Source organism: Kitasatospora sp. NPDC029367, assembly GCF_055569135.1.
The window spans coordinates 1-100,126 of sequence record NZ_JBVHYH010000017.1; the positions used below are offsets into that span (position 1 = coordinate 1).

A 100,126-nucleotide genomic window follows, 5' to 3' on the forward strand; every position below is an offset into this window, starting at 1 on the left:
GGAGGAGGAGACAACAGGCGGCTCAGCGCCTAGACCCGCGCCCCCCCCCCCCCCCTCCCCCCCCCCCCCCCCGCCCTCCGATCGTTGCGGGGTCCTCGCGGGGGATCAGCCCTTGCGGGACTTCACCTCGGCGGTGAGCTGCGGCAGCACCTCGAAGAGGTCGCCGACCACGCCGTAGTCGGCGAGCTCGAAGATCGGGGCCTCGGGGTCCTTGTTGACGGCCACGATGGTCTTCGAGGTCTGCATGCCGGCCCGGTGCTGGATGGCGCCCGAGATGCCGTTGGCCACGTACAGCTGGGGCGAGACCTGCTTGCCGGTCTGGCCGACCTGGGAGCTGTGCGGGTACCAGCCGGCGTCCACGGCGGCGCGCGAGGCACCGACGGCCGCGTCCAGCGCGTCCGCGAGCTCCTCGACCACGCCGAAGCCCTCGGCGGCACCGACGCCGCGGCCGCCGGAGACCACGATGGCGGCCTCGGTCAGCTCGGGACGGCCGGTGGAGACCCGCGGGGTGCGCGAGGTGACCTTGGCGGCGTTGCCGGTGAACTCCACCGACACGTTCTCCACCGCACCGGCGGCCGCGACGGCCTCCGGGGCGACGGCGTTCGGCTTCACGGTGATGACCGGCACGCCGTTGCTCACCCGGGAGTCGACGGTGTACGAGGCGGCGAACACCGACTGGGTGGCAACCGGGCCCTGCTCGCCGGCCCGGACGTCCACCGCGTCGGTGATGATGCCGGAGCCGAGGCGCAGCGCCACGCGGGCGGCGACCTCCTTGCCCTCGCCGGAGGAGGTGACCAGCACGGCGGCCACGTCGTTGGCCTTGGCGATCTGGGCCAGGGCGTCCACCTTGGGGACGACCAGCTGGTCGGCGAACTCGGCGCCGTCGGCGACGTACACCTTGGCGGCACCGAACTCGGCGACCTTGGCGGCGATGTCGGCGGCTGCGGCACCCGCGCCCAGCACGACGGCGGACGGCTCACCGATGCGGCGGGCCAGGGTCAGCAGCTCCAGGGCGGGCTTGCGGACCGCACCGTCGGCGTGGTCCACCAGGACGAGAATCTCAGCCATTGCTCTATGTCTCCGTGTTCAGCGGGATCGGCTGGATCAGCCGGATCGGGGTCGGGGCGGGGCGGACTAGATGAACTTCTGGTCGGCCAGGAACGCGGCGAGCTGCTTGCCGCCCTCGCCCTCGTCCTTGACGACCGTGCCCGCGGTCCGCGCCGGACGCGCCGCCACCGAGTCGACCGCCGTCCACGAACCCGCCAGACCGACCTCGTCCGCCTCGATGCCCAGGTCGTCCAGGTCCAGCGACTGCACCGGCTTCTTCTTCGCCGCCATGATCCCCTTGAACGACGGGTACCGGGCCTCACCCGACTGGTCCGTCACCGAGACCACCGCCGGCAGCGCCGCCTCGACCAGCTCGGTCGCCGCGTCACCGTCCCGACGGCCCTTCACCACACCGCCCTCGACCGACACCTCGGACAGCAGCGTCACCTGCGGCACACCCAGCCGCTCCGCCAGCAGCGCCGGCAGCACACCCATCGTGCCGTCCGTCGACGCCATGCCACCGATCACCAGGTCGAACCCGGTCTTCTCCAGCGCCTTCGCCAGCACCGCCGACGTCCCGATCACGTCCGAACCGTGGATGTCGTCGTCGTTCACGTGCACGGCCTTGTCCGCACCCATCGACAACGCCTTGCGCAGCGCGTCCTTCGCATCGTCCGGACCCACCGTGAGCACCGTCACCTCGGCACCCTCGTTCGCCTCGGCGATCCGCAGCGCCTGCTCCACGCCGTACTCGTCCAGCTCCGACAGGAGGCCGTCCACACCCTCCCGGTCCGTGGTGTGGTCGTCCGCGAAACGACGGTCACCCGTCGCATCCGGCACGTACTTCACACAGACAACGATCCTCAAGCTCATGAGCGGTTTCTCCTGTCACGGGTGCACGGATGCACTGGATCCATGGCCTCAGGTCAGGCCGAGGGTACTGAGTGCCAATCCCGGCCCGGCCGCCGCCCACGTGCCGCAAGCGCCACCTGGACCGGCATGCCGGGTCGGCTGTCTGCGACTGGCATCAGAGGCTCCACCGAGAGAATACGGCACTCAGTACCCCTGGTAAAGGCACTCAGTACCCTACCCGGTGTCCGGGGCCGCCCGTCGGGGCGGCAAGCGGGCACAAGGTTTCCGCAAGGCCCCGCCAGGTCTCGTCAATGAATCCACCAACCGGCCGGGGGAGCATCGGCGGCGGGGCTCGTCGACGGCCCCGACCTGCGATCAAGGAGGGGGAACGGAATGACCTTGGTGCACGGGGAACAGGACATCACGACCGCTCACGGGACGCACGACAGCCCGGCCTGGGGCAGCAACGGGCCGTGGGAGACCATGCCGGACCGCAAGCGGGTGCTGGTCGTCGCCCAGACCGTGGTCTACGCCCAGCGACTGCACGACTTCTACGCCCTGCTCGCCTCCGACCTGCGGATCCACGTGCAGTTCACGGTGGCGCCGCACGTGTTCAACCGCGGCGCGGCCGAGGGCCTGCTCGCCCTGGGCGCCACCGTGCTGCCCTGGGAGCAGGCCGTTCGACGCGAGTTCGACCTCGTCCTGGCGGCCGGCTCGCAGGGGATGGAGCAGCTGAACGGGCCGGTCGTCCGGCTCCCGCACGGCGCGGGCAACATCAAGCTGTCCCGGCGCAGCGGACCGGACGGCGAGCGGGCGGCCATCGGACTCGGCCCGGACCACCTGTGCTGGGAGGGCAGGATCGTCCCCAGCTCGTTCGCGCTGGCCCACCGGGAACAGCTGGACGAACTAGGCCGCAGCTGCCCGGAGGCCGTACCGATCGCCGAGGTGGTCGGCGACCCCTGCTACGACCGGATCGCCGCCGCGCTGCCGCACCGGGAGCACTACCGGGCGGCCCTGGGACTGCGACCGGGGGAGAAGTTCGTCCTGGTCTCCTCCACCTGGGGGGCCGGCTCGCTGTTCACCCGGCTCGACGCCGTCCTGCCCCGGCTGACCTCCGAGCTGCCCCGGTCGGGCTACCGCACCGCGCTGCTGACCCATCCGAACATCTCGGCGGCGCACAGTCCCTGGCAGGTGCGGTCCTGGGCGACGGCCACCGCGGGCGGAGCCGTCTCGGTCGTCCCGCCGGAGGCGGACTGGCGGCCGCTGCTGGTGGCCGCCGACTACGTCATCGGCGACCACGGTTCGGTCACCCTCTACGGGGCGATGACCGGCGCCCCCGTCCTGCTGGCCGAGTACCCGCACCGGAACGTCAACCCGCGCTCGCCCTCCGCCCAACTCGCCCGGACCGCGCCCGCGCTCGCCCCCGGACACCCGCTCACCGACCAGCTCGCCTACGCCGCGGAGCAGTACCACCCGGAGGACTACGCGGCGATCGCCGACCGGATCAGCTCCGAACCCGGCCGCTTCGACCGCAACGCCCGTCGGCTGCTGTACCGGGTGCTCGGACTCGGCCAGCCCGCGCACAGCCCGGTGCCGGCCACGCTGCCGTTGCCGGACCCGCTGGACGCCCCGTTCGCGCCGGACTCCCGGCGGGCCGGATGACCGCCGTCCTGCACACCGTACGGCTGGCGCCGCTCGCCGCCCCGCCGTCCGGTCGGCCCCCGGCGAGCCTGTTCGACGCCCGGGTCGTCTCCCCCGCCGGCGCCCGCCACGTACTGCTGACCGCGGACCCACCCGCCGCACCGCACGACGGCCGGCCCCGTCCCGGCTTCGAGGACGAGCACCTGGTACTCGACCTCACCGAACCGACCGCCCTGCGCTGGCGGCGGCAGGCCGACGTGCTCCACCTGGGGCTCCTCCCGGCCGCCGACATCGGCGCGCGTCTCGTCGAGGCGCTGTCCGCCCACCCCGGCTGCGCCGTCGCCACCGCCGAACGTCGTGGCGGAGCGGTGCTGCTGCTCGCCCGGACCGGGGCGCGGCTCCTCCTGCGCCCCGCACCCGGGGCGCGCCGCACCGACGGTGCGCCGGCGCTGCCGCTGGCCCTCGGGTCGCTGGCGCACGCCTGGCTGGCGGCCGGTCGGGCGCTGACCGAGCTGGACCGGTTCGGCCCGTGCGCCCGGTTCAGCCGGACGGGCCGCCGGGGCGCCCCTCGGGAACGGGGGTAGCGAGCCCGTACGCGGCGAGGCGGTCCGCCAGTCGGGCCGCCTCGGCCGCGGCACCCACGTCCTGGTAGCGGGCCCGCGACTGCTCGAACCGGGCGCGTGCCGCATCCGGGCGGCCGCGCCGTTCCTCGACCTGGCCGGCGAACTCCAGCGTCCGGGCCTCCCAGTGCACCGACAGCGCGGTCCGGAAGCCCGTGAGGGCGGATTCCAGGCAGGCCTCGGCGTGGTCGTACGCACCAAGCAGGCCGTGCGCCAGTCCCAGGAAGGCCCTCGCCCGGGCCACCTCGTAGTCGTCCCCGATCGAGGACAGCTCACGGCCCGCGCGCTCCAGGAGCTCCACCGCCTCGGCCGCCCGGTCGGCCAGCAGCAGCACCTCGCCGTGAGCCAGCCGGGCCAGCGCCGAACCGCGGAGCTGGCCCTGGGCCTCCCTGAGCTCCACCACCCGGTGCAGGCACTCGGCCGCCTCCTCCAGCCGACCCGCCATCCGATGGGTCTGGCTCAGCCCGTACAGCGCGTTCGCCTGGACCAGCGGCTGGTCCCCCTCCCGGGCCAGGGAGAGGGCTGCGGCGAACCAGTCGGCCGCCTCCTCCGCGTCGCCCGCGTTCCGCAGGCCGTTACCACCCGAGGTCAGCATCCGCAGCTCGCCGCCGCGGTCACCGACGGCACGGGCACCCCGCAGACCGATCCGGTGCGCCTCCACCCACAGCCGGGCCGGACGCAGCCGCAGGAACAACGGCCACATGGCGTCCGCGAGTTGCCAGGCGGCGGCGGGCCGGCCCAGCTCCTCGGACCAGCGCAGGAGGTCGGCCAGCCGGTCGCGCTCCTCGTCCAGCCATTCCAGGGCCCGGGTGGCGTCCACGAACTCGCGGGCCGGGTGCACGGGCCGGGTGAGGTAGTCGCGGGCGAGCGTGCGGTGGCTCGGCGAGACCACCGCCTCGGCGGCCGTGGTCGAGGCGAGGTACCAGTCGACGAGCCGGTCGAAGGCGGCCCCGGTGGCCGCGGTGCCCCGGTCCTCCGCCCCGTGTGCCCGGGCGTGCAGCCGGACCAGGTCGTGGAAGCGGAACCGTTCCGGCCCCCTCTCCTCCAGCAGGTGCACGTCGATCAGGCCGTCCAGCAGCCGGTCCGCCCCCGACAGGTCCAGATCCGCGAGGACGGCGGCGTTCTCCAGGGTGAACTCGGCGAAGGGCAGCAGGCCCAGCAGTCCGTACAGCCGGGCGCTCGCCGGCTCCAGCACTCCGTAGGAGGCGTCCAGCAGCTCCTGCACCGTCTCGCCCTCCACGTCCAGCACCGCCAGCCGGTCCGCGCCGCGGCCCAGCTTCTCGGCGGTCGCCGCCAGCGACTGGGCCGGCCGCGCCGCGATCCGCGCCGCCGCCAGGCAGATCGCCAGCGGCAGCCCGGCACAGGCATCCACCACCTCGGCCGCGGCATCGCTCTCGTCCGCCACCCGGCGCTCACCGACCCGCTCGGCGAGGATCTCCTTCGACGCCTCCGGCGCGAGCGGCTCCAGCCCCCGGAACACCGCGCCGTCTATCCCCAGCCCGGTGAGCCGGCGCCGACTCGTCACCACGACCACGGTGCCGTCCGAGCCCGGCAGCAGCGGGCGGACCTGTGCGGCGGTCGAGGCGTTGTCCAGCAGCACGGAGATCCGCCGCTCGGCCGCCACCGAGCGCCACAGGGCCACGCCCTCCTCCAGACTGGGGGGCGCCGGTGAGATGCCGAACGCCCGCAGGAACGCGCCGAGCGCCTCGGCCGGGTCGGCGGGCCCACCCGGCGCGTACCCGCGCAGATCGGCGTACAGCTGGCCGTCCGGGAAGCGCCCGGCCAGACCGCGCAACCACTGGGCGGCGAGGGCCGTCTTGCCGACTCCGGCCGGTCCGGTCACCACGACGGTGGCATCCGCCGCGCCGCCGTCCTCGCTCAACACCTGGTCCAGCGCCGCCAGATCGGCACACCGCCCGATCAACCGCCGTGGACCTGGCGGCAGTTGGCGCGGTGTCGGCAACAGCGGCCGGGTGACCAGATGCACCCCACCGTTGATCGTGCCCGCCTGCACCACCGAACCGCCGACCCCTCCGCCGGTCAGCGAGTTGCGCACGACCCCTGAGGGCAGGTCGGCGCCCGTCACGGGCAGCACCCCACCGCGGCCCGAATTGTCACTGGCTCCCCCTGCCTTCGACGAATTGACCGTTCCGCACTAGCAGATGACTTGTCGTCAAGTCGAGAACATTCCCAAAGGACCATCTTCCGAACCCCATCGTGGTATAGCCGATCGCCCCGGACGCGTGCCATGCTCACCCGCGACACGGCAAGCTGGTAGCCAACCGGCGGGGGGCGTCGCATGCGGATCCATCTCCTGGGTTCAGTTGAACTGTCGGTGAACGGAGAGCCGTTGGCACTCCACTCCGACAAACGGAGGCAGTTGCTGGCCGCACTCGCCATGGAGCTCGGAAGGCCGCTCTCCCATACGTCGCTCGCACACCGACTGTGGGACGAAGAACCACCGCCCAGCGCACTGACCAGCCTGTACAGCCACGTTTCCCACCTCCGCGCGCTCCTGAGACGCGCCGCCCGCGCCGCCGGGACGGAAAGCCCCGGGGAAGTGCCCACGATCGACACCCGATCGCACACGTACACCCTGCGGGCGGACCCCCAACTCATCGACTGGCACCGATATCTGGACCTGTCCCAACGAGCCGGACTGCTCGCCGGTAACGGACAGGAACACCAGGCCAGAACCGTCCTCGGCCGCGCCGAGGAACTCTGGGGCGGCGAACCCCTCGCCGGTCTGCCCGGCGACTGGGCCCGCACCACCCGCGCCACCATGGCCGACCAGCGCTTCGCCACCACCCTGCAACGGATCGAGCTCGACCTGCGGATCGGCCGCCACCACGAACTGATCCCCGAACTCACCGCCCTGCGCGAGGACCGCCCCACCGACGAACGCCTGGCCGGTCACCTGATGACCGCACTCCACGCGGCCGGTCGCCAGGCCGACGCCCTGGCCGTCTACCCCGCCGTCGTCCGGCTGCTGCGCACCCGCCTCGGCACCGACCCCGGCGAGGAACTCACCCGACTGCACCGGCTCATGCTCAACGGCGAACCCCTGCCGGGCACACCCGGACGGGCGGAACTCGTCCGGGCCGCCGACTCCCCTGCCGAGGTCGCCGCGTCGACCCCCGGCGCCCCGGGACGGCACCGGATGATCGGCAGACGGGACGACCTGCGCCGTGTCCTGCCCGGCGCCGCCGCCGCTCGGGGAGGGGTCGTCACCGTCTCCGCGATCCTCGGCATGCCCGGCGTCGGCAAGACCACCCTCGCCCTGCACGCCGCCGACCTGATGCGCGAGCACTTCCCCGAGGGCTACGTCCACCTCAACCTGCGCGCCCACGTCGGCAACCAACCGCCACTCACCCCGGAGGCCACCGGCGCCCTGCTGCTCAGACGCCTCGGCGTGCCCGCCACCACCATCCCGCTCGACGCCGACGAGGTCTTCGCCCTCTGCGCCGAGACCCTCTCCACCCGCCGGGCCGTCCTCGTCCTGGACGACGCCGCGAACGCCTCCCAGATCCGCCCGCTGCTGCCACCCGCGCCGGCCGCCCTGGTCATCGTCACCAGCCGCCAACGACTCGCCGAACTCCCCGGCTCCCGGCCGGTCTTCCTGGACCTCCTGCCGGTCGACGACGCCGTCGCCCTGTTCACCGACCTGGTCGGCCCCGAGCGCTCGACGGACCGCGACCGCGTGGTCGAGATCGTCAACCGCTGCGGCCTCCTCCCGCTCGCCATCGAACTCGCCGCCAGCCGCCTCCGGGCCCGCCCGTCCTGGACCCTCGACCACCTCGCCCGACGCCTCTCCCGCAGGGGCCGCCTCGCCGAGATCCGCAGCGGCTCGGACAGCATCGCGCGCGCCTTCGAGGTCTCCTACCAGTACCTTCCGCCGAGCCAGCGATCGGCCTTCCGGCTGCTCGGCCTGTATCCGGGACCGGACTTCGGTGTGCACGCGGCGGCGGCACTGCTCGGGCGCACGGTGGACGAAACCGACCAGGTGCTGGAGGCATTGCTGAACTGCCACCTCCTCATCGAGATCACGCCCGAAAGGTACCAACTTCACGACCTTTTACGGGATTTCGCAGTGGCCCTGGGAGTCGAGGACGACCTCCGGGAATCGTCGGTCGACCGACTGCTCCGCTTCGCTCTGAGTGCGGCCGACCAGGCGGATCACCTGCTCTATCCGCGCAGGTCGAGAGCCGAGCTGCTGACTGATCATCAATTTCATGATCTGGAAGCCATCCTGGCGGATATGGCGATGGATTCGGCCGAATCGGCCAGGGCCTGGCTGGAGGCCGAGATCGCCACGCTCATCGCCCTCGCCGCCCACGCACATCGCGTCGGCCGCGCGGAGACCGGCGCCTGGCTCGCCCACGTGCTGGCCGGCCACCTGGACGCCGAGGCGTACTGGAGCGAGGCCCAGGACATGCACCGCGCCGCGGCCGCCCTGTGGCAGTCGCAGACGAACGACCTCCAGGAGGCATGGGCGCTGAGCGACCTGGGGGCGACACTCGCGAACGCCTCCCACTACGACCCCGCAGTCGAGGCCCTGGAGCGTAGCCTGGCCCTCGCCCGCCGCGAGGGCGACCCGGACGCCACGGCGAACGCGCTGGGCCTGCTCGGGCGACTGAGATGGAACCAGAGCCGACTCCACGAGGCGCTCGCACTGCAGGAGGAGGTGCTCGCCATCCGGATCCAGCAGGAGGATCAGCTGAATGCCGCCCGCTGCCTCGCCAACATAGGAATCCTGCACCGCTCGGTGGGGAATTCGGAAGCGGCGCAGGCCGCCTATGACAGCGCCCTCCCATGTGCCCGGGATTTCAATGACCGGGTTCTCGAGCTCCGCATACTCAACAATCTCGGAGAGCTCCACTCCAGCTCCGGGAGAAATGCGGAGGCACGCAGCACCTTCGAGCGGATCCTGGAAATCGGAGACGGCCTCATGCCACCGGTGGAGCTGTCGGTGGTACGCGTCAACCTGGCCGGAACACTGAGAATTCCCGCCGAACTCGACCGCGCCCTTTCGCTCCACCGGGCTGCCTTGACCACCTTTCGCGAGGTCGGCAGCGTCCGCTACGAGGCGGACGGCCTGAACAGCCTCGGTCAGACCATGTCGAGCGCCGGTCGACACGAGGAAGCCCTGGACCAGCACGCGACAGCACTCCAGCTGGCCCGCTCCATCGGTGCCGCGCGGGAGGAAGCAGCAGCCCTGCGCGGCCTGGGCCGCTGTGAGGCGGCACTCGGGAATACGACTGCCGCCCGCGCGCAGCTGACCGCCGCCATTCATCTGGCCGAGCAGGTCGACATCGCGGACGAGGCGGCACTGGCCCGCTCGGCACTCGCCGACCTCAAGCCGAAGTCTTCAAATAATCTCCACTCCTGAAACTTCGTTCGTACATCGGCCAACCGTTTGACAGGAGCAATGGCGTTTGGCCTATCATCTGCCCCGACCGGCGATCTTGCGCCGCCCGGATTCCAGGCAGAGAGCCACGAAGCACGATGAACATGTTCATGCACATCTTCATGATCGCCGCTTCCATGCCGTTGTGGTGCTAGGCATGTAGGGCGACGGCTGCCTCTCCCGTGTAGACGCTGAAAGTCAACGACTCCTGCAGATAGAGCCGTACCGAGTCAGCGTCGTGGGAGAGGTAGCCGACGGAAACGTCCTGCCCGAGGAAGAGTTCGAAATCGCCTCCCCGGGTGGAGAGCAAGAAGGCCCCTTCGATCGCGGGGGCCCAGATGATGTCCCCGTCGAGCAGCCGGGCCAGGTGGTTGTGGACGGGATGGCCGTGGTCCGTGATCTCGTTCACCGCGGTGTACGCCTCGGCTCCGAGCAGGAGCGAGTAGGGCCCGCCGACGCCGGCGAGGCGGAGGGCGGTGAGGGCCTGGCTGACCGCCTCGGGGTATTCGCGGACGTCCGGGGGGAGTTGGACCGGCGGGTTGGTGGAGTCGGCGCGGATGCCCTCGATGTGGGCGGCGGGGTAGCCGTCGAAGACGGTGCGGTCCTCGGCGCGGGCGAGGGTGCGGGCGGCGTCCTTGACGGGTTGCCAGTCGGAGTCGCGGGAGCCGCGTTCCACGTCGTCGACGGCGGATCGGCTGACAGTGAAGGGGACGCGGAGCTCGACCACCGGGCGGCTGGTGCGGGCGTGGGCCTGGACGCCGTCGAGGGGTGGGTCGATGGTGGTGAGGTGGCCGGTGCCGACGGCGGCGAGGGTGGGGCCGTCGGGGCCGTTGAGGTCGACCACGCGGCGGCCGGCGATGTGCAGTTTGAAGGTCTGCCGGGCCTCCTCCTCGATCTCCTCCCAGGCGGCGGCGGAGACGGGGGCGAGTTCTCGGTGCAGGTTGCTCATGGTGCGGGTCCTGTTCAGGAGGTCGGCTGTTCAGGAGGCGGCGGGTTCGGGCGGGTGGCCGGTGCGGGCGGCGGCTGTTCAGGAGGTCGGTTTGAGGCTGCCGATGCCGAGGGAGCCGTCCGGGTGGGCCAGGGGTGGGGGCGGGGCGGCCGGGGGCGGAGAGTCCAGGAGGTCGGCGGTCGGGACGAAGAACAGCGAACCGGTGACGGCGGTGGAGAAGTCGAGCAGCCGGTCGGTGGTGCCGGGCGGGCGGCCGAGGAACATGTTGCGCAGCATCTCCTCGGTGACCCCGGGGTCGCGCGCGTAGCCGATGAAGTAGGTGCCGAACTCGCCGCTGCGGTCGAAGGAACCGAAGGGCATGTTGAACCGGAGGATCTTCCGCTCGGCGCCGTCCGGGCCGGTGATCACGGTGAGGGCGACGTGCGAGTCGGCGGGTTTGACGTCGTCGTCCAGCTCGATGTCGGTGAGCTTGGTACGGCCGACGGCCCCCTCCTGCTGCTCGACGCTGAGCGCGTTCCACTTGTCGAGGTCGTGCAGGTACTTCTGGACGATGACGTAGCTGCCGCCGGCGAAGCCCGGGTCCTCCTCCCCCACCACGACGGCGGTCTCGGCCGCGCGGCCCTCGGGGTTCTCGGTGCCGTCGACGAAGCCGAGCAGGTCGCGCTCGTCGAAGTACTTGAAGCCCTGGACGGAGTCGACCACGGTGGCCGCCCCGGCGAGCCGGTCGACCAGGCGGCTCGCGAGTTCGAAGCAGAGGTCCATCCGTTCGGCCCGCAGGTGCAGCAGCAGGTCGCCGGGGGTGGCCGGGGCACGGTGGCGGGGGCCGGCCACCTCCTGGAAGGGGTGGAGTCCGGCGGGACGGGGGCCGGTGAAGAGCCGGTCCCAGAGGTCGGAGCCGATGCCGGTGACGCAGGTGAGGCTGCCCTCGGGGGCCCGGAAGCCGACGGCCCGGCGCAGTCCGGCGAGGTCGGGCAGCAGGTCGCGGACGGTGGGCTCGCCGCCGGGTTCCACGGTGAGGACCAGGAAGATCGCCGCACTGGTCAGCGGGGAGAGCACGGCTTGGGGTTCGGGCTGCACGGCGGGGTTCCTCCTCGGGAGGTTCGCAGGAGGCTCGCGGCGGGCTCTCTCGCTGGGCCGGGGGGTGGACGGGTCGTGACAGATCGGTACCAATCTGATCATCCCGACGGCGACCTCGCACGGCGGACGGCCCCACCCGGCGGACGGCGCGCAGCCGACGGACGGTGCGCAGCCGGGCGCGGGACATGGGGAAGGGGCGGGGCGCTCGGTCGCGCACCCGCCCCTCCGCCTGCCCGCGCCCCTCAGACCCGCAGCGCCGCCAGCTGCTCGGCGAACGGGACCACCTGCTCCGGCACCGCCGCCGCCTCCGCTGCCGGGGCCCGCCCGGCCAGCAGGGCCGCCAGCTCGCCCGCCGCGCGGTCGATCCGGCCCGGCAGGCCGTCGGTGAGTGGGTCGCCCGCCGTGCCCCAGTCGTCGGTGGCCGCGTACACGGCGGTCGGCAGCACCACCGCGCGCAGATAGCTGAACAGCGGCCGGACGGCGTGCTCCAGGGCGAGCGAGTGCCGCGGCGTGCCGCCGGTGGCGGCGATCAGCACCGGCTTGCCGGTGAGCGCGTCGTGGTCGATCAGGTCGAAGAAGGACTTGAACAGGCCGCTGTAGGAGGCGGTGAAGATCGGCGTCACCGCGATCACCGCGTCCGCCCCCGTCACCGTCCCGATCGCCCCGCGCAGCGCGGCGGCCGGGAAGCCGGTGACGAAGTTGTTGGCGATGTCCACGGCGAGGTCCCGCAGCTCGACCACGGTGACCTCGGCCTCCCGCCCCTCCAGCCCGAGCCGGCGCACGGTCGACTCGGCGAGCCGGTCGGCCAGCAGCCGCGTCGAGGACGGCTTGCTGAGGCCGGCGCTCACCACGGCCACCTTGAGTGCGGTCACTTGGCCACCTCCACGGTCTGCTCGTCCCGGGCCGCGACCAGAGCGGCGTGGGTCGGCCCGTCCGGGACCTGGGCCGGGCGGCCCTTGGCGAACTCCTCGCGCAGCACCGGCACGACCTCCTCGCCCAGCAGGTCCAGCTGCTCCAGCACGGTCTTGAGCGGCAGGCCGGCGTGGTCCATCAGGAACAGCTGGCGCTGGTAGTCGCCGAAGGTCTCGCGGAAGGTCAGCGTCTTCTCGATGACCTCCTGCGGGCTGCCCACGGTCAGCGGGGTCTGCTCGGTGAACTCCTCCAGCGAGGGCCCGTGCCCGTACACCGGCGCGTTGTCGAAGTACGGGCGGAACTCGCGCACCGCGTCCTGGGAGTTCCTCCGCATGAACACCTGGCCGCCGAGCCCGACCACCGCCTGCTCGGGGGTGCCGTGCCCGTAGTGGGCGTAGCGCTCGCGGTAGAGGTCGATCAGCTTCTGGAAGTGCTCCTTGGGCCAGAAGATGTTGTTCGCGAAGAAGCCGTCGCCGTAGTAGGCGGCCTGCTCGGCGATCTCCGGGCTGCGGATCGAACCGTGCCAGACGAACGGCGGGACGTCGTCCAGCGGGCGCGGGGTGGAGGTGAAGGACTGCAGCGGGGTGCGGAAGCGGCCCTGCCAGTCGACGACCTCCTCGCGCCACAGCTGGTGCAGCAGCGCGTAGTTCTCGATCGCGAGCGGGATGCCCTGGCGGATGTCCTTGCCGAACCACGGGTATACCGGGCCGGTGTTGCCGCGGCCCATCATGAGGTCCACCCGGCCGTCGGCGAGGTGCTGGAGCATCGCGAAGTCCTCGGCGATCTTCACCGGGTCGTTGGTGGTGATCAGCGTGGTCGAGGTCGAGAGGATGATGCGGTCCGTCTGCGCGGCGACGTAGCCGAGCATGGTCGTCGGCGAGGACGGGACGAACGGCGGGTTGTGGTGCTCGCCGGTCGCGAAGACGTCCAGGCCGACCTCCTCCGCCTTGCGCGCGATGGCCACCATCGCCTTGATCCGCTCGTGCTCGCTGGGGGTGCGGCCGGTGGTCGGGTCGGGGGTGACGTCGCCGACGGTGAAGATTCCGAACTGCATGCTGCTCACCACACTCCAGGAGGTCCAAGTCGTTCAACTTTCAACCACCCTAGCACGCGGCTGCGGATCGTTATTCCCGCGGTTCCCGCCGACAATGGAAGGCGGGCCCCGGCAACGGCCGGAGCCCGCGGAAGGACGGCGAACCGATGGCGCCGTACATCGCGGTGAGCGCACTGAGCCACGAGGGCCTGGTGCGGGAGCACAACGAGGACAGCCTCACGGTCGGCCCGTGGACGCTCTGCGCCACCGTGACCACCAATCCGCAGACCCTGCTCTTCCCGCTCGGCCCGCCCTGCGTGGTCGCCGTGACCGACGGCCTCGGCGGCCACCCCGGCGGCGAGGTGGCCAGCGCCCTGGTCGCCCGGCGGCTCGCCGCCGCCGGGGGTGGACTGGACGGCGAGGAGGCCGTCCGGGAGGAGCTCCAGGAGTGCAACCGGGCGGTCTACGCGGCCGCCGCCGGGGAGCCGGAGCTGGCCGCGATGGGGACCACGGTCGCGGGGCTGGTGCTGCTGCCCGACCGGGCCGTGGTCTTCAACGTGGGCGACAGCCGGGTCTACCGGATCAGCAGTGACGGCCCGGAGCCGCCGCCCACCGAGCCGTCGGCGCAGGAGCGGTCAGCACGGGGACGGCCGGACCCGGCCCAGGGCAGCTCGGCACCGGTGAGGCTGGAGCGGGTCAGCGTGGACGACAGCCCGCCGCTGCCACCCGGCCGGCGCACCACCCCGCTGGTCACCCAGACCCTGGGCGGCTCGCTCGGGCTCACCTTCGTCGAACCGCACGTACGGGTCGCGCCGCTCGCCGCCGGCGACCGCTACCTGGTGTGCAGCGACGGCCTGACCGACCCGGTGCCCGAGGAGGAGCTCGCCGGACTGCTCGCCCGCGCGGACGGGCCCTCCGACCGGGCCGACGGCAGGGCCGCCTTCGAGCTGTGGAAGGCGGCCGTCGAGGCGGGCGGCCCGGACAACATCACCCTGGCACTGGTGCGGATCGGCGAGTGATCGCGCGCGGCACCACCTCGGAACGCCGGAGCGCCGGAACGCGGGACGCCGGAACGCCGTACTGACGGCCCATCAGTACGGCGTCCCGGCAAGCGAGTTGAGCCGCCGAAGGGCGGCACCGCCCTGCTACTTGCGCAGCAGCAGGATCACCCCGGCCGTCGCCAGGCCGACCAGCACGGCGGCCACGCCGTACGCCAGGCGGTGCGCCTTCAGCACCGGCAGGAAGCGGTCCACCGCGTAGCGGCCCGGGCCGGTCAGCGCCAGGGCGGCGGCGCCCGCCGTCAGCAGCAGCTCGTACTCGCTGCCCTTCGGGGCGAAGAAGCCGCCGCCCCAGGTGACGGCGATCGCATTGACCATCGTGCCGACGATCGCGGCGCCCGCCAGCGGGGTCAACAGGCCGACGGCGAGGCCGAGTCCGCCCAGGACCTCGGTCAGGCCGGCCACCACGGCCATGGCGTTGCCGGCCGGGTAGCCGCTCATGGTGAAGAACTGACCGGTGCCGTCGATCCCGCCGCCCCCGAACCAGCCGAACAGCTTCTGGCTGCCGTGCGCGGCCATGGTCAGGCCGAGCACCAGGCGCAGGAGCAGGAGTCCGGCGTCGTAGGCGTGCGGGGAGGTCGTCGCGGACCCGGAGCCGTCCCGCGCGAAGCGGGCGGCGAGGCCGGTCGGGCCGGTGGGACTGGTGGCGGCGGTCGTGCTCGGGCTGCTGCTCGGCATGCGCGTCTCCATCGATCGGGGTCGGTCGTAGGGGTGCGTGTGGTGATGCGGCCGGGCGGGGCGGGACACGCCGCGCCTCTAGTTGAAACTTGAACCGGCCGCTCTCCGACCGTACCGTGGAGTTCGAATTTGAACAACTGACGGTGCATGGACGACTCGCGAACCCCACCGGGGCCGGGGCAGGGTGGAGACATGGCTCACCGCAGGCAACACCAGCCGGCCAGCCGGTCCGGCACGCCCTACCCCGAGGCACTCGCCGCCTTCGACGAGCGGGTCCGGCTGGTCGCCCCCGGCCAGTGGGACTCCCCCACCCCGTGCGCCGACTGGACGGTGCGGGACCTGGTCAACCACCTCACCGCCGAACAGCTCTGGGTGCCCGACCTGCTGATGGGCGCCACCATCGCCGAGGTCGGCGGCCGCTACGACGGCGACGTGCTCGGCGACGATCCGGTCGCCGCCTGGAGCTCCGCCGCCGAAGCCGCCCGGCAGGCCTGGGAGGTGCCCGGCGCCACCGAACTCACCGTCCACCTCTCCTTCGCGGATGTCTCCGGGCAGTACTACCTGGACCAGCTCACCGCCGACCTGGTCGTCCACGCCTGGGACCTCGCCGAGGCCATCGGCACCCGCACCCGGCTCCCGGCCGACCTGGTGGACTTCGCGCTCGGCGAGATCGGCGGCTACGGCGACCTCTCCGGCAGCGGACTGTTCGACCCGCCGCTGCCGGTGCCCGCGGACGCCACCCCGCAGACCCGGCTGCTGGCCCTCACCGGACGGCGGGACGGCGGCTGAGCAGGGACTTTCCGTACGGAACCCGAGCCCGGCGGCAGCCGGACCGGAGGTTCCACGCGGCGGCGCCGGATACTGGACAGTACGGGGGGCGAGTCCTGATCCCGGACGAGAGGCGGGCACGCCATGAGCCGCAGGCCGGACATCCTCGGCGAGTTCACCGCCGACCACAAGGCGGCCACCGACCTGCTCGACCGCGCCGAGGCGGCGCCGGCCGGCTCGGCCGAGCGCGGCGAGCTGGTCACCAGACTGACCGATCTGCTGTTCAGCCACTGCGCCGCCGAGGAGGAGCACCTCTTCCCGCTCGTCCAGCACGACGTGCCCGAGGGCGGCGCCCTGGTGTTCAGCAGCATCCACGACCACCTGGCGATCGGGCAGTACCTCGCCGACCTGCAAGGAGTCGGCCCGGCCGACCCGGCCTTCGACACCCTGCTGCGCGGCCTCGGCGACACCCTCCGGCGGCACCTCACCGGCGAGGAGAAGACGGTCTTCCCGGCCGCCCGCAAGGCCCTGCCCGCAGCGACCCGCGCGGCGCTCGGCGAACGGCTCCGGGCGCAGCGGGCGGACACCGAGTCGGCAGGCACCGAACCGGCAGGCACCCAACCGGCAGGCGCCGAGCCTTCGGGCACCGGCCCCTCGGGCACCGAACCGGCAGGCACCGAACCGGCAGGCGCCGAGCCTTCGGGCACCGGCCCCTCGGGCTGAGGCCGCTCAGCTCTTCGGGCTGATCACCGCGAAGCGGGCGCCCTCACGGTCCCGCAGCCGGGCCACCCGGCCGTACGGGGAGTCGAAGACCGGGCCGATCCCCGCCCCGCCCAGCTCCACGGCCCGCGCCACCGCCCGGTCGGTGTCGGGGACGGCGAAGGAGACCTCCCAGTGCGGCGGCGGGCCGGCCGGGCCCTCCGCCTGCTCCTTGGCCAGCGCCGCGACGCTGTGCCCCTCCGCGCGCAGCACCACCCGGTCGTGCTCCCAGCGGACCTCGAAGCGCTCCGGGTCCCGGCCGTCCCAGCGGAACACCTCGCCGTAGAACAGCGCCGCCGCGAACGGGTCCGGGGTGCGCAGCTCGATCCAGACCGGCGCACCCGGCAGGTTCAGCCTCCGGGCCCGACCCAGCGGGCCCTCCCAGATGCCGAACACCGCCCCGGCCGGGTCCGCCGCGAAGGCCACCCGCCCGGCGTCGAAGGCCAGCGGGCCGACCGCCAGGGTCGCGCCGCGCTCGCGCACCGCGTCGGCGGCGGCGTCGGCGCTCTCCGTCCCGAAGTAGCTGGTCCAGGAGACCGGCACCGCCCCGAGGCCCGCCACCCCCAGCCCGGCCACCGCCTCCCCGCCGGTCACCGCGTGTACGTACGGGCCGAAGCGCTCCGGCCCGGGCTCGAACTCCCAACCCAGCAGCGGACCGTAGAACCCCGTGGCACTCTCCAGGTCCCGGGCCATCAGGCTCACCCAGCACGGAACGGCCGCCACGCAGCGCACCTTCGCGGTCGTCTCCTCGCTGCCCATCGCGGACCTCCTCGCCGACCCGGCCGCCGGGCCCCTCCCGACTCCCGCGGCCCACCGGCCGCCCGGGACGCCCACACCCTACGGCGGCCGGGGTAGCCCGTCCGGGAAGGCACGGCCGGGCTCAGCGGACCCAGTTCTTGAGCGGCTCGGTGTCCAGCGTGATGCCGACCGGGTCGGGCAGGCGGACGCTCCTGCCGAAGGGGAGGGTCTGGACGGTCTCGTAGCGGACGCCGTCCGGCTGGCTGTGGACGACGACTTCGGCGGAATCGCGGTCGATCAACAGGTAGACGGGGATCCCGGTCTCGGCGTACGCGCGGGGCTTCTCGACGCGGTCACGGCGGTCCGTGTCGGAGTCGTAGGAGGTGACCTCGACAACCATCAGGACGCCATCGGCATTCGCCCACTCCCCCTGACTGCCGAACGTGCCGCTCGGTGCGAGCGTGCCGTCGGGGTGCGCGTGGCCGCCGCGGCAGGTCTCGACCTTCAACCCCTGGTCGTACAGCCACAACTCAGGACGCGACTGGATGCAGATCCGCATCAGCCACTCGATGATCAGGCCGTGGTCTCCGTCCGGCACGGGCTTGACCCCCAGCTTCCCGTTGATGAACTCCGGCCGGATGCCTTCGACGGTCCGGCCCAGTCGGCGGACGAACTCCTCGAACTGCTCGGGCAGCATCTGGGGGCGTTCGGAGATCGCGGTCACGGGCTCTGCTCCTTCGCCTGGGCACCCGCCGGGTGCAACGAGCGCACCGGCGAGTGGATACGCGGGCGCCCGGTTTTGACGACAGCCGACCGCATCCCATCCACACATGGATGTGACGCAGGTCACAGCACGGGAGGAAATTGCGGGGACGGATTCCCCGTTTCCGAGTACGTTGGAGAAAGCGGGGAGAACTTCCCCGGTATCCTGGAGGAGCAGTCGCCATGACCACCGTCGCCGCAGAGCCGGCCCGTTCCACGGGGAGTGTGCGCACGCCGAAGTTGCGTGCGGACGCGAGCCGGAACCGGGAGCGGATCGTGCTGGCGGCCCGGGACGCGTTCGTCGAGCACGGTGCCGAGGTGCCGCTGGACGAGATCGCGAAGCGGGCGGGGGTCGGCAATGCCACGCTGTACCGGAACTTCCCGGACCGCACGGCGCTGATCCAGGAAGTGGCGCTGCTCGTCAAGAACCGCATCCTGGCCCTCGCCGAGACGGCGACGGCCGAGGCGGACGCGGGAGTGGGCGGCGGTCCGTTCGACGCTCTGCAGCGGTTCGTGCACGCGACCGTGGCGGAGAAGGTCGGCGGGCTCTGCGCCGTCTTCACCAGTACCGTCGATCCGGACGACCCGGAGTTGACCGAGACGCGGGAGCGCCTGCGGTCCGCCGTGAGCGGACTGATGGAGCGCGCCCGGGCCACCGGCGAACTCCGGCCGGACGTCGACCACGGGGACCTGTTCGTCGCGATGAGTCAGCTGACCCGGCCGCTGCCGGGCACCTCCTGCCAACTGCTCGACGAGTTCGTCCACCGCCACCTGCAGCTGTTCCTGGACGGCCTGCGCGCGCCGGCCCGCTCGACGCTGCCCGGCCGGGCCGCGACCTTCGAGGACTTCCGCCCTCGGCACTGACCGACCACCTGGACCCACCACTGATCCGATCCTGATCCGAGTCCGATCCGACCCACTCGCGCCCCACCTTCCGCGCGACTGACCGGAGTCGTCTCCGGGCGCCTCCGCGCGCCCTCGCACCCGTACGGCAACCTGCCGTTCCCGTACGGCAGTTGACCGTTCTCGCACACCACGCACCGTGAAATGGGTACCCCCATGTCTCAGACCGACGCCGCACAGGCGACGATCCCCGATCCCAGGCGCTGGAAGGCGCTGATCTTCATCGGCCTCGCCCAGCTGATGGTCGTCCTCGACGCCACCATCGTGAACATCGCCCTGCCGTCCGCCCAGACCGACCTGGGCATATCCGACGGCAACCGCCAGTGGGTGATCACCGCCTACGCGCTGGCCTTCGGCGGCCTGCTGCTGTTCGGCGGCCGGATCGCGGACCTCTGGGGCCGCCGGCGGACGTTCATCGTCGGCCTCACCGGCTTCGCCCTCGCCTCCGCGCTCGGCGGCGCCGCGGCCAACACCGCGATGCTGCTCGGCGCCCGTGCCCTCCAGGGCGTGTTCGGCGCCCTGCTCGCGCCGGCCGCGCTGTCCCTGCTCGCCGTGACCTTCACCGAGGCCAAGGAGCGCGCCAAGGCGTTCGGCATCTACGGGGCGATCGCCGGTGGCGGTGGCGCCATCGGTCTGATCCTCGGCGGCGCGCTGACCGAGTACCTGAACTGGCGCTGGACCTTCTTCGTCAACATCCCCTTCGCCATCGTGGCCATCGCCGGCGCCGTCATGGTGATCCGCGAGCCGGCCGGCGGCCGCAACCGCAACAAGCTGGACATCCCCGGTGTGGTGCTGGTGACCACCGGCCTGGTCTCGCTGGTGTACGGCTTCACCCGCGCCGAGTCCAGCGGCTGGACGGCCGGCAGCACCATGGCGCTGTTCGCCGCGGCCGTCGTCCTGCTGGGCGCCTTCGTGCTCGTGGAGCGCTCCGTGGCCGCCCCGCTGCTGCCGCTGCGCGTGGTGCTGAACCGCAACCGCGGCGGGGTGTACCTGTCCCTGGGCATGGCCGTGATCGGCATGTTCGGCCTGTTCCTCTTCCTGACCTACTACCTGCAGGTCGTGCGCGGCTACAGCCCGGTGCTGACCGGCGTCGCCTTCCTGCCGATGGTGGCGGGCATGATCACCGGCTCGACCCAGATCGGCGCCCGGCTGATGACCCGCGTCCCGGCGCGCTACCTGATGGCACCGGGCTTCCTGACCGCCTCGGTCGGCATGTTCCTGCTGACCCACATCGGCCTGGACACCTCGTACCCGGCGCTGATCCTGCCCGGCCTGGTCCTGATGGGCCTGGGCATGGGCACCGCCTTCATGCCGGCGATGAGCCTCGCGACCCACGGCGTCCAGCCGCGTGACGCGGGCGTGGCCTCGGCCATGGTCAACACCTCGCAGCAGGTCGGCGGCGCCATCGGCACCGCGCTGCTGAACACCATCGCGGCCAGCGCCACCACCAGCTGGCTGACCTCGCACCACGCCGCCGCGGCGGACAAGGCGGTGCAGCTCCAGGGCATGGTGCACGGCTTCTCGACCGCGATCTGGGTGTCCTTCGGGATCCTGGTGGCGGCCGCCACCGTCGCCTTCACCCTGATCAACGCCGGCCAGCCCGGCGCCGCGGGTGCGGACTCGGGTGCGGCGAAGAGCGACGAGGTGCCGGTGCTGGTGCACTGACCCTCGCGGGACCCCACGGGGTGACTCGGGTGCGCATGCGGCCCGTTCGGTGTCTTCCACGACACCGGGCGGGCCGCTCGCCGTTTCCGGGTCGCCCGTCGCTTCCGGGCAGGCCGTCCGTCATCGGTGAGCCGCGACGGAACGGGCCCCGGGTAGAAGTGGGGATCAGTCCCCGATTATTGTGACCTCAGTGCGAATCGGGGACTGATCCCCGTTTCCTTCGGACTGAGGTGCGTGCACATGACCCGGAATCAGAACCCAGGGCGGGGGCAGCGGGCCGCCGACTGGGCGGACGGCCGGCTGGGGATCTACTCCCTCGCCAGGGCCAACCTGCGCAAGATCTTCCCGGACCACTGGTCCTTCATGCTGGGCGAGATCTGCCTCTACACCTTCCTGATCATCATCCTGACCGGTGTCTGGCTGACCCTGTTCTTCAAGCCGAGCATGGGCGAGGTGGTCTACAGCGGCTCGTTCGTCCCGCTCAAGGGCGTCCCGATGTCCGAGGCCTACGCCTCCACCGTGGACATCAGCTTCGAGGTCCGCGGCGGGCTGCTGATCCGGCAGATCCACCACTGGGCGGCGATCGTCTTCGTCGCGGCCATGTTCGTGCACATGATGCGGGTGTTCTTCACCGGCGCGTTCCGCAAGCCGCGCGAGATCAACTGGGTCTTCGGCTTCCTGCTGCTGTTCCTCGGCATGCTGGACGGCTTCTTCGGCTACTCGCTCCCGGACGACCTGCTCTCCGGCACCGGGATCCGGTTCATCGAGGGCGTGGTGCTGGCCGTGCCGCTGGTCGGCACCTACATCCAGATGTTCCTGTTCGGCGGGGAGTTCCCCGGGCACGACATCATCCCGAGGTTCTTCACCATCCACGTCCTGCTGATCCCGGGCATCATGCTCGGCCTGCTGGTCGCGCACCTGATCCTGGTCTTCTACCACAAGCACACCCAGTGGGCGGGCCCCGGCAGGACCGAGAACAACGTCGTCGGCATGCCGCTGATGCCGGTCTACATGGCGAAGGCCGGCGGCTTCTTCTTCCTGGTCTTCGGGATCGTCGCGCTGATGGCCGCGATCGCCACGGTCAACCCGATCTGGGCGTACGGCCCGTACCGGCCCGACCAGGTCTCCACCGACGCCCAGCCCGACTGGTACATGGGCTTCGCCGAGGGCCTGATCCGGGTGATGCCGGGCTGGGAGATCGGCCTGTGGGGGCACACCCTCAACCTCGGGGTGCTGATCCCGTTCACGCTGTTCCCGGTGATCCTCGGCGCGATCGCGGTCTACCCGTTCGTCGAGAGCTGGGTGACGAACGACGCCCGGGAGCACCACCTGCTCGACCGGCCGCGCAACGCACCGGTCCGCACCGCCCTCGGCGCGGCCTGGATCAGCGTCTACCTGGTGATGCTCGCGGGCGGCGGCAACGACCTCATCGCCACCCATCTGCACCTGTCGCTCAACTCCATCACCTACGCGGTGCGGATCGGCTTCTTCGTCGTCCCGGTCCTCGTCTTCGTCGTGACCAAGCGCTGGTGCCTGGGCCTGCAACGGCGGGACCGCGAGAAGGTGCTGCACGGGCGGGAGACCGGCGTCATCAAGAGGCTGCCGCACGGCGAGTTCACCGAGGTGCACGCCGGGCTCGCGCCCGCCGAACTGCACCGGCTCACCTCGCACGAGCAGCCCCGCCCCCTCGAACTGCCGCCCGCGGTCGACGAGAATGGAGTGGCCCGGCCCGCGGGCGCGCTCACCCGCACCCGCGTGCGGCTGTCCCGCGGGTTCCACGGCGAGCACGCCCGGGTCGAGAAGCCCGGCGTCGAGGAGTACCGCGAGATCACCGAGGGCCACGGTCACCACTGACCCCGCCCCCCTGTGCGAGGGAGGAGATCATGCACGACCCCACCGACCGGCTCGCCGACAGCAGGTACCTCCTGCTGACCACCTTCGGCGACGACGGCAGCCGACTGGACTCCCAGCTGTGGGTGGTCGCGGACGGCCCGGCGCTCGGCGTCTGGACCCCGGCCCACTCCGGCGAGGCCGAACGGATCCGCCGCCACCCACGGGTGCTGATCGGCCCCTGCGACGCCCACGGGCGCCCCACCGGCCGCCGGCTCCCGGCCCGCGCCCGGCTCTGCGACGCCGACGCGACCGCGCGCTACCGCACCTCGCTGATCAACAAGTACGGCCTGACGGCGCTGATCGCGCTGGCCCGCAGCCGGTTCCGGGTCGGGCTGTCCGGCACGGTCGGGATCCGGATCACCCCGAACGAGCTGGAGCAGCGGCTGGTCGGGCCGGAGTGGCGGCCGCCGGGGACGTACTGCGTCAACTGAGTCAACTGGGCGGTGCGGAAGGGCTTTCGGGCGCCTCGGAGCCCGTCGGGTGCCGGGACCCGTGGGAACGGGGGCCCGGCACCCGACGTTTCCGGGTGCTCCACGTTTCGGGCCGCTCGGCACTGCCGGGCGCTCGCGTTCCCGGGCGCTCGGCGTTTCGACGCGCTCGCGTCTCCCTCGCTCGGGTTCGGGGAGCCTCGCGGATCAGGCCCCGTCGTCCGGTGCCCGGGCGAGGTCCCCCGGTTCGCAGGCCTCCCGGCCGGTCCCCACGTGCACGACCCTGACCGCCCGTTCGGGGCCGCCCGGGACGACCCGCTGCTCGTGCCCGCAGCGCGGACAGATCAGCGGGATGCGCGGCCGGTTCGGGTCCCGTCCGGCTCGGCTCTGGCCGCCGTCCGGGTGCGGGGCGGTCACGAGAGCGGGTGGGTCGGGACCGGGCTGACGTCCTGGATCTCGCCGTGGGCCTTGGTGAGCAGTTGCGAGGCGAGGTCGTTGAGTGCGCGGGCGCCCGCGATCTCCTCGCCCACCCGCAGCTGTTCCGGGTCGGAGGGGTGGCGGCTGCTGTAGCCGTGGGCCCGCACCTCCGTACCGTCGCCGAGCCTCAGCAGGGCGGCGGCGCTGGTCCGCGCGCCCTCCTCGCGGAACTCCATCTCGATGTGCCAACCGACCAGAGTCTGCATGGCGGATCACCTCCATCGGTTACTCCTCCAGAGTGCGCCGCACCCAGCGTGAACACCAGGCCAGCCGGACCGGGGCCAGGTTGAACATGTTCAACTCGGCGACGTAGAGTCGCGGACGAAGGGCATTTGAACGCGTTCAAGAGGGGGGTGTGCCCGCCATGGACAAGGGCACGACCGAACTGGTCGACCTGCTGGTCCTGCTCGGCATGGGCGCCGTCCTGCCGCTCGGCCTGGCCCTCGTCGACGAACCCGGGCTGGCCCGGATCCGCCGGCTCTGGCCGCTCGCCGCCGTCCCCGGGGCGCTGTCGCTCTGGCTGCCGCGCGGCGGCCTCGCCACCGCCACCGCCGTCCTCTACGCCCTCGGCACCCTGGCCGTCGCCCTGCACGCGCCCCGGCGACTGGCCCGCACCCGCTCGCTCGCCCCCGCCGAGATCGCCGTGCTCACCGCACTCGCCGCGCCCTCGGTGGCCGGGGTCGCCCTGGTCGCCGAACGCTCCGGCTACCCGCTGTTCGGCTTCGAACCGCACATCCTGGCACTGACCGTCCCGCACTTCCACTACGCCGGATTCACCGCCGCGCTGGTCGCCGGACTGGTCTGCCGCGCCTCGGCGCCCGGCTCCACGGCGGCCCGCTGCGCGGCGCTCAGCGTCCCGGCCGGCACCCTGCTGGTGCTCGCCGGGTACTTCCTCGGCAACTGGTGGCAGTTCGCCGGAGCGGTCGTGCTCAGCACCGGGATGTGGCTGGTCGGCCTGGTCAGCTGGCGCGACCTGCGCACCCGCTCGGCCGACCCGGTCACCGCCGGGCTGCTCACCGTCTCCTCGGGCGTGCTGGCGCTCACCATGCTGCTCGCCCTGTGGTGGGCGCTCGGCCGGGCCGCCGGACTCCCCCACCCCACCCTGGCCTGGATGGCCGCCACCCACGGCCTCGGCAACGCGCTCGGCTTCGCGCTCTGCGCGCTCCTCGCCTGGCGCCGGATCACCACCGCGGAGGACGCCCGATGAACGACCACAGCACCCCCGGGGCCGGCCACGGCCACGGCCACCCCGGGACCGGCCACAGCCACCCCGGGGCCGACTACAGCTACCCCGAGCAGGGCGCCAGCCGCACCGGCGAGCTGCCCGCCGGCTACCACCACCTGCGGCACCGGGCCACGATCGGCCACGGCCGCGCCGCCCTGGAGGTCGCCGGGGCCGCGCTGCTCGGCTGGCGGATGCACCGGCTGGCCGGCGTCCGGATCGACGCGGAGGCCGACCGGGCGGCCCCGGGCGTCGCCGTCCGCTGCGCGATCGGCGTCGGCCCGCTGCGGGCGGGCGCGCCCAACCGGGTGCTGGCCGTCGACGACGGCCCGGACCGGTACGGCTTCACCTACGGGACCAGGCACGGGCACCTCGGCCGGGGCGAGGAGACCTTCCTGGTCGAGCTGGCGCCCGACGGGACGGTCTGGTTCGGCGTCACCGCGTTCAGCCGGCCGGTCGCCTGGTGGGCCCGGCTGGTCGGCCCGCTGTTCCCGCTCCTCCAGCACGCCTTCGCCCGGCGCTGCGGGCGGGTGCTGGCGGCGGTCGCGGCGGACGCGGTGCAGGGCGGACCGCGCTGACCTGCGCCCGGCGGCGGCCCGAATCCGCCGGCCGCCCGACCCGGGCCTGCGGCATGATCGCCGGATGACACTGCCGCCCACGGTGCCGGTTCCGGCCCCGGGGACGGACGCCCCCGAGGACGGCGAGGAGCCGAGGCCGTGACCAGCTTCCACACCCACCGGGCCCTGGTGCTCGACACCGCGCTGCCCGTCCACCGCCGCCACAGCGCCCTGCGCACCTGCCTGACCGGCTTCGCCCCGTACGGCCTGCGGGCGACCTACCACCACCTGACCCTCAGCGCCCGGATGCCCCGGCGCCTGGCGGCCGACCCGCAGTCCCTGGTGCGGGCGGTGGAGGAACTGCACGAGGCACGGCAGCTGTGGCTGGCCCGGGCGGAGCGGTACGCGGCGCAGCGGCGGGCCGAGAAGCGGGACGGCCGCCGGGCGGCGACGCCGGTGTGGTGGAACCAGCCCTGGTGGACCTCGCCGAACGACGCCTGGCGCCACGACCCCTTCCTGCACCCGGCGTTGAGCCTGCCCGAGTACGTCCGACGGCAGAACGCGCTGCTGGACGGGGCCGAACTGCCCGGCTGCCCGGCCTGCGGGGAGGAGGGGCCCGCGGTGGAGGTGTCGACCGGCCACGACCGGGCAGAACTGTGCCGCACCTGCGCCCGGGTGCTGGTGCCCTGCCCGTGCGGCCGGTGGCACAGCTTCCAGCCGGAGCTGCGGGTCGACTGGGGCCGGACCTGGCGGCGGGAGCACATGACCGACGGCGGCAAGCCCGACCCGCACTGGCCCGCCCAGCTGGGCACGGCCCGGATCGAGCGCCTGGTCAGGTACGACGGGCCGCACCCGGGGTGCTGAGCGCCCTGCCGGTGCCCCGTACCCGGTCATGCCCCGTGCCCGGTCACCCCCGGTGCGCGGGGACGGAGACCAGCAGGGCGTCGGAGTTCTGGACCCGCACCTCGAAGTGGTCGATGGCGCCCGGCTGCATGGCCGCGCCGCCGGTGGTGCGCAGCACTCCCGGGGCGTCGGGTTCGCCGTAGCCGTCTGCCGGGACGTACCAGGTGGTGACCGTCTGGTGCTCGCCGCCGTGCGAGACGGCGACCAACCGGCAGGTCAACGGGCCCTGCACGCCGGAGAGTTGCAGGCTGACCCGGCTGCCCCAGGTGGTGCCGTCGACACCGACGGTGGCCTTGGCCCCGGTGGCCGGGTCGCTGGCGCTGAACTGCTCGGCGACGGCGACCACGGCGGGCGTGGTCTCCGCGGTGAGCACCGCGGCCGTGACGGCCGGGCCGGCCGCGACCATCGCGGTCGCGGCCAGGGCGAGCACCAGCCGCCGCACCCGGCCGCGCCGCCGGCCGGCCGCGACCTCGGCGATCAGCCGGTCCAGGAGCCGCCCGTCCGGCACCGGCGCGAAGTCGGCCGGGTCCAGTCCGGCGGCCCGCGCGGACGCCACGTACTCGCCCAACATCGGCTCCACGAAGCCCAGTTCGCCGACCTGTCCGGTGCACTGCGGGCAGTCCGCCAGGTGCAGCTCGAAGCCCGCGCGCTCGGCGGGCTCGAGCAGGCCGAGGACGTACGACGCGACGTCCAGGTGCTCGGAGCCACCGGACGGGCCACCGGGCGGGCCGGGGGCGGGGGCGGGCCGCTCGATCACGATGTCACTCCCCGTTCCTCCAGCGCGAGCCTGAGCGAGCGCAGTGCGTAGAACACCCTCGACCGGACGGTCCCGGCCGGGATGCCGAGGACGGCGGCCGCCTCCTTCGCGGTGCGGCCCTTGAGGTAGGTCTCGACGATGATCTCCCGGTGGGCGGGCGAGAGGTCGGCGAGCGCGTCGGCGACGGTCATCATCCGCAGCGCCCGGTCGATCTCGTCCTCGGCGGGCAGCTGTTCCAGGGCCGACGCGTCCACCTCGTGCGGGCGGGCGGCGGCGCTGCGGTGGTCGTCGATCACGATCCGGCGGGCCACGGTGACCAGCCAGGGACGCAGCGAGCCGGCCTTCGGGTCGAGCCGGTGGATGTTGCGCCAGGCCCGGACCAGGGTCTCCTGGACGACGTCCTCGGCGCGCTGCCGGTCCCCGGCGACCAGGTGGAGCACGAAGCCGAACAGCGGACCGGCATGCTCGCGGTACAGGGCCCGCATCAGCTCCTCGTCCGCGGCCCCCGGGCCGTGTGCGGCGGGGTGCTCATCGGTCACCACTTCATCGTTGCGCACCCGGGCCTCCCGGTCGAGGGCGGTGGTCAGTAGTGGTCAGTAGTGGGTGGTGGTGGTGGTGGTCGGGCGGCCGTCGGTCAGTAGCCCGACGACGGCGGGGTGGGTGTCGGGGTGGGGGTGCTCGGCGCGGGGGTCGCGGGCGCCGGGGTGGCGGGCGCCGGGGTGCCGCCCGGCATCGCCTTGCCGCCGGTCGGGGTCACCGCGAACCACTGACCGGCCACGCCCTCGCCCTTGGTGTCGCCGGGCTTGGTGTCCGGCGAGTAGCGGTAGACCGGCCAGCCGTTGACGGTGACCTGCTTGGTGCCGTCGTCGCGGGTGAAGCTGCCGACCAGCTTGCTGTCGATGCCCTTGACCGTGATGTCGCCGTTGGCGTGCTCGGGCGGCCAGAGGGTGGCGCAGTTACCGTTGCAGTACGAGTCCGAGGGGTTGCTCTGGTCCTGGTCGAAGCGGTAGAGCGTGAAGCCCGCACTGTCGGTGACGATGGTGCCGAGCTTGGGGTCGTCGGCGGTCCGGAGGGTGGCGGCGGCCGGGGCGCCGGAGCTGCTCGACGGGCTCGGTGCGCTCGACTTGCCCGATCCGGACGACCCGCAGCCGGCGACCAGGGCCGCCGCGGCGAGGCCGGAGGCGGCGAGCACAGCGGCCCGGCGGGTGCGGGGTGTGGTGCTGCGCATGGGGAGCCTCCCGCGTCGGTGAACGGACTGGACACCCCTCAGTACGGACGGTGGCCGCCCGGTGCTCAGTCCCGGCCGGGCCCGGAATACCCCGTCGGGCATCACCGTTGTCCCGGGCGCATGATCCGTACCGGCACCTTCGGAAGGGAAGGATCCGCGAGATGAGCAACACGGTCGAGCTGACCACCGAGAACTTCGACGACATCATCCCCGGCCCGGAGGGCAAGGACTTCGTCCTGATCGACTTCTGGGCCGGGTGGTGCGGGCCGTGCCGCCAGTTCGCCCCGGTGTACGAGAAGGCCGCGGAGCGCCACTCGGACCTCGTCTTCGCCAAGGTCGACACCGAGGCCCAGCAGGAGCTGGCCGCCGCGTTCGGCATCCAGTCGATCCCCACGCTGGCCATCATCCGCGAGGGCGTGCTGATCTTCTCCCAGGCCGGGGCGCTGCCGGAGCCGGTGTTCGAGGACCTGATCGGCCAGGCCCGCGAGCTGGACATGGCCGAGGTCAAGCGCAAGGTGGCGCAGGAGCAGGCGGCCGAGGGTCAGGCCTGAGCCCTGAACCCTGAGCCCCGAACCTGAGCCCTGAGCCGCGCCGGGAGCACCGGGACCGGGGGCCCCACCGCGGAAGGACGGTCCACCATGAGCACGTTCGTACTGGTTCCCGGATTCTGGCTCGGTGCCTGGGCCTGGGACGAGGTGGCCGCGCCGCTGCGCGCGGCCGGGCACCGGGTCTTCCCGGTGAGCCTGCCCGGGCTGGCCGAACGGGCCGGTGAGCAGGGCGACTTCGGGCTGGAGGAGCACATCGCGGACCTGGCCGACCTGCTGGTGCGCGAGGACCTGTGGGACGTGCTGCTGGTCGCGCACAGCGGCGCCTGCGCCCCGGTCGGCGGAGTCGCGGACCGGATGCCGGAACGGATCCGGCGGGTGGCCTACCTGGACAGCGGGCCGATGGCGGACGGCGGTTCGGTGTACGACCTGTGGCAGCCCGAGTTCCGGGCCGAGGCCGACGCCACCGCGGTCGACGGCCGGCTCCCGATGCCCTCCTGGGAGTACATGGCCGCCCACGGCTCCAGCACCGAGGGCCTGGACGGGGCCGCGCTGGAACGGATCCGCACCCGGCTCACCCCGCACCCGGTCGGGGCGTACCGGGACCGGCTCCGGCTGACCGGCGCCGGGGCCGCCCTGCCACAGGCCCTGGTCACCTGCTCCTTCCCGCTCGACCGGGTACGGGAGATGATCGCGTCCGGCCACCCGTGGTTCGTCGGGATGGCCGGGCCGAACTGGGAACTGCGCGAACTCCCCACCGGGCACTGGCCGATGTTCTCCCGCCCGGCCGACACCGCCGCGCTGCTCGCGGAACTCGCGGCGATCTGATCACGGTTGGCGTGTTCGCCCGCGCTCCGGCCGGTCCGCGTCGCAGGATGGGGCGCACGCCGCACCCGGCCAGGGACCGGGCGACCCGCGAGACCACGGAGGACGGGACATGACCAGCAGCACCACCGGGGAGTACGACGTCATCGTCCTGGGCGCCGGGCCGACCGGCGAGAACGTGGCCGACCGGACCGTCGCCGCGGGCCTGAGCACGGTGATCGTGGAGGCCGAACTGGTCGGCGGCGAGTGCTCGTACTGGGCCTGCATGCCGAGCAAGGCGCTGCTGCGCCCGGCCGCCGCACTGGACGATGCCCGCGCGGTGGGCGGCGCCCGGCAGGCGGTCGGCGACGGCCGGCTGGACGCGGCGGCGGTGCTGGCCCGGCGGGACTCCTTCACCTCGCACTGGAAGGACGACGGCCAGGTGCAGTGGCTGCGGGACACCGGCATCGAGCTGGTCCGCGGCCACGGCCGGCTGGCGGGCGTGCGGACGGTCACGGTGGAGGCGGAGGACGGCACCGAGCGGGTGCTCACCGCCCGGCACGCCGTCGTCGTGTGCACCGGCAGCCGCCCGGTGCTGCCGGCCACCGTGCCCGGGCTGGCGGAGGCGCACCCGTGGACCAACCGGGAGGCGACCGGTTCGCCGACCGTCCCCGGGCGGCTCGCGGTGGTCGGCGGCGGGGTGGTCGGCGTGGAGATGGCCACCGCCTGGCGGGCGCTCGGCTCCGAGGTGGTGCTGCTGGTGCGCGGTGACGCGCTGCTGCCGCGGATGGAGCCCTTCGCGGGCGAGCTGGTGGCCGAGGGGCTGCGGGAGGCCGGCGTGGACCTCCGCTTCGGCACCGAGGTGAGGGCACTGGAGCGGGCCGACGCCACCGGGCCGGTGGTGCTGACGCTCTCCGGCGGCGAGCGGCTGACCGTCGACGAGGTGCTGTACGCCACCGGCCGGGCCCCGCGCACCGCCGACATCGGGCTGGAGCAGGTCGGGCTGCGGCCGGGGAACTGGCTGGACGTGGACGACAGTTGCACGGTGCTGGGCGTGGACGGCGAGTGGCTGTACGCCGCCGGGGACGTCAACCACCGGGCGTTGCTCACCCACCAGGGCAAGTACCAGGCCCGGATCACCGGTGCGACGATCGCCGCCCGGGCCGAGGGGCGCGCACTGGACACCTCGCGCTGGGGCGCGCACTCCGCGTCCGCCGACCTCGCCGGAGCGCCGCAGGTGGTGTTCACGCGGCCCGAGGTCGCGGCCGTCGGCCTGACCCTGGCCGCGGCCGAGCGGCTCGGCCTGCGGGTCAAGGCCGTCGACCACGAGATCGGCAAGGTCGCCGGGGCCTCGCTCTACGCCGACGACTACCGCGGCCGCGCCCGGGTGGTCTACGACCTGGACCGGCAGGTGATCATCGGCGCTTGCCTGGTCGGCCCGGCCGTCGCCGAACTGCTGCACTCGGCGACCGTCGCGGTGGTCGGCGAGGTGCCGATCGACCGGCTCTGGCACGCCGTCCCCGCCTACCCGACGATCAGCGAGGTGTGGCTGCGGCTGCTGGAGGGCTGCCGGGGCTGACCCCTCCCCCGGGCACCCCCTCCCCCTCCGCGGGGGACGCGGCGCGGCGAGATGTGACCGCCGGTGGACGGCGGGACACTGGGCGGAGGGGCCGCGTCCGCCGCGCCCCGGGGGGCCGTCCAGGGGGGGCCGCTCGCGATCAGGTGGTGTGAGGCATGACCGAGGTGCTGTTGGCCGTCGGAACCGAGAAGGGCCTCTTTCTCGGCCGCAGCCGCGACCGGCTGGACTGGGAGTTCAGCGGGCCGCACTTCCCGATGAACGCGATCTACTCCGTCTCGATCGACCGCCGTGAGGGCCGCACCAGACTGCTGGTCGGCGCCGACAGCAGTCACTGGGGGCCCTCGGTGTGGCGCTCCGACGACCTCGGCGCCCACTGGCACGAGCCGGCCCGCCCGGCGATCCGCTTCCCCGAGTCCACCGGTGCCTCGCTCACCCGGGTCTGGCAGCTCCAGCCCGCCGGAGCGGAGGCCCCCGGGGTGGTGTACGCGGGCACCGAACCCGCCGCCCTGTTCCGTTCCATCGACGGGGGCGAGAGCTTCACCCTGGTCGAACCGCTCTGGAACCACCCCCAGCGGCCCGAGTGGGGCGCCGGCTACGGCGGCCAGGGCCTGCACACCGTCCTCACCGACCCGCGCGACCCGCAGCGGCTGCTGGTCGCGGTCTCCAGCGGGGGCGTCTACCGCAGCAAGGACGGCGGCGACAGCTGGGAGCCCTCCAACACCGGCCTGCGCGCCGAGTTCTTCCCGCAGGAGCGCCAGTACCCCGAGTTCGGCCAGTGCGTGCACAAGATCGCCGCCGACCCGGTCCACCCCGACCGGCTCTACCTGCAGAACCACGGCGGGGTCTACCGCAGCGACGACTGGGGCGGGAGCTGGCGCTCCATCGCGGACGGCCTGCCCGCCGAGTTCGGCTTCGCGATCGCCGCCCACCCGCGCCGCGGCGACACCGCCTACCTCTTCCCGCTCGGCGGCTCGGACGACCGGATCCCGCCGGGCCGCCGCTGCCGGGTCTTCCGCACCACCGACGGCGGCACCAGCTGGCAGCAGTTGGCCAACGGGCTGCCCGGCGAGGACCACTACGGCATCGTGCTGCGCGACGCGCTGCGCACCGACGACGCCGACCCGGCCGGGATCTACTTCGGCAACCGGACCGGCGACGTGTACGGCAGCCGCGACGAGGGCGAGACCTGGTCGCTGCTGGTCTCCCACCTGCCGGACGTGCTCTGCGTCCGGGCGGCGGTGGTGGGCTGAGCTCCTCGGGGCAGGAGGATCCGCGGGGCAGGGGATCCGCCGGGCTGTGGGATCCGCCGGGCAGGTGGATCCGCCGATCGAAAACCGGTTGCCGGGGCGCTCCGGTTCTGGTGAGCATGGGCCGTCGACGAACGAACTCGTGACTCGCGTGACTCTTGTGAATGGGGTGGGGCCGTGCCCGAAACGGACTGGGTGGTCAGGCACGACAGCGCCGGGGCACCGGTGCTGCGGTACCAGCCGGGCGAGCGGGAGGGGCGCCCCTGGGCCGACCTGCTGGAGGTGCTGGGCGACTCGGCGGACGCCGTGGCGTACATCCGCGCCGAACTGGCCGGCTGGGTGGTCTCCGCCAGCCCCGAGCTCGGGCAGCGGCTGCTCGCCCAGGGGGCGAGGGCCCTGCGCCACGCCCACACCCTCCGGCGGGACCTGCGCGCCGATCCCCCGCCCGCCGACTGGGCCGGCGCGCCGCTGCGCGAGGGGCTCCGGGCGGTGCCCTGCGACCGCTCGCCCGAGGAGCTGCTGGAGCCGTGGCGGGCCGCCTTCGACCCGGCGCACGTGGACCACTTCCCCGGGGACGACGCCCGGGCCCTGGCCGAGCGGATCGGCCCGCTGCTGGCCGGGAAGGCCATCGGCCCGGTGCTGCCGTCCAGCCTGCTCGCCGTGGACGCCGAGGACCGGGTGGTCGGCGCCGCCGTACTGACCGACCGTGACGGCCTGCCCTGGGTCGCCGAGGTCTTCCGCCACCCCCAGCGCGGCTACCGCGGGCTCGGCGCCGACCTGCTCCGCCGGGCGGTCGCGGACGCCGCCGGGCGCGGGCTGGCCGACGTGCACCTGGTGGTCTCCGAGGGCAACCCGGCCCGTCGGGTCTACGAGTCCCTGGGCTTCGAGCTGCGGGAGACCTCGCTGACCGTGCTCGTGCCGGACGCCGGCTGAGTCCTCCGGCGCCGAGGCCGAGCAGTGCGTCAGGGGCCGGACCCGCGCCCGCCCTCGACCCGGACACCTCGCGCCACCACCATGGTCAGGCCCACCGCGACCAGCAGCTCCGCCCAGAAGAACGCCGCGTAGTCCAGCAGCGAGCCGATCGGCGGGCTGCCGGGCGCGGCGTTGCGCATGCCGACCAGGGCGAACAGGGTGGCCGCCATCCAGCTCAGGGCGGGCCAGATGATCCCGCGCCGCTGCCGGACGATCAGCCAGGCCGCCACCAGGACGGACAACGCCAGCGCCCACATCGCCGCCATCATGAACCAGGCCAGGATGAAAGTGCTGCGCGAGCGGCTGATCCGCTCGGTCACCGCGACGCCGTTGCCCTCGCTGAGCTTCCCGTCCTGCTTGAAGACGAAGAAGGGGTCGCCCTCCGTCAGCCCCATCACCAGCGGGACGGACCGCCCGCCGACGGTCGCCGCGAAGCCGATGATCGCGTAGTAGCGGTCGAAGGGGTAGTCCGAGATCCGTCCGTCGAACAGGCTGAACGTCACCGTGCTGGAGCCGATCTGCTGGCCCGCCGGGTACTTGAGCACGGTCTGTTCCAGCGAGGTGGTCTCCAGCACCACGTCCCCGGTGGGCACCAGCGGGTTGTCCGCGGTCTGCAGGGCACCGCGGAGCTGCGTGACGATCTTCGCGGTGACGGTCTGCGCGGCCGCGTCCACCCGCTGGAGCGTCACGTCGACCTCCAGGAAGTCCGGGCCGGGGGCGGTGGCGCCCACCACCTGGGCATGGCTGCGGCTGGAGCGCTCGTCGAAGTAGAGCAGCAGGCCCGCGGTGACGGACAGGACGATCGCGACCACCACCGTGTACGCCCGCCAGGGCCGGACCCTCGGCCGGGCGCTGCCCGCGACGGCGGAGCGCGCGCGGGAGTGGATCCGGACCCTCGGCCGGGCCGCCGGGCGTGCGCTCCGACCGGCCCGCCGCTGCGGAGGCGCGCTCATCGGCCTGCTCCCACCGTCGGCGGTGACGGCAGCGGGTGCCGCCCGTCCCGCCACCCTCCGGGCGGCGGCGGCCGGCCCGCAACCGGGGCGGGCCGATCGGGGCTTCCCCGGACGCGGAAACGCGCTGGTCGGAGCCGCTGTGTAGGCTCATCGGTCATGGCGAGGGTGACACGGGACGATGTGGCGCGGGTGGCGGGGACGTCCACAGCGGTCGTGAGCTATGTGATCAACGACGGACCGCGTCCGGTGGCGCCGGCCACCCGGGCCCGGGTGCTCGCGGCGGTGGAGGAGCTCGGCTACCGGCCCAACCGGGTCGCCCAGGCGATGGCCCGCCGCCGGACCGACCTGCTCGGCATGGTCGTGCCGGACGCCCGCCAGCCCTTCTTCGCCGGGCTCGCCCACGCCGTGGAGCAGGCCGCCACCGAGCACGGCCGGCTGCTGCTGATCGGCAACTCCGACTACGCGGACGAGCGCGAGGCGCACTACATCCGGGCCTTCCTGGGGATGCAGGTGGACGGGCTGATCCTGGTCACCCAGGACCCGGCCGCCCCCGGGCTGAGCGGCTTCGACTCGGCCGACGGCACCCCGGTCGTGCTGCTGCACCACCGCACCGAGAGCGTCGACGGCGTGGCCGTGGTGGCCGACGACGAGGGCGGCGCCCGCGAGGTGGTCCGCCACCTGCTCGACCACGGCCACCGCGAGGTGCACTGCTTCGGCGGCACCCTCGCGCTCAGCCCGCTCGACCCGGTCACCGGGCGGACGGCCGGCTGGGCCGCGGCCCTGGCCGAGGCCGGGCTGTCCACCGACGGCCGGCTCACCCCGGCGCCCTTCGACCGGGTCCGGGCGCACGCCGAGGCGCTCACCCTGCTGAGCCGGCCCGACCGGCCGTCCGCCGTGTTCTGCGCGACGGACGACCAGGCGATCGGCCTGCTCCGGGCCGCGGACGACCTGGGCATCCGGGTGCCCGAGCAGCTCGCGGTGGCCGGCTTCGACGACATCGCCGAGGCGGTGATCGCCGGACCGGCGCTGACCACCGTCACCACCGCGCAGGACGAGATGGCCCGGGCCGCGGTGGACCTGGTGCTCGGCGGACCGGAGCGCCGCGCCGCCGGGGCCCGGACCTTCCCGGCCCGGCTGGTGGCGCGGCGCTCCTGCGGCTGCCCGGCCGGCGCCCCTGCCGACTCGCCGACCCTGTCGGCGCCCTGAACAACAGCCTTGGGGACTCGGTCAGTTGAGCTGGAAGGTGGCCTCGACCGGGTAGTGGTCGCTGGGCGCGACGGTGTCCGGCTGCCCCGGCACCCAGCCGGCCTGCGGGTCGAAGTCGATCTTCACGTCGGACATCGAGCTCGGCACCGGGCGGCCCGGGGCGTTGAGGTAGCCGATGTAGTCCAGGTCGTCCCGGTAGTCGGTCGGGAAGGTCTCCACGCCCGCCATGTACTGGCACCAGGAGGAGACCGGGCAGTCCATGGTGGTGCGGGCCTGGTTCGGGACGGTGGCCGGGGTGCCGAGCACGCCGTTCACCGCGTTCTGGGCGTTGGCGTAGTCGCCGCGGGCCTGGCCGTGGAAGTACTCGACGTTGAGGTCGCCGCCGATCAGCACCGGCGCACCGCTGCCCACGATGCCGTCGACCCAGGCGCGGATCTCGGCGAGCTGGCCGAGCCGGGTGGACTGGGTGGTGTCGGTGGAGGTGTCGGCCTCGTCCGCCTGGAGGTGGGTGCCGACCACCCACGCGGTGCTGCCGTTCTTCTTCACCTGCACCAGCGCCGCGCCCTTGTTGGCGTGGTAGTCCCAGGTGCCGTAGGTGGAGTTGCTGAACACGTGGGCGTACTGGGCGGTGATCGGGTACTTGGAGAGGATCATCGTGCCGCCGTTGATGACGAACCACGAGCTGGAGCAGTTGCCGCTGACGCCCGTCCAGCCGCCGCCGGAGCAGGTCCCGCCGACCACCGGGGTGCGGTACGGGTAGAGGTCGGCGAGCTTGGCGTTGATGTCGGCGGTCGAGCTGTTGTTGAACTGCTCGTCCAGGACGACCACGTCGGCGTTGTGCTGCCGGACGATCTGCTCGATCACCGGGGTGCGGCGGGCGGCCTGCTCGTTCTGGGTGCTGTCGACGATCGCGGTGCCGAGGTCGACGTTGAAGGCGAGGACGGACAGCGTGGTGGGACTCGCCGCGGTGGTGGCGGAGGCGCTCGGGGCGGTGCCGCCGAGCAGCAGTGCGGCGGCGGCCGCCGAGGTGAGGGCGGTGGCCGTGCGACGCGAGAGCATGGGCGTTCTCCTGGGGGTCCGTCAACCGGTGGGGTCCGGACGGGCCGGGGTGACCGGCCGCCGGTGATTGGCGGGGGAACGTTAGCTACTGCTCGGTACGCAGGGAAGAACTCCAGGCGATCAGTTGCGATCGCTCCTGTGGCGCTGAGGTGTCTGTACAGCTCAGGGCGGTCGGCTGACAAGATGTCTGTACACCCTGGCATCCGCCGCCGGGTGCCGGTGAACGGCCGTCAGCCGTCCGACAGTTCGTCCGCGAGCAGGTCCATCAGCAGGTTGTCGTGCCAGGTGCCGTCCGGACCGCGCTCGTACTGGCGCATGGTGCCGACCGGGCGGAAGCCGACCTTGGTGTAGCAGCGGATGGCGGCCAGGTTGTCCGTGGCCGGGTCGATCACCAGCCGGTGGTAGTGGTGGTCGTGCACCAGGTGCCGGGCCATGGTGCGCACGGCGTCCGTCCCCAGGCCCAGGCCGTGCACCGAGGGGTCGAGGAAGATGTCCATCCCGGCGTGCCGGTACTCGTCGTCGTTCTCGGCGTACCACTGCACGGCGCCGACCACCCGGCCGCCCACGTCGATCGCGAAGGTCTCGGTCTCGGGCGCTTCCAAGTCCCGTGCGACCGCGTCGACCAGATCGTCACCACCCCGCCAGCGGGCGAACACCTCGGGCGTACTGCGGATCGCCACCAGCGCCGGGATGTCGTCGGCGGTGGCCGGGCGGAGGGTGACCAGGGTGCCGTGCAGAATCGTCCCCATATGGGGCATGTTGGCACGGAAAGCCGCCCCCGGCCAGCGATTTTCCGGGGGTCCCGGCCGGCACTGCGACCGGGGCGGGCCGGGGCCGCGGACCGGGGCCGCGACGGCGGCGCCCCGGGGCGGTCAGTCCGCGGCGGGCCGCTCCTGGTCACCGAGCGGGCCCAGCCAGACGGCGGTGACGGCGCTGACGTAGCGGGCGCCGCAGTGGTCGTCCGGGACGACCAGCTGCGGGCCGTCCGCGTCCAGCGGGGAGCCGTCCATGCTGGTGGCGAGCAGGATCCGGCGGCCGCCGAAGTCCGGGTCGATCTCGGCCCAGGAGACCACCGCCCGGTGGCCGTCCGCCCCGACCACGTTGAGCAGGAAGCGCAGCCGCTGCTTGCGGCCGGAGAAGTCGATCCGGGGCCGGGCGGCGAGCAGGACGTCCAGCAGGGCCGGGCCCTCGTAGCCGTGCCGCTGCTCGCCCTCGGTCAGGCAGTCGAAGCTGACCTCGACCCGGTGCGCGGGGAGGGTGCGCAGTTGCTCGACGGTCAGCTCGGCCGGCTCGTCGAGGTGGCCGTGCAGCCGGACGGTGGGTGGTGCCGGGGTCACACCGGGGCCGGCCGGGGTCATGGCGCTCCTTCCTCCCGGGCCGCGCCACTGCGGCCCGGGAGGAGGACTACCCGAGGGGCAGCTCCGTCATTCGCGTCTGCGGCGCTGAATGCCCTCATTCAGCGGCAGCTGAGATGACTGGTCGAGGTTTCAGCTCGCACGTGCGAGGCCGGTCACGGTGTGCGCCGGGAGGAGAAGGCCCGGTGCGCCCCGCACCCCGATCCAAGCAGCCCGGCAATCGGGCGGACCACTGGTTCCGCACACCGGCCACCGGGCCCTCCGCTGGATGATCCGACAAGAAGATTCACGGCGCTTCCACTGGCATTTACGATGCCCATGCGTTGACACCCCTCTCATCTGCGAGAGGAGGCGACGCGACGCACCAGAGCGACACCCGGGCGAGAGCGAGCGAGAGATGATCGTCGGCGACCTGCTGCACCTCGACGACCTGTCCATCCGGCTGGCCTGGGGCACCCCCGACCTGCTCGACCGCCCGGTCACCGGCGTCAGCTCCACCGACCTCCAGGACCCGGCCCGCTACCTCCAGCCCGGCGAACTCGTGCTCACCGGCCTGGTCTGGTGGCAGCCCGCCGACGCCTCCGGCGCGCTGCGCTTCGCCACCGCGCTGCGCAGCGCCGGCGTGGCCGCCCTGCTGGCCGGCGAGGGCACCCACGGCAGCATCCCGGACGGCCTGGCCGAGGCCTGCCGCACCCACGCCATCCCGCTGCTCGCGGTGCCCGCCGGGGTGAGCTTCCGGGCCGTCACCGACCGGGTCTACCTGCGGCTCTGGGGCGACCTGCGGGCCGGGGCGCAGGACACCGCCGCGATCCCGGAGACCGTCCGGAGCGAACTGCTCGACCTGGTCCGCACCGAGGCCGCGCCCGGGCAGGTGCTGGCCCACGCGGTCGGCCGGCTCGGGCTGCCCGAGTGCTCGATCGGCACCGCCGGCGGCCGCCCGGTGGCCGGCCCGCCCCAGCCCGCGCCGGCCACCGGCCGCGGCGGGCCCGGGCTGCCGGTCGGCCCGCAGGACGGCTCCCCGTTCGACGGCTGGCGGCTGCGCGCCCACCCGCACACCCCCGCCGTGGAACCGGCGCTCCAGGGCCTCGCCGAGCTGCTCGCCCCGCTCGCCGCCCGCGCCCGGGCCGTGGCGGGCACCCGGCGGCGGGCCGCCGGACGGCTGCTGGACGCGCTGGCCGACGACGCCGGACTCGCCGAACCGCTCGCCGCCTGCGGCCTGGCCGAGACCGGCCCGCTGGTGGCGGTCACCGCGCGGATCGAGCCCGGCCGGGCCGGCGACGAGGCCCCGGCCGACTGGGCGGCACACGCGCTGGCCGAGGCGCTGCACCCGCTGGACGCCCCGTACGCGGCGGGCACCGACCGCGCCGGGCTCACCTCGGGGCTGGTGGCCGCACCCGCCGAGCGGGTCGCCGAACGGCTGCGCCGGGCCCGGCCCGCCCTCCAGGCCCGGCTGACCGGCCGGCACACCCTGCGGATCGGCGTCGGTCCGGCCGCCCCGGCCACCCCCCAGGCGCTGCGGGCGGCCCTGGTGCAGGCCCGATACGTGCTGGCGGGCGCCACCGGCCCGATCGCCAGCACTGCCGAACTGGACTCCCTGGACGGGCTGTTGCGCGGTATCCCGCCCGAGGTGACGGCCGCCTTCCACGCCCGGCTGCTGGCCCCGCTGACCGCCCACGACGCCGAGAACGGCGTCTCGTTGCTCGGCACCCTGGCGGTGTTCCTGGACCATGACGGCTCCTGGGCGCGGACGGCCGAGCAGCTCCACATCCACGTCAACACCGTCCACTACCGGATCCGCCGGATCGAGGAGCTGACCGGCCGCAACCTGGCCCGGCTCCGGGACCGGACCGACCTGCGCGCGGCACTGCTGTGCGCGCCGGGGGCAGCGGGGCGATGAGACCCGGGGGCGCTGGGACCCGCGGACCGCACCCGGGGAATCGGCGGAAAGATTCTTCGAAGATTCCTCCCGGCGGATGTCGATCCGGCGCCGGCCCGATCGACGCAGGGGTGAGCGGCGGGGAACGGCCCCGCCCGCACGACCGAGGAGTCACCATGCCGCGCTTCATGACACTGGTCCGGATCGACGAGAAGGGCCGGGACGGCTGGGAGCCCGACCCCGGGTTCGAGCAGCGGATGGGGGCACTGTTCGAGGAGATCACCAGGGCCGGGGTGATGCTGGAGACCGCCGGGCTGACCCCGACCGCCCAGGGCACCCGGGTGAGCTGGACCGACGGGAAGATCGGCTACACCGACGGGCCGTTCACCGAGACCAAGGAGGTCGTCGGCGGGTACGCGATCCTGCAGTGCAAGGACAAGGCGGAGGCACTGGAGTGGACCCGCCGCTTCCTGCAGACCCACCCGGCGCACTGGCAGGTCGAGGCGGAGGTCCGGCAGATCGAGGAGATGCCGCAGCCCCCGCAGTAAGGGCCTCGCCAGGTGAGGACCGCGGCGTTCGTTGCCTCCCGCCGCTCCGGCTGCTCTGATGGGTGGCCGTGACGGAGAGGGAGGCGACGGCGGTCGTCGAGGCGGCGTTCCGGATCGAGTCCGCGCGGATCATCGCCGCGGCCGCGCGGATCGTCCGGGACGTCGGCCTCGCGGAGGAGTTGGCCCAGGACGCCCTGGTGGCCGCGCTGGAGCAGTGGCCCCGCGACGGCGTGCCGGACAACCCGGGCGCCTGGCTGACGGCCACCGCCAAACGACGGGCGGTCGACCTGGTGCGCCGCCGGGAGGTCTACGCCCGCAAACTCGCCGAGGTGGGGCGGTCGTTGGAGGACGCACCGGAGCCGGCGGAGCCGTCCGGCCCGGATGACATCGACGACGACCTGCTGCGGCTGATCTTCACCACCTGCCACCCGGTGCTGTCGGCGCAGGCACGGATCGCGCTCACCCTGCGGCTGCTGGGCGGGCTGACCACCCCGGAGATCGCCCGCGCCTTCCTGGTGCCGGAGGCGACGGTGGCCCAGCGGATCGTCCGGGCGAAGCGGACGCTGGCGAAGGCGGACGTGCCGTTCGAGGTGCCGTACGGCGAGGACCGGGCGCAGCGGCTGTCCTCGGTGCTGGAGGTCATCTACCTGATCTTCAACGAGGGGTACTCGGCCACCGCCGGGGACGACCTGCTGCGCCCGCAGCTGTGCGAGGACGCCCTGCGGCTGGCCCGGGTGCTGGCCGCGCTGGTGCCCGGGGAGCCGGAGGCGCACGGGCTGGCCGCGCTGCTGGAGTTCCAGGCCTCCCGGGCGGCCGCCCGCACCGGGCCGGACGGGCGGCCGGTGCTGCTGGCCGAGCAGAACCGGGCGCGCTGGGACGGACTGCTGATCCGGCGCGGCTTCGAGGCGTTCGGGCGGGCGGGCGGCGGGCCGTATTCGGTGCAGGCCGCGATCGCCGCCTGCCACGCCAGGGCGCGGCGCTACGAGGACACCGACTGGGCGACGATCGCCGCGCTGTACGACCGGCTGCTGGTGCTGACGCCCTCGCCGGTGGTGGCGCTGAACCGGGCGGTGGCCGTCTCGATGACCCGGGGCCCGGCCGCCGCCCTGGAGTTGGTGGACGCGCTGGCGGCGGAGCCGGCGCTGCGCGACTACCACCTGCTGCCGAGCGTACGGGGCGACCTGCTGGCCCGGCTGGGGCGGACGGCGCAGGCCCGGGCGGAGTTCGAGCGGGCGGCGGGGCTGACCCGCAACGAGCGGGAGCGGGAGCTGCTGCTGGAGCGGGCGGCCGGACTCGGGGGTGACGGCCAGGGGGCGACCGGGGCCCGGACGGGGGACGGTTAGGGCGTGTCGTCCTGGCGCAGGCGGGCGCTGACCGCGCCCAGGCCCTCGGCGAGGACGGCGAGCTGCTCGCGGGTGAGCACGTCGATCAGCAGCTCGCGCACCAGGGCGACATGGCCGGGGGCGGCCTGGCGGAGCGTCTCCCGCCCCTGGTCGGTGAGTTCGGCGATGACGCCGCGCACGTCGCTGGGACAGGAGCGGCGGCCGACCAGGCCCATCCGCTCCAGTTGGGTGACCTGGTAGGTCAGGCCGCTCTTGGAGGTGACCAGCTTGTCGGCGAGTTCGGTCATCCGCAGCGAGTCGCCGGGGGCGGCGGACAGGTGCACCAGGATCTCGTACTGCTGGTGCGAGAGGCCGGAGTCGTCCTTGAGCTGGCGCTCCAGCCGCCGGTTGAGCAGGTTGCTCGCGACGACGAAGCCCCGCCAGGCGGCCATCTCGTCCTGGTCGAGCCAGCGGGGTTCGTTCAGTGAGGACATGGGGTGAAGCCTACTCCTGTTGTTCAAATTCGAACGAAGGTGTACCGTCCCGAAGTAGAGGTTCAAATTTGAACTACCCACTCGTTCCCCTTGAGGAGGACGCCTTGAGCACCGCGGCCCCCGAGCGCATGCCCGCCCTGTACCTCTCGCACGGCGCGCCGCCGCTCGCCGACGACCCGATCTGGCCGGGCCAGCTGGCCGCCTGGTCCGCCGACCTGCCCCGGCCCAGGGCCGTCCTGATGGTCTCCGCCCACTGGGAGGAGGCCCCGCTGGCCGTCGGCGCCGTCACCACCGTCCCGCTGGTCTACGACTTCTGGGGCTTCCCCGAGCACTACTACGCCGTCCGGTACGCCGCCCCCGGCGCGCCCGAGCTGGCCGAGCGCGTGCGCAAGCTGCTGCGCGCCCCCGGCACGCCCGTCCAGGACATCCCCGACCGCGGGCTCGACCACGGCGCGTACGTGCCACTGGTGGAGATGTTCCCGGAGGCCGACGTCCCGGTGCTGCAGATCTCCCTGCCCACCCTGGACCCGCAACGCCTGCTGGAGATCGGCCGCCGGCTCGCCCCGCTGCGCGACGAGGGCGTGCTGATCATCGGCAGTGGCTTCTTCACCCACAACCTGCGGGCGCTCAGCAGGGAAGGCCGGATCAGCTCGGTGATGGCCGAGTTCGACGACTGGGGCAGGCGCGCGCTGGACGCCCAGGACGTGGACGCGCTGCTCGACTTCGAGCACAAGGCCCCGGCCGGGCGACTCGCCCACCCGCGCACCGAGCACTTCGCGCCGCTGTTCGTGACCCTCGGCGCCGGCGAGGCCGACCTCGGCAGCCAGCGCAGCGTGATCGACGGGTTCTGGATGGGACTGGCCAAGCGGTCCGTCCAGCTGGGCTGAACGGGTGAGCCGGCGCTACAGCGAGCAGCAGGTGAAGCGCTCGCCGATGTGCTCGGGCTGCTCGATCTCGTCCACCAGGGCGACCGCGAAGTCCGGCACCGAGATCCGGCTCTGCCCCTCGGCATCGGTGAGCAGCTGCTCCAGGCCCGTCCGGTAGCGACCGGTCCGCTCCCCCGGGCCGATCTCGGCGGCCGGGCTGAGCACCGTCCAGCGGACGTCGGAGACGGTCCGGTAGTAGTCCAGCGCCTCGCCGTGGGCGTGCATGATCTGCAGGAGCGGCTCCGGCAGGCCCGGGGTGTCCCAGACCCGCACGCCCGGGGCGGTCTCCAGGCCGCCCGCGCCGCCCACCGCGATCAGCCGGGGCGCGGCGCCGTCGGCGAGCGCCCGCAGGCCCTCGACCAGGGAACGGGCGGCGGGCTCGATCAACGCCAGGTGGCCCGGGCCGTCGCCGCCGCCGACGGCGCTCACCAGGACGTCCTGGCCGGCCGCCACCCGGGCCACGTCGGCCGGGTCCAGCACGTCGCCGCGCTCCACCCGGGCGGCGGTGCCCCGGTAGCGGTCCGGCTCGCGGACCACGGCGGTGACCTCGTGCCCGCGGGCCTCCGCCTCCGCGACGACGGCGCTGCCGATGCTGCCGTTGGCGCCGATCACGGCGATTCTGGCCATGGGGTACCTGCCTGGTGCTCGGAGGGTGGCCTCGCTTGTCACTGGCCTCAGACAGGTCGATTATCGGACGGAAGTGCGAACGGCCGCCCGCGCAGGACGCCCCGGCGGGTTCAGACGCGCTGGTGGGTTCAGGGCCCCGGCGGGTTCAGGTGCCCCGGCGGGTTCAGGACGCGCCGGTGGCGATGCGCTCGGCCTGGCTGCGCTCGACGCACAGCTCGTTGCCCTCCGGGTCCGCCATGGTGACCCAGCCGGTGCCGTCCGGGCGGCGCTGGTCCGACACCACCGTGGCGCCCAGGGCGAGCAGGCGCTCGACCTCCTCGTCACGGCTGCGGTCCTGCGGCTGGAGGTCCAGGTGGACCCGGTTCTTCACCGTCTTGCCCTCGGGCACCTGGATGAACAGCAGCGAGGCACCGGCGGAGTCCACCACCGCCTCCGGGTCACCCGGGTTGTCGTCCTCGCCGACGGTGCCGTCCAGCACCTTCGCCCAGAAGTCCGCGAGGGCGAACGGGTCTGCGCAGTCGATCGTCACATGACGCACCAGAGAAGCCATGCGCTCACTCTGACCTGTGCCGTTCGGTCGTGTCCAGCCTTTTCCGGCAGTGCCGGTGACCGTCCGACGGGTACGGCGGGAAGGCCGGGACGATCTCCGTGAACGCGTAGCCGCTCTTCTCCGCGACCCGGCAGGAGGCCTCGTTGTCCCCCTCGTGCAGCAGGTCGATCCGGAGCAGGCCGTCCCCGGCGAAGGCCTCGAAGGCCCAGACGGTGAGCGCCTCCACTGCGCGCGGCGCGACGCCCCGGCCGCGCGCCGCGGCCACCGTCCAGTAGCCGACCTCGGCCCGCTCCCCGCCCGGGGCACCGCGCTTGAGCACCACGTTGCCGACCAGCCCGCCATTGCCGACCAGCCCGCCGTCCTCGACCACGGCGAAGGCGTACCGGGTGCCGTTCGCCCGGCCCTCGCGCTGCACGGCCAGCCAGTACGCGGCCCGCTCCGGGTCGTCCGGCCAGGTCCGGCTGAACCGGCGCAGCGTCCCGTCCCGGTAGGCCTCGATCAGGGCCGGCGCGTCGGCGTCCTCGAAGGGGCGCAGCAGCAGGCCGTCCGCCGTCGGGAAGGTGGTCAGGGCCGGGTCGGGTCGGTGGTGGCTCATGGGTGCTCTCCCCGTGGGTTCGGAACCGCGTCGCGATCTTCCTGACGGACGAACAGCCGGTGCTCGACGGTTGCTGCTCGACGGTTGCGGCTTGACCCTGACGCTGGCGGCAGGGTCGGAGACTTCCCCCATGAGCGAAGCGAACGAAGCAGCCGGAGCGGGTCGGGTCGTGGTGGTCACCGGGGCCGGGACGGGGATCGGGCGGGAGACCGCGCGGGCCTTCGCGGCCGAGGGCGCCCGGGTGGTGGCGGTCGGGCGGCGCCCCGGGCCGCTGGCGGAGACGGCGCAGGCGCACCCGGGCCTGATCGAGCCGCTGGTCGCCGACGTCACCGGAGCGGACGCCGCGGAGACCATCGTCGGAACGGCCCTGGAGCGGTACGGGCGGCTCGACGTGCTGGTGAACAACGCCGGCATCGTGCGGAGCGGGCAGGCCCTGGGCGACTTCGACCGGCCCGGGATCGAAGCGCTGCTGGCCACCAACCTGGTCGCCCCGGTGCTGCTCGGGCAGGCCGCGGTGCCCGCCCTGGCCGCCACCCGGGGCGTGGTGGTCAACGTCAGCACGGCCGTCGGGCAGCGCGGTTGGCCGACCAACTCGGTGTACGCGGCGGGCAAGGCGGCGCTGGAGACGATCACCCGCAGCTGGGCGGTGGAACTGGCTCCGCGCGGGATCCGGGTGGTCGCGGTGGCGCCCGGGGCGATCGACACCCCGATCGGCGAGCACTCCGGGTTCAGCCCCGAGCAGTCGGCGGCGATCCGCGAGTGGCAGTTGGGGATCACCCCGCTCGGCCGGATCGGCCGACCCGCCGAGGTGGCCTGGGCGATCACCCGACTCGCCTCGCCGCAGGCCTCGTTCGTGACCGGCGTAGTGTTGTCCGTCGACGGGGGCGCGCTGGTGGCCTGACCGGACGGACCAGGGACGGACGCGGCGCAACAGGGATGCGGCGGAGCAGGAACGGGGCGGGGCGGCGGTGCGGATCGGTGAACTGGCACGGCGGACGGGCAGTACCGCCCGGGCGCTGCGGCACTACGAGCAGGCCGGGCTGATCGACTCCGAGCGGGCGGCCAACGGCTACCGGGAGTACCGGGATTCGGCCGTCCCGCGGGTCCGCAACATCCGCGCCCTGGTCGCCGCCGGGCTCACCATGGAGGACCTCCGGCCCCTGCTCGGCTGCCTGGACGGGGACGTGCTGTCCCGCCCGCCGTCCGAGCAGGTGCTGGAGATCGTCCGGGAGCGGCTGGCCGCGCTGGAACGCCGGATCGCCGCCCAGACCGAGGCCCGGGACCGGCTGCTCGCGGCGCTGACGACGGCCGAGCGGCTGCGTTCGAACGGGTGACACCCCCGATCGGGGGTGTGCAGCGGGCGCGCGGGATAGCACAGTGGGCGCATGCAGATTCCACTCTCCGCGATGGACTTCCTCGACCGCGCCGAGCTGGTCTACGGCGACCGGGTCGGCATCGTCGACGAGCCGGTGCAACCGGCCGAATCCTGGGGCGAGCTGAGCTACCGACGGGTCGCCGAACTCGCCCGGGCCCAGGCCGCCGGGCTGGACCGGCTCGGCGTCGGCCCGGGCGAACGGGTCGCGATCGTCTCGCACAACTCGGCCCGGCTGCTCACCTCCTTCTTCGGGGTGAGCGGGTACGGCCGGGTACTGGTGCCGGTCAACTTCCGGCTGCGGGCCGAGGAGGTCGCGTACATCGTCGAGCAGAGCGGCGCCTCCGTGCTGCTGGTCGACCCCGAACTCGCCGACGCCCTGCACGGGGTGGTGGCCGAGCACAAGTTCGTGCTCGGCGCGGACAGTGACGCGCTGCTGTACGACTTCGACAACGCGCCCCGCCGGTACGCCGTTTCCGAGAACGACACCGCGACCATCAACTACACCAGCGGAACCACCGCCCGCCCCAAGGGCGTTCAGCTCACCCACCGCAACGTGTGGCTGAACGCGACGCTGATGGGCCTGCACTACGGCGCGAACGACCGGGACGTGTACCTGCACACCCTGCCGATGTTCCACGCCAACGGCTGGGGCCTGCCGTTCTCGCTCACCGGACTCGGCGCCCGGCACATCGTGCTGCGCAAGGTGGACGGCGCCGAGATCCTGCGCCGGGTCGAGCGGCACGGGGTGACCTTCCTGTCCGGCGCGCCCGCCGTGGTGCAGATGGTGCTGGACGCGGCCGCCGACTGGGACGGCCCGGTGCCCGGCCGGGACAGGGTGCGGATGATCGTGGCCGGCGCCCCGCCGCCGACCTCGGTGGTACAGCAGGTCGAGGAGCAGCTGGGCTGGGAGTTCATGCAGCTCTACGGCCTGACCGAGACCGCGCCGATCGTCACGGTCAACCGCTCGCGTGCCGAGTGGGACACCCTGCCGGCCGCCGAACGGGCCGAGAAGCTGGTGCAGGCCGGCGCCCCCGCGCTCGGCACCCAGCTGCGGGTCGACGCCCAGGGCGAGGTGCTGGTGCGCTCCAACACCGTGCTGGACGGGTACTGGCGGCAGCCGGAGGCGACCGCCGAGGCGCTGCGGGACGAGTGGTTCCACACCGGCGACGGCGGCACCCTCACCGACGGCCAACTGTCCATCTCGGACCGGAAGAAGGACGTCATCATCAGCGGTGGGGAGAACGTCTCCTCGATCGAGGTGGAGGACTGCCTGTACGGCCACCCGGCGGTGGCCGAGGTCGCGGTGATCGGGGTGCCGCACGAGAAGTGGGGCGAGACGGTGAAGGCCCTGGTGGTGCTCCGGGAGGACCGGGCGGCCGTCACCGAGGCGGAGTTGATCGCGCACTGCAAGCAGCGGCTGGCCGGCTACAAGTCGCCCACCTCGGTGGAGTTCCGGGCCGAGCTGCCGCGCACGGCCACCGGGAAGCTGCAGAAGTTCCGGCTCCGCGAGCCGTACTGGAGCGGGCGGGAGCGCCAGGTCAACTGACGTCCGCCCTCAGCCGACGAGGCCCGAGGCGCGGGCCGCCAGGGCGAGTTCGGTCCGGTTGCGGACGCCGAGCTTGTGCATCGCGGACTTGAGGTAGCCGGTCACGGTGTTGCAGGTCAGGCCCAGGTGGGCGGCGATCTCCGGGTTGGTCCGGCCGGTCGCCGCCCAGCGCAGCACCTCGTGCTCGCGCCGGGTCAACGGCCGTGCGGGCGCCACCGGTTCGGGCTTCGTACGGTTCCAGGCCGCCGCCCCGGCGAGCGCCCGGGCGGCCGTCGCCGCCAGCCGGCCGACGGCGGAGATCCGGACGTCCCCGAACGGGACGACGGTGCGCAGCGAGGCGTACACCACGCCGTGCACGGTGTCGCCGTCCAGCAGCGGGACGGTGAGCATCGCGTACAGGTCGTCGGCGGCCACGGCCGCGTCGTACTGGTGCGAGATGGTCGTGGCCGCACGGTAGTCGGACACCCAGGTGGGCGCGCGCTCGGCGAGCGCCCGGCCGCCGAGGCCGAGACCGGCCGGGACCGGCACGTCGTGCAGCAGGTCCGCCCGGGTGCCGGCCCAGTGGCGCAGCACCATGCCCGCGCTGCCGGGGCGGCTGCCGGGCAGCGGCTCGGGCACGCCGACCAGGCCGACGTCGGCGCCGCACTCGGCCACCACCCGGCGGGCGAGGTCACCGAGCACCGCGCGGCGCACCAGCTCGGCGGCGCGGGCGGCGAGTTCGGGGTCGTCGGGGTGCTCCGGACGGCCGGCGTACTCGGGGTGGGAGGGGTGAGAGGGGTGGGAGGGGTGGTCGGGGGCGCCGTCCGGCACGGCGGTGAGGGGGTCCGCAGCCCTGGTCATCGCGGAATTGTCACACGCGGTGCGAGCGGAGGCGAGAGTCCTGACGTGCGTGTTCCGTGGAGTGGCGGGCGCCGACGCCGGTCGGGGCGTAGGGTGCCGCCGCGGGGCTACCGACGAGTAGTGGACGAGTGGTAACCGCCCGGACCGGAGGAAAGAACCGATGACCGACCCGAACACCCCGGGCGCCGCGGGCGACGTCCTGCACGGCCTGCTGGCCGACCTGCGGGCCGAGAGCGCCGTCCTGGACGCGCTGGTGGCCGGACTGTCGGCCGCGGACTGGGCTGCGCCCACCCCGGCCGAGGGCTGGACGGTCGCGCACCAGATCGCCCACCTGGCCTGGACCGACGACTGGACGGCACTGGCCGCCCGCGACCCGGAGAACTTCACCGCCTCGCTCGGCGGCCGCTTCACCCAGCTGCTGGCCGCCGGCGCCGATCCGGTCGAGGAGGGTGCCCGGGAGGGCGCGGCCGCCGAACCAGCCGCCCTGCTCGCCCGCTGGCGGGCCGGCCGGGCGCAGGTGCAGGCCGCCCTGGCCGCCGCCCCCGCCCACGTCCGGCTGCCCTGGTTCGGCCCGCCGATGAAGCCCGCCTCGATGGCCACCGCCCGGCTGATGGAGACCTGGGCGCACGGCCAGGACGTCGCGGACGCGCTGGGCGCGACCCGGGAACCCACCGACCGGCTGCGGCACATCGCCCACCTGGGCCTGCGCACCCTCGGCTTCGCCTTCGCGGCGCACGGCCTGCCCGCCCCGGAGCGCCCGGTGCGGCTCGAACTGACCGCGCCCGACGGGGGTTCGTGGGCCTTCGGCCCCACGGACGCGATGGACGTGGTGACCGGTCCCGCCCTGGACTTCTGCCTCCTGGTCACCCAGCGCCGCCACCGCGACGACCTCGCCCTGACCGCCACCGGCCCGATCGCCACCATCTGGCTGCCGATCGCCCAGGCCTTCGCCGGCCCTCCCGGCAAGGGGCGGCAGCCGGCCCCCGGCGCCTGAACGGCCCGGGGTGGTTTCGCGCATAGACTGCGAGGCGGCCGAACGCACAGACCGGAGCAGGCACCATGAGCTTCTACGAGCGGCACCGCGACTTCGTCGAGGAGGTGCTGCGCACGGCCCCCGAAGGCGTCCGGGTCGAATGGTCCGGCGACATGTTGGTCATGCAGACGACTCCACCCAACATTCACCAGTTGAACCTCGGACTCGTCCAGCGGCAGTTCGAGCGCCGCGTCCCGGACGACTACGGTTTCAGCGGCAACAGTGCGCTGACCACCCTCGACGTGACGAAGGAGCGCTCCCCCGATCTGACCTATCTTCCGATCGCCTCCTTCACTCGGGAAGGCAACACCACTCCCGCCGAGGAAGCCCTCATCGCGGTCGAGGTGGTGTCGCCCTCCAACGCGGGGAACGACTGGGTGGACAAGCTCCGCGACTACGCGGTGATGCGCGTCCCGCTCTACCTGATCATCGATCCGCGGGAGGGCACGGTCACGCTGTTCTCCGAACCGAACCACGACCGCTACCACGTGCGGCACGACCGGAAGTTCGGGGACAGCATGCGCATTCCCGAGCCGTTCGACTTCGACCTGGACCTGAGCGGGCTGGTGCGCTACCCGGACTGAGCACGACCGGGCGGACCTGGGACGTGTCCGAGGCCTCACAGGCCGATCCGCAGCGGGGTGAGGCGGGTGGCGATCAGGTTGGTGGCACCGCGGTCGCGTTCGATGTGGCCGTGCACCAGCAGGCCCGCCCGGTCCAGGGCGGTGCGGCGCTGGGACTCCCAGACCGGGCGGTTGCAGATCACGTTGATCAGGCCGGTCTCGTCCTCCAGGCTGAGGAAGAGCACCCCGCCGGCCGTCGGCGGGCGCTGACGGTGGGTGACCAGGCCGCCGACCACCACGGCCGTTCCCGGTGGCACGTCCGGGAGTTGGGCGGCGCTGAGCGCGCCGCCGCGGTCCAGGTGGGCGCGCAGGTGCTGGAGCGGGTGGCTGGTGGCGGAGGTGCCGGTGGCCCACAGGTCGGCGATGGTCTCCTCGACCGGGCTCATCCCGGGCAGTTCCGGTGCCTCGGTGCCGGGCGTGGTGCCGGGGAGCAGTTCGGCCGAGATCCCGGCGAACGCGCCCGCTGCCCACAGCGCCTGACGCCTCGTCAGCCCGAAGCAGTCGAAGGCCCCGGCCGTCGCCAGCGCCTCCAGAACGGGCGCGGGCAGGCCGGTGCGGCGGGCGAAGTCCTCCAGGTCGGCGTACGGCTGCCCGGTCGCGATCAGCTCGGCCTGCGGGGTGCCGATGCCGCGCACCGTCTCCAGGCCGAGCCGGATGGCCGGTTGGGGACGGCCGGCGGTCAGCGGCGGCGCGGGGGTCGGGCCCCGGTACGGCTCCAGGGTGGGGCGCGGCCCGCTGGCGTTGACGTCCACTCCGCGCACCCGTACGCCGTGCCGGCGGACGTCCGCGACCAGGCTGAGCGGCGAGTAGAAGCCCATCGGCTGGTTGGCCAGCAGGGCGCAGGTGAAGGCCGCCGGGAAGTGGTACTTGAGCCAGGCGCTGGCGTACACCAGGTAGGCGAAGCTGATCGCGTGCGACTCCGGGAAGCCGTAGTTGGAGAAGGCCTCGATCTTGCCGTAGACGTCCTCGGCGACCTCGGGCGGGATGCCGCGCTCGGCCATCCCGGTGAGCAGCCGGTCGCGCAGCCGGGCGACCCGCTCGTGCGAGCGCTTGGCGCCCATCGCCTGGCGCAGCCGGTCGGCCTCGGCGGGCGTGAACCCGGCGCAGTCGATGGCGAGTTGCATCATCTGCTCCTGGAACAGCGGCACCCCGAGGGTCTTGCCGAGGGCGTTCTCCATCAGCGGGTGCGGGCAGCCGGGCGGCTCCACCCCGGCGCGGCGGCGCAGGTACGGGTGGACGGAGCCGCCCTGGATCGGGCCGGGGCGGATCAGCGCGACCTCGACCACCAGGTCGTAGAAGTGGTCCGGCTTGAGCCGGGGCAGGGTGGCCATCTGCGCCCGGGACTCGACCTGGAAGACGCCCACGGTGTCGGCGCGGCGCAGCATCGCGTACACGCCCGGGTCGTCGCCCGGGATGGTCGCCAGGTCGTAGCGCAGGCCGTGGTGCTGCTCGATCAGGTCGCAGGCGTCGTGCAGCGCGGCGAGCATCCCGAGGCCGAGCAGGTCGATCTTCACCAGCCCGGCGCCCGCGGTGGACTCCTTGTCCCACTGGAGGACGGAACGCCCGGGCATCCGCGCCCACTCGGTCGGGCAGATCTCCCCGATCGGCTCCTTGGTGAGCACCATGCCGCCCGAGTGGATGCCCAGGTGGCGTGGCAGGCCGTGGAGTTGGGCGGCGAGCGAGAGCACGTCGGCGGGGATGACGGCGTCCTCGCCGGGGGCGGAGCGGAAGTCGGTCTGCCGGCTGAAGGCGTCCACCTGCCCCTGCGGGTAGCCGAGCACCCGGGCGGCGTCGCGGATCGCCAACCGGGGCCGGTAGGTGATCACGTTGGCGACCTGAGCGGCGTGCTCGCGCCCGTAGCGGCGGTAGACGTACTGGATGACCTCCTCGCGGCGGCGGTTCTCGATGTCCAGGTCGATGTCGGGCGGGCCGTCCCGGGCGGTGGACAGGAAGCGCTCGAACAGCAGCTTGTAGTGGATCGGGTCGACGGCGGTGATCCCGAGGGCGTAGCAGACCGCCGAGTTGGCGGCCGAGCCGCGGCCCTGGCACCAGATGTCCTGGCTCCGGCAGAAGTCCACGATGTCGTGCACGATCAGGAAGTAGCCGGCCAGGTCGAGGTCCTCGATCACGTCGAGTTCCTTGGCGAGCTGGCGGCGGGCGGCGGCGTTGCCGGGGCCGAAGCGGGCCGGGCCGCCGGCCGCGACCAGGGCGCGCAGGTGGCCGATCTCGGTCTCCCCCTCGGGGACGGGGTAGCCGGGCAGTTCCGGGTCCAGCTTGGTGAAGTCGAAGGCGCAGGCCCGGCCGAGTTCGGCGGTGGCCTGCCGCACGCCGGGGAAGCGGGCCAGCCGGGCGGCCATCTCCCGGCCCGAGCGCAGGTGCGCGGTGCCGGAGGCCCTGGTCCAGCCGGCCGCCTCCTGGAGCGTGCGGCGCTCGTGCAGGGCGGCCAGGCTCTGGGCGAGCCGGCCCTGGGCGGGGCCGGCGTGGTGGGCGTTGGTGGAGGCGACGACGGGCAGTCGCAGTTCTCCGGCGAGCGCGGCGAGGGCGTCGTTGCGCCGGTCGTCGCCGGGCAGCCACTGGTCGATCAGCTCGACGTACACGTTCTCGCGGCCGAACGCCTCGGTGAGGGTGCGCAGTCGCCGCTCCGCCCCGCCGGTCGCGAGGGCCGCCGGGACCCGGCCGAGGCGGCAGCCGGTGAGCACCGCCCAGTGGCCGTCGTGCGCCTCGGCGAGCGCGGCGAAGTCGTACGCCGGGCGGCCCTTGGCGCCGCCGGCCAGTTGGGCGGCGGCGATCGCGGCGGAGAGGCGGCGGTAGCCGGCCGGGTCGCGGGCGAGGACCAACAGGTGTTCGGTGGCACTCTTGTGACTGATCGTCAGCTCGGCGCCGAACACGGTGGCCACGCCCGTTCCCCGGGCCGCCTCGGCGAGCCGGACCGCTCCGTACAGGCCATCGTGGTCGGTGATCGCCAGGGTCTCCACGCCCAGCCGGGCCGCCTCGGCGACCAGGTCCTCCGGGTCGCTGGCGCCGTCCAGGAAGCTGAAAGCGGAGTGGACGTGCAGTTCGGCCCAGGGTTCGGCGGGGGCTGGGCCTCCGGGCTTTACGGCAGGGGGTTCCTCGGTGGGGGGTTCCGCGGTGGGGGCTTCCTTGGCGCGGGCTTGTTCGGCGCGGGCTTCCTCGGCGGGGCGGCGCAGCGGGACGACCGTGCGGTCCGGCGCGGCGCCGGTCAGCCGGCGGTGCAGTTCGCTCCACGGGACGGTGGGGTGGCTGGTGAAGCCCATCGGGGTTGCCTTCGTCGTTCTCGTACTGGTCCTGCCCCCTTGCCCCCCCTGCCACGGGCCTTCGGGCCTTCGGGCCGCTAGTCGTAGCCGGCCTCCAGGTACCACGCACCCCCCTCCACGGTGAGCAGCAGCGCCCGACCGCCGTCCACCACCACCTGGAACCGCGCCCGGCGGCGGGCGAGCGACTGGTCCCACCAGTACTCGACCGCCGGCCAGGGCCCGGTCCAGGCCGCCACCCGCTCCTCGCCGCCCCGGGTCACGACCAGGGCCGGCCGACCCGACACCCCCGCCCGGCCGTCCACCGTGACCGGCCGGCCGGCCTCGTCCAGCACCCGTACCGGCGCCGGCTCGCGCAGCACCACGGCCGGCCAGAGGTCCGCCGACCGCTCCGCCAGCCGCCCCGGCCAGGGCGCCTCCGCCGCGGCTGCCGCCTCGTACGGCTCGCCCCACGGCACCCGGACCTGCTGCTCGCCCGGGCCGCGACCGCCGGCCGGTTCGATCCGGCGCAGCCCGGCGTGCCCGAGCACCGACTGCACCCGGGCCACCGCGCGCTCCACCCGGTCGTCCGCGACGGCCTGGCCCCACAGGGCGAGTTGGCGGCCCTGGTCCGGGGAGAGGCCGTCGGGGGCGAGGCGGAGCAGGGCGAAGCCCTCTCGATCGCCGTGGCCGGCGGCGAAGGTGCCCATGCCCTGCCAGGCCTGGAGCTGCCAGCGGACCCGTTCGGCCAGCGCCGTCGCGGACAGCCGGCCCTCGTGCCGCCACAGCCGGGAGGCCGTCCGACCGTCCGCGCAGGCCACCTCGACCGCCACCCGGCGGCAGGTCAGCCCGGCCCCGGCCAGCCGCCGGTGCAGCTGCTCGGCCAGCGTGCGGGCGACGAACACCAGCGGCTCGGCCGACCGCTCCGGCGGGTCGAAGCGCTGCTCGACGGCGAGGTCCGGCTCCTCGTCGCGCGGCACCAGCGGGCGCGGCTGCAGGCCGCGGGCCAGCCGGTGCGCGACCGTCCCGGTCGGGCCGAAGCGGTCCGCGACCGCCTCGGGCGGCAGCCCGGCGAAGGCCCCGACGGTGGGCAGGCCGAGCCGCCCCAGCAGCTCGGCCAGCGCCTCGTCGCCCAGCGCGGCCACCGGGTAGGGGGCGAGGAACTCCGCCGTACGGCCGGCGGGCACCAGCACCCCGGCGCGGGCGGCGAGCACGGCGGCGAACAGGCCGTCGGCGACGCCGATCCGGGCGTGGGGGGCGGTCGGGGTGGTGGGCTCGATCGGTTCGGTGGTGCGTTCGATGGATCCAGCGGCTTCGGCAGGTTCGGTGGATCCGGCGGGTGGGCCTGGGGTGGTGGCGGGCATGGCGGGCACCGCCACCGCGCCGGGGACGGCGTCCGGGACGGGCGGTCGCCCGAGGGCGTCCGCCACCGCCGCGCCGACCAGGGTCGCGAGCGCCTCCTCGCCGCCGAAGTAGCGGCCCGGACCCTTCACCGGGATGGCGCACAGGCCCGGGCGGATCACCTCCACCCGGGGCGTGAACGCCTCCACCGCCGCGACCACCGGCTCGAAGCGGCGGGTCTCCGCCTCCGGGTCGCGGTCGCGCAGTTCCAGTTCCGGGCAGAGCCGCTGGGCCAGCTTGAGCCGTTGCCCCTGCCGCACCCCGGCGGCCCGGGCACCCGCCGAGCAGGCGAGGATCCGTCCGGCCTCCGTCACGGCCACCGGGTCGTCACCGGTGACGGCCACCACCGGCCAGTCCGGGCACCAGACCACCAGGACCCTGGGGGTCCGGTCGCCGTCGGACGTCGTCGGCATGTCACACCACCGCCGCCACGAGCGGGGCCGCCTCGGGTGCGGCGGGCAGGGCGGGCACGGCTACGGCGGGCAGGGCGGCGGGCACGGCCACGGGGCCCGGGGGAACGGCGAGGGGCTGCGCCTGCTCCCGGACCGGGCGCACCGCGCCGTGCTCGTCCGGCAGCCAGAGCCGGGCCGTCCGGCCGCGCACCGCCGAGCCGCGCCCCTCGGCCACCACCTCCACCTGACGCCCGGCGAGCTGCCCGTAGCCGTCCCCCAGCCCGAACCAGCGCCTGGACCGCACCCCCAGCCGCAGCGCCGCCCCCGGCCACGGGCCGGCCACCAGCAGCACGCAGCCGCTGCGCCGCAGCACGGCGGCCAGGCGGGCGGCCAGCTTCGGGGGCACCGGGCCGTCCGGGCGCAGCATGATCAGTTCGACCGCGCCGGCCAGCACCGACACCACCTCGGGCCAGTGCCGCCCCGGGTCGTCGGCGACCAGCAGGCGGCGCAGGTCCAGCCCGTACCCCTCGGCGGCGGCGAGGCCCAGGTCCGGCAGCCCGATCGCGGCCGCCCAGCCGCCCCCGGTCTCCCGGACCCCGGCGGCCAGCGCGAGCAGCAGTCCGGCGTCCCCGCCCGCCACCGACACCGCCGTCCCGCGCCGCAGTCCGCCGTCCGGCAGCACCTCGCGCAGGGCGGGCACCACCGGTACCAGTCCGTGCCCGGCCGCCTGCCCGTCCGCCTGCCCATCAGTTCGCCCGGCCGCCCGCCCCGCCTCGGAGGCGGGCGCGGCAGCCGGGAGCGCCACCGGCCGCAGCACGGGGCGTTCGGGCTGCTCGGCGGCGGATTCGAAAGCAGGTTCGAAAACGGACACAGCCCCAGGATCGAACATCCGTTCGCAAAGATTCAAGTCCACCCCACCGCCCTCATTCGTCACACTCCGTGTCGGATGCGCCGAATGCCGGAGCCCCCTTGGCCCTTTCGGCTGACCGACAACCCTTTTTTCCTTGACAAATTTTTTTGTCGGTCGGATGCTGGAGGAGTGCTGGACGTCGCCGTGATCGAAGAACCCGCCGCGGCCGAGGCCTCCCTGGACCCGATCCGGTCCCGGATCCTCGCCGCCCTCGCCGAGCCCGGCTCGGCCGCCATGCTGGCCACCCGGCTGGAGCTGCCCCGACAGAAGGTCAACTACCACCTGAAAGAACTGGAACGGCACGGACTCGTCGAACTCGCCGAGGAACGACGCAAGGGCAACGTCACCGAACGGGTGTACCGCGCCACCGCCGCCTCCTACGTGATCTCCCCCAGCGTCCTGGCCGCCGTGAGCCCCGACCCCTCCCGCTCCCCCGACCAGCTCTCCGCCCGCTGGCTGCTCGCCCTGGGCTCCCGGCTGGTGCAGGAGGTCGGGGCCCTGCTCACCGGCGCCTCCCGGGCCGGGCGGCGGGTCGCCACCTTCGGCATCGACGCCCAGGTGCGGTTCGCCTCCGCCGCCGACCGGACGGCCTTCGCCGAGGAACTGTCCCTCGCCGTGGCCACCCTGGTCAGCCGCTACCACGACGAGTCCGCCCCCGGGGGCCGCAGCCACCGGGTGGTCGTCGGACTCCACCAGATCCCCTCGGCGCCCAAGCCCGAACACGACCGACCGCAGCCCGAAGGCGACCGATCCCAGCCCGAAGGCGACCGGCCGCAGCCCGAAGACGACCAGGAGAACCGGACGTGACCCACCCCTTCGAGATCGAGCTGGAGACGACCCTCCCGGCGAGCCCGGAACAGGTCTGGGAGGCCATCGCCACCGGACCGGGCCTCGACTCCTGGTTCATGGGTCGCAACGAACTCGACCCGCGCGAGGGCGGAACCGCCGGCATGGAGATCGGCGGCCACCGCACGGAGGCGGTGGTCACCGCCCACGAGCCCGGCAAGCGCCTGGCCACCCGCACGGCCACCGCCGAGGACGGCCGGTTCATGGCCTTCGAGTACCTGATCGAGGGCCGGGACGGCGGCAGCACCGTGCTCCGCGTCGTCCACAGCGGCCTGCTCGGCGACGACTGGCAGGACGAGTACGACGCGCTGCGCCGCGGCTGGCCGTTCCACCTGCACACGCTCCGCGAGTACCTCACCCACTTCCCCGGCAGCACCGGCACCCCGGTCTTCGCCGCGGCGCCCGGAGGCGGGCGCCCGGACCCGGAGGTCCGCAGCCTCCTCGCCGACGCACTGTCACTGCCGCTGCCGGTCACCGTGGGTGCCCGGACCCACGCCGAACCGGCCGGACTGCCCGCACTGGACGGGGAGGTGGTCTGGGCGGACGACGAACGCTTCGAACTCCGCACCGCCGACGGGCTCCTCACCTTCCACCACGGCGCGGGAACGGTGCTGATGTTCCACCACCTCTTCGGGCCCGCGATGGACGGGGCCGAAGCCGCCTGGCAGCGGTGGCTGGCCGGGCTCCTCGCCTGACCCGCGCCTGACCCTCGCCCGACCGACGCGCACGCACCGCCCGTCATCGCATCCGCAGAGCCACGAGAACCGCAGACCCACGAGACTGCAGACCCACGAGAACCGAGGAACCACCCATGCGCACCCTGATCAGCTCCGCCTTCATCTCGCTCGACGGCGTCGTCGAGGCCCCCGGCGGCGAACCCGGCTACCGGAACTCCGGATGGACCTTCAAGGACGTCGAGTTCCTCCCCGAGGCCTACGAGATCAAGGGGCGGGAGCAGGAGGAGGCCACCGCGATGCTGCTGGGCCGGGTCAGCTACCAGGCGTTCAGCCCGGTCTGGCCGGACATGCCGGAGTTCGCCCGCTACAAGACGCTGCCGAAGTACGTCGTCTCCACCACCCTCACCGAGGACGACCTGGTGTCGAACTGGGGCGAGACCACCATCCTGCGCTCGGTCGACCAGGTCGCCGCCCTCAAGGAGACCGAGGGCGGGCCGATCATCCTGCACGGCAGCGCCGCCCTGAACCACAGCCTCTCGGACGCCGGCCTGATCGACCGCTACCACCTGCTCGTCTACCCGCTGCTGCTCGGCGCGGGCAAGCGCCTGTTCAGCGCCACGGACAAGGACGCCCAGAAGCTGGAGCTGGTCGAGCACCAGGTCTACGGCAACGGCCTGCAGAAGCAGATCTTCGACGTCGTGCGCTGACCGGCGTTCCCGCCCAGCGCGTCCCCGGGGCCCGCGCCCGTCGCGGACCGCCGGGGTAAACCGATGGACAGGTTCCCGGCGGTCAACAGACTGATCCCATGACGGCGAACAACGACAAGAACGACCTGCGGATCTACGTCCAGGACGCCCGCGACGCCCTGTTGTGGAAGCTGGACGGCCTCTCCGAGTACGACCTCCGGCGACCGCTCACGCCCACCGGTACCAACCTCCTGGGGCTGGTCAAGCACGTCACCGGAGCCGAGGCGCTGTACCTCGGCGAGACCTTCGGGCGCCCCTTCCCCGAACCGACCCCGCTGTGGATCATCGGCACCGACGAGCCGAACGGCGACCTGTGGGCCCGGGCCGAGGAGAGCACCGAGGAGATCGTCGGGCGCTACCGCCGGGTCTGGGCGCACTCGGACGCCACCATCGAGGCGCTGCCGCTGGACGCCGTCGGCCGACTCCCGTTCGGCGACCGCCCGCAGCAGACCCTGCACCGGGTACTCGTCCACCTGATCGCCGAGACCCACCGGCACGTCGGCCACGCCGACCTGGTCCGTGAACTCGTCGACGGCGCCACCGGCCAGCGCTCCGACGGCGCCAACACGGCCCCCGGCGACGCTTCGTGGTGGCGGGCCCACCACGACCGGGTGGAGCAGGCGGCCCGCGAGGCGGGCGGACTCGCCTGAGCCCCGGGGCGGAAGCGGAACCGGCTCACCTCCCGGAACTCGCGTCGGGGACGGAGGGGGTCACTTCGGCGGAAGTGCGGCAGCGGCCCTCTGCCCCAGTTGCAGCCAGTCGTCCAGGACGTGGTCGTCGAGGACTTCTCCCGCCACGATGACCCAGCCCTTCGAGATCCGGCCGCGGACCTCGAAGGGCCGCGCGCCGGGCTGGGCGAGGGCCTGTGGGGTGTCGTCCGGGGCGACTCGTACCAGCAGTTCGTCGCCGACCACGCCGACCGCCGTGTTTCCCCGCACTGTGAAGACGAGTCCGCCGAACATCTTCTTCGCGACGACCTCGCTGTCCTCCTCCAGCAGCTCCCGGATCCGCTCCGCCAGCACCTCGTCATACGCCATGGCCCTGACGCTACCCACGCGCCACGGCCCCTGCCCGCGCAACCCCACCATGAGCCATATAGGACATTAACTGTCCTATATGGCCATTACGGTCTTTTCGGAGGGCGAAACCGCGGGACCGTCCTGCTCGACCCCTCCCGCCACCCCTTCCGCACCAGCCGCACCAGCCGCACCCGCTGACGGCCCCAGCCGCTCGCAGCGGCTGCTCTCACCAGGACGGCGGCCCCCGGAGTGCACGCACGCCCCGGCGACGACATCCACATGCTGCTCTACCGGGGCGGATTCTGCGCCATGCTCTACAGCAACGCCGACCTGAAGAACTGGCTGCCCAGCCTGGCCGACACCCCCATCGGCTTCGCCGGCATGTTCTACCTCGGCGTGGACGACTTCGACGGCGTGCACGACCACATCGCTCAGCACGCCGAGATCGTCAAGGACACCGACACCGACCACACCGGCCAGCGCATCTTCTACTTCCGCGACCCGGACGGCTACGTCATCGGCATCAACGACCAAGCCGCCCTCCAGGCCAGCGACCTCGGCAAATACGCCTGACCCGGGCTCAGGACGCCCTGGCTCGGAGCGTGGTCCGGCGAGGGACCGGCCGATCGCGCTCCCCCTCGGCCCGGGGGCATCGCCCCACGGGAGCACCTGGCCGGGTCCCGACGGGCGACCTGCCCCACCCGCGCACGAAAGACGACACCGAATGAATCCCGACGAGGTCGCGGCATACGCCCTGGACCTGCCCGAGGTCAGTGAGGAAGAGCCCTGGGGCCCGCACCGGCCCGTCTACAAGACCGGCGGCAAGATCTTCGCCACCCTGGCAGCGGCCAACACCTCCCAGCCCGACCGGCTGAGCATGAAGTGCGAAGCCGCCCTCGCCCTGCACCTGTACGAGCAGCACCCCGCGGTACGCCCCGGGTACGGGTACCAGGGCCCGCGGTGGCACTGGATCACCGTGCACCTGGACGGCACGGTCCCCGACGAGGAGATCGCCGAAATGATCAGTCACTCCTGGCAGTGCGTAGTGGACGGCCTGCCCCGCACCCCACGCGACCGGCTGCGCAGGCTCCACCGCGATCAGGCCCATCGTCGTCCGTAGGACGGTAGGTAGCGGCCCAGGAAGTTGACGTGCCTGCCGGTCCTTGAACGGGGAGAGGCGGGTGGCGTCCTCGTTCTTGATGTCGTGGCCCTCGGCGCGGAGTCGGGCGCGGAGTCGGGCGACGGCGGCGTCCAGGCAGGTGTGGACTGGCGGGTCCGGAGGGGCGGGTCCGGAGGGGCGGCTGCGCTGTCGGGTCGGCCCGCTAGGGTCGGGTGGGACAGGGGGCGGAACGGGGAAGGGCGGGGCACGTGGAGTGGGTGCGGGTGGCCGGGGTGCCGGGTGGCGTGGTGCACGGGGGGAGCCGGGAGTTCCTGGTGCGGGAGGGGCTGCCGGCGGCCGGGGCGTTCCTGGACTTCCGGGTGCTCGGCGGCGGCTCGCTGAAGGCCCTCCCGACCGCCGGGCCCGAGCGGCTCTTCGTCCTCGGGGAGACGGACTACTGCACCCCCTTCGCCCCCGTCGGCGACCTGGTGCTGCTGGACGGGACCACCGGCGAGGTGCTCCTCGGCAACGGCGGCCCCCGACGGGACCGGCTGGCCTCCGACCTGCCCGCGCTGGCCGCGCTGGTGCGGGAGGTGGAGGCCGTGGGCGAGGCGGCCCGGCGCCCGGAGGCGCTGGACGGACGGCGCGGGCCCGCCGTGGTGGCCGAGGTGACGGTCGGCGCCGAGCGGCGGATGCGGGAGATCGACCCCGGGCTGTTCGGGCACGACGCCACGCCCGCACACTGGGGCACGGCCCTGCTGGTCCGCGCCCTGGGCTGGGGCGCGCTGCCCGGCGGCCCGGGCGGCCCCGCGTACCGGGTCGGCACCGAACTGGTCACCGAGCTCGCGGCACTGACCGACGAGGAGGGCGGGGCGGGCCGGGTGCACCGGTTCCGGCCGGAGGCGCTGCCCGCCGCCCTCACCCACGAGCCGACCCGCCGACTGCTGACCGAGGTCGGACTGCCGCTCGGCGGCGCGATGTTCGGGGTGTGCGAGGAGCCGCTGGTCACCATGGCGGAGGCGTACCCCGAGTACTTCGACGGCGAGGAGGAACGCCCGTACCAGCGGGACTACCTCGCGCTCGGGGACTGGCCGTCCGACCTCACCATCGCCCTGGACGGCGCCACCGGGCGGCTCGAACTGCCCGACTGGTACGACGACGGGCAGCCCGAGGCGTACCTCAACCGCGACCTGACCGCCCTGCTCTACGCCCTGTGGACGTACGAGCGGCTGCGCGCCGAGTGGGAGCGCTGGGAGCACGGCCGGGGCCGGGACACCTGGGCGGTGTTCGACCCGCAGTCGCTGCTGAGCACCGTGGTGGACCGGCTGGTCGAGGGCGTCGATCCGGAGGCCTTCGCCTCGCCCGGGCGGTCCTGGCGGCTGCTCGCGGAGGACGGACACCTGGGCGGGCTGCTCGGCTGAACACCGGGGGCGCTCCTTCCTCGGCCTGTGCCGCCGCGCCGGTACGCTGCCCCGGTGACGAACATCCGTACGGCGGCCGGGCGAAGACGGGCGGTGCTCCTCGGCATCGGCGCCGGCCTCTCCCTCGCCTCGGCGGGCGCGCTGTACGCCCTGCTGTACGTGCGGTCGCTGGGCTACGGGGAGCGCTGCGAGCGCGGCCTGGTGTCGGGCGGCGGTCGGCTGCTGGAGACGGGTGCCTCCTGGCTCCCGCCGGACGCCTGGTGCCGGTTCGAGGACGGGAGCCTGTCCACCACGCCGTTCTGGGCGCTGCTGCTGTTCTACGCGCTGCTGACCGTGGTGGTCTGGTCAGTCATCGCGCTGGTGCACACCGTCCGTCCGTGTCCGGACCCGGGGCTGGACTGGCAACCGGGGCACGGTACCGGGGCGGGCTGGTAGGGGCGGGGCTGGTGGGGGCTGTACCGGTGGGGGCCGGGCTGGTGGGGGCCGGGCTGGTTGGGGCGTTGGTGGCTGTGCTCACCAGTGCTGCGGACGGTCGGCGGCGGGTGCGCAGCGGGGACAGGTAGACCGGCAGGAAGGCCGTCGCGAGGACGGTCCCGCCGAGCCAGAGCGTGGTGCGCAGGCCGAGGAGTTCGCCGAGCAGCCCGGATAGCGCGGAGCCGATCGCGAGCGCGCCGAAGAGCAGGAAGCGGAAGGTGGCGTTCATCCGGCCGAGCAGGTGGTCCGCGGTCATCCGCTGACGCAGACTCACCCCGAGCACGTTGTCCATGCCGGTCTTGAGCGAGACCAGCAGCCAGCCCGTCCCGGCCAGGAGCAGCCACGGCCCGCCACCGATCATCGGCACCAGCAGTCCGGCGGGCGCCAGGCACAGGCCGGCCAGGGCGAGGGTGCGACCGTCGCCGAGCCGGGCGGAGACCGGGCGGGCGCAGCGCGAACCGAGCAGGATGCCGACCCCGCCGACCGCCCAGAACAGGCCCAACGCCCAAGCGGGGAGGTTCAGTTCACGGACGAACAGCACCGGGAGCAGGGTGTTGACCAGTTGCGAACCGAGGTTGTTGAGGGAGGCGGTGGCGGCCAGGGCCCGCAGCTCCGGGTTGCCGAGGACGTGCCTCAGACCCTCGGCGATCTGCGCGCCGAGACCGGGGGTGGGGGTGGGGGTGTCGGGGTGGACGGGGACGTCATCGGCGGGGGTGCGGCGCAGGGCGGTCGGTCGCAGGGCGGTCAGTCGCAGGGCGGAGCCGAGGTGGCTGAGCGCGGTCACGGCGATCGCCAGTGGCGCGGTGAGCAGTTGGACCAGCAGCCCGCCCGCGCCGCGTCCGGCGACATTGCTGACCGCCATCAACCCGACCACGGCGGAGTTCGCGTCCACCAGGTGCTCGCGGCCGACCAGCCCGGGCAGCACGCTCTGCGAGCCGACGTCGAAGAAGACCGTGGCAGCGCCGGTGAGCAGCGCGACCGCGTACAGCTGCCCGAGGGTCAGCCCGCCGAGCCACCAGACCAGCGGGACGGAGGCGTAGAGCGCGGCCTTCACCAGGTCGGCCACGATCAGGACGCGACGGTGGTGCATCCGGTCGACCCAGGCACCGGCGGGCAGGCCGATGAGCAGGAAGGCGAGGGTACTCAGGGTGGCGAGCAGACCGGCCTGGCCGGGGCCCGCGTCGAGGGCCTCGACGGCGACCAGGGGGACGGCGACGTAGCCGACGTTGGTGCCGAGTTGGGTGAGGGCGGTGGCGGTGAAGAGGGTGCGGAAGTCGGGGATCCGCCAGAGGGAGTCGGGGCGCATGGTCCGTTCAGTCATGTGCGGGGGCGGTCGATACGGGGGCGGGGTCCGTCGGCGCTGGGGCGGGGGTGGGCTTCGGCCGGCGCTTCGCGAGGAACACCCCGGCGAGGACGACGGCCATCCCTGCCACCGCCCGTACGGTCAGCTGCTCGCCGAGGACCAGGGCGCCGAGCACGGTGGACACGACCGGCAGCAGGTAGCCGACAGTGGCGGCGCCGGTCGGGCCCTCGGTGGCGATCAGGCGGTAGTTGAGGTGGAAGGTCAGCCCGGTGCAGGCGATGCCGAGGACGGTGACGGCGGCCAGGCCGAGCGGATCGGCGTCGGCGAGCGGGTTCAGCGGGCCGACCGTGGGCAGGGCGATCGTGCTCAGCCCGGCGGCGGCGGAGAGCTGGGCGGCGGAGAGGGCGAGCGGGGCGGTGGCCGTCCCGGCGAATGCTCGGGCCATGTAGGCGAAGGCGATGGCGTAACTCGCCGCCGCGCCGAGCAGGGTGAGCGCCCCGGGGATGCTGATGCCCCCGCCGGTGCCGCCGCTTCCGCTGCCGTCCTGCCACGGGGCGAGGATCAGCAGCACGCCGACGAAGCCGAGCAGCAGCCCGGCGAGGCGCAATGGCCCCCGGGCCCGCTCCGTCCCGAGGGCAAGGCCGATCAGCACCGACCAGAGCGGGGTGGTCGCGTGCAGCACCCCGGCCAGGCCGGAGCCGACGCTGCGTTCGCCGTAGGCGGTCAGCAGGAACGGCAGCGCGTTGCAGAAGAACGCGGCCACGGCGAGCCGCCGCCAGAGCGCGCCGCCGCGCGGCAGGCGTTGCCCGGCGGAGCGGGCGAGCAGCAGCAGGACGGCGGCGCCGAGGGCGGCGCGCAGCACGGTGATCTGCACCGGGGTGAGCCCGTGTTGCAGCGCGAGCCTGATCCAGAGGAAGCCTGAGCCCCAGAGCAGTGCGAGGACGGCCATCCGCAGCACGGTCCAGCTCCTTGTCGGTGGTGGTGTCGGTCGGGTTTCGGGTGTCGGGGTGCCCGATGACGGTCGCGCGCGGTGATCACTTAGCACAAGCGAAAAGTTCTGAACCACCTTTAAGCTGCGCTGTATGAATGCCTCACTCGACGTCCGCCGGATGCAGGTGCTGCGCGCCGTGGTCGACCACGGCTCGGTGAGCGCGGCCGCCGACGCCCTCGGCTACACCCCGTCCGCCGTCAGCCAGCAGGTGTCAACGCTGGAACGGGAGACCGGGACGGCACTGCTGGAACGGATCGGGCGGGGCGTGCGGCCGACCGCCGCCGGGCTGCTGCTGGCCGGGCACGCGGCAGCCATCGACCGGCAGGTCGCCGAGGCGGGTGCGGCGCTGGCCGACCTGCGGGCCGGACGCACCGGCTGCCTGACCGTCCGTTACTTCACCACGGCCGGCTCCGCCCTGGTGGCACCCGCGCTGGCCGTCTTCCGCCGCGAGTACCCGGGCGTACGGCTCGACCTGGGCCTGACCGACCCCGTCGACCCGCTCATCGAGGTACGGGACGGCCGGGCCGACCTCGCGGTGGTGTTCCGGTCCGAGGAGGCCCCGACCGGCGTGCGGTTGGTGCACTTGCAGGACGATCCGTACCGCGCCGTGCTGCCCCGGGGGCACCGGCTGGCCGGACGGCGCGTGCTGGACCTGTCCGAGCTGGCGGACGAGCCCTGGGTCGGCGCCGAGCCGCCCGGCCCCTGTCGGAGCCTGGTGGAGGAGGCCTGCGACGCGGCCGGCTTCCGTCCGGCACTCGCGGTGGACGGCGCGGACTACGTCACCGCCCAGGGCTTCGTCGCAGCGGGGCTGGGAGTGTCACTGCTTCCGGAACTGGGACTGACACAGCGCCACCCGGGCGTCACGGTCTGCCGGGTGCGCGGCCCGGAGCCGGTACGGACCCTGCACGCCGCCGTACGGGAGAGCGCCTGGGGGCAGCCGGTGCTCGGGGCACTGGTGGCGGCACTCCGATCGGTGGCAGCTCCGGCGTCGGCGATGCAGACGGTGTAGGTGGTGCGGGGGTGGTGCGGGTCGCGGGGGGGGTGATCGGGCGTGCGGCGCAGGTCAGTAGGCTCGTGCTCCGGCGCGACGGCGTCACGACGTCACGGCGCGACAGCGCCCGCACGGCGGAGGGCAGGGGCTCGGCCGAGGCTGCGCCACGATCGGGGCGGGGAAAGGGAGTACGGGCCATGGACAGCGTCACGGGGGACGTCTACCGGGCATTCGCGGAACGGGAGGCGCGCGGCAACTCGGCGATGTACCAGGAGCTGGCCGAACGGACGGCCGGCGATGCGGAGTTGCTCGGCCTGCTGGACGAACTGCCGGACGCCAAGCGGCAGCCGAACCTGCTGTTCGGCGCGGTGCGGCACCTCGGCGGACCGGTGACGGAGGACTGGCCGGCCTTCCGCGCCTGGACGGTGGAGCGGTGGGCCGAGGTCTCGGCGACGATGCTGGAGCGGCGGACCCAGACCAACGAGGCGGGCCGCTGCGCCACCCTGCTGCCACTGCTGGCCTCGCTGCCGCAGCCGCTGGCGTTGATCGAGGTGGGCGCCTCGGCCGGACTCTGCCTGTATCCCGACCGGTACCGGTATCGATACCGGTACATGGCTGGTACCGGTACCGATGGTGCCGTCGATGCCAACAGTGCGGCCGATTCAGCTGAGGAATTCGGCGCGGCTGGCAGCCCGGTGACGCTGGACTGCGCGGTGAGCGGGCCGGTGCCCCAGCTGGACGCCCTGCGGAAGCGGCTGCCCGAGGTGGTGTGGCGCGCCGGAATCGACCTCAATCCGCTGGACGTCCGGTCCGAGGAGGACATGCGCTGGCTGGAGTCCCTGGTGTGGCCGGAGCAGACCCACCGGCTGGAGCGGTTGCGCGGCGCCGTCCAGGTCGCCCGGGCCGAACCGCCGCTGCTGGTGCGTGGCGATCTGAACGCGACCGTACGGGAGTTGGTGGCGCAGGCCCCGGCGGGTTCGACGCCGGTGGTGTTCCACAGCGCGGTGCTCGCCTACCTGTCGCCGGAGGCACGGGAGGAGTTCGCGGCGACCATGCGCGAGCTGCCTGCTCACTGGATCTCCAACGAGGCGGTCTCCGTCCTGCCGACCGTCGCGGAGCGACTCCCCCGCCCGGTCCCCGCCGGCTCCGGGCTGTTCGCGCTCGCCCTGGACGAGCGGCCGGTCGCCTTCACGGGGCCGCACGGGCAGAGCCTGGAGTGGTTCGCCGGGGCGTGAACCGGTGCCGTCGCACGCGTGGCCGTCGGCCCTGTGGCCCTCGGCCGGCCCGCTCCCGGAGGGGCGGGCACCTGTGGGAGCGGGCCCGTCGCCCTCCGGGTCGTTCCGTCGTCACTCCGTCCGCAGGGCCGTGACCGTCCGGGCGCGGGCGGCCCAGGTCGCGGGTAGGAGGGCGCCGAGCAGGGCCAGCGCCACCCCGCCGAATATCAGCGGCCCCACCACCGACGGGGCGAACACCGTGAGGTCCGCGTCCGGCACCCCGATGCCGGCGGCGCGGGCCATCGCCGGCATCACCAGGTGGTGCACCCCGACCCCGATCGGGACCCCGGCCAGGCCGGCCAGCAGGCCGCTGCCGCAGACCGAGGTGAGCACCATGCCGACGGTCTGCCGGGGCGACATCCCGAGAGCCTTGAGCACCCCCAGGTCGTGCACCCGGTCCCGGGTGTCCAGCAACACGGTGTTGAGCACCCCGAGCCCCGCCACGGCCGAGAGCAGCAGGGTGAGCGTGCCCGCCAGGGTGTTCACCGCCAGCACCACGATGTTGATGTGCGCCTCGCCGGGGTCGGCGCTCAGCCCCATCGGCTTGACCACCGCGTCCAGTCCGTCGGCGTAGGACACCGCGTCGGTGCCCGCCGTGAGGTCGATGTGGAAGGAGACCGCCTCGGCGTGGACCGCGCCGCCGAGCGGCTCCAGTGCGGCGCGGTCCAGGAACACCACGTCCTGGGTGGTCATGACCTCCCCGGTGATCCTCGCCGGGGTGGTGCGCCCGTGGTCGGCGAGGGTGACGGTGTCCCCCACCTTCAACTGGTTGGCCCGCAGGAAGGCGGCGCTGGCCACCGTCTCGCCGGCGCCGTGGAACCAGCGGCCCGTGACCATCTGGAAGCCGCTCCAGGAGGTGTCGCCGGTGAAGGCGACCAGTTCGGAGCGATCGGTGCTCCCGGCCACCGTCGCCGCGGCGGGCGCGCTGCTGTACCAGGCCCGGGTCCCGGGGCGGGACTCGATCGCCTTCGCCACGGCCGCCTCGTCCACGTGGTCGACCGGTGCGGAGCCGTCGAACGGGACCTGGACCAGGACCTTGCCCGCGCGGTCGGCCGTCAGGCCGTCCTGGAGCGAGCCCAGGGAGAGCGTCAGCCCGACGCAGAGGGTGACACCGGCCGTGCCGAGCACCACCGCGGCGGCGGTGGTCGCCGAGCGGCCCGGCCGGTTCAGCGGGGATGCCAGCCCGAGGCTGAGCGCCCTCGGCACCGGCAGCCGGCCGATCGCGTCCCGCACCCCGGACAGCAGGCCCGCCACGCCGGCCCGACCCGCCGAACCCCCGGCGGCCGCCCTCCTGGCGCCCGGCGCCGTCCGGCCGACCGCGAGCGCCTCCACGGTGCGCAGTCGCCCGGCCCGCAGGGCCGGCACCAGCGAGGTGCCGACCACCGCGCCCAGGGCCGCGACCGCGACCACCGCGTCCACCCAGAGCGGGATGCCGAGCAGGCCGCCGCGCAGGGCCTTGTGGGCCATTCCCAGCACCGGCACGGACAGCAGGTTGCCGCCCAGCACGCCCAGCGCGGTGCCGATCCCGGCGGGGATCAGCGCCTGGCCGACGTAGGCCCGCGCCACCTGGGCCGGGGTGAAGCCCAGGGACTTGAGGATGCCGATCCGCCGGGTGGCGGCACTCACCGCGCCACCGACCACGACGCCGATGATCAGCACCGACATGGCCAGGCCGAGCACCCCGAAGGCCGTGACGAACGGGACGAAGGTCGAGGCCGTCCGGTTGGCCTCCTCCCGGGCGGACCGGTAGGAGGTGGCCTTGGTGAGCGCTCCGCCCGGTACCGCAGCGGCGATCGCCGCGTGGTCGGCCTCCACCTCGGCGTCGCTGCCCGCGTGGGCGAAGCGGTAGAGGTACTGGGCGGCGGGCGTCGTACCCGGCGCCGTCAGCCCGGCCACCTGCTCGGGGGCGACCCAGCCGTCCGCGCTCCAGGAGACCGAGTCGGCCAGGCCGACGACCTTGAGCGTCGGCTGCCCCGGCAGCTCCGGGAACTGCGCGGAGTCCCCGACCGCCAGTGGGGAGTGCCCGTTCAGGAACACCACCTCGCCGGGGCCCGCGATCCAGCGGCCCATGGTGATCCGCAGGTCGTCCATCGGGCCGTCCTGGGCCCGGCCGACCAGCGTCATCGGCGGCAGCAGGCTGCCCGCGGGCGGGATCCTGGTGTCCTGGCCGGCCCGCGGTTGGAGGGTCACCGCCGGGTAGGGGCCGGCCGAGGCCGTCACCCCGGGGGCGTGCGCGGCCGCGGCCAGCTGGGCGGGGCTCGCCTTCGTCCGGTCGTACAGCACGTTGAGGTGCGCGCCGCGCTGGTCGGTGAAGGCGCGCTCGTACGGGCCCTGGGCGGCGACCACCAGCCCGAGGGCGAGGATGCACGCCGTCACGGACATCATCGTGGTGAGCACCATGACCAGGGTCTGCACTCGCTTGCGGCCCACCCCGGCGCGGACCACCTTGCCCATCGCGTTCATGCGCCCACCCCGCTCCGGCCGCCGGAGGCCGGCACCGCCGCCGTGTCCCGGACCAGGCGGCCGTCGAGCAGCTCGATCGTCCGGTCGGCGCAGGCCTCGGCGAGCGCGGTGTCATGGGTGACCAGCAGGATCGTCTGGCCCTCGGCGTTGAGCCCGCGGAGCAGGTCGCGGACGTCGGCGGCGGAGGCGGTGTCCAGTGCTCCGGTCGGTTCGTCGGCCAGCAGCAGCGGCGGACGGTTCATCAGCGCCCGGGCCACCGCGACGCGCTGGCGCTCGCCGCCGGAGAGCCGACCGGGGAAGGCCTTCGCGTGCCGGGCCACCCCGAGCCGCTCCAGCAGCTCACCGGCCCGGGCCTGGGCCTGCTCCCGCCGCGTCCCGGCGAGTTGGGCCGGGAGCAGCACGTTGTCCTCGACGTTGAGGTCGTCCAGCAGGTTGAAGAACTGGAACACCATGCCGATCCTGGTCCGCCGGTACTCGGCGAGCGCGGCCTCGCCGAGTTCGTGGACGGCCACGCCGTCCACCTCGACGCCGCCCTCGCTCGGGCGGTCGAGGCCGGCGACCAGGTTCAGCAGGGTGGACTTGCCGCTGCCCGAGCGGCCGAGCACGGCCACCGCCTCGCCGGCCCGCACGTCGAGGTCCAGCCCGGCCAGGGCGGGACGGGCGGCGTCGGATCGGTCGTACGTCTTGCTGACGCCGCGGATCCTGATGATCGGCGCGTTCACGGGCCCTCCACGGTTCGGGGTCCGGCTCCGGGGGACCCGGGACCGGCTGACGGAACATCACGCTACGAATCCGCGGTCGGGCCCGGACAGCCGTCTAGGCGGCGTCCTGGGGGTGTATCCAGATACACCCCGAACTGGGTGTTCAGGCCTAGAGCGCCGGACGATCACGACGGGCAGACTGACTCCGCGGAAGATCGGGACGGATGCTCACGGAGGGCTCCGGCAGGCAGACTTCGGGCCCCGCGGGGCCCGGGACGAAAGGGGGGCGACATGAGGACGGAAGCGATCACCGGGGTGGCTCGACGGCTGGGCCAAGCCTGCGCGGACGGCGTGCGCGCCTGGTACGTGGCGACGATGGCCGTCACGGGGCTGATCGCGCTGCTGGCCGGGCCGATCGTGCTGGGTGCCGCGCTGTTCGGTCCGGACGAGTCCGGGCACTTCGGGCTGGGCGGGCCGCTCATCCTGGCGGTGCCGCTGGGGCCGGTCGCCCTCTGGGCGCTCTGCTGGGCCACCGGCGGCTCCGGCCGGGCGCTGGGGGCCGCGCTGTTCGCCCCGGGCGCGCTCGCGGTGACGGCGACCCACCTGTACGGCGGCGCCGCGCCCGGCGGCCGGTCCGTCTCGCTCTGGCTGGCGCCCTCGCTGCTGGCGCTCGGGCTGTTCGGCGCACGCTGGATCGCCACCGAGAGTCGGCGGATCGTCGAGCGGTGGAGCGGGCGGCCGATCCCGGTGCCGTACCGCCGCCCGGCCGAGGGGGCCGGTGCCTGGCAGCGGCTGTCGGCCGGCGGCTGGCTGGCCGACCCGGCGACCTGGCGGGACTTCGCCTGGGCCCTCCTCACCGGATTCGCCGTGCTGTTCACGGCCGCGATCGTGGTGCTGGCGCCGATCGCCCTGGAGATCTTCGGCCGGAACGGGCTGCTGTTCCCGCTGGTGATCGTCTACGGCATGGGTGTCTGGGCGGCCCCGTTCGCGCTCCTGTGGGCGGCACCGCCCGTCCTGAGGCTGCACGAGAGGGCCGCCAGGTCCCTGCTCGGGCCCTCCCGGCAGACCGAACTCGCCCGCCAGGTCAGCCATCTGGCGCGTACCAGGGCGGACACCATCGACGCCGGGGCGGCCGAGCTGCGCCGGATCGAGCGGGACCTCCACGACGGGGCGCAGGCCCGGCTGGTGGCGCTGGGCATGCTGCTGACCGTTGCCGAGCAGGTGAAGCACGACCCGGACGCCCTCGGGCCGCTGCTGGCCGAGGCCCGGACGTCCTCGGTCAAGGCGCTCGGCGAACTGCGGGACTTGGTCCGGGGCATCCACCCGCCGGTGCTGGCCGACCGCGGCCTGGCCGACGCGGTGGAGGCCACCGCGCTGGACCTGCCGCTGCCGGTCACCTTCACCGGGGGCCTGTCCGGCCGGGCCCCAGCACCGGTGGAGTCGGCCGCCTACTTCGCGGTGACCGAGCTGCTGGCCAACGCGGTGAAACACGCCGGGGCCTCGCACGTGTGGATCGAGATAGGGCACAGTGACGGGCTGCTGCGGATATCGGTCACCGACGACGGGCGCGGAGGCGCGGACCCGTCCCGGGGCACCGGCCTCAGCGGAACCGAACGCCGACTGGCCGCCTTCGACGGGGTACTCGCGATCAGCAGTCCGTCCGGTGGGCCGACCATCGTGAACCTGGAGATCCCGTGCGCGTTGTCATCGCCGAAGACCTCTTCCTCCTCCGGGACGGGCTGACCCGGTTGCTGGAGGCCAACGGCATGAAGGTCACCGCGGCGGTCGAGAACGGCGAGCAGCTGCTCGCCGCGATCGCCGCCGACCGGCCCGACATCGCCGTGGTCGACGTGCGGCTGCCGCCGAGCTTCACGGACGAGGGGCTGCGCGCGGCACTCGCCGCCCGGCGGGCCCACCCGGGACTCCCCGTGCTGGTGCTGTCACAGTTCGTGGAGCAGCTCTACGCCCGCGAGCTGCTGGCCGGCAGCTCCGGCGGGATCGGCTACCTGCTCAAGGACCGCGTGTTGGACGGTGCCCAGTTCCTCGACGCCGTCCGCCGGGTCTCCCAGGGTGGTACGGCCATGGATCCGGAGGTGATCACCCGACTGCTCACCCACAACTCCTCGGCCGGCCCGGTCTCCACCCTCTCCCCACGCGAGCGACAGGTGCTGGCGCTGATGGCCGAGGGCCGCTCGAACGCGGCGATCGCCCAGCAGCTGGTGATCACCGAGCGGGCGGTCGCCAAGCACACCGCGTCGATCTTCGTCCGCCTCGACCTCCAGCCCTCCGACGACGACAACCGCCGGGTCCTGGCCGTCCTGGCCTACCTCAACAACTCCTGACGACCTCGACGGCCCCTCCGCCCAGGGGGGCTCGCCCGGCACCGAACGGGTCATCTACCCTGGTGAGGTGCTCATCCTTGTTCGCCGCCGCCACGTGGACCTGCTCCGCGTGACGACCATGTCCTGTCGACGCTCCGGCTGAACCTCGCGCCACCCACCCTCACGGCAGCCCCGACGCGGCCGCCACCACCTCCCGGCTACCGGAGCACCCGCCCCACCAGGCGCGGCTCCGGCCTTCCCTGGTCGACCACCGGGACCAGCCGGGACGAGACCAGCGGATGTCACACATGACGCAGCAGTACACGCCCATATCCGGATCCGGCTCCACCCCGGAGGCGCACCCCGAGGCCCTCCCGGTGATCGACCTCTCGCTCGCCGACGGCAGCCCCGAGGACCGCCGCCGCCTGCACGACGAGCTCCGTGCCGCCGCCACCGGCGTCGGCTTCTTCCAGCTCGTCGGCCACGGCGTCACCCCGGAGGAGACGGCCGCGCTCACCGCAGCCATGCGCGCCTTCTTCGCCCTCCCCGAGGCCGACCGGCTCTCCGTGAGCAACCTCAACTCCCCCCACTACCGCGGCTACACCCGCACCGGCGACGAGCGCACCGGCGGCAGCCAGGACTGGCGCGACCAGCTGGACATCGGCGCCGAGCTGCCCCCGCACGCCCCCGGCAGCGGCGAGCCCCCGTACTGGTGGCTGGAGGGTCCCAACCAGTGGCCGGCCGCGCTCCCCGAGCTGCGCACCGCCGCGCTCGGCTGGATCGACCACCTCGGCGCGGTCGCCCGCCGCCTGCTGCACGAACTCCTCGCCTCGATCGGCGCCCGCCCCGACTTCTACGACGACGCCTTCGCGGGCCACCCCCACCTGCGGCTCAAGCTGGTCCGCTACCCGGGCACCGCGCCCGACGGCGCCGGCCAGGGCGTCGGCGCCCACAAGGACTACGGGTTCATCACCCTGCTCCTCCAGGACACCGTCGGCGGCCTCCAGGTGGAGCGCCCGGACGGCACTTTCCTGGACGTCCCGCCGCTCGACGGCGCCTTCGTGGTCAACCTCGGCGAGCTGCTGGAGGTGGCCACCGACGGCTACCTCAAGGCGACCAGCCACCGCGTGGTCAGCCCGGCCGGAGCCCGTGAGCGCTACTCCGTCCCGTTCTTCTACAACCCCCGCCTCGACGCCCACATCGAGCCGCTCGACTTCCCCCTCGCCCACCACGCCCCCGGCGCCACCGAGGACCCGGCCAACCCCCTCTTCGCCGACTTCGGCTTCAACGAGTGGAAGGGCTACACCCGGGCCCACCCCGAGGTCACCCGCCGCCACCACGCCGCCCTCGCCTGACCCGAGGCCCGCGAGAGACCCCACAGGTGCCCCGCCCCGACGCCGGGGCGGGCGCCGTTCGCAGTCTCCGGGCCGCCACCGCTCAGGCCACCGCCTCCGGGCCACCACCGCCCAGGCCGCCGCCGCCCGGCCGCCGCCTCCGGTTCGCCACCGCCCGGGCCGCCCACCCCGTCCGATGGACCTGATCGCACCGCACTGTCACACTGCAGCTGTCACAGCAGGAGTGTGCCAGCGCGGGAGGCAGCAGATGGGGGAGCACAGCGCCGGGGTCGGCGAGGTGCGGCTGACGGTGGACGAGTTGGCGGCGCGGGCCGGGGTGACGGTGCGGACGGTGCGGTTCTACGGGACGAAGGGGCTGCTCCCGCCGCCGGAACTGGGTCCGCGGCGGGTCGGGCTGTACGGGTCCGCGCACCTGGACCGGCTGGGGCTGATCGAGGAGTTGCAGCGGCAGGGGCTGACCCTGGCCGCGATCGAGCGCTACCTGGCCCGGCTGCCGGAGGACAGCACCCCGCTGGGCCTGGCCATCCACCGGGCGCTGGTGGCGTCCTGGACACCGGAAACGGCCGAGGAGGTGGGCCGGGCCCAGTTGGAGCGGCGGGCCGGCCGGGGGCTGTCGGAGGAGCAGGTGGAGCGCCTGGTCGCGATGGGGGCGCTGGAGCGCACCCCCGACCCTGAGGTGTTCCGGACGGATCCGGCCCTGCTGCCGTTGGGCGTGCGGATCCTGGACGTGCCGATCCCGCTGGAGACGCTGCTGGCCGCCCGGGCGGTGGTGGTGGAGCACAGCCGGGCGACCGCCCGGGAGCTGCAGCGGCTGTTCCGGGAGACGGTCTGGAAGCCGTACCGGGAGAGCGAGCCGGATCCGGCGGAGCTGGCCCGGATGAAGGAGCTGACCGACCACATCCAGCCGATGGTGGCGCAGGCGCTGGTCACCGCGTTCCAACGCTTCCTGCGGGAGGAGTTGGGCGACGAACTGGGCGAGGCGTCAGGCGAGAAGCCCGGCGCGGAACCCGGCGAGGAATCCGGCGCGGAACCCGGCACCTAGCCAGCAGCACCCGGGTGGGGCCGCGCCCTCGCGCGCACGGCCCCACCTCCTGCCCTCCGCCACTCTGGTCAGTCGGTGAAGGTGGTCAGTCGGTGAAGGTCCGCCCCTCCGCCGCGATCCGCTCCAGCAGCGCCGGCGGCGCGAACCGCTCGCCGTAGGCGGCGGCGAGTTCGCGGGCGCGGGCCGCGAAGCCGGCCGGGCCGCCCGGGTAGCCGTTGATGTACTGGAAGACGCCGCCCGTCCAGGCCGGGAAGCCGATGCCCAGGATGGACCCCACGTTGGCGTCGGCGACCGAGGTGAGCACGCCCTCCTCCAGGCAGCGCACCGAGTCGATCGCCTCGCTGAACAGCATCCGCTCCTTGAGGTCCTCGAACGGGACCTCCGAGGGGTCGACCGGTTCGGCACCTTCGGCGCCACCGGCGAAGTGCTCCAGCAGCCCCGGCCAGAGCCGGCCACGCTTGCCGTCCTCGCCGTACTCGTAGAAGCCCGCGCCGCCGCTGCGCCCGGGGCGGCCGAACTCGTCGACCATCCGGTCCACCACCGTGTCCGCCGGGTGCGGGGTCCAGGTGCCGCCGGCGGCCTCGACCGCGCGTCGGTACTCGTCGCGGATCTTGCGCGGCAGGGTGAGGGTGAGCTCGTCCATCAGGGAGAGCACCTTGGCGGGGTAGCCGGCCTGGGCTGCGGCCTGCTCGACGGAGGCCGGGTGGATGCCCTCGCCGACCATGGCGACGCCCTCGTTGAGGAACTGGCCGATCACCCGCGAGGTGAAGAAGCCGCGGGAGTCGTTGACCACGATCGGGGTCCGGTCGATCTGCCGGACCAGGTCGAAGGCGCGGGCGAGCGCCTCGTCGCCGGTCTGCGGGCCCCGGATGATCTCGACCAGGCGCATCTTGTCGACCGGCGAGAAGAAGTGCAGGCCGATGAAGTCGCCGGTGCGCCGGACGCCTTCGGCGAGCACGCCGATCGGCAGGGTGGAGGTGTTGGAGCAGAGCAGCGCGTCGGGGGCGACCACGCCCTCGATCTCCTGGAACACCTTGTGCTTGAGCTCGGTGTTCTCGAAGACGGCCTCGATCACCGCGTCGCAGCCGGCCAGGTCGGCGGCGTCGCCGGTGGGGGTGATCCGGGCCAGCAGTTCGTCGCGCTTCGCCTCGGTGGAGCGGCCGCGGGCGATCGCCTTGTTCAGCAGGCCCTCGGAGTAGGCCTTTCCGCGCTCGGCGGCCTCGGTGCTGACGTCCTTGAGCACGACCTCGATGCCGGCCTTGGCACAGGCGTAGGCGATGCCGGCGCCCATCATCCCGGCGCCGAGCACCGCGACCTTGCGGACCAGCCGCTTCTCGACGTCCTTGGGCCGCCCGGCGCCGGAGTTGACCGCCTGCATGTCGAAGAACAGCGCCTGGATCATGTTCTTGCTGGTCTGCCCGCAGGCCAGCTCGGTGAAGTAGCGGGCCTCGATCACCATCGCGGTGTCGACGTCGACCTGGCTGCTCTCCACCGCGGTGGCCAGCACGTTGCGCGGGGCCGGGTAGGGCGCGCCGTTGAGCTGCTTGCGCAGGTTGGCCGGGAAGGCGGGCAGGTTGGCGGCGAAGGCGGGGGTGGCGGGGGTGCCGCCGGGGATCTTGTAGCCCTTGACGTCCCAGGGCTGGACCGCGGTCGGGTTGGCCTCGATCCAGGCCTTCGCCCGGGCCGTCAACTCCTCCGGGGTGTCGACCAGTTCGTGCACCAGTCCGTGCTCCAGCGCCTGCGCCGGGCGGTACTGGCGGCCCTGCAGCAGGAATTTCAGCAGGGCGTCGGTGATGCCGAACAGCCGCACCGTGCGGACGACGCCGCCACCGCCCGGCAGCAGGCCGAGGGTGACCTCGGGCAGGCCGATCCGGCTGGCGGGGGTGTTCAGCGCGATCCGGTGGTGGCAGGCGAGGGCAATCTCCAGGCCGCCGCCGAGCGCGCTGCCGTTGACGGCGGCGACGACCGGCTTGCCGAGGGTCTCCAGCTTGCGCAGCGAGCGCTTGATCCGCATGGACTTCTCGAAGACGGCCTCGGCGTCCTCGGGGCGGGCGGCGGACAGCATCCGCAGGTCTCCCCCGGCGAAGAAGGTCTTCTTGCCGGAGGTGACCACCACGCCGCGCAACGCGTCGCCGAGGCCGGCCAGCCGCTCGACGGTGGCCTCGAAGTCGGCCGTGAAGGCCTCGTTCATGGTGTTGACGGACTGGGTGGGGTCGTCGAGGACGAGGGTGACCACGCCGTCCCGGTCCTGCTCCCAGCGGATGGTGGTGGTGTCGCTCATGGGTTCAAGGTCTCCAGGTCTACCGGGGGGAGAGGGGGATCAGACGCGCTCGACGATGGTGGCGACGCCCATGCCGCCGCCCACGCACAGGGTGATCAGGCCGTAGCGCAGCTCGCGCCGCTCCAGTTCGTCGACGACGGTGCCGAGCAGCATCGCGCCGGTCGCGCCGAGCGGGTGGCCGAGCGCGATCGCGCCGCCGTTGACGTTCACCTGGTCGTGCCGGAAGCCGAGTTCGCCGATGAAGCGCAGGGCGACCGCGGCGAAGGCCTCGTTGATCTCGACCAGGTCGATGTCGGCGGCGGTGAGCCCGGCCTTGGCGAGGGCCTTGCGGGTGGCCGGGGCGGGGCCGGTCAGCATGATGGTCGGCTCGGAGCCGGACACGGCCGCGGAGACGATCCGGGCGCGCGGGCGCAGCCCGTACCGCTCGCCGACCTCGCGGTTGCCGATCGCGACGAGGGCGGCGCCGTCCACGATGCCGGAGGAGTTGCCCGCGTGGTGGACGTGGTCGATGGCCTCCACCCAGTGGTACTTCTGGAGGGCGACGGCGTCGAAGCCGCCGGCCTCGCCGATCGCGGCGAAGGAGGGCTTGAGGCCGGCCAGGGTCTCGACGGTGGTGCCGGGGCGGATGAACTCGTCGCGCTCCAGCACGACCAGGCCGTTGCGGTCGCGCACCGGGACGACCGAGCGGTCGAACAGGCCGTCCGCCTGCGCCTTGGCGGCGCGCGCCTGGGACTCGGCGGCGAAGGCGTCCACGTCGGTGCGGGAGAAGCCCCCGATGGTGGCGATGAGGTCGGCGCCGATGCCCTGCGGGGCGAAGTTGGTCTCGTACGAGGTCATCGGGTCGGCGAACCAGGCGCCGCCGTCCGAGGCCATCTTGACCCGGGACATCGACTCCACGCCGCCGGCCAGGATCAGGTCCTCCCAGCCCGAACGGACCTTGGCGGCGGCCAGGTTGACGGCCTCCAGGCCCGAGGCGCAGAAGCGGTTCTCCTGGACGCCGGCCACCGTGTCGGGCAGGCCGGCCGCGATGGCGGCGATCCGGGCGATGTCGGAGCCCTGGTCGCCGATCGGGCTGACCACGCCGAGCACGATGTCGTCGATCGCGGCCGGGTCCAACTCGGGGTAGCGGCGGCGGATCTCGTGGATCAGGCCGACGACCAGGTCGATCGGCTTGGTGCCGTGCAGCGAGCCGGTGGCCTTGCCGCGGCCGCGCGGGGTGCGGATCGCGTCGTAGACGTACGCTTCGGTGGTCACGATGGGGATGCCTTTCGGGGCAGGGGGGTTGGCGGAGGGGTCAGCCGAGGATGGAGCGGCCGACGATCTCCTTCATGATCTCGGTGGTGCCGCCGTAGATCGTCTGGATGCGACCGTCGGTGAACGCCCGGGCGACCGGGAACTCGCTCATGTATCCGTAGCCGCCGTGGAGTTGGAGGCAGCGGTCGGCCGTGCGCTTCTGCAGCTCGGTGGCCCACCACTTGGCCATCGAGGCGTCCGCCGGGGTGAGCGCGTAGCGGTTGTGCTCGGTGATGCAGCGGTCGACGAAGGTCCGGGTGATCGCGCACTCGGTGGCCAGTTCGGCGATCTCGAAGCGCACGTGCTGGAGCTTGGCCAGCGGCCGGCCGAAGGCCTCGCGCTGCTTGACGTAGTCGGTGGTGATCTCGACCAGGTACTCGGCGCCGGCGATCGCCGCGGCGGCGATGGTGAGCCGCTCCTGGGCGAGGTTCTGCATCAGGTGGACGAAGCCGCCGTTGAGCTCGCCGAGCAGGTTCTCCTTCGGCACCCGGACGTCCTCGAAGAACAGCTCCGCGGTGTCCTGGGCCTTCTGGCCGATCTTGTCGAGGTTGCGGCCGCGCTCGAACCCGGGCGTTCCGCGCTCGACCACCAGCAGGCTCAGCCCGTGCGCACCGCCCTCCGGCGTGGTCCGGGCGACCACGACGACCAGGTCGGCCAGGATGCCGTTGGAGATGAAGGTCTTGGCACCGTTCAGCACGAAGTGGTCACCCCGGTCCACCGCCTGGGTGCGGATGCCCTGGAGGTCGGAACCGGTGCCGGGCTCGGTCATCGCGATCGCGGTGATCAGCTCACCGCTGCAGAAGCCCGGCAGCCAGCGCCGCTTCTGCTCCTCGGTGGCGAGCGAGGTGAGGTACGGGCCGATGATGTCGTTGTGCAACCCGATCGCCAGCCCGGACGCACCGGACCGGGCGAACTCCTCGGCCAGCACGGCGGCGTAGCGGAAGTCGGGGGCGCCGCCGCCGCCGAACTCCTCGGGCACCGCGATGCCCAGCAGCCCCTGCCGGCCCGCCGCCAGCCAGACCGAGCGGTCGACGATGCCGGCCTTCTCCCAGCGGTCGTAGTGCGGCAGCACCTCCTTGGCGAGGAAGGCCTTCACGGTGGCCCGGAAGTCCTCGTGCTGCTCGGTGAAGATCTCGCGCTGCAACGCTACTCCCCTTGTTCGGTCGCGGAGTTGAGAGGTTCGGTGACACCGGCCGGCGGGTCGCACGGGTGCGCGGACGGCACGCCGTCGAGCGACACGCGGTCGAGTGCCGGCACGCCCCAGTCCCGGGCCACCTCCGCGGTGTCCGCACCCGGCCGGGCCGGCGGGCGGCGCAGCGCCCCGGGGGTGACGGAGAACCGCGGGGCGGGGGCGGGCTGGGTGACGCCACCCGCCTCGACGTACGTGCCGCGCGCCGACAGATGCCCCTCGGCAGCGGCCTGACGCATCGTCAGAACCGGCTCCACGCAGGCGTCGGAGCCCGCGAAGACAGCCTCCCACTCGGCCCTGGTCCGGGTGGCGAAGCGGGCGGCGATCAGAGCGCGCAGTTCGGGCCAGCGGGCGAGGTCGTACTGGCCGGGCGCGTCCGGGCCGAGTTCCAGCAGGCGGGCGAACTCCGTGTAGAACCGGGGCTCCAGGGCGCCCACCGCGAGGTGCCCGCCGTCGGCGGCCCGGTAGATCGCGTAGAACGGGGCACCGCCGTCCAGCAGGTTGACGCCCCGGCGGTCCTGCCAGTGGCCGGCCGCCAGCAGGCCCCAGAGCATGCTGCCCAGGTGCGCCGCGCCGTCCACGATCGCGGCGTCCACCACCTGCCCGGCGCCGGTGGCGCGGGCGTGGTGCAGCCCGGCGAGCAGGCCGACCACCAGGTAGAGCGAGCCGCCCGCGTAGTCGCCGAGCAGGTTCGCCGGGATCCCGGGCGGCACGTCGGCCCCGCCCTCCGCGGCGACCAGCCCGAGCACCCCGGCCACCGCCGCGTACCCGAGGTCGTGCCCGGCGGTGGCGGCCCGCGGCCCCTGCTGGCCCCACCCGGTCATCCGCCCGTACACCAGGGCCGGGTTGCGCGCCAGGCACGCCCCGGGGCCCACCCCGAGCCGCTCCGCCACCCCCGGCCGGTAGCCCTCGATCAACAGGTCGGCCCGCTCGACCAGGTCCAGCACCAGGCCGGGCCCCTCCGGCGACTTGAGGTCCACCAGCACCGACCGCTTGTTCCGGTTGGTCACGTCGTACGCCGGGTCCGTCCCGAGCGGCGAGGGCTCCGGGCGGTCCACCCGCACCACGTCCGCCCCGAGGTCGCCCAACAGCATGGCCGCGAACGGCCCCGGCCCGATCCCGGCGAGCTCGACCACCCGAACGCCCGCCAACGGGCCCGCACCGGCGGCCGGAGCGGTCGCCGGACTGCTCGCCGAATTGCTCGCGTCACGCACTGGCCGCAGCCCCTCCGGGGTTTGACAGTAAAGCTGTAACACTCGCGATGATAGGGAAGCGACCCGCCGGTAACAAGCCCTCGCCCGCACAGCCGCGTCGCCGATCCCCCGCCAATTCCCTCCTGACGAAACCTTGATGGAGCCGATCACGCCCGGTGCAACCGTCGGCACGGAGGGTGCGTCGGTGTACTGACGGAGCCGACCTGTACGGTCGTCATGCCGAAGGGGGTGCACGAACCCCCGCCGACCAGGGGAGGAACACGCAGACATGGGCAGCCCGTACTTCACCACCGGGCCGGTCGCCCCGGCCACGGACCCGATGCCGACCACCACGGCCAAGAAGTCGCCGTACGCCCCGCCGGCCCCGGCCGACGGTGGCAACACCGTGCCACCCCTCCCCCTCATCCCGCCCGGCAAGGCCACCAGCCAGCTCGACACCCCGTACGAGCTCACCGCCTCCGCCGGGGTGGCCCGCCAGATCGCCACCGACCTCGACGGCGCCAACAGCAAGGCCGGGCCCGGCGCGCACAGCCTCACCGAGTACGCGAGCACCGCGTCGACCAAGATCCGCGGCTTCTCCTTCGGCGGCGCCCTTACCGGCGCCACGGAGCGCTGGCTGAACCAGTGCAAGACCCTGCACGACAAGGTCAACAACGCGGCCACCAGCCTCGACCGGACCCGCGAGTACTACCACGGCAACGAGATCACCACCGTCGCTGACCTCCGCGCGGCCCGCTAGTAAGGACAGGGGAAACAGAGAGATGGTGTCCTTCAAGGAACTGCACGAGGCCGACTTCTCCGGGGTCTCCGACGCCGCCGAGGCGTGGGCCGGGGTCGCCAAGGCCCTCACCGCGCTGGACGGCCGGGTCACCAAGGACCTCACCAGCACCCCGCAGCGGGCCGGCTGGAAGGGCGAGGCCGCCGACGAGGCGACGAAGGTGATTCAGGGCATCGACGGCGACTTCAAGCAGGCCTCGGCCGTCGCCACCGCCCTCGCCGCGATCATGAAGACCGCCGCCGAGGACTTCACGGCCGCCCGCCGCGACCTCGACACGGCCCTCCACGACGCGCAGACCCAGGACCTGAGCGTCTCGGCGGACGGCACGGTCAGCTGGAGTCTGCCGAAGGAGGCGAGGAACGATCCCGACAGTGAGGTTCTCGCACGGGACATGGCCGCCAAGTCCAAGGCCATCTCGGAGCGCCTGGCCAAGGCCGTCGAGAAGGCCACCGCCGCCGACCAGCGGGCCACGCTCCACCTCCAGAGCGACATCGGCACCAGCAACACCGCCTTCAACCCCACCCCCGGCGGCACCGGCCCGATCGCCGACGCCAAGCGCGCCACCGACCTGATGTCGAAGGCCGGCGGCCTGACCGGTGACCAGCTCAAGGAGCTGCAGACCCTGCTGGCCGCCAACGCGGAGAACAAGGACTTCGCCACGACGCTGCTCGGCGGCCTCAACTACGGCGGCAAGAAGGGCCCGGAGGCCTTCCTGGAGTACACCAAGATCTACGGCGACTTCGCCCACGGCAAGCACAACGCCCAGGGCTACCAGGACGTCTACGGCAACCTGTCGGTGCTGCTCGCCACCGCGACCCGCGACGGCGGCATGGGCAAGGACTGGGAGGCCGGCCTCTTCGCAGCCGCCCGCCGCCCCAGCGCCGGGGCAGTCGGGATGAACGACAACTACCCGGCCCTCACCGCCCTCATGGCGGCGAAGGGAACGTTCGACAAGGGCTTCGTCCGCAGGGTCGGAACCGATCTGCTCGACTACGAGGCCTCCACCAAGCTCAAGGGCGACGACCTCTGGGGTCCGCAGTTCTCCTACGACCCCCGCAACGCCGACCCGCTGGCTCCGCTCCTGAGGATGATGAAGGGCGACCGGGAGACCGTCCAGGCGTTTCTCGACCCCAGCGAGAACAAGAACCTCGTCCACCTGCTCAAGGACCGTGACTGGCTCGACCAGGACGAGGAGCGCAAGCTCCCCGCGGACGTCCTGGGCGACACCGCCCACAAGCTGTTCGCCGACATGCTGGAGGACGCCGCCACCAGCCACGGCCCCGACCGGAACCAGCACCCGGCCCCGCACGACCCGGTCAGCCAGCGGATCATGGACGAGACGGTCAAGACCCTCGGCGGCACCACCCCCGACGACCGGACCTCGGTGGCGGCGATCCTCCGCAAGCCGGTGGCCAGGATGTTCGCCGACTACGCCCCGGACATGTACCAGATCCTCGGCAACAACCTGCAGAGCCCGTCCGAGCCGAATGGGCTGACGGCCAAGCCGGAGCAACTCCTGCGCATGGTCCGCGGCACCCTGGAGGACCCGGACACGTTCCAGATCATGCACAAGGCGCAGACCGAGGAGATCGCCCGCCGCCTCGACGCCTTCCGGCCCGAGGACTTCAAGCCCGATGCCACGGGACGTCCGGACCACGTCCTGTCCGCCTTCTCCGAGCAGTCCGCCAAGGTTCTCGGCGGGCTCGACGCGGCGTTCGTCAACGCGGCCACGGATCACGGGGACGCCGAGAAGGCCAGCATCGACTGGCAGCAGCGGATGCTCTACCACGCGATCGGAACACCCGTGAACCTGGCCCCGGACTTCCTGATGCCGGGGGTCTCGAAGGTGATCCCGCTGGGAGACGCGGCACAGCGCCTCGTCGACGTCGGGACCGCCGCGTGGGCAGAGCAGGCCAAAGCCCCGATCGACAGCGCCACCTCTGCCAGCGTGAGCGACCGTTACTCGGCGGGGCGCTCCGAGCTGGACGCGATGCTCGTGGGCAAGGCGAGCCAGTACGGCATCGATCCCAAGGATGCGGCCCGCGCCGGCACGGTGACGAACCATCTGCTGCTCGACGCCGGGCCCTTCTACGACAACGGGATCAACACCGCCTACCACGCTGCCTTCGGCAAGGGGTGACCGTGGCGATCAACGACGACCGGAACACCGACGCCCCCACCGAGCCGCGTCCCCGGCGACTGCGGGCCGCCGCCATCGCGACGGTCGCGCTGGCGGCGTTGGCCGGCGGGACGGCATTTCTGACGGACAACCTGACCAACGCCTTCGGCCCCGACAGCGTGTGCGGTGGTGCGGTGAGCGCGGACGCGGTGAACGACGCCCTCGGGTGGGGCAAGGTCAGCGACACCATGTACGGCGACGGAAAGACCTTGAAGGCCGACGGCTCGTCCTGTGTGGCGAAGGTGAGCAGGGGGATCTTCGGGGACGACCGGTTCGTCGCCGTCGACCTCCGCAAGAGCTCGAACCTCACCCCGTTCGCGGTCGACGCGGAGTCGCAGTTGTTCGCCGCATCGGCGAACGGCGGCTCGGCCGGCGCTGTGCGCGATTCGTCCTTCGCCTTCGCGCTGTTCCCGGCGGACTGCGACAGCGGACAGCAGGCGACGGCCAAATCCCGTTCCTCCGACGCCCCGGGGCTCGCCAGGCTCGCCGTCTCGGTGGCCAACCGCGCTGCGGAACAACAGGGTTGTGGCAAGGAGCGGCTCCCCGCACCGCACGAACTGACCGCGGCGGGCACGGACCGCGCGCTCGACCGCAACGCCGTCTGCGGCCTGCCGGGACTCACCATGCCCGACACGCCCGGTGGCCCCGCCTACCGGGCGACCGTGACGCCCGGAACCGACCCGCTGTGGAGCTGCCGCATCCACTCGGACACGGACCCCAGGTCCTCGATCACCTTCACGATCGGCACCGATCCCAGACTCGTGGCGACACCGACCGGCGACCCCGGGCCCACACTCGGCCGAGCTCAGGAGGTGGGAACGTTCGAGGCGGTGACAACCTGCCAGGGACGCCCAACCCGCTTCCGGTTCACACCGGATGGTCTCTGGGATCTCGTCCCGGACGGCACTGCGACCTGGAAGCAGTTCCTCGCCGCCGGGGGCAAGGCGATCGGGTGTGAGCCGATCCTGTAGGAAATGGACGGGCAGGTGTCGGCGTAATTGTCTATCGTGCCATGAGACCGTTACGAACGACAGGGGAACCGCCATGACCACCACCGATCTGCCCGCCGATGCCCGGACGGTCGTCGCCGTGTCCGAGCGGTTGGTGTTGAGCCGGCCGCAGGAGGGGGACGCGGAGGCGATGTTCGCGATCCACGGGGATCCGGAGACCAACCGGTACAACCCGTACGGGCCGCAGCGGGACCTCGCGGCGGCGCGGGAGCAGTTGGCCGGGTTCGTGGCGGACTGGCCGCGGGACGGGGTGGGGTACTGCATGGTGGCGACCCGGGCGGAGCCGGAGGTGGTGATCGGGGTCGCCGGGCTGTTCCTGCACTCGCTGGACGGGGAGCCGGTGTTCAACCTGTACTACCGGTTCCGGCCGTCGGCGTGGGGCAAGGGGTACGCGGCGGAGGCGTGCCGGGCGGCGATGGCGGAGGCGCTGCCGCGGTTCCCCGGGATCCCGGTGACGGCGCTGATCAGGGCGGACAACCTGCCGTCGCGCCGGCTGGCCGAGCGGCTCGGGCTGGTGCCGGACCCGGACGGGCGGGTGGACCAGGAGGACCGGCTGATCCACCGGATGGCCTAGGGAGGACCGGAAGATCCCCCGCCGGGGGGAGGGGGATCGCACCCCCGGCCGAGGCCGGGGCCCGGGGTGCGGCGGCAGCGTAGGGGGCATGAGGCGCAAGGAAGACATGGTGCGGGGGGCGGCGGCCGGGATCGCGATGGCCGCCACGGTGCCCTATCTGACGCTGAAACTGCTGTGGCTGTCCGGCTCCCACGTGGGCGCGCGGGACGGGAAGGCGCTGGACGGCCTGTGGACGCTCAACCTCCTCACCTTCGGCATGGACGTGATCGCGCTGCTGCTCGCGCTCGCCTTCGTCCGGCCGTGGGGGCGGCGGGCCCCGGCCGCGCTGGTGGCGTTCCCGATGTGGGTGGCGACCGGCCTGCTGGGGACGATCCTGGTGGTCGTCCCGCTGGACCTGCTCGGCTCGCTGGTGTTCGGGGCGGAGCACCGAACGGCGGCGCAGCAGGCCGACGACGGTCTGGCGGGGTGGGTGTACGCCCTGGTCTACGGGGGCTTCGGGGTGCAGGGCGCCGCCCTGTTCACCGCGTTCGCGCTCTACGCCCGCCGACGCTGGACGGGCCTGCTCCACGACCGGATCGGCGACCTGCCCGACTCCCCCACCCGCACGGTGCAGCGGGCCTTCGCCACGGTGGCCGCGCTGGTCGCGCTGGGGGTCGCGACGGCCCGGGCGTACTGGGCGGCGGGCGGGCGGGTGGGACTGCCGCTGCGGATGGCCGAGGAGTACGGCCGGTCGATGGCGACGATGGACGCGGCGACCGCCGTGACCGCCGTCGCCGCGGCACTGGCCCTGCTGGTGCTGGTCTTCCGGATCGGGCCGCGACGGCGGCTGCGGGTGCCGCTGCTGGTGGCCTGGACCGGCGCGGGCTCGCTGTTCGGCTGGGGCGGCTTCCTGCTGGTGGCGTTCGGGACCTCGACGACGGTGCCGGACCTGCCGCGGGCCGTGCCGGGGTTCATGGCCCTGGTGGAGGCCGGGCAGTTCACGGCCGGGGCCCTGATGCTGGCCGTGGGCTCGGTGGCCCTGACCGAACGGGGGGCCGGCGCCCGCAGGTTTTCCGGGCCCGGCAGCGCTGACGGCCCCGGCGGCACTGACGTAAAGTCGCCCGGGTGAGTACGGGGGGCGGGCGGATCCGGCGGGCGGGCGAGGTGTTGTTCGGGCGGCGGGCCCGACTGCGCTGGGTGCACCTGGTGCTGGGCGGCGCCCTGCTGATGCCCTACTACCTGTTGTCGACGGTGGGGCTCGGGGCGCTCAACCCGAACCAGGGGCACGCCCGCCAACTGCTGTTGCAGATCCTGTCGTTGTTCACCTCGCTGCCGATGGCCGCGGTGACCGCACTGGTGCCGACCGTCCGCGGGCTGGAGGGCGCGGCCGCCCGGGCGCTGTGCGCGGTGGCCCGGCCGGACGAACTGGCCACCGGGCCGTCCCGGTCCTGGGCCGCCCGGTGGCGGACCGCCGCGTTCTTCGTGCTGCACCTGTTCACCGGCGGGGTGGTCGCCGGGATGACGCTGGCCGGGACGCCCTTCGCGGTGGTGCTGATGTTCGGCCTCGTCGGGTCCAGGGATTTCGCCGGCTACTGGACGGACCGCTTCCCCGACTGGATGCTCACCGGCCCCGCGCTGGGCCTGACCGTACTGCTGCTGATCGTCGTCAGCAACGCCGGCTGCGGTGCGCTGCTGGCCCGTTGGGCGCCCAGGCTGCTCGGCCCCACCCCGGAGGAGCGGCTGGCCGCCGCCGAACGGCGGGCCACCGTGCTCGCCCAGCGCAACCGGCTGGCCCGGGAACTGCACGACTCGGTCGGGCACGCGCTCAGCGCGGTCGGCATCCAGGCCTCCGCGGCCGCCCGGGTGCTGCGCACCGACCCGGACTTCGCCGCGGAGGCGCTGCGCGCGATCGAGGAGACCGCGCGCGGGGCCGTCGCCGAACTGGACACCGTGCTGGGGCTGTTGCGCGAGGAGGAGGACGGCGGCGCCGGACCGGCCGGGCCCACGCTGGCCGGGCTGGACGACCTGCTGCGCCAACTCGCCCGCACCGGCGTGACGGTGGACGCCGAGCTGGCGCCCGGCCTGGGCGCGCTGCCCGCCGAGGTCTCCCGCGAGGCGTACCGGATCGTCCAGGAGGGCCTGACCAATGTGCTCCGGCACGCCGGGCCCGCCCCGGCGGGGCTGCGGGTCGCGCTGGACGCGGGCCGGCTGGAGATCGAACTGACCAACCCGCTGGGCCCGGCCCGCCCGAGCCGCCCCGGCGGCGGGCGCGGGCTGCGCGGGATCGGGGAACGGGCGACGGCCCTGCGCGGCGGGAGCGCCGTGGGGCCGAGCGAGGACGGGACGACGTGGCGGCTGGCCGTGTGGCTGCCGCTGGGAGGGACTGGGGGATGAACGACGGCAACGGCGCGGGGGACGGGCCCGTCCGCGTGGTGATCGCGGACGACGAGCGCCTGGTCCGGATGGGCCTGCGGGTGGTGATCGACGCCGAACCGGACCTCTCCGTGGTCGGCGAGGCCGCCGACGGCGCCGAGGTCGTGCCGCTGGTGCGCGAACTGCGCCCGGACGTGGTGCTGATGGACGTCCGGATGCCCGGCATCGACGGGATCCGGGCCACCGAACAGCTGGTCGGCGGGATGGCCGAGCCGCCGCGGATCCTGGTGGTCACCACCTTCGAGCACGACGACCACGTGTACGACGCGCTGCGCGCGGGCGCGGCCGGCTTCCTGTTGAAGCGGGCCCGGGCCGAGGAGATGGTGCAGGCGGTGCGACTGGTCGCGCGCGGGGACTCGCTGCTGTTCCCGGCGGCGGTGCGCGAACTCGCGCTGCGGCACGGCGCGGACGGCCGGCGGGGGGCCGCCGCGGACCGGGGGCCGATCGGACGGCTGACCGAACGGGAGGGCCAGGTACTGCGGTTGATGGCCACCGGGCTCAACAACGCGGAGATCGCCCGGCAGTTGGTGGTGAGCCAGGAGACGGTGAAGACCCACGTCGGCAGCGTGCTGGCCAAGCTGGGCGCCCGGGACCGCACCCAGGCCGTGATCGCGGCCTACGAGTCGGGCTTCGTCCTGCCGGGGTGAGGGACCGCGGGGGCACGGCCCGGGCGGGTGACAGCCGGGGCGGGGTGGCAGCCCGGGCGGGTGGCAGCCGGGAACGCCTGTGCGCGACGGATATTCCACCCGCCGTCAAAAGGGTTTGCCGTCCATCCCTCCCGAGGCGGTTCGACCGGGCGTGCGAGTGCGCCCGGAGGAGGGGACGGGAGCGGCGCGTCGGATGACGCCCGGGCGGTGCGGGCGACCGTAGCGTCGTGGGCACGGCGGCGGAGGGGTTCCGCGGGGGAGGCCGGCCACTCGGCGGAGGCCGAAAATGAAGCAGAGCCGGCAAGGGCTGGAGCTGAGGTACGGGAAGGTCGGCCGGGCGGCGGCCGCCACGACGGCACTGGCGACGACGGTGGTGCTCGCCACGGCGCTCGCGACAGTGATCGGGCCGACGGCCGGGACGGCGGCGGCCGCGGCCGAGGGGCGGCCGGGGAGTCCGCTGACCGGCGTCTGGCGGATGGACGGCTACGGCACGGTGGTCGCCGTCGACGGGGGCCGGCTGACCACCTACGACGTGACCGCGCACAGCTGCGTGCCCGGCTGGATCACCGCGACGCAGGCCGGCTCGCCCGGACCGGACGGCACCGTCCGCTACGTCATGGGCACCAACGCGGTGACCCTCACCCCGAAGGGCCGCGACCGGCTGGTCGACCGTGAGGAGGGCGGGGTCGGCACCAAGGACCTGTACCGCATCCCCGCGCTGCCGGCGCTGTGCACCACCCCGGCACCGAACGACCCGCTCGCGGTCTTCGACCGGTTCTGGGAGGACTTCGCGGAGAACTACCCCTTCTTCGCGGCCAAGGGGATCGACTGGCACGCCGTCCGGGACGAGCAGCGGCGCAGGATCACGCCGACGACGACCGCCGACCAGTTGCAGGAGGTGTTCGTCGACATGCTGCGGCCGCTCGGCGACGCCCACACCGGGCTGGCACGGATCGTCGACGGGCAGCCGACACCGGCGTTCGGCGGGCGGCGGCCCGGCTCGACGGTGCGCACCAAGGAGCTGACCACCCGGGCCGGGGAGGCCGTCGCCGCCCAGCTCACCGGCCCGGAGCAGCTCTTCGCCGGTGGGAAGCTCGGCGTGGGCCGGCTTCCCGACGGCGTCGGCTACCTGCGGGTGGGCAGCTTCGCCGGCTACACCGACGGCGACTACCGCAGCCAGGTCGCCGAGTTGGACAGGGCGCTGGACGCCCTGCTCGCCGACCCGGACGGGCTCAGCGGGCTGGTGCTCGACGTCCGGCTGAACGGCGGCGGCTCGGACGCGCTGGGGCTGCACATCGCCGCCCGGCTCACCGACCGCCTTACCTCGCCTACCGGAAGGTGGCGCGCAACGACCCGGCCGACCCGACGAAGTTCACCCGGCCCGTGCCCGTCCCCGTGGAGCCCTCGGACGGCGAGCACTTCACCGGGCCGGTGGCCCTGCTCACCTCCTCGATCTCGGCCAGCGCGGCGGAGACCTTCGCCCAGGCGCTGATGGGCCGCTCCCCGCACGTGACCCGGATCGGCGAGAACACCCAGGGCGTCTTCTCGGACGTCCTGATCAAGCCGCTCTCACCGGACTTCGCGGTCGTCCTGCCGAACGAGAAGTACCTCACCCGCAGCGGCGGCACCTTCGACGGCCCGGGCATCGCGCCGGACCTCCGGACCCCGGTGTACAGCCCCGAGGAGCTGGCCGCGCTCAAGGACTCCGCCCTGAGCACGGCCCGCCGGGTGCTCGCCGAGGACGCCCGGGGCGACCAGGGCGACCAGGACCGACAGCGGCAGCACCAGCCGCGCCAGTAGCCAGTAGCCGTACCAGTAGCAGTAGCAGTAGCCGCTACATCGGATCCACCGCCCTCAGTTCGCCGTCCAGCTCCAGCCACCTGGTCAGCCCCAGGCCGCGCAGGAAGGGCAGGTCGTGGCTGACCACGATCAGCGCGCCCCGGTAGGCGGCCAGCGCCTGGGTGAGCTGGCGGACGCTGGCGAGGTCCAGGTTGTTGGTCGGCTCGTCGAGCAGCAGCAGCTGCGGCGGCGGGTCGGCCAGCAGCAGGGCGGCCAGTGTCGCCCGAAAGCGCTCGCCGCCGGACAGCGTGCCGACCGGCTGCTCGGCCCGGGCGCCCCGGAACAGGAAGCGGGCCAGCCGGGCCCGGATCGCGTTGTCCCCGGCGGCGGGGGCGAACCGCTTGACGTTCTCCACGACGGTGAGGGCGTCGTCCAGCAGGTCGAGCCGCTGCGGCAGGTGGCGCAGCCCCTCCGGGGTGGTGATCTGCCCCTCCAGCGGGGAGAGTTCGCCCGCGATGGTGCGCAGCAGCGTGGTCTTGCCGGAGCCGTTGCGTCCGACCAGGGCGATCCGCTCGGGGCCGCGCAGGTCGAGGTCGACGGTGGCGCCGAAGGGCAGCCGGACCTTCTGCAGGGTGAGCACGGTGCGCCCGGCCGGCACCTCGGTGCGCGGCAGGTCGATCCGGATCTCGGCGTCGTCGCGCACCGCCTCCTCGGCGGCGGTCAGCCGCGCCCTGGCCTCCTCCAGTCGTTCGGCGTGCATGCCGGTGAGCCGGCCGGCCGTCTCCTGGCCCTTGCGTTTGAGCATCCCGGCGAAGATGTGCGGGTCGTTGCGGGTGACCGAGCGCTTCTTGCCGTAGCTGGCGCTGCGGTCCAGCCTGGTACGGGCCTCGGCCAAGTCCCGCTTCTGGCGCTGGACGTCGGCCTCGGCGTTGCGCAGCAGCCGCTCGGCCGTCTCCTGCTGGGCCGCGAGGGTGCGCTCGTAGTCGTCGTAGTTGCCGCCGTACCACGTCACCCCGCCGTCCCGGAGGTCGGCGATCTGGTCGACGTGCCGGAGCAGTTCGCGGTCGTGGCTGACGATCACCATGGCGCCCTGCCAGCCGGCCACCGTCTCGTAGAGCCGCTCACGGGCGGCCCGGTCGAGGTTGTTGGTGGGCTCGTCCAGCAGCAGCACGTCGGGGCGGCGCAGCAACAGGGCGGCCAGTCGCAGCAACACCGCCTCGCCGCCGGAGAGTTCGCCGGTGGTGCGGTCGAGGCCGAGGCGGCGCAGGCCGAGCTTGTCGAGGGTGGCGCGGGCGCGCTCCTCGACGTCCCAGTCGTCGCCGACGGCGTCGAAGTGCCGCTGGTCGGTCTCGCCCGACTCGATGGCGTGCAGGGCCTCGCGGGCGGCCCGGATGCCGAGCGCCTCGTCGACCCGCAGGCCGGTGTCGAGGGTGAGGCCCTGCGGCAGGTGGCCGAGTTCGCCCTCGACCCGGACGGTGCCGCCGGTGGGGGTGAGTTCGCCGGCGATCAGCCGCAGCAGGGTGGACTTGCCGGCCCCGTTGAGGCCGATGAGTCCGGTGCGGCCGGGGCCGACGGCGAGGTGGAAGCCGTCCAGGACGGGTTTGCCGTCGGGCCACTCGAACGCGAGGTCGGTGCAGAGGACGGCGGTGGTGGGTTGTGCCATGCAAGGCCTCCCGGGTGGTTGCTGAAGGGGTGACGAGCAACACGGGGAGACACCGCGGGTGCGGAACCGGGACGGCCGGAGGACAGGACGGCGCGATGACGCGCCAAGGGGCCGTGACTGAGGTCGCACACTCGCACACCACACGGCAAGGGCTACGGCTGCGGCCGCGAGAACGACAGCGGCAACGGCAGCGGGGCCTGCGTGGCGGGGGCGGTGTCCCGGGACCTCAGTAGAGCAACGGCCTTCTCCTTGTCTGGCGGATGACGGGAACCACGCTAGGAGCCCCGACGGACGCGTGCAACCGATTTATCCGACGGCTCGATCCGGCCGCCGCAACGCCCGGGCGAATTCGGCCACGGCAAAGCCCCCGTGCCGATCCGGTGCCGATCCGGTGACAGCCTCGTACCGGCCGGGGGCACCTGTAAGGAGTTCCTTATCCACATGGCAGACTCCTCACCTGCCATACCTGCGGCCCCAGCCGGCCGTACCCGAGGACCGGGCCGTATGGCGGTAGTCAACAGGGGGATTTGAACTCATGTCACCGATATCCCGGCCGAGCCGTGCCGTCCTCGGCGCCTCCGTCGCCGCGCTGACCATGGTGGTCGCCACCGGCTGCGGCCCGGACAACAGCGACCCGGCCGGCGCCCAGACCTCCGCGCCGTCGGTCGCGGCCAGCACCTCCGGGAAGCCGGGCGCGGCTCCGATCAAGCTGCCGACGGTCCAGGAGCTGAAGACCTGGAAGCTCGAGGACTGGGACAAGTGGGCCCAGGCCAACGTGATCACCCCGGCGACCAAGGGCTACTGGACCCTGCAGAAGCTGCTGAACGCCAAGCCGAAGCCGCTGCCGCAGGCGCCGGCCCAGCCCACCGGGCAGCCGACGGGCGCGGCCCCGGCCCAGCCGACGAGCGCGGCCCCGGCCCAGCCCACCGCCGCCCAGCCGCCGACCGGCCCGGACCAGCTGCCCTCGGTCGTCGCCGCCAAGCCCGTGGCGCACCCGTTCCCGAAGAACATGCACGTCAACGGCAAGATCTTCTTCAAGGACGGCAACGAGGACTACGTCTGCTCCGGCACCGTCGTCTCCGACCCGGCCAACCCGGGCAAGAGCAACCTGGTCTGGACCGCCAGCCACTGCCTGCACGGCGGCAAGGGCAACAAGTACTACACCGACATCACCTTCGCCCCGGCCTTCAACAGCAACGGCGTGCTGAGCAACGGCAACAAGCAGAAGTCCAAGCTGGACGACGCCGAGCCGTACGGCGAGTGGGGCGCGACCGCCGGCATGGTCTCCCCGCAGTGGACCCAGGAGGCCGACCCGGAGAAGGGCGGTCCGTGGAGCCAGTACGACTTCGGCATCATCAAGGTCGCCAACCCGGACCCGAACGGCAAGTCGCTGGAGGAGACCGTCGGCGGCTCCGTGCCGCTGTGGTTCAACGCCCCGCGCGACCAGCTCGCCTCCGTCGCCAACTACGGCTTCCCGGAGGGCAAGCCCTTCGACGGCGTCGAGCTGGAGCACTGCGACGGCGGCAAGCCGGCCGCGAAGCCCGGTGACCCGAGCCGCCCGGCGATGCTGATGATCGGCTGCAACATGACCGGCGGCAGCAGCGGCGGCGGCTGGTACACCACCAAGGACGGCAAGCCGGCCCTGGTCAGCGACACCTCCGTCGGCAACGGCGCCAACACCTACGAGGCGGGCCCCTACCTGGAGGACGTCGCGGCGCACATGTTCGACTACTTCTCCAAGAAGGCCAAGTGACCGTTCTCCGAGAAGGGGCCGGGTGACCGAGGGCTGAGACCCGCCCCGGTCCCGTGCGGGGCCGCGACTGCCGGAGCGCAGCCGCGGCCCCGCCGGCTTTTCCGGCTCGGGGCCCGCTCCTCCTACAATCGGCTCCATCATGAGCGCGACACTCGTAGTCAAGGACCTCGCCGCCGGTCACGGCGAACGCACCCTCTTCTCCGGCCTGGACCTGGTCGTCGCCCCCGGCGACGTGATCGGCCTGGTCGGCGTGAACGGCGCCGGCAAGTCGACCCTGCTGCGGCTGCTGGCCGGCCTGGACACCCCCGAGGGCGGGTCGCTCCGGCTCAGCCCGGCCAGCGCCAACGTCGGCCACCTGCCGCAGGAGCCGGAGCGGCGCGAGGGCGAGTCGGTGCGCGACTTCCTGGCCCGGCGCACCGGCGTGGCGGCCGCCCAGGCCGAGCTGGACGAGGCCACCGAGGGCCTGGTCGAGGGCCGCCCGGGCGCCGACGACGCGTACGCGACGAGCCTGGACCGCTGGCTGGACCTCGGCGGTGCCGACCTGGACGAGCGGGCCGAGGAGGTGGCCGACTCGCTCGGCCTCAAGGTCTCCCTCGACCTGCCGATGACGGCGCTCTCCGGCGGCCAGGCGGCCCGCGCGGGCCTGGCCTCGCTGCTGCTCTCCCGCTACGACGTGTTCCTGCTGGACGAGCCCACCAACGACCTCGACCTGGACGGCCTGGAGCGGCTGGAGTCCTTCGTCAAGGGCCTGCGCGCCGGCACCGTGCTGATCAGCCACGACCGCGAGTTCCTGGCCCGCACCGTGACCAAGGTGCTGGAGCTGGACCTGCACCAGCAGCAGGTCAACCTGTACGGCGGCGGCTACGAGGCGTACCTGGAGGAGCGAGCGGTGGCCCGCCGGCACGCCCGCGAGGAGTACGAGGACTACGCCGACACCAAGGCCTCGCTGGAGGCCCGGGCGCAGATGCAGCGCAACTGGATGGAGCACGGCGTCCGCAACGCCCGCCGCAAGGGCGGCGACAACGACAAGAACGCCAAGGCGAAGCGCACCGAGTCCACCGAGAAGCAGGCCTCCAAGGCCCGGCAGACCCAGCGGATGATCGAGCGGCTGGACGTGGTCGAGGAGCCGCGCAAGGAGTGGGAGCTGCGGATGGAGATCGCCACCGCGCCGCGCTCCGGCTCGGTGGTGGCCACCCTGCGCGCGGCCGCCGTCAAGCGCGGCGACTTCGTTTTCGGCCCGGTGGACCTGCAGATCGACTGGGCCGACCGGGTCGCGATCACCGGGGCCAACGGCGCGGGCAAGTCCACCCTGCTGGCGGCCCTGCTCGGCCGGCTCGAACTCGACTCCGGCAGTGCCGTGCTGGGCTCCGGCGTGGTGGTCGGCGAGGTGGACCAGGCGCGCGGGCACATCTTCAAGAACAGGCACAGCCTGGGTGGGGAGCCGCTGGCGGACGCCTTCGCGGCCGCCGTACCGGAGCTCACCGAGGAGGAGGTGCGCACCCTGCTGGCCAAGTTCGGCCTCAAGGCGGTGCACGTGCTGCGCCCGGCGAGCACCCTCTCCCCCGGCGAGCGCACCCGGGCCGCGCTGGCGCTGCTGCAGGCCCGCGGGGTCAACCTGCTGGTGCTGGACGAGCCCACCAACCACCTGGACCTGCCGGCGATCGAGCAGCTGGAGTCCGCGCTCGCCTCGTACACCGGCACCCTGCTGCTGGTCACCCACGACCGGCGGATGCTGGACACGGTGGCGGTGAACCGGCGGATCGAGGTCCGGGACGGCCGGGTGCACGAGCTGTAGGTCCGTCGAAGCGCAGCCGGCCGCTCCGGGAATTGGTCTCTACCTCTTCCCGGAGCGGCCGTCATGTGCTGTGCTGTCGGCCATGGTTGACAGCGCAGTGGCAGGGACGCCCCACCCGACCGTCCCGCTCACCCCGATGACGGTGCCGGCCCACCAGGCCGAGGCCCGCAGCAAGGCCTTCCACGACGTGATGGCGCAGCGCCGGACCGTCCGCGACTACTCCACCGAACCGATCCCGGACGGGGTGGTCGAGTGGGCCGTCCGCACCGCGAGCACCGGGCCCAGCGGCGCCCACGTCCAGCCCTGGCGCTTCGTGGTGATCACCGACCCAGAGCGCAAGCGGCTGCTGCGCGAGGCGGCCGAGGCGGAGGAGCGCGAGTTCTACGGCCACCGGGCGTCCGAGGAGTGGCTGGCCGCGCTGGCGCCGATCGGCACCGACTGGCACAAGCCGTTCCTGGAGGACGCGCCGGCCGTGATCGTGGTCTTCGAGGTGCACAAGGGCCCCAACTCGCCGCGCCCGTACTACACCAAGGAGTCGGTGGGGATCGCGGTCGGACTGCTGCTGGCCTCGCTGCACCAGGCCGGGCTGGCCACGCTGACCCACACGCCGAGCCCGATGCGCTTCCTCAACGAGGTGTGCGGGCGCCCGGCGGAGGAGCGGGCCGCGTACGTGATCCCGGTGGGCTACCCCGCCGAGGGGGCGCGGGTGCCGGACCTGCGGCGCAAGGAGCTGGACGAGGTGATGATCCGGCTCTGACGCGCCGGGCGGCGCGCCGCCGCGCCCGCGGGACGCGCCCCGAAGCGCACTGCGGGGCGCGTCCGAAGCGCGTCGCCCGCCCCCGCCGGTCGGCGGGACGGGATGCGCCCCCGTCCGGATGTGGCAGGTCCGGGCCAAGGACATAATCGCCGCCATGAGCCCCGCACTGCCGCAGTCCTGCGAGCCCGCCCGGGCGGCACCCGAGGTGACCACCGGACGGCCGCCCGAACTGCTGCGGCTGCCCGGCGGCCTCTCCCTGCACCGCCGCCGCAGCGCCCACGCACCGGCCCTGCACCGGGCCGTCCGGGCCAACCTGGAGCACCTGCGGCCCTGGCTGGACTGGGCGGCCGAGGTCCCCACCCGGGCCCGGACCGCCGAACGGACCAGGGCCGGCACCGCCGCCTGGGAGGCCGGGACGGACTTCATGTACCTTGCCGAGCTGGACGAGGCCCCCGGCCGGGTGGTCGCCGCCCTCGGACTGCACGCCCGGATCGGCCCGGGCGCGCTGGAGATCGGCTACTGGGTCGCGGCCCGGCACGTCGGCCGCGGCATCGCCACCGCCGCGGCCGGGGCGCTGACCGAGGCCGCGCTGGCGCTGCCCGGGATCGTCCGGGTGGAGATCCGCTGCGACCGGGCGAACGCCGCCAGCGCGGCCGTCCCGCGCAAGCTCGGCTACCGGCTGGACCGGGTCGCCCAGGCCGCCGTCCGGGCTCCGGGCGAGACCGGACGGCAGCTGGTCTGGGTCATGGAGCGGTGACCCGGAGGCGGTGACGCCCCGCGCGCGGTAGCGGTGAGGCCCGGGGCGCTCAGTAGCGCCCGCCCTCCGGGGCCGGCAGCGCGTCCAGCTCGGCCAGGTCGGCCGCCGAGAGCTCGACCGCGGCCGCGCCCACGTTGTCCTCCAGGTAGCGCGGCGTCTTGGTGCCCGGGATCGGGAGGACGTACCGGCCCTGCGCCAGCACCCAGGCCAGCGCGACCCGCGCCGGGGTGGTGCCGAGCCGCTCGGCGACCTCCCGGACCCTGCCGACCAGCGCCAGGTTGGCCTTCAACGCGTCCTGCTGGAAGCGCGGCAGGCGGCGGCGGAGGTCGTCCTCGGGCAGCTCGTCGAAGGAGGAGATGCTTCCGGTCAGGAAGCCCCGGCCGAGCGGCGAGAAGGGGAGGAAGGCGATGCCCTGCTCCTCGGTGTACGGCAGCACCTCGGCCAGTACGTCCCTGGTCCAGAGCGACAGTTCGGACTGCACGGAGGCCACCGGGTGCACCGCCTGGGCGCGCCGGATCTCCTCGACGCCGACCTCGGAGAGCCCGATCCGGCGAGCCTTGCCGGCCTGGACGGCCTCGGCGAGCGCGCCCCAGGTCTCCTCGATCGGGACGGCCGGGTCGACCCGGTGCAGCTGGTACAGGTCGACGTGGTCGGTGCCGAGCCGGCGCAGGCTGTCGTCGATCGAGCGGCGCACGTGCTCGGGCCGGCCGTCGCGCACGTCCGGGCCGCCGCCGCCCGGGACGATGCCCACCTTGGTGGCGAGGAAGGCGCGCTCGCGGTGCGGGCCGGCCAGGGCGGCGCCGACCACCTCCTCGTTGCTGTACGGGCCGTAGACGTCGGCGGTGTCGATCAGGGTGACGCCCAGGTCGAGCGCCTGGTGGATGACCCGGACGGACTTCTCGTCGTCCCGGCTCCGGACGTCGTAGGCGTGGGTCATCCCCATGCAGCCGAGGCCGATCACGCCGACCTCCGGGCCGCCGCTGCCGAACGAGACGCTGCGCATGACGGTGCTCCGATCTGTGGTTCCGCTGAGCCGAAGTGGATCAACGCCACCAGCTTCCCCCTTGGAGTGCACTCAAGGTCAAGTCTCCGGCCCGGTACGGCCATCGGACCGCGCTCGGCCGAGCGGCCAACCTCCTTAAACCCTCCCTAAAACCTGCTCCCGCAAGGCTCCGAACCCCGGGAAGTGCTTGACGTGCACAGCTGGTCTAGTCCAGTTTGATGCTCAGCACCGTGCTCCTCCCGCACCGGAACAGCCCCCATGCCGCCGCCCGCCCCGCGTCTCCCCCTTCGCGGCGCGGGCGGCCCCACGCTCCGAGAGGCACCCCCATGCCCAGCGCGCCCCAGCACGCCCCCACCCACCGCCGCCCCGCCGGCCGGACCAAACTGCTGAGCCTCGCCGCCGCCACCGTGCTCGCGGGCGGCGGCCTCGCCACCCTTGCCGGGAACGCCGGCGCCGCGGACGCCAACCTGCTCGTCAACGGCGGCTTCGAGAGCGGTGCGCTCGACCCGTGGAGCTGTTCCGCCGGCACCGGAAGCATCGTCAACTCCGGTGCCCACAGCGGAGCCGACGCCCTCAAGGGGGCGGTCGGCGCGAGCGACACCGCGCAGTGCGGCCAGACCGTGAGCGTCCGGCCCAACACCACCTACACCCTGAGCGCCTGGGTGCAGGGCCGGTACGTCTACCTCGGCGCCACCGGCAGCGGCGTCACCGACCCCGCCGTGTGGACCCCGGGCGGCGCCGACTGGCAGCAGCTGTCCGCCAGTTTCACCACCGGACCAAGCACCACCAGCGTCAACGTCTACCTGCACGGCTGGTACGGGCAGGGCGCCTACCTCGCCGACGACGTCGCCCTCACCGGCCCCGGCGGCGGGCCGACCACCCCGCCGACCGGGACGCCCACGAGCACGCCCACCGGGACACCCACCGGCACGCCCACCGGCGGCCCGACCACCCCGCCGCCGAACGTCGCCCTCCCCGTCGCCCCGTACATCGACATGGGCGCCTGGCCCACCCCGTCCATGCCCGACATGGCCAAGGCCGGCGGCGTCAAGGGCTACACCATGGGCTTCGTCACCGGCGTCGGCTGCAAGGCCAGCTGGTTCAACGCCTACGACCCGCGCACCGCCTGGGCCAAGGACCAGGTCGACGCGCTGCGCGCGGCCGGCGGCGACGTCAAGCTCTCCTTCGGCGGCGCCAGCGGCACCGAACTCGCCGCCGCCTGCACCTCGGTGGACTCGCTGTTCAACGAGTACGACGCGGTGGTCAACGCCTACAACCTGCGCTACGTCGACTACGACATCGAGGGCGCGGCGATCGCCGACACCGCCTCCAACGACCGCCGCTCCGCCGCGCTCGCCAAGCTCCAGCAGGCCCACCCCGGCCTCAAGGTCTCGCTCACCCTGCCCGTCCTGCCCGAGGGCCTGACCAGCGAGGGCGTCGCCATCGTCAAGTCCGCCCGGGACGCCGGGGTCGACCTGGACCTGGTGAACGTCATGGCGATGGACTACTACCGCTCCGGCAGCGACTACGGCAACGCCGCCGTCCAGGCCGCGCAGGCGACCTTCGGCCAGCTCAAGGCGCTCTACCCGGCGAAGACCGACGCCCGGCTGTGGGCCATGGTCGGGGTCACCCCGATGATCGGCGAGAACGACGACCACCAGGTCTACAACCAGGCCGCCGCCCAGCAGTTGGTGACCTTCGCCCAGCAGAACCACCTCGGCCTGCTCGCCTTCTGGGACGCCACCCGGGACGCCAACGCCTGCACCGGCGGCTCGCTGGCGAAGTGCACCAACATCCCGCAGCAGCCGTACGAGTTCGCGAAGATCTTCGGCAAGTACACGGGCTGACGACACGGCTGTCGGAGGGGGGGGGGGGGGGGGGGGGGGGCGGGGGGGGGGGGGGGGGGGGGGGGGCGTGGGGGCGCCAGCCTCGCAGCCCCCACAGCCGCCCCCCCCC

At 73.6% G+C, this 100,126-nt stretch carries 94 protein-coding genes and 1 pseudogene; 57 read left to right on the forward strand and 38 right to left on the reverse strand.

Annotated features, from left to right (window positions below; all coding sequences use genetic code 11):
* Positions 1-105: 105 nt before the first annotated feature.
* Both ACZ4W5_RS11990 and ACZ4W5_RS11995 read right to left on the reverse strand, forming a co-directional pair.
* Positions 106-1,068, reverse strand: a complete 963-nt coding sequence (locus tag ACZ4W5_RS11990) for an electron transfer flavoprotein subunit alpha/FixB family protein (RefSeq protein ID WP_402483292.1) — start codon at positions 1,066-1,068, stop codon at positions 106-108.
* Positions 1,069-1,134: 66 nt separating this feature from the next.
* On the reverse strand, positions 1,135-1,920 hold the full coding sequence (locus tag ACZ4W5_RS11995) for an electron transfer flavoprotein subunit beta/FixA family protein (protein WP_387713836.1): 786 nt from the start codon (positions 1,918-1,920) through the stop codon (positions 1,135-1,137).
* Positions 1,921-2,292: 372 nt separating this feature from the next.
* Here ACZ4W5_RS11995 and ACZ4W5_RS12000 point away from each other — a divergent pair, with 372 nt between their 5' ends.
* Positions 2,293-3,561: a hypothetical protein gene (locus ACZ4W5_RS12000; RefSeq protein ID WP_465654059.1), complete on the forward strand. Its 1,269-nt coding sequence runs from the start codon at positions 2,293-2,295 to the stop codon at positions 3,559-3,561.
* Complete coding sequence (locus ACZ4W5_RS12005; RefSeq protein ID WP_465654060.1) at positions 3,558-4,124, forward strand: hypothetical protein; 567 nt, start codon at positions 3,558-3,560, stop codon at positions 4,122-4,124. Before ACZ4W5_RS12000 ends, ACZ4W5_RS12005 begins: the two co-directional genes overlap by 4 nt.
* Here ACZ4W5_RS12005 and ACZ4W5_RS12010 read toward each other — a convergent pair.
* Entirely contained in the window at positions 4,081-6,246 is a 2,166-nt protein-coding gene (locus ACZ4W5_RS12010) for a tetratricopeptide repeat protein (RefSeq protein ID WP_465654061.1), read from the reverse strand. The two genes, ACZ4W5_RS12005 and ACZ4W5_RS12010, sit on opposite strands and share 44 nt — an antisense overlap.
* Positions 6,247-6,459: 213 nt before the next feature.
* Here ACZ4W5_RS12010 and ACZ4W5_RS12015 point away from each other — a divergent pair.
* Together ACZ4W5_RS12015 and ACZ4W5_RS12020 are read left to right on the forward strand one after the other, a co-directional pair.
* Positions 6,460-6,675: pseudogene (locus ACZ4W5_RS12015) on the forward strand (AfsR/SARP family transcriptional regulator); the annotation flags it as partial.
* Positions 6,676-6,720: 45 nt separating this feature from the next.
* Complete coding sequence (locus ACZ4W5_RS12020) at positions 6,721-9,549, forward strand: AfsR/SARP family transcriptional regulator (protein WP_465654131.1); 2,829 nt, start codon at positions 6,721-6,723, stop codon at positions 9,547-9,549.
* Between the two features lie 169 nt (positions 9,550-9,718).
* On the opposite strand, the gene ACZ4W5_RS12025 is transcribed toward ACZ4W5_RS12020, so the two are convergent.
* From ACZ4W5_RS12025 to ACZ4W5_RS12040, 4 genes are all read right to left on the reverse strand, one after another.
* Positions 9,719-10,516, reverse strand: a complete 798-nt coding sequence (locus ACZ4W5_RS12025) for a family 1 encapsulin nanocompartment shell protein (protein ID WP_402483284.1) — start codon at positions 10,514-10,516, stop codon at positions 9,719-9,721.
* Between the two features lie 78 nt (positions 10,517-10,594).
* Positions 10,595-11,593 carry a Dyp-type peroxidase gene (locus tag ACZ4W5_RS12030; RefSeq protein ID WP_360237429.1) on the reverse strand — a complete coding sequence of 333 codons (999 nt, stop codon included), beginning with the start codon at positions 11,591-11,593 and terminating at the stop codon, positions 10,595-10,597.
* A 242-nt stretch (positions 11,594-11,835) separates the two neighbouring features.
* The gene (locus tag ACZ4W5_RS12035; RefSeq protein WP_465654062.1) at positions 11,836-12,465 is read right to left on the reverse strand and encodes an FMN reductase; all 630 of its coding nucleotides are present in this window, start codon (positions 12,463-12,465) and stop codon (positions 11,836-11,838) included.
* Positions 12,462-13,559: an LLM class flavin-dependent oxidoreductase gene (locus ACZ4W5_RS12040; RefSeq protein ID WP_465654063.1), complete on the reverse strand. Its 1,098-nt coding sequence runs from the start codon at positions 13,557-13,559 to the stop codon at positions 12,462-12,464. Before ACZ4W5_RS12040 ends, ACZ4W5_RS12035 begins: the two co-directional genes overlap by 4 nt.
* A gap of 146 nt (positions 13,560-13,705) precedes the next feature.
* On the opposite strand from ACZ4W5_RS12040, the gene ACZ4W5_RS12045 reads away from it, so the two are divergent.
* Entirely contained in the window at positions 13,706-14,557 is an 852-nt protein-coding gene (locus ACZ4W5_RS12045) for a PP2C family protein-serine/threonine phosphatase (RefSeq protein WP_465654064.1), read from the forward strand.
* Positions 14,558-14,683: 126 nt separating this feature from the next.
* Here ACZ4W5_RS12045 and ACZ4W5_RS12050 read toward each other — a convergent pair whose 3' ends face one another.
* Positions 14,684-15,274 carry a DoxX family protein gene (locus ACZ4W5_RS12050; protein WP_360237421.1) on the reverse strand — a complete coding sequence of 197 codons (591 nt, stop codon included), beginning with the start codon at positions 15,272-15,274 and terminating at the stop codon, positions 14,684-14,686.
* A gap of 192 nt (positions 15,275-15,466) precedes the next feature.
* Between ACZ4W5_RS12050 and ACZ4W5_RS12055 the strand changes: the two genes are divergently transcribed.
* Together ACZ4W5_RS12055 and ACZ4W5_RS12060 are read left to right on the forward strand one after the other, a co-directional pair.
* Complete coding sequence (locus tag ACZ4W5_RS12055) at positions 15,467-16,063, forward strand: TIGR03086 family metal-binding protein (protein ID WP_465654065.1); 597 nt, start codon at positions 15,467-15,469, stop codon at positions 16,061-16,063.
* Between the two features lie 123 nt (positions 16,064-16,186).
* Positions 16,187-16,765, forward strand: coding sequence for a hemerythrin domain-containing protein (locus tag ACZ4W5_RS12060; protein ID WP_465654066.1), 579 nt, complete (start codon positions 16,187-16,189; stop codon positions 16,763-16,765).
* A 6-nt stretch (positions 16,766-16,771) separates the two neighbouring features.
* On the opposite strand, the gene ACZ4W5_RS12065 is transcribed toward ACZ4W5_RS12060, so the two are convergent.
* Both ACZ4W5_RS12065 and ACZ4W5_RS12070 read right to left on the reverse strand, forming a co-directional pair.
* Positions 16,772-17,560, reverse strand: a complete 789-nt coding sequence (locus ACZ4W5_RS12065) for a VOC family protein (protein ID WP_360237415.1) — start codon at positions 17,558-17,560, stop codon at positions 16,772-16,774.
* A 121-nt stretch (positions 17,561-17,681) separates the two neighbouring features.
* Complete coding sequence (locus ACZ4W5_RS12070; protein WP_465654067.1) at positions 17,682-18,263, reverse strand: Uma2 family endonuclease; 582 nt, start codon at positions 18,261-18,263, stop codon at positions 17,682-17,684.
* A 221-nt stretch (positions 18,264-18,484) separates the two neighbouring features.
* Between ACZ4W5_RS12070 and ACZ4W5_RS12075 the strand changes: the two genes are divergently transcribed.
* The 4 genes from ACZ4W5_RS12075 (at position 18,485) to ACZ4W5_RS12090 (ending at position 23,193) form a co-directional block, all read left to right on the forward strand.
* Entirely contained in the window at positions 18,485-19,165 is a 681-nt protein-coding gene (locus tag ACZ4W5_RS12075; protein ID WP_360237411.1) for a TetR/AcrR family transcriptional regulator, read from the forward strand.
* Between the two features lie 195 nt (positions 19,166-19,360).
* Positions 19,361-20,869, forward strand: a complete 1,509-nt coding sequence (locus ACZ4W5_RS12080) for an MFS transporter (protein ID WP_465654068.1) — start codon at positions 19,361-19,363, stop codon at positions 20,867-20,869.
* A 240-nt stretch (positions 20,870-21,109) separates the two neighbouring features.
* A complete protein-coding gene (qcrB, locus tag ACZ4W5_RS12085; RefSeq protein WP_465654069.1) occupies positions 21,110-22,723 on the forward strand; it encodes a cytochrome bc1 complex cytochrome b subunit in 1,614 nt (537 codons plus the stop codon).
* A 29-nt stretch (positions 22,724-22,752) separates the two neighbouring features.
* On the forward strand, positions 22,753-23,193 hold the full coding sequence (locus ACZ4W5_RS12090; protein ID WP_360237405.1) for a PPOX class F420-dependent oxidoreductase: 441 nt from the start codon (positions 22,753-22,755) through the stop codon (positions 23,191-23,193).
* A gap of 204 nt (positions 23,194-23,397) precedes the next feature.
* Here ACZ4W5_RS12090 and ACZ4W5_RS12095 read toward each other — a convergent pair whose 3' ends face one another.
* Positions 23,398-23,607, reverse strand: coding sequence for a hypothetical protein (locus ACZ4W5_RS12095; protein ID WP_465654070.1), 210 nt, complete (start codon positions 23,605-23,607; stop codon positions 23,398-23,400).
* A complete protein-coding gene (locus tag ACZ4W5_RS12100; RefSeq protein ID WP_360237401.1) occupies positions 23,604-23,873 on the reverse strand; it encodes a DUF1876 domain-containing protein in 270 nt (89 codons plus the stop codon). The genes ACZ4W5_RS12095 and ACZ4W5_RS12100 overlap by 4 nt, the downstream gene beginning before the upstream one ends.
* A 158-nt stretch (positions 23,874-24,031) precedes the next feature.
* Between ACZ4W5_RS12100 and ACZ4W5_RS12105 the strand changes: the two genes are divergently transcribed.
* From ACZ4W5_RS12105 to ACZ4W5_RS12115, 3 genes are all read left to right on the forward strand, one after another.
* Entirely contained in the window at positions 24,032-24,874 is an 843-nt protein-coding gene (locus ACZ4W5_RS12105) for a YndJ family protein (RefSeq protein ID WP_465654071.1), read from the forward strand.
* Positions 24,871-25,467 (forward strand): DUF1990 family protein, encoded by a 597-nt coding sequence (locus ACZ4W5_RS12110; protein WP_465654072.1) that lies wholly within the window; start codon positions 24,871-24,873, stop codon positions 25,465-25,467. The genes ACZ4W5_RS12105 and ACZ4W5_RS12110 overlap by 4 nt, the downstream gene beginning before the upstream one ends.
* Positions 25,468-25,605: 138 nt before the next feature.
* Positions 25,606-26,310, forward strand: coding sequence for a hypothetical protein (locus ACZ4W5_RS12115; RefSeq protein ID WP_465654073.1), 705 nt, complete (start codon positions 25,606-25,608; stop codon positions 26,308-26,310).
* A 43-nt stretch (positions 26,311-26,353) separates the two neighbouring features.
* Here the strand turns inward: ACZ4W5_RS12115 and ACZ4W5_RS12120 are convergent, their stop codons facing one another.
* The 3 genes from ACZ4W5_RS12120 to ACZ4W5_RS12130 form a co-directional block, all read right to left on the reverse strand.
* Positions 26,354-27,106, reverse strand: coding sequence for a zf-HC2 domain-containing protein (locus tag ACZ4W5_RS12120; protein ID WP_360237393.1), 753 nt, complete (start codon positions 27,104-27,106; stop codon positions 26,354-26,356).
* The gene (locus tag ACZ4W5_RS12125; protein WP_465654074.1) at positions 27,103-27,663 is read right to left on the reverse strand and encodes a sigma-70 family RNA polymerase sigma factor; all 561 of its coding nucleotides are present in this window, start codon (positions 27,661-27,663) and stop codon (positions 27,103-27,105) included. Before ACZ4W5_RS12125 ends, ACZ4W5_RS12120 begins: the two co-directional genes overlap by 4 nt.
* Before the next feature lie 77 nt (positions 27,664-27,740).
* A complete protein-coding gene (locus ACZ4W5_RS12130) occupies positions 27,741-28,334 on the reverse strand; it encodes a hypothetical protein (protein ID WP_360237389.1) in 594 nt (197 codons plus the stop codon).
* 161 nt (positions 28,335-28,495) lie between these two features.
* Between ACZ4W5_RS12130 and ACZ4W5_RS12135 the strand changes: the two genes are divergently transcribed.
* The 5 genes from ACZ4W5_RS12135 (at position 28,496) to ACZ4W5_RS12155 (ending at position 33,442) form a co-directional block, all read left to right on the forward strand.
* Positions 28,496-28,885 (forward strand): thioredoxin family protein, encoded by a 390-nt coding sequence (locus tag ACZ4W5_RS12135; protein ID WP_360237387.1) that lies wholly within the window; start codon positions 28,496-28,498, stop codon positions 28,883-28,885.
* Between the two features lie 87 nt (positions 28,886-28,972).
* Complete coding sequence (locus tag ACZ4W5_RS12140; RefSeq protein WP_360237385.1) at positions 28,973-29,707, forward strand: alpha/beta hydrolase; 735 nt, start codon at positions 28,973-28,975, stop codon at positions 29,705-29,707.
* A gap of 109 nt (positions 29,708-29,816) precedes the next feature.
* A complete protein-coding gene (locus ACZ4W5_RS12145) occupies positions 29,817-31,262 on the forward strand; it encodes a dihydrolipoyl dehydrogenase family protein (protein WP_360237383.1) in 1,446 nt (481 codons plus the stop codon).
* A 155-nt stretch (positions 31,263-31,417) separates the two neighbouring features.
* Positions 31,418-32,512, forward strand: a complete 1,095-nt coding sequence (locus ACZ4W5_RS12150) for a WD40/YVTN/BNR-like repeat-containing protein (protein ID WP_360237381.1) — start codon at positions 31,418-31,420, stop codon at positions 32,510-32,512.
* Positions 32,513-32,686: 174 nt separating this feature from the next.
* Complete coding sequence (locus ACZ4W5_RS12155; protein WP_360237379.1) at positions 32,687-33,442, forward strand: GNAT family N-acetyltransferase; 756 nt, start codon at positions 32,687-32,689, stop codon at positions 33,440-33,442.
* Between the two features lie 29 nt (positions 33,443-33,471).
* On the opposite strand, the gene ACZ4W5_RS12160 is transcribed toward ACZ4W5_RS12155, so the two are convergent.
* On the reverse strand, positions 33,472-34,434 hold the full coding sequence (locus tag ACZ4W5_RS12160; protein ID WP_360237377.1) for a DUF4436 family protein: 963 nt from the start codon (positions 34,432-34,434) through the stop codon (positions 33,472-33,474).
* 156 nt (positions 34,435-34,590) lie between these two features.
* On the opposite strand from ACZ4W5_RS12160, the gene ACZ4W5_RS12165 reads away from it, so the two are divergent.
* Positions 34,591-35,640: a LacI family DNA-binding transcriptional regulator gene (locus tag ACZ4W5_RS12165; protein ID WP_360237375.1), complete on the forward strand. Its 1,050-nt coding sequence runs from the start codon at positions 34,591-34,593 to the stop codon at positions 35,638-35,640.
* 21 nt (positions 35,641-35,661) lie between these two features.
* On the opposite strand, the gene ACZ4W5_RS12170 is transcribed toward ACZ4W5_RS12165, so the two are convergent.
* The 3 genes from ACZ4W5_RS12170 to ACZ4W5_RS12180 all read right to left on the reverse strand — a co-directional run bounded on the left by ACZ4W5_RS12170 (position 35,662) and on the right by ACZ4W5_RS12180 (position 38,057).
* On the reverse strand, positions 35,662-36,699 hold the full coding sequence (locus tag ACZ4W5_RS12170) for a sphingomyelin phosphodiesterase (RefSeq protein ID WP_465654075.1): 1,038 nt from the start codon (positions 36,697-36,699) through the stop codon (positions 35,662-35,664).
* Between the two features lie 230 nt (positions 36,700-36,929).
* The gene (locus ACZ4W5_RS12175) at positions 36,930-37,448 is read right to left on the reverse strand and encodes a GNAT family N-acetyltransferase (protein ID WP_465654076.1); all 519 of its coding nucleotides are present in this window, start codon (positions 37,446-37,448) and stop codon (positions 36,930-36,932) included.
* A gap of 123 nt (positions 37,449-37,571) precedes the next feature.
* Complete coding sequence (locus tag ACZ4W5_RS12180) at positions 37,572-38,057, reverse strand: molybdopterin-dependent oxidoreductase (protein WP_465654077.1); 486 nt, start codon at positions 38,055-38,057, stop codon at positions 37,572-37,574.
* 394 nt (positions 38,058-38,451) lie between these two features.
* Here ACZ4W5_RS12180 and ACZ4W5_RS12185 point away from each other — a divergent pair, with 394 nt between their 5' ends.
* The 3 genes from ACZ4W5_RS12185 (at position 38,452) to ACZ4W5_RS12195 (ending at position 41,821) form a co-directional block, all read left to right on the forward strand.
* Complete coding sequence (locus ACZ4W5_RS12185; protein WP_465654078.1) at positions 38,452-39,951, forward strand: PucR family transcriptional regulator; 1,500 nt, start codon at positions 38,452-38,454, stop codon at positions 39,949-39,951.
* 155 nt (positions 39,952-40,106) lie between these two features.
* Positions 40,107-40,478: a YciI family protein gene (locus ACZ4W5_RS12190; RefSeq protein WP_360237364.1), complete on the forward strand. Its 372-nt coding sequence runs from the start codon at positions 40,107-40,109 to the stop codon at positions 40,476-40,478.
* 62 nt (positions 40,479-40,540) lie between these two features.
* On the forward strand, positions 40,541-41,821 hold the full coding sequence (locus ACZ4W5_RS12195; RefSeq protein WP_465654079.1) for an RNA polymerase sigma factor: 1,281 nt from the start codon (positions 40,541-40,543) through the stop codon (positions 41,819-41,821).
* On the opposite strand, the gene ACZ4W5_RS12200 is transcribed toward ACZ4W5_RS12195, so the two are convergent.
* On the reverse strand, positions 41,818-42,285 hold the full coding sequence (locus tag ACZ4W5_RS12200) for a MarR family winged helix-turn-helix transcriptional regulator (protein ID WP_360237449.1): 468 nt from the start codon (positions 42,283-42,285) through the stop codon (positions 41,818-41,820). The genes ACZ4W5_RS12195 and ACZ4W5_RS12200 overlap by 4 nt on opposite strands.
* Before the next feature lie 113 nt (positions 42,286-42,398).
* On the opposite strand from ACZ4W5_RS12200, the gene ACZ4W5_RS12205 reads away from it, so the two are divergent.
* Positions 42,399-43,181, forward strand: coding sequence for a dioxygenase family protein (locus tag ACZ4W5_RS12205; RefSeq protein ID WP_465654080.1), 783 nt, complete (start codon positions 42,399-42,401; stop codon positions 43,179-43,181).
* 15 nt (positions 43,182-43,196) lie between these two features.
* Here the strand turns inward: ACZ4W5_RS12205 and ACZ4W5_RS12210 are convergent, their stop codons facing one another.
* The 3 genes from ACZ4W5_RS12210 to ACZ4W5_RS12220 all read right to left on the reverse strand — a co-directional run bounded on the left by ACZ4W5_RS12210 (position 43,197) and on the right by ACZ4W5_RS12220 (position 44,992).
* Positions 43,197-43,847, reverse strand: a complete 651-nt coding sequence (locus tag ACZ4W5_RS12210) for an NAD(P)-dependent oxidoreductase (RefSeq protein WP_465654081.1) — start codon at positions 43,845-43,847, stop codon at positions 43,197-43,199.
* 163 nt (positions 43,848-44,010) lie between these two features.
* A complete protein-coding gene (locus ACZ4W5_RS12215) occupies positions 44,011-44,397 on the reverse strand; it encodes a VOC family protein (RefSeq protein ID WP_360237356.1) in 387 nt (128 codons plus the stop codon).
* Positions 44,398-44,401: 4 nt separating this feature from the next.
* Entirely contained in the window at positions 44,402-44,992 is a 591-nt protein-coding gene (locus ACZ4W5_RS12220; protein WP_465654082.1) for a GNAT family N-acetyltransferase, read from the reverse strand.
* A 130-nt stretch (positions 44,993-45,122) separates the two neighbouring features.
* On the opposite strand from ACZ4W5_RS12220, the gene ACZ4W5_RS12225 reads away from it, so the two are divergent.
* The 3 genes from ACZ4W5_RS12225 to ACZ4W5_RS12235 all read left to right on the forward strand — a co-directional run bounded on the left by ACZ4W5_RS12225 (position 45,123) and on the right by ACZ4W5_RS12235 (position 47,913).
* The gene (locus tag ACZ4W5_RS12225; RefSeq protein WP_465654083.1) at positions 45,123-45,893 is read left to right on the forward strand and encodes an SDR family NAD(P)-dependent oxidoreductase; all 771 of its coding nucleotides are present in this window, start codon (positions 45,123-45,125) and stop codon (positions 45,891-45,893) included.
* 67 nt (positions 45,894-45,960) lie between these two features.
* Complete coding sequence (locus tag ACZ4W5_RS12230; protein WP_360237350.1) at positions 45,961-46,326, forward strand: MerR family transcriptional regulator; 366 nt, start codon at positions 45,961-45,963, stop codon at positions 46,324-46,326.
* Positions 46,327-46,377: 51 nt separating this feature from the next.
* Positions 46,378-47,913, forward strand: a complete 1,536-nt coding sequence (locus ACZ4W5_RS12235) for an AMP-binding protein (RefSeq protein ID WP_465654084.1) — start codon at positions 46,378-46,380, stop codon at positions 47,911-47,913.
* Between the two features lie 9 nt (positions 47,914-47,922).
* Here ACZ4W5_RS12235 and ACZ4W5_RS12240 read toward each other — a convergent pair whose 3' ends face one another.
* Entirely contained in the window at positions 47,923-48,753 is an 831-nt protein-coding gene (locus ACZ4W5_RS12240; RefSeq protein ID WP_465654085.1) for a helix-turn-helix transcriptional regulator, read from the reverse strand.
* Positions 48,754-48,913: 160 nt separating this feature from the next.
* On the opposite strand from ACZ4W5_RS12240, the gene ACZ4W5_RS12245 reads away from it, so the two are divergent.
* Complete coding sequence (locus ACZ4W5_RS12245) at positions 48,914-49,747, forward strand: TIGR03084 family metal-binding protein (RefSeq protein WP_465654086.1); 834 nt, start codon at positions 48,914-48,916, stop codon at positions 49,745-49,747.
* A gap of 65 nt (positions 49,748-49,812) precedes the next feature.
* On the forward strand, positions 49,813-50,370 hold the full coding sequence (locus tag ACZ4W5_RS12250) for a Uma2 family endonuclease (protein WP_465654087.1): 558 nt from the start codon (positions 49,813-49,815) through the stop codon (positions 50,368-50,370).
* Positions 50,371-50,405: 35 nt separating this feature from the next.
* On the opposite strand, the gene ACZ4W5_RS12255 is transcribed toward ACZ4W5_RS12250, so the two are convergent.
* The 3 genes from ACZ4W5_RS12255 to ACZ4W5_RS12265 all read right to left on the reverse strand — a co-directional run bounded on the left by ACZ4W5_RS12255 (position 50,406) and on the right by ACZ4W5_RS12265 (position 56,324).
* Positions 50,406-53,684, reverse strand: a complete 3,279-nt coding sequence (locus ACZ4W5_RS12255) for an error-prone DNA polymerase (protein WP_465654088.1) — start codon at positions 53,682-53,684, stop codon at positions 50,406-50,408.
* 77 nt (positions 53,685-53,761) lie between these two features.
* Positions 53,762-55,474, reverse strand: a complete 1,713-nt coding sequence (locus tag ACZ4W5_RS12260) for a DNA polymerase Y family protein (protein WP_465654089.1) — start codon at positions 55,472-55,474, stop codon at positions 53,762-53,764.
* A gap of 1 nt (position 55,475) precedes the next feature.
* Positions 55,476-56,324: a hypothetical protein gene (locus tag ACZ4W5_RS12265; protein ID WP_465654090.1), complete on the reverse strand. Its 849-nt coding sequence runs from the start codon at positions 56,322-56,324 to the stop codon at positions 55,476-55,478.
* A 168-nt stretch (positions 56,325-56,492) separates the two neighbouring features.
* Between ACZ4W5_RS12265 and ACZ4W5_RS12270 the strand changes: the two genes are divergently transcribed.
* The 4 genes from ACZ4W5_RS12270 (at position 56,493) to ACZ4W5_RS12285 (ending at position 59,282) form a co-directional block, all read left to right on the forward strand.
* A complete protein-coding gene (locus tag ACZ4W5_RS12270) occupies positions 56,493-57,170 on the forward strand; it encodes an ArsR/SmtB family transcription factor (protein WP_465654091.1) in 678 nt (225 codons plus the stop codon).
* Positions 57,167-57,904 carry an SRPBCC family protein gene (locus ACZ4W5_RS12275; RefSeq protein WP_465654092.1) on the forward strand — a complete coding sequence of 246 codons (738 nt, stop codon included), beginning with the start codon at positions 57,167-57,169 and terminating at the stop codon, positions 57,902-57,904. The genes ACZ4W5_RS12270 and ACZ4W5_RS12275 overlap by 4 nt, the downstream gene beginning before the upstream one ends.
* 116 nt (positions 57,905-58,020) lie before the next feature.
* Complete coding sequence (locus ACZ4W5_RS12280; RefSeq protein WP_360237330.1) at positions 58,021-58,593, forward strand: dihydrofolate reductase family protein; 573 nt, start codon at positions 58,021-58,023, stop codon at positions 58,591-58,593.
* Between the two features lie 98 nt (positions 58,594-58,691).
* Positions 58,692-59,282 carry a DinB family protein gene (locus ACZ4W5_RS12285; RefSeq protein WP_465654093.1) on the forward strand — a complete coding sequence of 197 codons (591 nt, stop codon included), beginning with the start codon at positions 58,692-58,694 and terminating at the stop codon, positions 59,280-59,282.
* A gap of 60 nt (positions 59,283-59,342) precedes the next feature.
* Here the strand turns inward: ACZ4W5_RS12285 and ACZ4W5_RS12290 are convergent, their stop codons facing one another.
* Positions 59,343-59,669 (reverse strand): TfoX/Sxy family protein, encoded by a 327-nt coding sequence (locus ACZ4W5_RS12290; protein ID WP_360237326.1) that lies wholly within the window; start codon positions 59,667-59,669, stop codon positions 59,343-59,345.
* Positions 59,670-59,900: 231 nt separating this feature from the next.
* Here ACZ4W5_RS12290 and ACZ4W5_RS12295 point away from each other — a divergent pair, with 231 nt between their 5' ends.
* The 4 genes from ACZ4W5_RS12295 (at position 59,901) to ACZ4W5_RS12310 (ending at position 62,606) form a co-directional block, all read left to right on the forward strand.
* A complete protein-coding gene (locus tag ACZ4W5_RS12295) occupies positions 59,901-60,224 on the forward strand; it encodes a VOC family protein (protein WP_360237324.1) in 324 nt (107 codons plus the stop codon).
* 151 nt (positions 60,225-60,375) lie between these two features.
* Positions 60,376-60,771, forward strand: a complete 396-nt coding sequence (locus tag ACZ4W5_RS12300; RefSeq protein ID WP_360237321.1) for an MmcQ/YjbR family DNA-binding protein — start codon at positions 60,376-60,378, stop codon at positions 60,769-60,771.
* A 248-nt stretch (positions 60,772-61,019) separates the two neighbouring features.
* The gene (locus ACZ4W5_RS12305; RefSeq protein WP_360237319.1) at positions 61,020-62,171 is read left to right on the forward strand and encodes an SUKH-4 family immunity protein; all 1,152 of its coding nucleotides are present in this window, start codon (positions 61,020-61,022) and stop codon (positions 62,169-62,171) included.
* A gap of 54 nt (positions 62,172-62,225) precedes the next feature.
* Positions 62,226-62,606 carry a hypothetical protein gene (locus ACZ4W5_RS12310; protein ID WP_360237317.1) on the forward strand — a complete coding sequence of 127 codons (381 nt, stop codon included), beginning with the start codon at positions 62,226-62,228 and terminating at the stop codon, positions 62,604-62,606.
* Here ACZ4W5_RS12310 and ACZ4W5_RS12315 read toward each other — a convergent pair.
* Both ACZ4W5_RS12315 and ACZ4W5_RS12320 read right to left on the reverse strand, forming a co-directional pair.
* Entirely contained in the window at positions 62,521-63,951 is a 1,431-nt protein-coding gene (locus ACZ4W5_RS12315; protein WP_465654094.1) for an MFS transporter, read from the reverse strand. The two genes, ACZ4W5_RS12310 and ACZ4W5_RS12315, sit on opposite strands and share 86 nt — an antisense overlap.
* A 7-nt stretch (positions 63,952-63,958) precedes the next feature.
* Entirely contained in the window at positions 63,959-64,897 is a 939-nt protein-coding gene (locus ACZ4W5_RS12320; protein ID WP_465654132.1) for a DMT family transporter, read from the reverse strand.
* 160 nt (positions 64,898-65,057) lie between these two features.
* On the opposite strand from ACZ4W5_RS12320, the gene ACZ4W5_RS12325 reads away from it, so the two are divergent.
* Positions 65,058-65,948, forward strand: a complete 891-nt coding sequence (locus ACZ4W5_RS12325; protein WP_360237443.1) for a LysR family transcriptional regulator — start codon at positions 65,058-65,060, stop codon at positions 65,946-65,948.
* Positions 65,949-66,127: 179 nt separating this feature from the next.
* Positions 66,128-67,165, forward strand: coding sequence for a DUF2332 domain-containing protein (locus ACZ4W5_RS12330; RefSeq protein ID WP_465654095.1), 1,038 nt, complete (start codon positions 66,128-66,130; stop codon positions 67,163-67,165).
* Positions 67,166-67,276: 111 nt separating this feature from the next.
* Here ACZ4W5_RS12330 and ACZ4W5_RS12335 read toward each other — a convergent pair whose 3' ends face one another.
* Together ACZ4W5_RS12335 and ACZ4W5_RS12340 are read right to left on the reverse strand one after the other, a co-directional pair.
* Entirely contained in the window at positions 67,277-69,667 is a 2,391-nt protein-coding gene (locus ACZ4W5_RS12335) for an FtsX-like permease family protein (protein ID WP_465654096.1), read from the reverse strand.
* Positions 69,664-70,389 carry an ABC transporter ATP-binding protein gene (locus ACZ4W5_RS12340; protein ID WP_465654097.1) on the reverse strand — a complete coding sequence of 242 codons (726 nt, stop codon included), beginning with the start codon at positions 70,387-70,389 and terminating at the stop codon, positions 69,664-69,666. The genes ACZ4W5_RS12335 and ACZ4W5_RS12340 overlap by 4 nt, the downstream gene beginning before the upstream one ends.
* 270 nt (positions 70,390-70,659) lie before the next feature.
* Between ACZ4W5_RS12340 and ACZ4W5_RS12345 the strand changes: the two genes are divergently transcribed.
* From ACZ4W5_RS12345 to ACZ4W5_RS12360, 4 genes are all read left to right on the forward strand, one after another.
* Positions 70,660-72,111, forward strand: coding sequence for a sensor histidine kinase (locus tag ACZ4W5_RS12345; protein WP_465654098.1), 1,452 nt, complete (start codon positions 70,660-70,662; stop codon positions 72,109-72,111).
* Entirely contained in the window at positions 72,063-72,710 is a 648-nt protein-coding gene (locus ACZ4W5_RS12350) for a response regulator (RefSeq protein WP_465654099.1), read from the forward strand. Before ACZ4W5_RS12345 ends, ACZ4W5_RS12350 begins: the two co-directional genes overlap by 49 nt.
* 287 nt (positions 72,711-72,997) lie before the next feature.
* On the forward strand, positions 72,998-74,044 hold the full coding sequence (locus tag ACZ4W5_RS12355) for an isopenicillin N synthase family dioxygenase (protein WP_465654100.1): 1,047 nt from the start codon (positions 72,998-73,000) through the stop codon (positions 74,042-74,044).
* Positions 74,045-74,291: 247 nt separating this feature from the next.
* Positions 74,292-75,086 carry a MerR family transcriptional regulator gene (locus ACZ4W5_RS12360; RefSeq protein WP_465654101.1) on the forward strand — a complete coding sequence of 265 codons (795 nt, stop codon included), beginning with the start codon at positions 74,292-74,294 and terminating at the stop codon, positions 75,084-75,086.
* A gap of 85 nt (positions 75,087-75,171) precedes the next feature.
* Here the strand turns inward: ACZ4W5_RS12360 and ACZ4W5_RS12365 are convergent, their stop codons facing one another.
* From ACZ4W5_RS12365 to ACZ4W5_RS12380, 4 genes are read right to left on the reverse strand one after another with little or no spacing between them, the layout of a single operon-like run.
* Positions 75,172-77,367 carry a 3-hydroxyacyl-CoA dehydrogenase NAD-binding domain-containing protein gene (locus tag ACZ4W5_RS12365; protein WP_465654102.1) on the reverse strand — a complete coding sequence of 732 codons (2,196 nt, stop codon included), beginning with the start codon at positions 77,365-77,367 and terminating at the stop codon, positions 75,172-75,174.
* Between the two features lie 39 nt (positions 77,368-77,406).
* Positions 77,407-78,621 carry an acetyl-CoA C-acetyltransferase gene (locus ACZ4W5_RS12370; protein WP_360237299.1) on the reverse strand — a complete coding sequence of 405 codons (1,215 nt, stop codon included), beginning with the start codon at positions 78,619-78,621 and terminating at the stop codon, positions 77,407-77,409.
* A gap of 40 nt (positions 78,622-78,661) precedes the next feature.
* Positions 78,662-79,804: an acyl-CoA dehydrogenase family protein gene (locus ACZ4W5_RS12375; RefSeq protein ID WP_465654103.1), complete on the reverse strand. Its 1,143-nt coding sequence runs from the start codon at positions 79,802-79,804 to the stop codon at positions 78,662-78,664.
* Positions 79,805-79,806: 2 nt separating this feature from the next.
* Positions 79,807-81,000: a CaiB/BaiF CoA transferase family protein gene (locus tag ACZ4W5_RS12380; protein ID WP_465654133.1), complete on the reverse strand. Its 1,194-nt coding sequence runs from the start codon at positions 80,998-81,000 to the stop codon at positions 79,807-79,809.
* Between the two features lie 331 nt (positions 81,001-81,331).
* On the opposite strand from ACZ4W5_RS12380, the gene ACZ4W5_RS12385 reads away from it, so the two are divergent.
* The 9 genes from ACZ4W5_RS12385 (at position 81,332) to ACZ4W5_RS12425 (ending at position 90,463) form a co-directional block, all read left to right on the forward strand.
* The gene (locus ACZ4W5_RS12385) at positions 81,332-81,802 is read left to right on the forward strand and encodes a hypothetical protein (protein WP_465654104.1); all 471 of its coding nucleotides are present in this window, start codon (positions 81,332-81,334) and stop codon (positions 81,800-81,802) included.
* A 22-nt stretch (positions 81,803-81,824) separates the two neighbouring features.
* Positions 81,825-83,981, forward strand: coding sequence for a hypothetical protein (locus tag ACZ4W5_RS12390; RefSeq protein WP_465654105.1), 2,157 nt, complete (start codon positions 81,825-81,827; stop codon positions 83,979-83,981).
* 2 nt (positions 83,982-83,983) lie between these two features.
* A complete protein-coding gene (locus ACZ4W5_RS12395; RefSeq protein ID WP_465654106.1) occupies positions 83,984-84,991 on the forward strand; it encodes a hypothetical protein in 1,008 nt (335 codons plus the stop codon).
* A gap of 73 nt (positions 84,992-85,064) precedes the next feature.
* Entirely contained in the window at positions 85,065-85,604 is a 540-nt protein-coding gene (locus tag ACZ4W5_RS12400) for a GNAT family N-acetyltransferase (protein WP_465654107.1), read from the forward strand.
* Positions 85,605-85,692: 88 nt separating this feature from the next.
* A complete protein-coding gene (locus ACZ4W5_RS12405; RefSeq protein WP_465654108.1) occupies positions 85,693-86,712 on the forward strand; it encodes a hypothetical protein in 1,020 nt (339 codons plus the stop codon).
* On the forward strand, positions 86,709-87,977 hold the full coding sequence (locus ACZ4W5_RS12410) for a sensor histidine kinase (protein ID WP_465654109.1): 1,269 nt from the start codon (positions 86,709-86,711) through the stop codon (positions 87,975-87,977). Before ACZ4W5_RS12405 ends, ACZ4W5_RS12410 begins: the two co-directional genes overlap by 4 nt.
* A complete protein-coding gene (locus tag ACZ4W5_RS12415) occupies positions 87,974-88,663 on the forward strand; it encodes a response regulator transcription factor (RefSeq protein ID WP_360237283.1) in 690 nt (229 codons plus the stop codon). Before ACZ4W5_RS12410 ends, ACZ4W5_RS12415 begins: the two co-directional genes overlap by 4 nt.
* A 286-nt stretch (positions 88,664-88,949) precedes the next feature.
* A complete protein-coding gene (locus ACZ4W5_RS12420; protein ID WP_465654110.1) occupies positions 88,950-90,155 on the forward strand; it encodes a S41 family peptidase in 1,206 nt (401 codons plus the stop codon).
* Positions 90,095-90,463 (forward strand): S41 family peptidase, encoded by a 369-nt coding sequence (locus ACZ4W5_RS12425; protein WP_465654111.1) that lies wholly within the window; start codon positions 90,095-90,097, stop codon positions 90,461-90,463. Before ACZ4W5_RS12420 ends, ACZ4W5_RS12425 begins: the two co-directional genes overlap by 61 nt.
* 34 nt (positions 90,464-90,497) lie before the next feature.
* On the opposite strand, the gene ACZ4W5_RS12430 is transcribed toward ACZ4W5_RS12425, so the two are convergent.
* The gene (locus ACZ4W5_RS12430; RefSeq protein ID WP_465654112.1) at positions 90,498-92,105 is read right to left on the reverse strand and encodes an ABC-F family ATP-binding cassette domain-containing protein; all 1,608 of its coding nucleotides are present in this window, start codon (positions 92,103-92,105) and stop codon (positions 90,498-90,500) included.
* A gap of 535 nt (positions 92,106-92,640) precedes the next feature.
* Between ACZ4W5_RS12430 and ACZ4W5_RS12435 the strand changes: the two genes are divergently transcribed.
* The 4 genes from ACZ4W5_RS12435 to ACZ4W5_RS12450 all read left to right on the forward strand — a co-directional run bounded on the left by ACZ4W5_RS12435 (position 92,641) and on the right by ACZ4W5_RS12450 (position 97,167).
* Positions 92,641-93,858, forward strand: a complete 1,218-nt coding sequence (locus tag ACZ4W5_RS12435; protein WP_360237277.1) for a trypsin-like serine peptidase — start codon at positions 92,641-92,643, stop codon at positions 93,856-93,858.
* A gap of 139 nt (positions 93,859-93,997) precedes the next feature.
* Complete coding sequence (locus tag ACZ4W5_RS12440) at positions 93,998-95,653, forward strand: ABC-F family ATP-binding cassette domain-containing protein (protein ID WP_465654113.1); 1,656 nt, start codon at positions 93,998-94,000, stop codon at positions 95,651-95,653.
* Positions 95,654-95,735: 82 nt separating this feature from the next.
* Positions 95,736-96,410 (forward strand): nitroreductase family protein, encoded by a 675-nt coding sequence (locus tag ACZ4W5_RS12445; RefSeq protein WP_465654114.1) that lies wholly within the window; start codon positions 95,736-95,738, stop codon positions 96,408-96,410.
* Between the two features lie 154 nt (positions 96,411-96,564).
* Positions 96,565-97,167 carry a GNAT family N-acetyltransferase gene (locus ACZ4W5_RS12450; RefSeq protein WP_360237271.1) on the forward strand — a complete coding sequence of 201 codons (603 nt, stop codon included), beginning with the start codon at positions 96,565-96,567 and terminating at the stop codon, positions 97,165-97,167.
* A gap of 49 nt (positions 97,168-97,216) precedes the next feature.
* Here the strand turns inward: ACZ4W5_RS12450 and ACZ4W5_RS12455 are convergent, their stop codons facing one another.
* Entirely contained in the window at positions 97,217-98,170 is a 954-nt protein-coding gene (locus ACZ4W5_RS12455) for an aldo/keto reductase (RefSeq protein ID WP_360237269.1), read from the reverse strand.
* Positions 98,171-98,496: 326 nt separating this feature from the next.
* Between ACZ4W5_RS12455 and ACZ4W5_RS12460 the strand changes: the two genes are divergently transcribed.
* A complete protein-coding gene (locus ACZ4W5_RS12460) occupies positions 98,497-100,017 on the forward strand; it encodes a carbohydrate binding domain-containing protein (RefSeq protein ID WP_465654115.1) in 1,521 nt (506 codons plus the stop codon).
* Positions 100,018-100,126: the final 109 nt, after the last annotated feature.

Coding starts and splice junctions, on each gene's coding strand:
- ACZ4W5_RS12345 (WP_465654098.1), top strand. CDS start 70,660: ATGAGGACGGAAGCGATCACCGGGGTGGCTCGACGGCTGGGCCAAGCC.
- ACZ4W5_RS12435 (WP_360237277.1), top strand. CDS start 92,641: ATGTCACCGATATCCCGGCCGAGCCGTGCCGTCCTCGGCGCCTCCGTC.
- ACZ4W5_RS12170 (WP_465654075.1), bottom strand. CDS start 36,699: ATGCTCTCGCGTCGCACGGCCACCGCCCTCACCTCGGCGGCCGCCGCC.
- ACZ4W5_RS12130 (WP_360237389.1), bottom strand. CDS start 28,334: ATGCGCAGCACCACACCCCGCACCCGCCGGGCCGCTGTGCTCGCCGCC.
- ACZ4W5_RS12420 (WP_465654110.1), top strand. CDS start 88,950: ATGAAGCAGAGCCGGCAAGGGCTGGAGCTGAGGTACGGGAAGGTCGGC.
- ACZ4W5_RS12445 (WP_465654114.1), top strand. CDS start 95,736: ATGGTTGACAGCGCAGTGGCAGGGACGCCCCACCCGACCGTCCCGCTC.
- ACZ4W5_RS12150 (WP_360237381.1), top strand. CDS start 31,418: ATGACCGAGGTGCTGTTGGCCGTCGGAACCGAGAAGGGCCTCTTTCTC.
- ACZ4W5_RS12050 (WP_360237421.1), bottom strand. CDS start 15,274: ATGCCGAGCAGCAGCCCGAGCACGACCGCCGCCACCAGTCCCACCGGC.
- ACZ4W5_RS12315 (WP_465654094.1), bottom strand. CDS start 63,951: ATGCGCCCCGACTCCCTCTGGCGGATCCCCGACTTCCGCACCCTCTTC.
- ACZ4W5_RS12080 (WP_465654068.1), top strand. CDS start 19,361: ATGTCTCAGACCGACGCCGCACAGGCGACGATCCCCGATCCCAGGCGC.
- ACZ4W5_RS12240 (WP_465654085.1), bottom strand. CDS start 48,753: ATGACCAGGGCTGCGGACCCCCTCACCGCCGTGCCGGACGGCGCCCCC.
- ACZ4W5_RS12440 (WP_465654113.1), top strand. CDS start 93,998: ATGAGCGCGACACTCGTAGTCAAGGACCTCGCCGCCGGTCACGGCGAA.
- ACZ4W5_RS12105 (WP_465654071.1), top strand. CDS start 24,032: ATGGACAAGGGCACGACCGAACTGGTCGACCTGCTGGTCCTGCTCGGC.
- ACZ4W5_RS12175 (WP_465654076.1), bottom strand. CDS start 37,448: ATGGGGACGATTCTGCACGGCACCCTGGTCACCCTCCGCCCGGCCACC.
- ACZ4W5_RS12190 (WP_360237364.1), top strand. CDS start 40,107: ATGCCGCGCTTCATGACACTGGTCCGGATCGACGAGAAGGGCCGGGAC.
- ACZ4W5_RS12250 (WP_465654087.1), top strand. CDS start 49,813: ATGAGCTTCTACGAGCGGCACCGCGACTTCGTCGAGGAGGTGCTGCGC.
- ACZ4W5_RS12415 (WP_360237283.1), top strand. CDS start 87,974: ATGAACGACGGCAACGGCGCGGGGGACGGGCCCGTCCGCGTGGTGATC.
- ACZ4W5_RS12300 (WP_360237321.1), top strand. CDS start 60,376: ATGAATCCCGACGAGGTCGCGGCATACGCCCTGGACCTGCCCGAGGTC.
- ACZ4W5_RS12040 (WP_465654063.1), bottom strand. CDS start 13,559: ATGCAGTTCGGAATCTTCACCGTCGGCGACGTCACCCCCGACCCGACC.
- ACZ4W5_RS12220 (WP_465654082.1), bottom strand. CDS start 44,992: ATGAGCCACCACCGACCCGACCCGGCCCTGACCACCTTCCCGACGGCG.
- qcrB (WP_465654069.1), top strand. CDS start 21,110: ATGACCCGGAATCAGAACCCAGGGCGGGGGCAGCGGGCCGCCGACTGG.
- ACZ4W5_RS12145 (WP_360237383.1), top strand. CDS start 29,817: ATGACCAGCAGCACCACCGGGGAGTACGACGTCATCGTCCTGGGCGCC.
- ACZ4W5_RS12290 (WP_360237326.1), bottom strand. CDS start 59,669: ATGGCGTATGACGAGGTGCTGGCGGAGCGGATCCGGGAGCTGCTGGAG.
- ACZ4W5_RS12225 (WP_465654083.1), top strand. CDS start 45,123: ATGAGCGAAGCGAACGAAGCAGCCGGAGCGGGTCGGGTCGTGGTGGTC.
- ACZ4W5_RS12430 (WP_465654112.1), bottom strand. CDS start 92,105: ATGGCACAACCCACCACCGCCGTCCTCTGCACCGACCTCGCGTTCGAG.
- ACZ4W5_RS12005 (WP_465654060.1), top strand. CDS start 3,558: ATGACCGCCGTCCTGCACACCGTACGGCTGGCGCCGCTCGCCGCCCCG.
- ACZ4W5_RS12320 (WP_465654132.1), bottom strand. CDS start 64,897: ATGGCCGTCCTCGCACTGCTCTGGGGCTCAGGCTTCCTCTGGATCAGG.
- ACZ4W5_RS12180 (WP_465654077.1), bottom strand. CDS start 38,057: ATGACCCCGGCCGGCCCCGGTGTGACCCCGGCACCACCCACCGTCCGG.
- ACZ4W5_RS12335 (WP_465654096.1), bottom strand. CDS start 69,667: ATGAACGCGATGGGCAAGGTGGTCCGCGCCGGGGTGGGCCGCAAGCGA.
- ACZ4W5_RS12365 (WP_465654102.1), bottom strand. CDS start 77,367: ATGAGCGACACCACCACCATCCGCTGGGAGCAGGACCGGGACGGCGTG.
- ACZ4W5_RS12100 (WP_360237401.1), bottom strand. CDS start 23,873: ATGCAGACTCTGGTCGGTTGGCACATCGAGATGGAGTTCCGCGAGGAG.
- ACZ4W5_RS12330 (WP_465654095.1), top strand. CDS start 66,128: ATGGACAGCGTCACGGGGGACGTCTACCGGGCATTCGCGGAACGGGAG.
- ACZ4W5_RS12075 (WP_360237411.1), top strand. CDS start 18,485: ATGACCACCGTCGCCGCAGAGCCGGCCCGTTCCACGGGGAGTGTGCGC.
- ACZ4W5_RS12045 (WP_465654064.1), top strand. CDS start 13,706: ATGGCGCCGTACATCGCGGTGAGCGCACTGAGCCACGAGGGCCTGGTG.
- ACZ4W5_RS12055 (WP_465654065.1), top strand. CDS start 15,467: ATGGCTCACCGCAGGCAACACCAGCCGGCCAGCCGGTCCGGCACGCCC.
- ACZ4W5_RS12210 (WP_465654081.1), bottom strand. CDS start 43,847: ATGGCCAGAATCGCCGTGATCGGCGCCAACGGCAGCATCGGCAGCGCC.
- ACZ4W5_RS12185 (WP_465654078.1), top strand. CDS start 38,452: ATGATCGTCGGCGACCTGCTGCACCTCGACGACCTGTCCATCCGGCTG.
- ACZ4W5_RS12065 (WP_360237415.1), bottom strand. CDS start 17,560: ATGGGCAGCGAGGAGACGACCGCGAAGGTGCGCTGCGTGGCGGCCGTT.
- ACZ4W5_RS12325 (WP_360237443.1), top strand. CDS start 65,058: ATGCAGGTGCTGCGCGCCGTGGTCGACCACGGCTCGGTGAGCGCGGCC.
- ACZ4W5_RS12060 (WP_465654066.1), top strand. CDS start 16,187: ATGAGCCGCAGGCCGGACATCCTCGGCGAGTTCACCGCCGACCACAAG.
- ACZ4W5_RS12135 (WP_360237387.1), top strand. CDS start 28,496: ATGAGCAACACGGTCGAGCTGACCACCGAGAACTTCGACGACATCATC.
- ACZ4W5_RS12165 (WP_360237375.1), top strand. CDS start 34,591: ATGGCGAGGGTGACACGGGACGATGTGGCGCGGGTGGCGGGGACGTCC.
- ACZ4W5_RS12285 (WP_465654093.1), top strand. CDS start 58,692: ATGACGGCGAACAACGACAAGAACGACCTGCGGATCTACGTCCAGGAC.
- ACZ4W5_RS12260 (WP_465654089.1), bottom strand. CDS start 55,474: ATGCCGACGACGTCCGACGGCGACCGGACCCCCAGGGTCCTGGTGGTC.
- ACZ4W5_RS12450 (WP_360237271.1), top strand. CDS start 96,565: ATGAGCCCCGCACTGCCGCAGTCCTGCGAGCCCGCCCGGGCGGCACCC.
- ACZ4W5_RS12280 (WP_360237330.1), top strand. CDS start 58,021: ATGCGCACCCTGATCAGCTCCGCCTTCATCTCGCTCGACGGCGTCGTC.
- ACZ4W5_RS12110 (WP_465654072.1), top strand. CDS start 24,871: ATGAACGACCACAGCACCCCCGGGGCCGGCCACGGCCACGGCCACCCC.
- ACZ4W5_RS12090 (WP_360237405.1), top strand. CDS start 22,753: ATGCACGACCCCACCGACCGGCTCGCCGACAGCAGGTACCTCCTGCTG.
- ACZ4W5_RS12245 (WP_465654086.1), top strand. CDS start 48,914: ATGACCGACCCGAACACCCCGGGCGCCGCGGGCGACGTCCTGCACGGC.
- ACZ4W5_RS12455 (WP_360237269.1), bottom strand. CDS start 98,170: ATGCGCAGCGTCTCGTTCGGCAGCGGCGGCCCGGAGGTCGGCGTGATC.
- ACZ4W5_RS12390 (WP_465654105.1), top strand. CDS start 81,825: ATGGTGTCCTTCAAGGAACTGCACGAGGCCGACTTCTCCGGGGTCTCC.
- ACZ4W5_RS12160 (WP_360237377.1), bottom strand. CDS start 34,434: ATGAGCGCGCCTCCGCAGCGGCGGGCCGGTCGGAGCGCACGCCCGGCG.
- ACZ4W5_RS12400 (WP_465654107.1), top strand. CDS start 85,065: ATGACCACCACCGATCTGCCCGCCGATGCCCGGACGGTCGTCGCCGTG.
- ACZ4W5_RS12460 (WP_465654115.1), top strand. CDS start 98,497: ATGCCCAGCGCGCCCCAGCACGCCCCCACCCACCGCCGCCCCGCCGGC.
- ACZ4W5_RS12360 (WP_465654101.1), top strand. CDS start 74,292: ATGGGGGAGCACAGCGCCGGGGTCGGCGAGGTGCGGCTGACGGTGGAC.
- ACZ4W5_RS12385 (WP_465654104.1), top strand. CDS start 81,332: ATGGGCAGCCCGTACTTCACCACCGGGCCGGTCGCCCCGGCCACGGAC.
- ACZ4W5_RS12215 (WP_360237356.1), bottom strand. CDS start 44,397: ATGGCTTCTCTGGTGCGTCATGTGACGATCGACTGCGCAGACCCGTTC.
- ACZ4W5_RS11995 (WP_387713836.1), bottom strand. CDS start 1,920: ATGAGCTTGAGGATCGTTGTCTGTGTGAAGTACGTGCCGGATGCGACG.
- ACZ4W5_RS12355 (WP_465654100.1), top strand. CDS start 72,998: ATGACGCAGCAGTACACGCCCATATCCGGATCCGGCTCCACCCCGGAG.
- ACZ4W5_RS12140 (WP_360237385.1), top strand. CDS start 28,973: ATGAGCACGTTCGTACTGGTTCCCGGATTCTGGCTCGGTGCCTGGGCC.
- ACZ4W5_RS12255 (WP_465654088.1), bottom strand. CDS start 53,684: ATGGGCTTCACCAGCCACCCCACCGTCCCGTGGAGCGAACTGCACCGC.
- ACZ4W5_RS12235 (WP_465654084.1), top strand. CDS start 46,378: ATGCAGATTCCACTCTCCGCGATGGACTTCCTCGACCGCGCCGAGCTG.
- ACZ4W5_RS12025 (WP_402483284.1), bottom strand. CDS start 10,516: ATGAGCAACCTGCACCGAGAACTCGCCCCCGTCTCCGCCGCCGCCTGG.
- ACZ4W5_RS11990 (WP_402483292.1), bottom strand. CDS start 1,068: ATGGCTGAGATTCTCGTCCTGGTGGACCACGCCGACGGTGCGGTCCGC.
- ACZ4W5_RS12405 (WP_465654108.1), top strand. CDS start 85,693: ATGAGGCGCAAGGAAGACATGGTGCGGGGGGCGGCGGCCGGGATCGCG.
- ACZ4W5_RS12000 (WP_465654059.1), top strand. CDS start 2,293: ATGACCTTGGTGCACGGGGAACAGGACATCACGACCGCTCACGGGACG.